This is a genomic window from Vescimonas coprocola (genome assembly GCF_018408575.1).
GTDB classification, from domain to species: Bacteria; Bacillota; Clostridia; order Oscillospirales; family Oscillospiraceae; genus Vescimonas; species Vescimonas coprocola.
This window is the reverse complement of the sequence record NZ_AP023418.1, coordinates 2,344,218-2,458,003: the sequence shown is the minus strand read 5'-3', so window position 1 is coordinate 2,458,003 and position 113,786 is coordinate 2,344,218. Positions and strand designations below refer to the sequence as shown.

103 protein-coding genes, 4 tRNA genes, 1 other RNA gene, 1 pseudogene and 2 riboswitches (2 of these 111 cut by a window edge) are annotated in these 113,786 nt (G+C 60.9%); of the genes and pseudogenes, 52 read left to right on the top strand and 57 right to left on the bottom strand.

The features are described from left to right. The 6 genes from ppdK to purB form a co-directional block, all read left to right on the top strand. Window positions 1-559 carry the end of a pyruvate, phosphate dikinase gene (gene ppdK / locus KJS28_RS11925; protein WP_213541155.1) on the top strand. It extends 2,075 nt beyond the left edge of the window, so the window shows 559 of its 2,634 coding nt (coding positions 2,076-2,634); the start codon falls outside the window, past its left edge; the stop codon is at window positions 557-559. A 466-nt stretch (window positions 560-1,025) separates the two neighbouring features. Continuing rightward, window positions 1,026-1,937, top strand: a complete 912-nt coding sequence (locus KJS28_RS11920) for a prepilin-type N-terminal cleavage/methylation domain-containing protein (RefSeq protein ID WP_228298396.1) — start codon at window positions 1,026-1,028, stop codon at window positions 1,935-1,937. 787 nt (window positions 1,938-2,724) lie between these two features. Then, the gene (locus tag KJS28_RS11915; protein WP_213541154.1) at window positions 2,725-3,231 is read left to right on the top strand and encodes a GNAT family N-acetyltransferase; all 507 of its coding nucleotides are present in this window, start codon (window positions 2,725-2,727) and stop codon (window positions 3,229-3,231) included. Window positions 3,232-3,242: 11 nt separating this feature from the next. Beyond that, window positions 3,243-3,437, top strand: a complete 195-nt coding sequence (locus KJS28_RS11910) for a plasmid mobilization protein (RefSeq protein ID WP_213541153.1) — start codon at window positions 3,243-3,245, stop codon at window positions 3,435-3,437. Between the two features lie 614 nt (window positions 3,438-4,051). After that, window positions 4,052-5,326, top strand: a complete 1,275-nt coding sequence (locus tag KJS28_RS11905) for an adenylosuccinate synthase (RefSeq protein ID WP_213541152.1) — start codon at window positions 4,052-4,054, stop codon at window positions 5,324-5,326. A gap of 45 nt (window positions 5,327-5,371) precedes the next feature. After that, window positions 5,372-6,790, top strand: a complete 1,419-nt coding sequence (purB, locus tag KJS28_RS11900) for an adenylosuccinate lyase (RefSeq protein WP_213541151.1) — start codon at window positions 5,372-5,374, stop codon at window positions 6,788-6,790. A 254-nt stretch (window positions 6,791-7,044) separates the two neighbouring features. On the opposite strand, the gene KJS28_RS11895 is transcribed toward purB, so the two are convergent. The 4 genes from KJS28_RS11895 to KJS28_RS11880 form a co-directional block, all read right to left on the bottom strand. Then, complete coding sequence (locus tag KJS28_RS11895) at window positions 7,045-7,812, bottom strand: hypothetical protein (RefSeq protein WP_213541150.1); 768 nt, start codon at window positions 7,810-7,812, stop codon at window positions 7,045-7,047. A 230-nt stretch (window positions 7,813-8,042) separates the two neighbouring features. Then, entirely contained in the window at window positions 8,043-8,738 is a 696-nt protein-coding gene (locus tag KJS28_RS11890; RefSeq protein WP_213541149.1) for a signal peptidase I, read from the bottom strand. A gap of 32 nt (window positions 8,739-8,770) precedes the next feature. Next, the gene (locus KJS28_RS11885; RefSeq protein WP_213541148.1) at window positions 8,771-9,310 is read right to left on the bottom strand and encodes a hypothetical protein; all 540 of its coding nucleotides are present in this window, start codon (window positions 9,308-9,310) and stop codon (window positions 8,771-8,773) included. Beyond that, window positions 9,303-10,007, bottom strand: a complete 705-nt coding sequence (locus KJS28_RS11880; protein ID WP_213541147.1) for a hypothetical protein — start codon at window positions 10,005-10,007, stop codon at window positions 9,303-9,305. Before KJS28_RS11880 ends, KJS28_RS11885 begins: the two co-directional genes overlap by 8 nt. 365 nt (window positions 10,008-10,372) lie before the next feature. Beyond that, window positions 10,373-10,453: riboswitch (glycine riboswitch) on the top strand. Window positions 10,454-10,721: 268 nt separating this feature from the next. Here KJS28_RS11880 and gcvT point away from each other — a divergent pair. The 9 genes from gcvT to KJS28_RS11835 all read left to right on the top strand — a co-directional run bounded on the left by gcvT (window position 10,722) and on the right by KJS28_RS11835 (window position 20,961). Further along, entirely contained in the window at window positions 10,722-13,367 is a 2,646-nt protein-coding gene (gcvT, locus tag KJS28_RS11875; RefSeq protein WP_213541146.1) for a glycine cleavage system aminomethyltransferase GcvT, read from the top strand. A 78-nt stretch (window positions 13,368-13,445) separates the two neighbouring features. After that, window positions 13,446-13,823, top strand: coding sequence for a glycine cleavage system protein GcvH (gene gcvH, locus KJS28_RS11870; RefSeq protein ID WP_213541145.1), 378 nt, complete (start codon window positions 13,446-13,448; stop codon window positions 13,821-13,823). Window position 13,824: 1 nt separating this feature from the next. Continuing rightward, window positions 13,825-15,144: an aminomethyl-transferring glycine dehydrogenase subunit GcvPA gene (gene gcvPA, locus KJS28_RS11865; protein WP_213541144.1), complete on the top strand. Its 1,320-nt coding sequence runs from the start codon at window positions 13,825-13,827 to the stop codon at window positions 15,142-15,144. Continuing rightward, on the top strand, window positions 15,141-16,541 hold the full coding sequence (gene gcvPB / locus KJS28_RS11860) for an aminomethyl-transferring glycine dehydrogenase subunit GcvPB (RefSeq protein WP_213541143.1): 1,401 nt from the start codon (window positions 15,141-15,143) through the stop codon (window positions 16,539-16,541). The genes gcvPA and gcvPB overlap by 4 nt, the downstream gene beginning before the upstream one ends. Continuing rightward, window positions 16,538-17,524 (top strand): lipoate--protein ligase, encoded by a 987-nt coding sequence (locus KJS28_RS11855; protein ID WP_213541142.1) that lies wholly within the window; start codon window positions 16,538-16,540, stop codon window positions 17,522-17,524. The genes gcvPB and KJS28_RS11855 overlap by 4 nt, the downstream gene beginning before the upstream one ends. A 13-nt stretch (window positions 17,525-17,537) precedes the next feature. Beyond that, the gene (lpdA, locus tag KJS28_RS11850; protein ID WP_021859322.1) at window positions 17,538-18,902 is read left to right on the top strand and encodes a dihydrolipoyl dehydrogenase; all 1,365 of its coding nucleotides are present in this window, start codon (window positions 17,538-17,540) and stop codon (window positions 18,900-18,902) included. 134 nt (window positions 18,903-19,036) lie between these two features. Next, window positions 19,037-19,969: a carbohydrate kinase family protein gene (locus tag KJS28_RS11845; protein ID WP_213541141.1), complete on the top strand. Its 933-nt coding sequence runs from the start codon at window positions 19,037-19,039 to the stop codon at window positions 19,967-19,969. A 10-nt stretch (window positions 19,970-19,979) separates the two neighbouring features. After that, window positions 19,980-20,210, top strand: coding sequence for a hypothetical protein (locus KJS28_RS11840; RefSeq protein ID WP_213541140.1), 231 nt, complete (start codon window positions 19,980-19,982; stop codon window positions 20,208-20,210). Window positions 20,211-20,331: 121 nt separating this feature from the next. Beyond that, window positions 20,332-20,961, top strand: a complete 630-nt coding sequence (locus KJS28_RS11835) for an LptM family lipoprotein (RefSeq protein ID WP_213541139.1) — start codon at window positions 20,332-20,334, stop codon at window positions 20,959-20,961. Between the two features lie 97 nt (window positions 20,962-21,058). On the opposite strand, the gene gdhA is transcribed toward KJS28_RS11835, so the two are convergent. Further along, on the bottom strand, window positions 21,059-22,408 hold the full coding sequence (gene gdhA, locus KJS28_RS11830) for an NADP-specific glutamate dehydrogenase (protein WP_213541138.1): 1,350 nt from the start codon (window positions 22,406-22,408) through the stop codon (window positions 21,059-21,061). 511 nt (window positions 22,409-22,919) lie between these two features. Here gdhA and KJS28_RS11825 point away from each other — a divergent pair. Both KJS28_RS11825 and KJS28_RS11820 read left to right on the top strand, forming a co-directional pair. Continuing rightward, complete coding sequence (locus KJS28_RS11825) at window positions 22,920-23,813, top strand: PhzF family phenazine biosynthesis protein (RefSeq protein ID WP_213541137.1); 894 nt, start codon at window positions 22,920-22,922, stop codon at window positions 23,811-23,813. A gap of 112 nt (window positions 23,814-23,925) precedes the next feature. Beyond that, complete coding sequence (locus KJS28_RS11820) at window positions 23,926-24,117, top strand: IS3 family transposase (RefSeq protein ID WP_213541136.1); 192 nt, start codon at window positions 23,926-23,928, stop codon at window positions 24,115-24,117. 184 nt (window positions 24,118-24,301) lie between these two features. Here the strand turns inward: KJS28_RS11820 and KJS28_RS11815 are convergent, their stop codons facing one another. Continuing rightward, on the bottom strand, window positions 24,302-25,057 hold the full coding sequence (locus tag KJS28_RS11815; RefSeq protein ID WP_213541135.1) for a DUF975 family protein: 756 nt from the start codon (window positions 25,055-25,057) through the stop codon (window positions 24,302-24,304). Window positions 25,058-25,363: 306 nt separating this feature from the next. Between KJS28_RS11815 and rsxC the strand changes: the two genes are divergently transcribed. The 6 genes from rsxC to KJS28_RS11785 are packed head-to-tail and all read left to right on the top strand — an operon-like array spanning window position 25,364 to window position 30,581. After that, window positions 25,364-26,734 (top strand): electron transport complex subunit RsxC, encoded by a 1,371-nt coding sequence (gene rsxC / locus KJS28_RS11810; RefSeq protein WP_213541134.1) that lies wholly within the window; start codon window positions 25,364-25,366, stop codon window positions 26,732-26,734. Between the two features lie 3 nt (window positions 26,735-26,737). Beyond that, window positions 26,738-27,790, top strand: coding sequence for an RnfABCDGE type electron transport complex subunit D (locus KJS28_RS11805; RefSeq protein ID WP_213541133.1), 1,053 nt, complete (start codon window positions 26,738-26,740; stop codon window positions 27,788-27,790). After that, a complete protein-coding gene (locus KJS28_RS11800) occupies window positions 27,787-28,380 on the top strand; it encodes an RnfABCDGE type electron transport complex subunit G (protein WP_213541132.1) in 594 nt (197 codons plus the stop codon). Before KJS28_RS11805 ends, KJS28_RS11800 begins: the two co-directional genes overlap by 4 nt. 18 nt (window positions 28,381-28,398) lie before the next feature. Further along, window positions 28,399-29,052 carry an electron transport complex subunit RsxE gene (gene rsxE / locus KJS28_RS11795; RefSeq protein WP_213541131.1) on the top strand — a complete coding sequence of 218 codons (654 nt, stop codon included), beginning with the start codon at window positions 28,399-28,401 and terminating at the stop codon, window positions 29,050-29,052. A gap of 3 nt (window positions 29,053-29,055) precedes the next feature. After that, window positions 29,056-29,643, top strand: a complete 588-nt coding sequence (locus KJS28_RS11790) for an electron transport complex protein RnfA (protein ID WP_021859296.1) — start codon at window positions 29,056-29,058, stop codon at window positions 29,641-29,643. A 14-nt stretch (window positions 29,644-29,657) separates the two neighbouring features. Further along, entirely contained in the window at window positions 29,658-30,581 is a 924-nt protein-coding gene (locus KJS28_RS11785; RefSeq protein ID WP_021859295.1) for an RnfABCDGE type electron transport complex subunit B, read from the top strand. Between the two features lie 137 nt (window positions 30,582-30,718). On the opposite strand, the gene KJS28_RS11780 is transcribed toward KJS28_RS11785, so the two are convergent. The 3 genes from KJS28_RS11780 to KJS28_RS11770 are packed head-to-tail and all read right to left on the bottom strand — an operon-like array spanning window position 30,719 to window position 33,271. Continuing rightward, on the bottom strand, window positions 30,719-31,708 hold the full coding sequence (locus tag KJS28_RS11780; protein ID WP_213541130.1) for an ABC transporter substrate-binding protein: 990 nt from the start codon (window positions 31,706-31,708) through the stop codon (window positions 30,719-30,721). Further along, window positions 31,705-32,520 (bottom strand): ABC transporter permease, encoded by an 816-nt coding sequence (locus KJS28_RS11775; RefSeq protein WP_213541129.1) that lies wholly within the window; start codon window positions 32,518-32,520, stop codon window positions 31,705-31,707. The genes KJS28_RS11780 and KJS28_RS11775 overlap by 4 nt, the downstream gene beginning before the upstream one ends. Continuing rightward, window positions 32,510-33,271: an ABC transporter ATP-binding protein gene (locus KJS28_RS11770; RefSeq protein WP_213541128.1), complete on the bottom strand. Its 762-nt coding sequence runs from the start codon at window positions 33,269-33,271 to the stop codon at window positions 32,510-32,512. The genes KJS28_RS11775 and KJS28_RS11770 overlap by 11 nt, the downstream gene beginning before the upstream one ends. 297 nt (window positions 33,272-33,568) lie before the next feature. Between KJS28_RS11770 and KJS28_RS11765 the strand changes: the two genes are divergently transcribed. The 3 genes from KJS28_RS11765 (at window position 33,569) to KJS28_RS11755 (ending at window position 35,722) form a co-directional block, all read left to right on the top strand. Beyond that, a complete protein-coding gene (locus KJS28_RS11765) occupies window positions 33,569-34,216 on the top strand; it encodes a GntR family transcriptional regulator (RefSeq protein ID WP_213541127.1) in 648 nt (215 codons plus the stop codon). A 206-nt stretch (window positions 34,217-34,422) separates the two neighbouring features. Further along, a complete protein-coding gene (locus KJS28_RS11760; protein ID WP_213541126.1) occupies window positions 34,423-34,812 on the top strand; it encodes a tripartite tricarboxylate transporter permease in 390 nt (129 codons plus the stop codon). Between the two features lie 10 nt (window positions 34,813-34,822). Further along, window positions 34,823-35,722 (top strand): ribokinase, encoded by a 900-nt coding sequence (locus KJS28_RS11755; RefSeq protein ID WP_213541125.1) that lies wholly within the window; start codon window positions 34,823-34,825, stop codon window positions 35,720-35,722. A 163-nt stretch (window positions 35,723-35,885) separates the two neighbouring features. Here KJS28_RS11755 and KJS28_RS11750 read toward each other — a convergent pair whose 3' ends face one another. The 7 genes from KJS28_RS11750 to KJS28_RS11720 form a co-directional block, all read right to left on the bottom strand. Continuing rightward, window positions 35,886-36,812 carry an ROK family protein gene (locus KJS28_RS11750; RefSeq protein WP_213541124.1) on the bottom strand — a complete coding sequence of 309 codons (927 nt, stop codon included), beginning with the start codon at window positions 36,810-36,812 and terminating at the stop codon, window positions 35,886-35,888. Between the two features lie 64 nt (window positions 36,813-36,876). After that, the gene (locus KJS28_RS11745) at window positions 36,877-37,929 is read right to left on the bottom strand and encodes a Gfo/Idh/MocA family protein (RefSeq protein WP_213541123.1); all 1,053 of its coding nucleotides are present in this window, start codon (window positions 37,927-37,929) and stop codon (window positions 36,877-36,879) included. Window positions 37,930-38,705: 776 nt separating this feature from the next. Then, a tRNA-Gly gene (locus KJS28_RS11740) sits at window positions 38,706-38,781 on the bottom strand. Window positions 38,782-38,826: 45 nt separating this feature from the next. Then, on the bottom strand, window positions 38,827-39,519 hold the full coding sequence (locus KJS28_RS11735; RefSeq protein ID WP_213541122.1) for a hypothetical protein: 693 nt from the start codon (window positions 39,517-39,519) through the stop codon (window positions 38,827-38,829). 9 nt (window positions 39,520-39,528) lie between these two features. Next, the gene (locus KJS28_RS11730) at window positions 39,529-40,386 is read right to left on the bottom strand and encodes a YitT family protein (RefSeq protein ID WP_213541121.1); all 858 of its coding nucleotides are present in this window, start codon (window positions 40,384-40,386) and stop codon (window positions 39,529-39,531) included. Between the two features lie 17 nt (window positions 40,387-40,403). Then, window positions 40,404-42,644: a DNA gyrase subunit A gene (locus KJS28_RS11725; protein ID WP_213541120.1), complete on the bottom strand. Its 2,241-nt coding sequence runs from the start codon at window positions 42,642-42,644 to the stop codon at window positions 40,404-40,406. A 172-nt stretch (window positions 42,645-42,816) separates the two neighbouring features. Next, complete coding sequence (locus KJS28_RS11720; protein ID WP_213541119.1) at window positions 42,817-44,799, bottom strand: DNA gyrase/topoisomerase IV subunit B; 1,983 nt, start codon at window positions 44,797-44,799, stop codon at window positions 42,817-42,819. 239 nt (window positions 44,800-45,038) lie between these two features. On the opposite strand from KJS28_RS11720, the gene KJS28_RS11715 reads away from it, so the two are divergent. Beyond that, window positions 45,039-46,223 carry a hypothetical protein gene (locus tag KJS28_RS11715; RefSeq protein WP_213541118.1) on the top strand — a complete coding sequence of 395 codons (1,185 nt, stop codon included), beginning with the start codon at window positions 45,039-45,041 and terminating at the stop codon, window positions 46,221-46,223. 67 nt (window positions 46,224-46,290) lie between these two features. On the opposite strand, the gene KJS28_RS11710 is transcribed toward KJS28_RS11715, so the two are convergent. Then, window positions 46,291-48,069 (bottom strand): hypothetical protein, encoded by a 1,779-nt coding sequence (locus KJS28_RS11710; protein ID WP_213541117.1) that lies wholly within the window; start codon window positions 48,067-48,069, stop codon window positions 46,291-46,293. 224 nt (window positions 48,070-48,293) lie between these two features. On the opposite strand from KJS28_RS11710, the gene KJS28_RS11705 reads away from it, so the two are divergent. The 5 genes from KJS28_RS11705 to KJS28_RS11685 all read left to right on the top strand — a co-directional run bounded on the left by KJS28_RS11705 (window position 48,294) and on the right by KJS28_RS11685 (window position 52,355). Continuing rightward, window positions 48,294-49,139: a radical SAM/SPASM domain-containing protein gene (locus tag KJS28_RS11705; RefSeq protein ID WP_213541116.1), complete on the top strand. Its 846-nt coding sequence runs from the start codon at window positions 48,294-48,296 to the stop codon at window positions 49,137-49,139. Window positions 49,140-49,167: 28 nt separating this feature from the next. Next, entirely contained in the window at window positions 49,168-50,220 is a 1,053-nt protein-coding gene (mutY, locus tag KJS28_RS11700; RefSeq protein WP_213541115.1) for an A/G-specific adenine glycosylase, read from the top strand. A 1-nt stretch (window position 50,221) separates the two neighbouring features. Continuing rightward, window positions 50,222-50,809 (top strand): thymidine kinase, encoded by a 588-nt coding sequence (locus KJS28_RS11695; RefSeq protein WP_021859275.1) that lies wholly within the window; start codon window positions 50,222-50,224, stop codon window positions 50,807-50,809. Continuing rightward, a complete protein-coding gene (locus KJS28_RS11690) occupies window positions 50,806-51,675 on the top strand; it encodes a 4Fe-4S cluster-binding domain-containing protein (protein ID WP_213541114.1) in 870 nt (289 codons plus the stop codon). The genes KJS28_RS11695 and KJS28_RS11690 overlap by 4 nt, the downstream gene beginning before the upstream one ends. A gap of 209 nt (window positions 51,676-51,884) precedes the next feature. Further along, entirely contained in the window at window positions 51,885-52,355 is a 471-nt protein-coding gene (locus KJS28_RS11685; RefSeq protein ID WP_213541113.1) for a hypothetical protein, read from the top strand. Between the two features lie 269 nt (window positions 52,356-52,624). On the opposite strand, the gene hemW is transcribed toward KJS28_RS11685, so the two are convergent. Both hemW and KJS28_RS11675 read right to left on the bottom strand, forming a co-directional pair. Continuing rightward, window positions 52,625-53,818 (bottom strand): radical SAM family heme chaperone HemW, encoded by a 1,194-nt coding sequence (gene hemW, locus KJS28_RS11680; protein ID WP_213541112.1) that lies wholly within the window; start codon window positions 53,816-53,818, stop codon window positions 52,625-52,627. 2 nt (window positions 53,819-53,820) lie between these two features. Then, entirely contained in the window at window positions 53,821-54,054 is a 234-nt protein-coding gene (locus tag KJS28_RS11675; RefSeq protein WP_021857798.1) for a 4Fe-4S dicluster-binding protein, read from the bottom strand. A gap of 114 nt (window positions 54,055-54,168) precedes the next feature. Here KJS28_RS11675 and spoVAC point away from each other — a divergent pair, with 114 nt between their 5' ends. After that, window positions 54,169-54,606, top strand: a complete 438-nt coding sequence (gene spoVAC, locus KJS28_RS11670; RefSeq protein WP_213542267.1) for a stage V sporulation protein AC — start codon at window positions 54,169-54,171, stop codon at window positions 54,604-54,606. A 120-nt stretch (window positions 54,607-54,726) separates the two neighbouring features. On the opposite strand, the gene KJS28_RS11665 is transcribed toward spoVAC, so the two are convergent. The 7 genes from KJS28_RS11665 to KJS28_RS11635 form a co-directional block, all read right to left on the bottom strand. Continuing rightward, entirely contained in the window at window positions 54,727-56,436 is a 1,710-nt protein-coding gene (locus tag KJS28_RS11665) for a peptidoglycan DD-metalloendopeptidase family protein (protein WP_213541111.1), read from the bottom strand. 156 nt (window positions 56,437-56,592) lie between these two features. Next, window positions 56,593-57,357 carry an inositol monophosphatase family protein gene (locus tag KJS28_RS11660; protein ID WP_213541110.1) on the bottom strand — a complete coding sequence of 255 codons (765 nt, stop codon included), beginning with the start codon at window positions 57,355-57,357 and terminating at the stop codon, window positions 56,593-56,595. Between the two features lie 5 nt (window positions 57,358-57,362). Further along, window positions 57,363-58,949: an N-acyl-D-amino-acid deacylase family protein gene (locus KJS28_RS11655; protein ID WP_228298488.1), complete on the bottom strand. Its 1,587-nt coding sequence runs from the start codon at window positions 58,947-58,949 to the stop codon at window positions 57,363-57,365. Window positions 58,950-58,951: 2 nt separating this feature from the next. Then, complete coding sequence (locus KJS28_RS11650; protein ID WP_213541108.1) at window positions 58,952-60,151, bottom strand: sensor histidine kinase; 1,200 nt, start codon at window positions 60,149-60,151, stop codon at window positions 58,952-58,954. Continuing rightward, the gene (locus KJS28_RS11645) at window positions 60,148-60,828 is read right to left on the bottom strand and encodes a response regulator transcription factor (RefSeq protein WP_213541107.1); all 681 of its coding nucleotides are present in this window, start codon (window positions 60,826-60,828) and stop codon (window positions 60,148-60,150) included. The genes KJS28_RS11650 and KJS28_RS11645 overlap by 4 nt, the downstream gene beginning before the upstream one ends. Window positions 60,829-60,901: 73 nt before the next feature. Continuing rightward, on the bottom strand, window positions 60,902-61,834 hold the full coding sequence (locus tag KJS28_RS11640; RefSeq protein ID WP_213541106.1) for a DUF4340 domain-containing protein: 933 nt from the start codon (window positions 61,832-61,834) through the stop codon (window positions 60,902-60,904). Window positions 61,835-61,958: 124 nt separating this feature from the next. Continuing rightward, window positions 61,959-62,156: a hypothetical protein gene (locus KJS28_RS11635; protein ID WP_021857806.1), complete on the bottom strand. Its 198-nt coding sequence runs from the start codon at window positions 62,154-62,156 to the stop codon at window positions 61,959-61,961. Between the two features lie 188 nt (window positions 62,157-62,344). Here KJS28_RS11635 and KJS28_RS11630 point away from each other — a divergent pair, with 188 nt between their 5' ends. Both KJS28_RS11630 and KJS28_RS11625 read left to right on the top strand, forming a co-directional pair. Continuing rightward, entirely contained in the window at window positions 62,345-63,829 is a 1,485-nt protein-coding gene (locus KJS28_RS11630; protein WP_213541105.1) for a DUF1846 domain-containing protein, read from the top strand. 59 nt (window positions 63,830-63,888) lie between these two features. After that, the gene (locus tag KJS28_RS11625; RefSeq protein ID WP_213541104.1) at window positions 63,889-66,051 is read left to right on the top strand and encodes a Tex family protein; all 2,163 of its coding nucleotides are present in this window, start codon (window positions 63,889-63,891) and stop codon (window positions 66,049-66,051) included. On the opposite strand, the gene KJS28_RS11620 is transcribed toward KJS28_RS11625, so the two are convergent. From KJS28_RS11620 to pepT, 16 genes are all read right to left on the bottom strand, one after another. Next, window positions 66,030-66,638, bottom strand: coding sequence for a hypothetical protein (locus tag KJS28_RS11620; RefSeq protein WP_213541103.1), 609 nt, complete (start codon window positions 66,636-66,638; stop codon window positions 66,030-66,032). The genes KJS28_RS11625 and KJS28_RS11620 overlap by 22 nt on opposite strands. Before the next feature lie 133 nt (window positions 66,639-66,771). Continuing rightward, window positions 66,772-67,020: a sporulation transcriptional regulator SpoIIID gene (locus KJS28_RS11615; protein WP_213542266.1), complete on the bottom strand. Its 249-nt coding sequence runs from the start codon at window positions 67,018-67,020 to the stop codon at window positions 66,772-66,774. 499 nt (window positions 67,021-67,519) lie between these two features. Then, complete coding sequence (locus tag KJS28_RS11610) at window positions 67,520-67,882, bottom strand: YbaB/EbfC family nucleoid-associated protein (RefSeq protein ID WP_213541102.1); 363 nt, start codon at window positions 67,880-67,882, stop codon at window positions 67,520-67,522. Between the two features lie 124 nt (window positions 67,883-68,006). Further along, window positions 68,007-69,959, bottom strand: coding sequence for a DNA polymerase III subunit gamma/tau (gene dnaX, locus KJS28_RS11605; protein ID WP_213541101.1), 1,953 nt, complete (start codon window positions 69,957-69,959; stop codon window positions 68,007-68,009). Between the two features lie 42 nt (window positions 69,960-70,001). Beyond that, window positions 70,002-70,101: signal recognition particle sRNA small type (ffs, locus tag KJS28_RS11600), an RNA gene on the bottom strand. Window positions 70,102-70,173: 72 nt separating this feature from the next. Continuing rightward, entirely contained in the window at window positions 70,174-71,196 is a 1,023-nt protein-coding gene (locus KJS28_RS11595) for a putative glycoside hydrolase (RefSeq protein WP_213541100.1), read from the bottom strand. A gap of 24 nt (window positions 71,197-71,220) precedes the next feature. Beyond that, the gene (rpiB, locus tag KJS28_RS11590; RefSeq protein WP_213541099.1) at window positions 71,221-71,658 is read right to left on the bottom strand and encodes a ribose 5-phosphate isomerase B; all 438 of its coding nucleotides are present in this window, start codon (window positions 71,656-71,658) and stop codon (window positions 71,221-71,223) included. Window positions 71,659-71,672: 14 nt separating this feature from the next. Next, window positions 71,673-72,485 carry a histidinol-phosphatase HisJ family protein gene (locus KJS28_RS11585; protein ID WP_213541098.1) on the bottom strand — a complete coding sequence of 271 codons (813 nt, stop codon included), beginning with the start codon at window positions 72,483-72,485 and terminating at the stop codon, window positions 71,673-71,675. 5 nt (window positions 72,486-72,490) lie between these two features. Further along, entirely contained in the window at window positions 72,491-73,612 is a 1,122-nt protein-coding gene (gene dnaJ / locus KJS28_RS11580; RefSeq protein WP_213541097.1) for a molecular chaperone DnaJ, read from the bottom strand. Window positions 73,613-73,751: 139 nt separating this feature from the next. Continuing rightward, window positions 73,752-75,596: a molecular chaperone DnaK gene (gene dnaK, locus KJS28_RS11575; protein WP_213541096.1), complete on the bottom strand. Its 1,845-nt coding sequence runs from the start codon at window positions 75,594-75,596 to the stop codon at window positions 73,752-73,754. Window positions 75,597-75,645: 49 nt separating this feature from the next. Beyond that, window positions 75,646-75,843 (bottom strand): PspC domain-containing protein, encoded by a 198-nt coding sequence (locus tag KJS28_RS11570; protein WP_213541095.1) that lies wholly within the window; start codon window positions 75,841-75,843, stop codon window positions 75,646-75,648. Window positions 75,844-75,856: 13 nt separating this feature from the next. Beyond that, window positions 75,857-76,423, bottom strand: coding sequence for a nucleotide exchange factor GrpE (gene grpE, locus KJS28_RS11565; protein ID WP_213541094.1), 567 nt, complete (start codon window positions 76,421-76,423; stop codon window positions 75,857-75,859). Continuing rightward, window positions 76,420-77,469: a heat-inducible transcriptional repressor HrcA gene (gene hrcA / locus KJS28_RS11560; protein WP_213541093.1), complete on the bottom strand. Its 1,050-nt coding sequence runs from the start codon at window positions 77,467-77,469 to the stop codon at window positions 76,420-76,422. Before hrcA ends, grpE begins: the two co-directional genes overlap by 4 nt. 107 nt (window positions 77,470-77,576) lie before the next feature. Next, the gene (locus KJS28_RS11555; RefSeq protein ID WP_213541092.1) at window positions 77,577-78,173 is read right to left on the bottom strand and encodes a folate family ECF transporter S component; all 597 of its coding nucleotides are present in this window, start codon (window positions 78,171-78,173) and stop codon (window positions 77,577-77,579) included. Between the two features lie 93 nt (window positions 78,174-78,266). Next, window positions 78,267-78,381: riboswitch (THF riboswitch) on the bottom strand. 543 nt (window positions 78,382-78,924) lie between these two features. Further along, a complete protein-coding gene (locus KJS28_RS11550) occupies window positions 78,925-80,145 on the bottom strand; it encodes a TasA family protein (protein WP_213541091.1) in 1,221 nt (406 codons plus the stop codon). A 258-nt stretch (window positions 80,146-80,403) separates the two neighbouring features. Next, on the bottom strand, window positions 80,404-81,612 hold the full coding sequence (pepT, locus tag KJS28_RS11545; RefSeq protein WP_213541090.1) for a peptidase T: 1,209 nt from the start codon (window positions 81,610-81,612) through the stop codon (window positions 80,404-80,406). Window positions 81,613-81,785: 173 nt separating this feature from the next. Between pepT and KJS28_RS11540 the strand changes: the two genes are divergently transcribed. Next, a tRNA-Leu gene (locus tag KJS28_RS11540) sits at window positions 81,786-81,870 on the top strand. A 437-nt stretch (window positions 81,871-82,307) separates the two neighbouring features. Here KJS28_RS11540 and argS read toward each other — a convergent pair. From argS to murI, 3 genes are read right to left on the bottom strand one after another with little or no spacing between them, the layout of a single operon-like run. Next, complete coding sequence (argS, locus tag KJS28_RS11535) at window positions 82,308-84,050, bottom strand: arginine--tRNA ligase (protein WP_213541089.1); 1,743 nt, start codon at window positions 84,048-84,050, stop codon at window positions 82,308-82,310. A 14-nt stretch (window positions 84,051-84,064) separates the two neighbouring features. Then, window positions 84,065-84,484, bottom strand: a complete 420-nt coding sequence (locus KJS28_RS11530; RefSeq protein ID WP_213541088.1) for a YwiB family protein — start codon at window positions 84,482-84,484, stop codon at window positions 84,065-84,067. A gap of 10 nt (window positions 84,485-84,494) precedes the next feature. Next, entirely contained in the window at window positions 84,495-85,307 is an 813-nt protein-coding gene (gene murI / locus KJS28_RS11525) for a glutamate racemase (protein ID WP_213541087.1), read from the bottom strand. A 205-nt stretch (window positions 85,308-85,512) separates the two neighbouring features. Between murI and KJS28_RS11520 the strand changes: the two genes are divergently transcribed. Beyond that, on the top strand, window positions 85,513-85,923 hold the full coding sequence (locus KJS28_RS11520) for a hypothetical protein (protein ID WP_021859000.1): 411 nt from the start codon (window positions 85,513-85,515) through the stop codon (window positions 85,921-85,923). A gap of 134 nt (window positions 85,924-86,057) precedes the next feature. On the opposite strand, the gene KJS28_RS11515 is transcribed toward KJS28_RS11520, so the two are convergent. The 5 genes from KJS28_RS11515 to KJS28_RS11495 form a co-directional block, all read right to left on the bottom strand. After that, a complete protein-coding gene (locus tag KJS28_RS11515; RefSeq protein ID WP_213541086.1) occupies window positions 86,058-87,314 on the bottom strand; it encodes an acetyl-CoA C-acetyltransferase in 1,257 nt (418 codons plus the stop codon). A gap of 161 nt (window positions 87,315-87,475) precedes the next feature. Then, entirely contained in the window at window positions 87,476-88,612 is a 1,137-nt protein-coding gene (locus KJS28_RS11510; protein WP_213541085.1) for a peptidylprolyl isomerase, read from the bottom strand. Further along, window positions 88,609-92,148, bottom strand: a complete 3,540-nt coding sequence (gene mfd / locus KJS28_RS11505; RefSeq protein WP_213541084.1) for a transcription-repair coupling factor — start codon at window positions 92,146-92,148, stop codon at window positions 88,609-88,611. Before mfd ends, KJS28_RS11510 begins: the two co-directional genes overlap by 4 nt. A gap of 597 nt (window positions 92,149-92,745) precedes the next feature. Then, the gene (gene pth, locus KJS28_RS11500; RefSeq protein WP_213541083.1) at window positions 92,746-93,336 is read right to left on the bottom strand and encodes an aminoacyl-tRNA hydrolase; all 591 of its coding nucleotides are present in this window, start codon (window positions 93,334-93,336) and stop codon (window positions 92,746-92,748) included. 451 nt (window positions 93,337-93,787) lie between these two features. After that, a complete protein-coding gene (locus tag KJS28_RS11495; protein ID WP_213541082.1) occupies window positions 93,788-94,678 on the bottom strand; it encodes a diacylglycerol/lipid kinase family protein in 891 nt (296 codons plus the stop codon). A 246-nt stretch (window positions 94,679-94,924) separates the two neighbouring features. On the opposite strand from KJS28_RS11495, the gene KJS28_RS11490 reads away from it, so the two are divergent. From KJS28_RS11490 to KJS28_RS11455, 8 genes are all read left to right on the top strand, one after another. Beyond that, window positions 94,925-96,190, top strand: coding sequence for an AI-2E family transporter (locus KJS28_RS11490; RefSeq protein ID WP_213541081.1), 1,266 nt, complete (start codon window positions 94,925-94,927; stop codon window positions 96,188-96,190). A gap of 269 nt (window positions 96,191-96,459) precedes the next feature. Beyond that, complete coding sequence (locus tag KJS28_RS11485; protein ID WP_213541080.1) at window positions 96,460-97,998, top strand: ABC transporter substrate-binding protein; 1,539 nt, start codon at window positions 96,460-96,462, stop codon at window positions 97,996-97,998. Window positions 97,999-98,037: 39 nt separating this feature from the next. After that, window positions 98,038-98,982: an ABC transporter permease gene (locus tag KJS28_RS11480; protein WP_213541079.1), complete on the top strand. Its 945-nt coding sequence runs from the start codon at window positions 98,038-98,040 to the stop codon at window positions 98,980-98,982. A gap of 52 nt (window positions 98,983-99,034) precedes the next feature. Next, window positions 99,035-99,844, top strand: a complete 810-nt coding sequence (locus tag KJS28_RS11475; protein ID WP_407701749.1) for an ABC transporter permease — start codon at window positions 99,035-99,037, stop codon at window positions 99,842-99,844. 4 nt (window positions 99,845-99,848) lie between these two features. Beyond that, window positions 99,849-100,628 (top strand): ABC transporter ATP-binding protein, encoded by a 780-nt coding sequence (locus KJS28_RS11470; RefSeq protein ID WP_213541078.1) that lies wholly within the window; start codon window positions 99,849-99,851, stop codon window positions 100,626-100,628. Next, window positions 100,625-101,356, top strand: a complete 732-nt coding sequence (locus KJS28_RS11465; RefSeq protein WP_213541077.1) for an ABC transporter ATP-binding protein — start codon at window positions 100,625-100,627, stop codon at window positions 101,354-101,356. Before KJS28_RS11470 ends, KJS28_RS11465 begins: the two co-directional genes overlap by 4 nt. 6 nt (window positions 101,357-101,362) lie before the next feature. Then, entirely contained in the window at window positions 101,363-101,785 is a 423-nt protein-coding gene (locus tag KJS28_RS11460; RefSeq protein WP_213541076.1) for a PaaI family thioesterase, read from the top strand. Between the two features lie 5 nt (window positions 101,786-101,790). After that, window positions 101,791-102,873: a DUF3810 domain-containing protein gene (locus KJS28_RS11455; RefSeq protein WP_213541075.1), complete on the top strand. Its 1,083-nt coding sequence runs from the start codon at window positions 101,791-101,793 to the stop codon at window positions 102,871-102,873. Window positions 102,874-102,954: 81 nt separating this feature from the next. On the opposite strand, the gene KJS28_RS11450 is transcribed toward KJS28_RS11455, so the two are convergent. The 4 genes from KJS28_RS11450 to KJS28_RS11435 all read right to left on the bottom strand — a co-directional run bounded on the left by KJS28_RS11450 (window position 102,955) and on the right by KJS28_RS11435 (window position 106,315). Continuing rightward, window positions 102,955-103,152 carry a hypothetical protein gene (locus KJS28_RS11450; protein ID WP_021858986.1) on the bottom strand — a complete coding sequence of 66 codons (198 nt, stop codon included), beginning with the start codon at window positions 103,150-103,152 and terminating at the stop codon, window positions 102,955-102,957. Window positions 103,153-103,280: 128 nt separating this feature from the next. Then, window positions 103,281-103,964, bottom strand: coding sequence for a zinc-ribbon domain-containing protein (locus KJS28_RS11445; protein ID WP_213541074.1), 684 nt, complete (start codon window positions 103,962-103,964; stop codon window positions 103,281-103,283). Continuing rightward, window positions 103,961-104,554 (bottom strand): zinc ribbon domain-containing protein, encoded by a 594-nt coding sequence (locus tag KJS28_RS11440; protein WP_213541073.1) that lies wholly within the window; start codon window positions 104,552-104,554, stop codon window positions 103,961-103,963. Before KJS28_RS11440 ends, KJS28_RS11445 begins: the two co-directional genes overlap by 4 nt. A 318-nt stretch (window positions 104,555-104,872) precedes the next feature. After that, entirely contained in the window at window positions 104,873-106,315 is a 1,443-nt protein-coding gene (locus tag KJS28_RS11435; protein ID WP_213541072.1) for a sodium-dependent transporter, read from the bottom strand. 232 nt (window positions 106,316-106,547) lie between these two features. On the opposite strand from KJS28_RS11435, the gene KJS28_RS11430 reads away from it, so the two are divergent. Both KJS28_RS11430 and KJS28_RS11425 read left to right on the top strand, forming a co-directional pair. Further along, window positions 106,548-106,633, top strand: a tRNA-Leu gene (locus KJS28_RS11430). Window positions 106,634-106,651: 18 nt separating this feature from the next. Continuing rightward, window positions 106,652-106,727: transfer RNA gene (locus KJS28_RS11425), tRNA-Met, on the top strand. Between the two features lie 117 nt (window positions 106,728-106,844). On the opposite strand, the gene KJS28_RS11420 is transcribed toward KJS28_RS11425, so the two are convergent. Beyond that, window positions 106,845-107,996 carry a tyrosine-type recombinase/integrase gene (locus tag KJS28_RS11420; RefSeq protein WP_213541071.1) on the bottom strand — a complete coding sequence of 384 codons (1,152 nt, stop codon included), beginning with the start codon at window positions 107,994-107,996 and terminating at the stop codon, window positions 106,845-106,847. Window positions 107,997-109,638: 1,642 nt separating this feature from the next. On the opposite strand from KJS28_RS11420, the gene KJS28_RS11415 reads away from it, so the two are divergent. Beyond that, the gene (locus KJS28_RS11415; RefSeq protein ID WP_228298395.1) at window positions 109,639-109,794 is read left to right on the top strand and encodes a maltose acetyltransferase domain-containing protein; all 156 of its coding nucleotides are present in this window, start codon (window positions 109,639-109,641) and stop codon (window positions 109,792-109,794) included. 97 nt (window positions 109,795-109,891) lie between these two features. Here the strand turns inward: KJS28_RS11415 and KJS28_RS11410 are convergent, their stop codons facing one another. Next, window positions 109,892-110,245, bottom strand: coding sequence for a winged helix-turn-helix transcriptional regulator (locus tag KJS28_RS11410; protein ID WP_213541070.1), 354 nt, complete (start codon window positions 110,243-110,245; stop codon window positions 109,892-109,894). 154 nt (window positions 110,246-110,399) lie between these two features. Between KJS28_RS11410 and KJS28_RS11405 the strand changes: the two genes are divergently transcribed. The 4 genes from KJS28_RS11405 (at window position 110,400) to KJS28_RS11390 (ending at window position 113,631) form a co-directional block, all read left to right on the top strand. Further along, window positions 110,400-110,903: a flavin reductase family protein gene (locus tag KJS28_RS11405; RefSeq protein WP_213541069.1), complete on the top strand. Its 504-nt coding sequence runs from the start codon at window positions 110,400-110,402 to the stop codon at window positions 110,901-110,903. 28 nt (window positions 110,904-110,931) lie between these two features. Beyond that, a complete protein-coding gene (locus KJS28_RS11400; protein WP_213541068.1) occupies window positions 110,932-111,621 on the top strand; it encodes a radical SAM mobile pair protein A in 690 nt (229 codons plus the stop codon). After that, complete coding sequence (locus tag KJS28_RS11395) at window positions 111,609-112,526, top strand: radical SAM mobile pair protein B (protein WP_213541067.1); 918 nt, start codon at window positions 111,609-111,611, stop codon at window positions 112,524-112,526. Before KJS28_RS11400 ends, KJS28_RS11395 begins: the two co-directional genes overlap by 13 nt. 448 nt (window positions 112,527-112,974) lie before the next feature. Continuing rightward, entirely contained in the window at window positions 112,975-113,631 is a 657-nt protein-coding gene (locus tag KJS28_RS11390) for a hypothetical protein (RefSeq protein WP_213541066.1), read from the top strand. On the opposite strand, the pseudogene KJS28_RS12875 reads toward KJS28_RS11390, so the two are convergent. Next, a pseudogene (locus tag KJS28_RS12875) lies at window positions 113,597-113,786 on the bottom strand (DUF4368 domain-containing protein) (its annotated part continues 2 nt past the right edge of the window); the annotation flags it as partial. The gene KJS28_RS11390 and the pseudogene KJS28_RS12875 sit on opposite strands and share 35 nt — an antisense overlap.

The window sequence follows — 113,786 nt, the reverse complement described above, 5'->3', positions numbered from 1 at the left end:
GAAGCGTCACCCCGACTGGAACATGGTGCCTGAGATCATGATCCCGCTGGTGGGTGAGGTGAAGGAGCTGAAGTACGTCAAGAGCGTGGTGGTCAAGACCGCCGACGAGGAGCTGGCCGCCGCCGGTATGAAGATGAAGTATCTGGTAGGTACCATGATCGAGATCCCCCGTGCCGCCCTCACCGCCGACGATATCGCCAAGGAGGCCGAGTTCTTCTCCTTCGGCACCAACGACCTGACTCAGATGACCTTCGGCTTCAGCCGTGATGACGCCGGCAAGTTCCTGGGCGCCTACTACGACAAGAAGATCTACGAGAACGATCCCTTCGCCAAGCTGGATCAGGTGGGCGTGGGCAAGCTGGTGGAAATGGCCGCCAAGCTGGGCCGTGCCACCCGCCCCGACCTGCATCTGGGCATCTGCGGCGAACACGGCGGCGATCCCAGCTCTGTGGAGTTCTGCCACCGTGTGGGTCTGGACTATGTGTCCTGCTCCCCCTTCCGTGTGCCTATCGCCCGTCTGGCCGCCGCGCAGGCTGCCATCCGCGAACAGCGCCAATAAGAAGTTGACACAGCAGCGTAGGCAAAACAACTGATATAAATACGGTCACACAGTCCCTTTGGATTGTGTGACCGTTATTTTTGCCATGCTTTTGCATGGCAAAAATAAGAAATGTGCCATTTCCTCGCCCCTGTGGGGCAACCGGAAATGATGCACAAAAACTTCATGCGCCGGCATTTGCGCATTTCCGTGGTGCGGTGCTCAGGCATGAAGTTTTTTGCCCATTTTCAGCTGAACACACCGCAAATCAAGCCGCTGGTTTCACTATGAAATCAGCGGCTTTTTGCGGCTTTCCTCTTGGGCAAGGGTCGCCATGATCGTCAGCCGCAACTCACCATCGCTGTCCATTGTCCAGATATTATCCTCGACGAAATGATTTTTAATTATGCAGCTTTCTCGTTGCAAACATCGCAGAATTATGGTAAAATGAGCGGATAAAAATACCCAAGATAAAGCAGGGATTATAGTGAAACGAATCAAAACCGGATTTACATTGATGGAAATGCTGATCGTCATTGCGATCATCGCTGTATTGATTGCGATTGCGATCCCGTTATTTTCATCACAGCTTGAAAAAACCAGAGAAGCGACGGATCTTACAAATGTACGCTCTGCTTATGCACAGGTATCCACAGAGGCACTGCTCGGAAATTCGGAGATCACCGTGACGGTTGACCTGACGCAGAAGCAGGCCGACTGGCAATCATTGGACCCCGTGAATATCGGCGGTATCGTCCACTACAAAAAGCAAGGGGACACAGATAATTGGAAAGGCGTTGCTGCGCCGAACGGAACCTGCGTTGTGTCATATCATGAAGATTACGGAATCATTCTCACCTGGAGCGGAAAGGCCGACCCGACTACGCCTGAATACCCGTTTAATACAAGCATAACGGATTTCTTCTCACTTCTATATGATACAGCTTTCTGGAAAAACGGCAGCATAAAGAACAATACAAATTTTGAGTTTGACTCCAGATGCCCAGACTCGGAATATATCCCGGCTATTTCCGAAGCGATCGAAAAGCTGGACAACAGTCTTTTACAGCAGCCGGACTGTACCTGGGCCTATCTTGGCAACGGGAAAGACGGGCAAGAGGCAAAGCGGTATCTCTTCTGGACCTCTCTGAACACTGACAAAGTCGGCGCCGGAAAGAGCATCCCCGTAATCATCCAGACCGGTGACGGAAAATATTATGTTTCCGAAACCACGACCGGCAAGCGGAATGGCAAAGACTATGTCACCATCTCGGAATCGCTTACGCCGAACCAGTATACGCAAACCCTGAAAAAAGGAAAAGAATATTCCTCCTTGGAAGCAGCCTACGATGCCTATCTCAAGGCCTTGGAGCAATATGATTCGGTTCGCCAGCCTTAAGGTGCCTTGTCCCGCCATAACCGCTGATGCTGGGAAACGTCGTATTTCAAATCGAAGCTGCTGAATTGACGTGAGGTCATTTTCATGTGGCTGTTCTATAAAATAGGATTCGAGAAACAAATGGTCAGTTATCGGGCTGGATCGTTTACAAGTGGGTATGTGCCATTACGGCACATCCCCATTTGTTTTTGTGTCCGCTTTGCAGATAGATTCTACTTGTGTGTTACAGGGTTTCTGCCTGAAACGTCGTATATCCCTTATAATAGCTGTGGTCAATACCCTTCCTAAAGATCTTGCGGCATATGCTGTGTGCCGATAAGACAGCAATCTGAGAAAACTACAAAATCGGCATCTGCCAAGCAGGATTGGACAACAAAACAGGCGGCACTCAACTTCGGTTGGGTGCTGCCTGTTTTTGTACAGCTAAGGGCTGAAAATCGCCTATTTTCTGTTCTGAAAGGTAAGGACAGAAAAAAAGGGTGAAATAGTTATCGCCTCTGCGTGGTTCTTTTGTGAAACAGCGAATCGCTGCATAGCGGATACCGTTCGCTGGGGAGTGCGTATATTTACGGTCGTACAAAATACCCCTCAAAACCGTAAAGTCGATAGGTGGGTATTTCGATGCAGAGTATGTTCGACACTGGGGAAACTGAAAATCAGCTTATATTCGTGGAAAAGTTATATTTTAGGGCGATAAATTCTGGGTATCGTATTGAAAACAGAGCTATCCTTGTGATATAGTGTGTGTACACACTAACAGTCGGGAGACAGGGCAAGGAGTAACCAAGTGAGAATACAACATAAAAACCTAACAATCCGCCAAGCCGAGGTTACCGATGCGAAGCAGCTTGCCGCTTGGTGGAATGATGGTGCTGTGATGGCACACGCAGGCTTTCCCAACGGCCTGGGAACGACCGAGGAAGAAGTTGTAAAAGGGCTTAGAAATGGTCTTCTGGTCGTTGAAGAAAGCGACCGTCTGATTGGCGAGTGCAATTACCACAATGCGTCAGATGGAGTTGCAGAAATTGGCATTAAGATCTGCGAAACCGATTGTCAGAACCGTGGTGTTGGCAGGAAGGTTTTGAGTATGCTGATCAGTTGGCTGTTCAGAAACGGCTATGCCAAAATCATCCTCGATACGAACTTGACAAACACAAGAGCGCAGCACGTTTACGAATCACTTGGTTTCCGCAAGGTACGAACCAATATCGATTCTTGGAAAGACCAGTTCGGTCGGCTTCAATCATCGGTTGATTATGCGCTGGTTGAGCAGGATTTTGTCAGTTATGAGTGAGAGAGACACCTATGCCAGACAACAGGAATCGCAAGCGACCGATACAGGTCAAATTCTTCGTAGATGAAAAAGAACTCAGCTTGATAAAGGCGAGGATGGCACAGCTTGGGATAGAGAATATGAGCGCTTACCTTCGTCAAGTGGCAATCGACGGATATGAGGAAAAACCGAATTTGCCTGAACGCCGTGAGCCGAAAAATCCCTGACTCGCTTTTCAAGATGGAGCGCAGCCGATTTCTCTGAAATCGTTCAGGGGTTTGGGGCATTTCCCCAACAAGATTGCACGGGTGTATAAACACGAGCATTGCTTGCTAAGTGCGTTTCGCAGTTGGCAGGTAATGCGAAGTGGGTACCGCCGTGCATTGCTTGCCAGAATGGCAAGCTCCGATGTGGGTACTCACCGGATTTGCTTGCTATTCTGCAAGGAAATCCCGGTCGTACCACGCCGGATTTTGCAAGTGTAGCTACACTTGCTGTGCTTACTATTCTCCGTTTCCTATGTTAGCAAGCGCCATTTCCCAAATGGAAATCGGCGGCAATCGCCGCCTTGTCTGCCAAAAAGCGAAACGGACGGACGGAAGTCAATGGCGGCGCAGCCCTGCTTTTTTCTGGGGCTGACGCTCCTCCCCTGACCCCACCGGAGGGCGCTGTGTGTCCCTGATTTTCCTTCCCCCGCCGGTGCATTTTCGATGCGCCAAATCATTAGGTTCACTTATGTCAATCATTTCAAACCTATACTTCCCCTATGCCTCCGGTGCGCCTATAATAAGCTGTTGTTTGAAAAAACTCGCTTTTAACACCAAGTCAGGAGGCAGTATCTATGGCAAATTGTGCAATCGTAGGCATCAACTGGGGCGACGAGGGCAAGGGCCGCATGGTGGATTACCTATCCCAGCGGTTTGACGTCGTGGTCCGGTATCAGGGTGGCGGCAACGCCGGCCACACCGTCATCAACGACATGGGCAAGTTTGCCCTGCACCTGCTGCCCTCCGGCGTTTTCCACAAAGGGGTCATGAACATCCTCGGCAACGGCGTGGCGCTGGACTGCGAAAATCTCCTGTCGGAGATCGAGACGCTGCGGGCCGCCGGAGTGCCCATTTCCCCGGAAAACCTGCTGGTCAGCGACCGAGCCTCCCTGCTGCTGCCGTGGCACCGGGAGCTGGATGCACTGGAGGAGGCCCGTCTCAAGGACAAGCAGTACGGCTCCACCAAGCAGGGCATCGCCCCCTTCTATTCCGATAAATACCAGAAAAAGACCATTCAGGCCGGGGAACTGCTGTACCCGGAGCACCTGAAGGCCCATCTGCAGGACCTGTTGGAGTGGAAGAACCTGATCCTCCGGGAGGTCTACGGTGCTCAGGGCTACACCATGGAGCAGCTGCTGGCATGGCTGGATCGCTTCGGCGGAGCCATCCGTCCTTTCATCGCTGACACCGGCGCTTGGCTGCGGCAGGCGCAGGCAGACGGCAAGTCCATCCTCTTCGAGGGCCAGCTGGGCGCTCTGCGGGATCTGGACTTCGGCATCTACCCCTATACCACCTCCTCCAATACCATCGCCGCCTACGCCCCCGTGGGCTCCGGGCTGCCCGGTGCCAAGCTGGACGAGGTGGTGGGCGTGGTGAAGGCCTACTCCTCCTGCGTGGGGGAAGGCCCCTTCACCTGCGAGTGGTTCGGCCCGGAGGCCGAGGAACTGCGGGAGGCCGGCGACGAGTACGGTGCCAAGACAGGCCGTCCCCGCCGGGTAGGCCCTATCGATCTGGTGGCCTCCCGCTACGGTGTCCGGATGCAGGGCGCCACCAACATTGCCCTCACCAAGCTGGATGTCCTCAGCTACATGGAGCGCATCCCCGTCTGCGCTGCCTACGAGGTGGACGGCCAGATCACCCACGAGTTCCCCTTCCCGGTTCTGCTGGATCAGGCCAAGCCCGTGACGGAGTACCTCCCCGGCTGGCACTGCGACATCTCCGGCGTCCGCACTTGGGAGGCACTACCCCAGGCCGCCCGTGACTATGTGACCTATGTGGAGCAGGCCATCGGCTGCCGCATTGGCTACGTCTCCGTGGGCGCTGAGCGGGACAGCCTCATTCTTCGATAACCACCGGGCCAGCCTGCCCGCCAACATCACCAAAGGAGCATCCCTATGGCAAACGACGTATACACCTCCCCGCTGGCGTCTCGCTACGCCTCCCCCTATATGCTGCACCTGTTCTCGCCGGACAGCCGCTTCCAGACCTGGCGCCGCCTATGGGTGGCGCTGGCTCGAGCGCAGCATCAGCTGGGCCTGCCCATCACCGCCCGGCAGGTGCAGGAGCTGGAGGCCCACGTCACCGACATCGACTACGAGGTGGCCGCCGCACGGGAGCGGGAGGTGCGCCATGACGTCATGGCCCACGTCTACGCCTACGGCAAGGCGGCCCCGTCGGCCGCCGGCATCCTCCATCTGGGGGCCACCAGCTGCTACGTCACCGACAACGCCGATCTGATCCTCTACCGGGACGGTCTGCGCTATCTCCGGGGTCAGCTGCTGTCGGTGCTGGCGGATCTGGCCACCTTCGCCCGGCGCTATGCCGCCGTCCCCACCTTGGGCTACACCCACTATCAGCCCGCCCAGCCGGTGACGGTGGGCAAGCGGGCCACCCTGTGGATGCAGGACTTCCTCTCCGACGTGGAGGAGCTGGACGCCCTGCTCTCCGGCCTGAAATTTCTGGGCTGCCGTGGCACCACCGGCACCGAGGCCAGCTTCATGGATCTCTTCGACGGCGACGAGGAGAAGATCGACGAGATGAACCGCCGCATCGCCGCCGAGTTCGGCTTTTCGGAGTGCTTCCCCGTGTGCGGCCAGACCTACCCCCGCAAGGTGGACAGCCGTATCCTGAGCTGCCTCAGCTCCATCGCCCAGAGCGCCTATCGCATGGCCGGAGACATCCGCCTGCTGCAGCACGATCGCCAGCTGGAGGAGCCCTTTGAGGACAGCCAGATCGGCTCCTCCGCCATGGCCTACAAACGCAACCCCATGCGCTGCGAGCGCATCTGCTCCCTGAGCCGCTACCTCATGGCCGATGCCATGAACGCCCCTATGACTGCCTCCGCCCAGTGGATGGAGCGCACGCTGGACGACTCCGCCAACCGCCGCATCGCCCTGCCGGAGGGATTCCTCTGCGCCGACGCCATCCTGCGGCTGTGCCAGAACGTAGCATCGGGCCTTCGGGTCAACGAGACGGTGGTGGATCGCACTCTCCGGGAGTACCTGCCCTTCATGGCCACCGAAAACCTGATGATGGAGGCCGTGAAGCGGGGCGGCGACCGCCAGCAGCTCCATGAGGTCATCCGCCGTCACTCTATGGCCGCCACGGCCCGCATGAAGGAGGGACATCCCTGCGACCTGCTGGACCGGCTGGCCGCCGACCCGGCCTTCGGCCTGACCCGTCCGGAGCTGGAGGCTCTCATGGATCCCCGGCGCTACATCGGCCGCTGTCCCCAGCAGGTGGCCCGGTTCTTAGAGCGCTGCCAGCCCCTTCTGGCGCAGGCCCAAACCGCCGACGGCACCATCACCCTCTGACCAACCCCGCCATACTTCGTCTGCCGCAAAACCGCCTTTCCCGCAAGACTCTAACATCGCAAAGCCGCACCATACCGCACGCCCCATAGCAGCGCCCTCCATTCGGCAATGCTTTTCCTGCCATACCCCCAATGGCACCCCAGAAAACCAAAAATCAGACCCTCCGGCTGGGCCGGAGGGTCTGGTTTTCACCCCACCACAGCGAGGAAGCCCTCCGGCATCGCCGGAGGGCTTCCTATTATACTTGCACTCTCTTATTCGCCGGTGGTTCCGTCGGTGCCGTTAGACGTGTCGCCGGTCCCAGCGTCACCGCCGGTACTGCCGCCTGCGCCCGTATCACTTCCGGTGCCGGAATCACTCCCCTGTTCGCCGGAGCCATTGCCGGTGCTGCCGCCGTTCTCGCTGCCGGGTGTCTCATTGCTGCCGCTCTGATCACCGGTATTGGCATCGTCAGCGCCGGGAACCGCAGCATCCGTGGTCTGCTGACTGTCGCCGTTCACCGCAGGCTGCTCATCAGGCGTATCGGAGGGTTCCTGCTGAGCCGTTCCGATGCTTCCGCCGTTCCCCACCGCCGTCCCCGGCAGGCTGTCCTGCTTTCCCCAGCAGAGGGTCAGCGCTGCGCCGCTCTCGTTGACGGTAATGGTATAATCCTCGGTCGCAGTAAGATAATCCGTGTGATACTCCGTGTCGCCCACTTTGATCACCACATAGGCATATTGGGCATCCCCCGCCATATGCAGTGTCAGCGGGCCGGTACCGTTCAAGCTGCACGGTTCTCCGACCTTCAGCTCACCCAGAGCCGTATTGTTCAGCGACGCCGTCACCGTGGCAGTGGCGGACTGAATGGGCTGCACACCGCTGTTCTGGGTGGCCGTGAACCACGCCCATGTCAGGCTGCACAGGCAAACCAGACACATCGCCACCCCCAGCAGGGAGGGCATCAGCAGCGCCGTCAGCGACGCAGGCTTCTTCTCCTGCGGGTGCTCACGCTTTCCTGTATAGAAAGTTTCCTTCCAATTCATGTCTTGATGCTCCTTTCAATCCGGCAGAGCCATATGGCGGGCGCCGGTCAATAGGCGAGCCAAGGACGCAAGGAGTCTAAGCTTGTGTCCTTGGCTCGCCCCTCCCCGGCGGTCAAATCGGGGAGGATCGAGCTTGTAAAGAGGGGTTTTCGATAGAATGATCATCCATGATGATTCCCGATGTCATGGCCGGAGCGTCCCTCCGACAACGCTCCCCGGGGAGCGGCAAATCACGCCCGAGGGGGCTCCTCCGGAGCCTTTTCCTTCTCCTCCAGCCGGGCCTTCATCTCCATCAGCTCCTGCATCATCCGCTGGTTCTCCTCCCGCTGGCGCTCCAGATTCGCCTGCTGGGCCTGTATTTCCCGCTGCTCCTCGCTCTTATAGCGCTTGAACAGCCGGACGCAGTTGATGCCCTCCATGAGGATCAGCAAAAAGAACGGCAGGAAGATGCACAGAATGTAGCCGGGGGTGGTTTTCAGGAACTGGAAGAAATTGCCCACGCCGGACAGGCACTTCTCGTACTTGCCAAGCACATAGGGATACGTCACCGGCATCTCGTCGTCGGTATCGGTGGTGGTACCGTAGGTGATAAAAGCCGGCTGACCGTCTGCGTCGGTGGTCAGGGACCGGATCTTATGAGTCACGGTCTCTCCAAAGCTGGCTGTGTCCTGCGAGGTATAGGCGATGATATCCCCCTCCTGCAAAGTAGCGGGATCCACCGACCGCACCAGAATCAGGTCTCCGGCCTTAAAATCCGTGGCGCTCATGGAGTCCGATCGCACGATATACATCTTGTAGCCGAACAACGCCCGGTCATTGCGGTCAAAGGTGGTGACGGAGACGATGGTGAACACCATCATGCACACCGCCAGCAGCACGATCAGCCATGTCAGTACGGTCTTGATTACTTCAAAGGTTTTTTTCATGGCTTTTCTCTCCTGCAACGGTCTCCCCAACATCAGTCAAACAGCCGCTGCGGGTTGTTCTTGGTCTGGGTGGCGTCGGCACAGAGGGTAAAGGTCAGATCCTTGGCCTGAGCGCTGTTGCCGGTCGCCTCCGGGAAGTGGAAATACATGGTCAGCGTTCGCCGCTGGCCCACCGCCAGCAAATCGTCCACCGCCTGTGTGTTCTCCAACTGAGTGGGGGTCCCGGAGTAGAGGGTCTTGTCCCCGTCCTTCACCGTGACCTCCAGCACGTCCGCCAGATCACCGGAGACACCGGCGAAGTACAGCCGGTAGTACACCGTGCCGGTGCTGTCGTTTTCGATGAAGAAGTCCTTCTTCACCGTCATGCCCGGCTCAAACAAGAACTCGTCGGGCCGGATCACCGGCTCGCCATCGTTGAGGTTGATACGGACGCCGCCGGTGGCAAAGGTGTTGTCCCGGACGGAAATCATGGAATAGGCCAGTGCCACGGTGGTGACCACCAGACACACCGCCAGCACGATCACCGCAACGATGCCGCCGGTTAGACGGCTGCGGGTCTTACGCTCAGTCATGGGACACCTCCCTGCGGCGACGCAGCAGCACCGTCAGTGCCGCACCGGACACCAGCACCGCCGCTCCCCAGAGCAGGGGCTGCATGGTGTCGCCGGTAGGGGGAGCCAACTCCTCGCTATCCGCCACCCACCAGTAAAAGTCCGCTACCAGCTGCTGATACATATAGGGATTGCCGACGCTGGTATCCAGATACGCCGTCAGCTGATAGTCCAGCGTATCGCTGCCGGCCGGCAGCGGGGTATCCACTGCGGCGGGCATCTCGGCCATCAGGCCGTCATACACCACACTACCGCCCACGGACACCCGCAGCTTCAGCACCTCCGCCAGCTTCTCATAGCCGGGGCGCACCTCCGCCCGGAAGTGGACGGTGACGTCGCCCTTGTGATCTACCTGCACGCAGTCGTTCTGGGTCTCGGCATCGCCGGGGAACATATTGGTCACGGAGAACTCCCGGTTATACTCCGGGCTGCGGTCATACAGCCGGATGGTGACCTTGCCGGTCCGGGCCGCTGTGGGAACGGGTGCGCCGGCGGGCTGCGCCGCCGTCTGGATGCCGTTGCCGGGGGCCTCTGCCGCCCGGCCTGCCTGCCGCCCGTAATACCGCACGGCACACAGCGCCGCAAGGCTCAGCGCCAACAGGATCGCCAGCACAACGATCAGCCGCTTCACCGTGCTGCTTCGAATGGGTTGCCGCACCTGTAACACCTCCTGCTTCCTTCCAAAACTCATATGGCACATATAGACTCTCTGGCTCGCCCTTGCCACAACCAATGGTGGTTTTTCGGCAAATCTCAGCGGCCGGAGAGCCTTTGCCCTTCGACATTTCGTCTTGCTAATTGTCAGGTCCATGAGAGATACTACCACGTTTCCCGCCTTTTTGCAACAGGGTTTTGCCGATTTGTGCAAAATTCTAGTTAATTTCATATGTTCTTTGCGTTCATGCGGCATATATGTCTCTTTCAAAAATTCCCCCATGCTTTTACCCCGCCGGGCGGCATAATTTTCTTGACAACCACCGCCGCAAAATGGTAGCCTATGGGTGACAAGCAAACAGAGTTCGGATGACTGGTCCGGGAGAGACCGCTGCGGCGGCGCCGAAGGGGAATGCAGAAGCTCTCAGGCAAAAGGGTCGGACCACGACGATACTCCGAAGAGTGCGGCCTGTCCGCACGCCGAAGGTGCAACCCGCTCCGGCGGGGAATCTCTCAGGTACAAAAACGGAGGCGCAAAACTGCCGAAAGCGGTTTTGCGCCTTTTTGTGCGTCCAAAACCTTTCCGGAACGTGTCCAAGGCACCGCCAAGACCTGTCCGCGATGCGTCCGGAATGTGTCCAGCGACTGGACAAACGAAGCAAACGGAGCAAAACAAGCGGAACAAACAACGGAACAAACATGATAAGGAGGAAGGAACATGAGCGAACTCAAACGCACCCAGCTGTACGAGACCCATGTGGCGGCCGGTGCCTCCATGGTGGATTTCGGCGGATGGGAAATGCCCGTCCAGTATCCCACGGGAATCGTGGCGGAGCATCTGTACACCCGGCACTTCTGCAGCCTGTTCGATGTGTCCCACATGGGGCGGCTGCTGATCGAGGGGCCGGAGCGGCTGGCATTTTTGCAGCACGTCCTGTCCAGCAACGTGGCGGGTCTGGATCTGAACATGGCCCAGTACTGCATCCTGCCGGACGAGGACGGCGGAGCCGTGGACGATGCGTACCTCTATCGCTTCGAGGAGGAGCGATTCCTGCTGGTGGTGAACGCCGCCAACACGGAGAAGGATCTGATGCATCTGCGCTCCGTGGTGAAGGACTACGACTGCACCATCACGGACATCACCTCCCGGTGGGCCTCCATCGCCGTGCAAGGCCCCAAGTCCAAGGATCTGCTGACCACCCTCTCCGGCGGGGTACAGGTGACGGAGCCGATGAAGAACGCCCTGAACACTCTGACCTTCGAGGGTCATGAGGTGAAGGTGGCCAAGACCGGCTACACCGGCGAGCCTCTGGGCTACGAGGTCTACTGCCGCAGCGAGGACGCTGCGTGGCTGTGGAACCGGCTGGTGGAGCTGGGCGCCCGGCCCGCCGGTCTGGGCGCACGGGACACCCTCCGCATGGAGGCGGGCTTCCCCCTGTACGGCCATGAGATGGGCGTGGATCCCGACGGGCAGAGGATACCCATTTTCGCCGTGCCGCTGGCCAAGTTCGCCGTGAGCTTTGCGCCTCAGAAGGGGGAGTTCATCGGCCGCAAGGCACTGGAGCAGCAGTTTGACGCCTTCCGGCGCATCATGAACCGGGATTTCTCCGACTGCACCGCCCTGCCCCGCCGTATTCTGCCCATCGCCCTGCTGGACCGGGGCGTCATGCGGGCCGGAATGGCGGTATACCGGGGAGAGAAGCAGGTGGGCTGGGTCACCAGCGGCACCATGGTCCCCTACTACGTTGCTGAGGGCGAGGGACTGGAGACGGTCATCACCCAGGAGACCGCCAAGCGGGCCATCGGCCTGTGCTATGTAGACAGCGACGTTCTGACGGACGACGTGGTGGAGGTGGACATCCGGGGCCGCCGGCTGAAGGCCGTGATCCCCGCCCGTCACATGAGCGTGGGGGCTCCGCCCTATGCCCGCCCTTTGTTGTACCGGCGGCCGGAGGACGAGGTGTCTCAGCCCGCCGACCGGGCCGCCAAGGCGCTGGAGCTGCTGCATCTGGCGCAGGATAACCACCAGTGGCGCCAGCGCCAGTGCATCAACCTCATCCCTTCGGAGAACACCCCCAGCCGGGCGGTGCAGCTGCTGGCGGCCAGCGATCCCTCCTGCCGGTACGCTGAGCACAAGAAGATCATCTCCTTCTATGATAAGGATGTATTCTACTATCAGGGCACCAAGTTCATCGACACCGTGGAGCAGCTGCTGGCGGAGCAGATGCGCCAGTATCTGGGCTGCACCCAGGTGGAGACCCGTGTCATCAGCGGGCAGATGAGCAATATGGCTACCTTCTCCGCCCTGATGGACTGGAAGAACCGTCTGGACCGCAAGCACACCCCCCAGCGGCTGGGCTATGTGCTGAACAACCACATCATCCGGGGCGGCCACCTGTCGGCCCAGCCCATGGGCGCTCTGAAGGACTACATCGCCGTGGATCCGGTGACCGAGCGCACCGCCGTGGTGAACTTCCCCGTGTGCCGGGACGATCTGTTCCGCATCGACGTGGAGGAGACCAAGAAGGTCATCGACCGCTACCGTCCGGAGCTTATCATCTTCGGCAAGAGCATGGTGCTGCGCCGGGAGCCGGTGGCGGAGATCCGCCGCTTCGTCACGGAGCAGAATATCCCCACCACCATCATGTACGACATGGCCCATGTGCTGGGTCTGGTGGGTGACCACTTCCAGAAGCCCTTTGAGGAGGGCGCTGAGATCGTCACCGGCTCCACCCACAAGACCTTCTTCGGCCCCCAGCGGGGCGTCATCGGCGTCAACTATCGCCGGGAGGATCTGAAGTGGGGGCTGTGGGAGACCATCCAGTCCCGTGCCTTCCCCGGCAGCGTCTCCAACCACCATCTGGGGACCCAGCTGGGCCTGCTGATGGCGGCCTATGAGATGAACTATTTCAAGGACAGCTATCAGAAGGCCGTCATTGACAACGCCAAGTACTTTGCCAAGGCCCTCCATGAGGCGGGTCTCCACGTGCTGGGCGATCCCGCCATCGGCTACACCGAAACCCATCAGGTGCTGGTGGACGTGGGCTACGGCACCGGCCCGGAGGTAGCCGAGCGGCTGGAGGAGAACAACATCATCGTCAACTATCAGGCCACCCCCGACGAGGAGGGCTTCACCGCCTCCGGTGCTCTGCGGATGGGCGTCAGCGAAATGACCCGGTTTGGCTTCGGCCAGACGGAGTTCACGGAGCTGGCCGGTCTGATGGCGGACTGCATCCTGCGGGGAAAGGACGTAGGGCAGGAGGTTTCCCGTCTCCGCAGCCGCTACACCACCATGCACTACTGCTTCGACGGCCCGGAGTTCCAGACGGCGCTGGAGCAGTTCATGGGCCAGATCGGCTTCTGATCCCGGCGGAACACGTCTAATGAAACACACCTAAATCAGCAGATTTGAATATTTGAAACGAAAACGGAGGAACACATCATGAACTATCCCACCCATTTGCAGTATTCCAAGTCCCACGAGTGGATCCACACCGAGGACGGTGTGGCTGTGATCGGCATCTCTGACTTTGCCCAGCACGCTCTGGGCGACGTGGTGTTTGTGAACCTGCCCGGCGAGGGCGATGAGGTCACCGCCGGTGAGGCCTTTGGCGACGTGGAGTCCGTGAAGGCCGTCAGCGATCTGGTAAGCCCTGTGTCCGGCACGGTGTGCGCCGTCAATGAGGAGCTGCTGGACGCTCCGGAGCTGCTGAACAGCCAGTGCTACGACGCATGGATCATCAAGGTGGAGGGCGTTACCGCCACGGAGGAGCTGCTGGACGCCGACGGCTACGAGGCCTTCTGCCAGCAGGAGGGCTGATATGGGAAGCTATGTTCCCTCCACGCCCGCCCAGCGGCAGGAGATGCTGGAGGCCATCGGCCTTCACGACTTCCGCCAGCTGTACCGGGACGTGCCGGAGGAGATGCTGCTGCGGGACGGGCTGGACCTGCCGGAGGGCATGAGCGAGCTGGAGGTCAGCCGCACCATGACCGCCATGGCCGCCCGGAACACCGCCTACTCTGCTATTCTCCGGGGCGCCGGAGCCTATGACCACTACATTCCCTCACTGGTGAAGTATGTCCCCGCCAAGGAGGAGTTCCTCACCGCCTACACCCCCTATCAGGCGGAGATGAGTCAGGGCATTTTGCAGTCCATCTTTGAGTATCAGACCATGATCTGCCAGCTGACGGGCATGGACGTGTCCAATGCCTCCGTCTATGACGGCGCCACTGCCGCCGCTGAGGCCGCCGCCATGTGCCGGGACCGCAAGCGCCGGGTAACGCTGATCTCCGCTGCAGCCCACCCGGACACCATCAACACCGTCCGCACCTACTGCTACGGCACCGGCGACGAGCTGCGTGTCGTCCCCGTGAAGGACGGCCGCACGGACCCGGAAGCCCTGCGTCAGATGTTGGCCGGGGGCGACGTCTCCGGCGTGTACATCCAGCAGCCCAACTTCTTCGGTCAGCTGGAGGAGGCTGAGGCGCTGGGTGAGATCATCCATCAGGGGGGCGCTCTGTATATTCTGGGGGTGAACCCCATTGCCGCCGCCATCCTCAAGACCCCCAGAGACTGCGGCGCTGATGTGGCCGTAGGTGAGGGGCAGCCTCTGGGGATGCCCCTTGGCTGGGGCGGCCCGTATCTGGGCTTTATGGCCACGGTGCAAAAGCATATGCGTAAGCTCCCCGGCCGCATCGTGGGCCAGACAGTGGACAGCCGTGGCCAGCGCTGCTTCGTTCTGTCTCTGCAGGCCCGTGAGCAGCACATCCGCCGGGAGAAGGCCAGCAGCAACATCTGCTCCAACGAGGCCCTGTGCGCCCTGACGGCCAGCGTCTATATGGCAGCCATGGGGCCGGAGGGCATGGCGGAGGCCGCACGGCAGTGCCTGTCCAAGGCCCACTATCTGGCAAAGGCCCTGTGCGCCATCCCCGGCGTGTCCCTGCGGTATCCGGGGGAATATTTCCACGAGTTCGTCACGGAGCTTCCCCGGGTGCCGGAGGTTCTGGAGGCGCTGGAGCAGCACGGTATTCTGGGCGGCCTGCCGGTAGAGGGCGGCATCCTGTGGTGCGCCACGGAGAAGGTCTCCCGTGCCGTGCTGGATGAGACCGCCGCCGTGGTGAAGGAGGTGCTGAGCAAATGAAGCTGATCTTTGAAAAGAGCGTTCCCGGCCGCCGGTGCAGCATCCTGCCCCGGTGCGACGTGGAGGAGGTGCAGCTGCCGCAGGAGCTGCGGCGACAGGAGGCCCCGGCCCTGCCGGAGCTCAGCGAGGTGGATCTGAGCCGCCACTACACGGAGCTGTGCCAGCACGTCCACGGCGTCAACTGCGGCTTTTATCCGCTGGGCTCCTGCACCATGAAGTATAACCCCCGCATCGACGAGGAGATGGCGGCCCTGCCGGGCTTTGCCGGGGTGCATCCCCTGGCCCCGGAGCACGCCGTGGCCGGATGCCGGGAGGTGCTGGACACCGCCAGCCGCTATCTCTGCCAGATCACCGGCATGGACGGCATGACCTTCCAGCCCGCCGCCGGTGCTCACGGCGAGTTCACCGGCGTGCTGCTGATCAAGCAGTACCACGATGCACGGGGCGATCATCAGCGCACCAAGATCATCGTTCCCGACAGCGCCCACGGCACCAACCCCGCCACCGCCGCCATGTGCGGCTATCAGGTGGTGAATATTCCCTCCGCCGCCGACGGCTGCGTGGATCTGGAGGCTCTGAAGGCGGTGCTGGGAGACGATGTGGCGGGGCTGATGCTGACCAATCCCAACACCGTGGGCATTTTCGACGAGAACATTCTGGAGATCACCCGGCTGGTCCACGAGGCCGGAGGGCTGTGCTACTACGACGGGGCCAACCTCAACGCCGTTATGGGCATCGTGCGCCCCGGCGACATGGGCTTTGACTGCATCCACATGAACCTGCACAAGACCTTTGCCACCCCCCACGGCGGCGGCGGACCCGGTGCAGGCGCCGTGGGCTGCAAGGCGTTTCTGGAGCCGTATCTGCCCCAGTCCGCCATTCTGTCGGAGGGGGAGCACCTGCAGGTGCGGGCCTTCAACGGCAACTTCCTGGTGGTGGTGAAGGCGCTGGCCTACCTGCTGACGCTGGGCCGGGAGGGCATCCCGGAGGCGGCGGAGAACGCCGTTCTCAACGCCAACTATCTCATGCGGCGCATTCAGGGCACCTTCCAGCCCGCCTTTGACCGCATCTGTATGCACGAGTTCGTGCTGGGGCTGGAGGAGTTCAAGAAGGAGACCGGCGTCTCGGCGCTGGATGTGGCCAAGAGTCTCATCGACCGGGGCATCCATCCCCCCACCATGTACTTCCCTCTCATCGTTCATGAGGCACTGATGCTGGAGCCCACGGAGACGGAGAGCCGGGAGACGCTGGATCAGGCGGCGGAGGTGTTCCGCCAGCTGTACCAGCTGGCCCACACTGACCCGGAGACCATGCGTACCGCCCCCCACAATGCCCAGATCGGACGGCCCGACGAGGTGCAGGCGGCCCGCAATCCCATTCTGCGGTGGCAGGCATGATCCGACAGCTGCTGACCTATCGGGACGGCTGCACCGATCCCCACCGGAATCTGGCCACGGAGGCGTATCTGACGGAGACGGTGCCGGAGGATACCTGCATCCTGTATCTGTGGCAGAACCGCCACACGGTGGTCATCGGCCGGAACCAGAACGCATGGCGGGAGTGCCGCACCACGCTGCTGGAGCAGGAGGGCGGCGTGCTGGCCCGGCGGCTCTCCGGCGGCGGGGCGGTGTACCACGACATGGGCAATCTGAACTTCACCTTCTCCCTGCCTACGGCGGATTACGATCTGCGCCGTCAGCAGGAGGTGCTGGTGGCGGCCTGCCGCCGTCTGGGTATCCCGGCGGAGTGCTCCGGCCGCAACGACATTCTCACCGGCGGCCGGAAGTTCTCCGGCAACTCCTTCTATCACCACGGGGGGCGCTCCTTCCACAACGGGACGCTGCTCATCGACGTGGACATGGAGAAGCTGGGCCGGTATCTGGCCCCCTCTCAGGGGAAGCTGGAGAGCAAGGGCGTGGCGTCGGTGCGCTCCCGTGTGGTGAATCTCTCCCAGATACAGCCGGGGCTGACCGTCTCCCACATGGAGGAGGCGCTGTGGGCGGCCTTTTCTGAGGTATACGGCCTCCCCACCCGGCGGCTGGAGCCGTCCCAGCTGGATCAGGCCGCTCTGGAGCGGCACTATCAGTGTTTTCACAGCTATGACTGGGTCTACGGGCAGGCGATGCCCTGCACCTTCTCCTGCGGGGAGCGGTTTCCGTGGGGGGAGTTGACGCTGGAGCTGGCGGTGGAGGGCGGCGTGTGCCGCCACGCCGCCGTGTGGACCGACGCCATGGACGAGAGTTTCGCCCAGCCCCTTGCCAGAGGGTTGGAGGGCTGCCCCTTCCGGGTGGAGGACCTCTGCCTCCGGGTGGAGGAGGCCCCCGCCTGCCGGGAGGTGGCGGCGGACCTGTGCGCCCTGCTGCGGCGGCAGGATATCTGAAAGGAGAACGGCTATGTTTGATCTGCTGGTCATCGGGGCGGGCCCCGGTGGCTATACCGCCGCCGCACGGGCGGCCAAGCTGGGACTTTCCACCGCCATCGTGGAGGAGCGCAGCTGGGGCGGCACCTGCCTGAACCGGGGGTGCGTCCCCACCAAAACGCTGCTCCATGCTTCGGAGGTCTACCGCAGCGCCGCAGACGGCGCCGCCATCGGCATCCACGCAGAGGGTCTGCGGGCGGACATCCCGGAGATCTTCGCCTATAAAGAGCGCATCTCCCGCCAGCTGTGCGGCGGGGTGGAGAGCCTTCTGAAGGGCGCAGGCGTGACGCTGCTGCGGGGCCGGGCCGTCATCACGGCGCCGGGAAGCGTCCGTGTCACCGGCGAGGACGGCGGCGACTATGAGGCCCGGCGCATCCTCATCGCCACCGGCTCCGTGCCGGTGCGGCCCCCCATTCCGGGGCTGGAGCTGGCCATGACCTCCGATGAACTGCTGGAGGGGACGGATCACCTGTACCGCTCCATCGTCATCATCGGCGGGGGCGTCATCGGCGTGGAGTTTGCCACGTTTTACAGCGATCTGGGGTGCAGCGTCACCCTGCTGGAGGGCATGGACCGGCTGCTGCCCAATATGGATCGGGAGCTGGGCCAGAATCTGGCGCTGATCCTGAAAAAGCAAGGGGTGCAAGTCTGTACCCGCTCCATGGTGGATCGTCTGGAGCAGACACCGGAGGGGATCGCCGTCCACTACACCGCCAAGGAGACCCCCGGCTGCGCCGTGGGGGAGGCGGTGCTGTGCGCCATCGGCCGCAGGGCCTTCCGGGATGGACTGTTTGCCCAGGGACTGACGCCGGAGACCAATGGCCACGGTCTGTGGGTGGATGAGCACTACCAAACCAGCATCCCCGGCGTATACGCCATCGGGGATGTGTCCTCCCCGGTGCAGCTGGCCCATGTGGCGGCAGCACAGGGGGCAGCCTGCGTGGAGCACATGGCGGGGCTGTCCGCCGGGGTGTGCATGGACGCCGTACCCAGCTGCATCTACTGCCGGCCGGAGATCGCCGCCGTGGGACTGACGGAGGCGGAGGCCAAGGAGCGGGGCATCCCCGTCAAGACCGGCAAGTGCGTCATGGGCGGCAACGCCCGGACCGTGATCGCAGACCCCGGCCGGTGCTTCATGAAGGTCACGGCCCACGCCGAGACCGGGGCTATTTTGGGGGCGCAGCTGATGTGTCCCAACGCCAGCGACATCATCGGGCAGCTGGGGCAGGCCATTGCCAACGGCATGACACCGGGGCAGCTGCTGGCCGCCATGCGGCCCCACCCCACCTATGAGGAGGCCCTCAGCGAGGCGCTGGAGAGTCTGGCGGGCAAGCTGTAGGGCAGAATTTACGGAAAACCGCAGCGGGAGCGTAACTCCCGCTGCGGTTTTCTCCGTTTTCGTTGACGAAGGGCCGGGGCTTGCGTATAATAGAAGTCGAAATTTGTCACAACGCAGCGAAAGGAGCGGCTGAGATGGGCATTGTGGTTCTGGGCGCCGTATTTGTGGATGTGAAAGGGTATCCCCTGAGCACCTATATCCCCGGCGGGCGCAACGTGGGACGGGTGGAGCAGGTTCCCGGCGGCGTATCCCGCAACGTGGTGGAGGACATCGCCAATGTGGAGCTGCGGCCCACCTTCGTCAGTCTGGTGGACGACACCGGCATGGGGGAGGATGTGGTGCGGCAGCTACGGAACCACAAGGTGAACACCGACTACATCCTCCGGACCCCGGACGGCATGGGGGCGTGGCTGGCGGTATTCGACAACCACGGAGACGTGTGCGCCTCCATCTCCAAGCGGCCGGATCTGCGGCCGCTGGCGGCACTGCTGGACGAGAAGGGTGACGAGATCTTCCGGGACGCCGACAGCATCGCTTTGGAGATCGACATGGATAAGGAACTGGTCAAGCGGGTGTTCGCCTACGCCCGGAAGTACGGCAAGGCGGTATACGCCGTGGTGTCCAACATGAGCATCGCCGTGGAGCGGCGGGACTTTTTGCAGCAGACCAGCTGCTTCGTGTGCAATTTGCAGGAGGCGGGCATCCTGTTCTCCGACGATTACAGTGAAAAGACCCCGGCGGAGATGGAGGAGCTCCTGCGGCTGAAGGTCCGCAGCGCCCGTATCCCCCGGATGATCGTCACCATGGGCGAGCAGGGAGCCGTGTACGCCGAGATGGACGGCGAGAGCGGCATCTGCCCCGCCACCCGGGTGGAGGTGCAGGACACCACCGGGGCCGGGGACGCCTTTTTCGCCGGGGCCACCATCGGACTTACCTACGGCAAGACGCTGGGGCAGTCCTGCGCCATCGGCAGCCGGTTGGCAGCCTCCGTCATCTGCACCAGCAGCAACGTCTGCCCCCGGTTCCTGCCGGAGGAGTTCGGGCTGGACGTCACTGTGACGGAGTGAGGTGCAGGGAATGAAAAAGCTTCGGGAATGTGAAAACGATACCCTGCTGGTGGCGCTGCTGCTGGCGGGCATCCTCATGGTGATGGGAGCCTACCGCATTTTCTCCTATCTCTGCGAAAACGCCCAGATGGACGCTGTTACCTTCCTGCTGGGCGGGGCCTGCGCCCTGCTGGCGGTGGGCGGTTTTCTGCTGGCACGGGCCAGCTTCCGGCGGCTGAAGGAGCTGCACCTGGGGCAGTAGGCATTTCTTGCCGCAGCAGTCTTGTCTGATCCCTTGTCAAGTGAACAGAGATATGATATAGTGTGTGGAGGGCATGAAGCCCTATGAGAAAGAGAACAACGACGGAGAAAGGAAGCAACCTATGAAAAAAGTGATTTCCCTGATGCTGGCGCTGGTGCTGGCGCTGAGCCTTACCGCCTGCGGCGGCAAGGCCGGCCCGGAGGGCGTAGTGGGCCAGTTCTGCAAGGGATTGCAGGAGCTGGACGAGAAGGCCATTGCCCAGTGCTTTGAAAACGGTGACGATCTGGAGCTGTCGGATCTGGAGGACGTGGACAGCGACGATGCCGTGGCCCAGAAGATCATGGACTTCATGAAGTCCTGCGCCGGGCAGCTGAAGTATCAGGTGGGCGAGGCCACCGTGGACGGCGATACCGCCACGGTACCGGTGGAGTTCACCTATGTCAATGCAGGGAGCCTGATGACGGAGATCCTGACGGAGTACATCTCTGAGGCGTGGTCTCTGGCTCTGAGCGGTGCCGACGATGAGAAGCTGGCTGCCGCCTTCGAGGAGGTCTTTGATGAAAAGACCACGGGGGCCGACTTCCCCACCATGACGGCGACGCTGACCATCCCCTGTGTCCAGACGTCGGACGGCTGGAAGATCTCCTCCAGTGCCGACAACAGCGAGGAGCTGTCGGATCAGCTGCTGGATATCCTCACCAGCAACATCTATGGGGCGCTGGAGGACTTCGGCGCCGGTCTGCTGGGGTAAATTCTCTTTTATAAGAACGGCAAAGGACCGGGTGCTTCAAGCACCCGGTCCTTTGCCAATGGTGGAGAAAAGAGTAAGGAAGAAAACGAAAGCAATGTTAACAGACACCCTGCGCCAGCATGGCGTCCGCCACCTTGCGGAAGCCGGCGATATTGGCACCGTCCAACAGGTTGCCGGGGACGCCGTATTCCACGGAGGCGTCGTAGATGTTGTGGAAGATGTCCAGCATGATCTGATGCAGGCGCTGGTCTACCTCGTCGAAGGTCCATGCCAGGCGCATACTGTTCTGGCACATCTCCAGACCGCTGACAGCCACGCCGCCGGCGTTGGCGGCCTTGGCGGGGGCGAACAGGACGCCACCCTCCCGCAGCACCTCGATGGCGGCAGGGGTGCTGGGCATATTGGCCCCCTCCGCCAGTGCCATGGCACCGCCGCGGACGATGCGCCGGGCCGTCTCGGCGTCGATCTCATTCTGGGTGGCACAGGGCAGGGCCACGTCGCAGGGGACGGACCACAGATCCCGGAAGTCGCTGCGGAACTCGCTGCCGGGGACCAGCTGGGCATACTCCCGGATGCGGCCACGGCGGCGGAGCTTGATGTCCTTCACCACGTCCAGCCGGATGCCCTCCGGGTCGTAGATGCAGCCGTTGGAGTCACTCATGGTGATGACCTTGGCCCCCAGCTCCTGCGCCTTCTGGCAGGCAAAGATGGCCACGTTGCCGCTGCCGGAAATGGCCACTCGCTTGCCCTGCAGGCTCTCCTGCTTCATGCAGTGCAGCATCTCCTCCGTCAGGTAGCACAGGCCGTAGCCGGTGGCCTCGTTGCGGGTCAGGGAGCCGCCGAAGGACAGGCCCTTGCCGGTAAGGACGCCGCCGTCGAAGCTGTCACGGATGCGCTTATACTGGCCGAACAGGTAGCCGATCTCCCGGCCACCCACGCCGATGTCCCCGGCGGGGACGTCCACGAACTGGCCGATGTGCCGCTGAAGCTCCGTCATGAAGCTCTGGCAGAAGCGCATGACCTCCCGGTCGCTCTTGCCCTTGGGGTCAAAATCGGAACCGCCCTTGCCGCCGCCCATAGGAAGGCCGGTGAGGCTGTTCTTCAAGATCTGCTCGAAGCCCAGAAATTTCAGGATGGACAGGTTCACCGACGGATGGAACCGCAGGCCCCCCTTGTAGGGGCCGATGGCGGAGTTGAACTGCACCCGGTAGCCCCGGTTCACTCGGATGCGGCCGGTATCATCCATCCACGGGACACGGAAGGCCACCACACGCTCCGGCTCCACGAACCGCTCCAGCAGGGCGGCCTCCCGGTACTCCGGGTGGCTGTCGATCATCAGGTCCAGGCTCTCCAGCACCTCCCGCACGGCCTGATGGAACTCCTTCTGTTCGGGATCCCGTGCTGCCAGGTCACTGTAAACCTGCTGCAAATAAATGCTTTTCAACATGACATTCGCCCCTTTCCTCGGCGGTTTTAATATGTCCATAAGGATACGAGGAAATGCGGGAATGTGCAATGTCAAAATTCCATGAAATCCGCCACCCGGAGCAGCATGGTTTCGTATTTTTCTCCAAACTGCGTGCATTTGTCCTTGCATTGTGTACACTCCTCCATTCTTTGTGTCGTTCGCACAAAGAACGTGAGAAATTTTGTGCATCGTGTACAAGGTTTTGCGTTCATCCGACGCCATTGGCTTCCGGGAGGTAGGCTGGCAGCGCTGCACGGGCGAAATCTCGGATGCGGATGTGTCACGCTACCGGTTCTTCCCGGAAAAACGGCGGCGACCATTGACGCTGCCTTGTAGGCAGCCGTTTTCCCGGCATGGCGCAGTCTGTGGGTGAAGAAACAGCTTTACAGTCGGAGGGGACTATGATATAAAGAAGTCAGAGACAAGGCCACGAAACAGGCAGCGCTGCGGCATCGCAGGAAGCCTGCCTGTCAGAAAGGAGAATCAGCACATGAAATTCCAGATCGTAGATGCATTTACCCGGCAGACCTTCGGCGGCAACCCCGCAGGTGTCGTTCTGCTGCCGGAGGGGGCGGACTTCCCCGCAGATGAGACTATGCGGAAAACGGCGGCGGAGCTGCGCTACTCCGAGACGGCCTTCATCAGGCCCCTGGGCGGGAACCGCTTCCATATCCGCTACTTCACCCCCGCTGCGGAGGTGGAGCTGTGCGGCCACGCCACCATCGGCAGCTTCCACGCTCTGCAGGAGATGGGACTGGTAGCCGAGGGCGGCACCTACATCGATGAGACGCTCTCCGGTACGCTGGAGGTGGTGGTGGGCAAGGACGCCATCCTCATGGACATGGCCAAGCCCCAGACCTTCCAGCGGCTGGAGACGCCGGAGGAGCTGGAGGAGCTGTACCACATCATGGGGCTCTCCGCCGACGGACAGGGCGCCGTGACCGGGAAGCCGGAGCTGACGCTTCTGCCCCAGAAGGTGTCCACCGGTTTGACGGACATCATGATGCCCGTGGCCGATGAGGCGGAACTGGAGAAGATCGCACCGGACTTCCCGGCTCTGACGGAGCACTCCCGCAGGTATAACGTGGTGGGGGTCCACGCCTTCACCGTCAACACCACCGACGGCATGATCCATGCCCGGAACTTCGCTCCCCTGTATGACATCGATGAGGAGGCCGCCACCGGCACCTCCAACGGGGCGCTGGTCTACTATCTGTACCGGCACGGGCTGGTGGAGCTGGACAAGGTGTACACTGTGGTGCAGGGCGAGAAGATGGGGCGGCCTTCCATGATCTCCGCTCAGGTCATCCTGAAGGACAGCCAGCCCTTCGTCAAGGTGGGCGGCCCGGCCGTGACGTTGGTTCGGGGGGAGATTGAGCTGTAAAGGCGAAGCTATGCGATAAAGAAGGCGCAGGCTGGGCTGAACTGCACCCCATTTGTTGGGCAGTATGGGATACTGTTAAGGTTGGCAGTACCAGATGAGGACTTACCAGCGGATGCTGAAAGAAAAAGGCACTACACAAAGTATGTCTCGTAAAGCGACCTGCTTGGATCATGCTGTCGCCGAACATTTCTTTGGGCTGCTTAAAACGGAATTGTTCTATTTAGAAAAGCTCGATTCCATTGACCAACTCGAAAAGGTCATTGTTGCGTATATCGGTTACTACAATAGCCACAGAATCAAATGAAAACTAAACGGCCTGAGTCCTGTGCAGCACAGGACTCAGGCCGTTCAAGCCGCTTAATTCTTGTTTTTGTCTGACTTTTGGGGGTCACTTCCGTGGGGGTGCGGCTCTTTTATCGATCGCTGCAGGCGGCCGCAAGGGCCGCCCCTACGGGTGGTTTGCGGCAGCTTCATACAATAAGGTGGCCTTACAGCTCCGGGCCGAAGGGGTCCGTGGGGCGGAAAGTATCGTCGGGCTGCTCAGGACGGGCCTGCCAGCCGATGCCCTTGATGCGCTTGATCTCCTGAAAATAGCCGATGTTGGTCTGGATGATATAGGGAGCGATCCAGATGGAGAGGATGCCCAGCGTCAGGCTGCACAGGAGGTTCCAGCCGATGAAGGTCAGGTCCAGCAGGAACAGGTCGCCCTTATACCCGGCGGTCTGTGCCTTGCTCATGCTGATGGCCTCCATGACGCCTATATCGGGGTTCTCACACAGGTTATAGATGGCAAAACGGTAGCGGTAGCCGGCGATGATACCGGGGATGATAAACAGCATGGACCACAGGAAAACATAGAGGGTAATGACGATATTCAGCAGGATCAGCTTGCCGATGAAGCCGAAGCCGTCGAAGAGGGTGGCGTAAGGCATCTCCTCGCCCCGGCGCACGCCCAGATGGTACAGCACCCAGCCGCCCTGCAGCAGTACCCGCAGCAGCCAGCACACCACCGCCACCAGCGTCACCACCGTGGTGGGCAGAGCCACCGGGTAGAGATAAGAGGGGATGGGGACGTTGGGGAAATACGTCTGCATATAGAGCGCCACGTCGCCGTTGACGTAGACGCTGGCCCCCTGCAGCAGCTCCGTCAGGGCCAGATAGAGCAAAGCGAACAAATAGGCAGAGACGGCGGCGGTGCGGACAACGCCCTTGGCCTCCTGCTTCAGCTCAATACGGTTCATCATGTGTTTTGTGTCCTTTCTCTCCTGCGGTCTGTGCCGCAGGATATCTATATAGGTGTTTATTTTATCATATAGCCTTCCCATTTGGCAAGAGGTGCATCCCAACTGCGCCGGTGGGATAAAATGGATATTTCGGAAAAACGTGGACAAACACGGACAAACGTGCGTGAAGGCGGAGTTCCCAGTCTCCAGTATTCAAAAAGTGACAAAAATGAGAGCTTAGGTCTTGCCAACGGGGCAATTTTGTTGTAGACTAATGTGCAGTATGTGGTGGCGTAGCCACCAAGGAGTAAGATGAGGTGAAAGACAATGGCACAAGCTTTCTTTGGCGGCGTTCATCCCAATGACATGAAGGCCGCAACCAATGAAAAGGCCATCGAACAGCTGGAAGCCCCGGCTGAGGTGGTCATTCCCATGTCTATGCACATCGGTGCGCCTTGCAAGCCTATCGTTGCGGTGGGCGACAAGGTGACCATCGGTCAGAAGATCGGTGAACCCGGCGGTTTCGTGTCCGCTCCCATTCATGCGAGCGTGTCCGGTACCGTAAAGGCCGTGGAGCCCCGCCCCTTCTCTATGGGCGGCACCATGATGTCTGTGGTGATCGAGAACGATTTTCAGAACACCGTGTGCCCGGACATTCATCCCGTGGAGGATCCCGACAGCCTGGCTCCCGAGCAGCTGGTGGAGATCGTCAAGAACGCCGGTATCGTGGGTCAGGGCGGTGCGACCTTCCCCACCCATGTGAAGATCAGCTCCGGCCTCGGCAAGGTGGACTATGTGATCATCAACGCCGCCGAGTGCGAGCCCTACATCACCGGCGACCACCGCACCATGCTGGAGCGTCCGGAGCAGGTGGTCAAGGGCGCTACGCTGCTGGCCAAGTGCTTCGGCGTGGAGCACGTGTACATCGGCATCGAGGCCAACAAGCAGAATGCGGCCGACGTGCTCAACAAGACCATCGCTGAGCTGAACGCTCCCGTGGTGGTGGAGGTCCTGCACACCCGGTATCCCCAGGGCGCTGAGAAGCAGCTGTGTCAGGCTGTCTCCGGCCGTCAGGTCCCCTCCGGCAAGCTGCCCGCCGACGCAGGCTGCTGCATCTTCAACCTGAACACCACCTGCGCCATCTACCGTGCGGTGTATACCGGTATGCCCGTGGTGAACAAGATCGTCACCGTGTCCGGCTCCGGCGTCATCGAGCCCAAGAACATCGAGTGCCCCATCGGCACCCCCATCTCCAAGCTGTTCGACGCCTGCGGCGGCCTGCGGGAGGATACCTACAAGCTGATTATGGGCGGCCCCATGATGGGTCTGGCCCAGTACAATGTGGACGTCACCGTGGGTAAGGGCACCGGCGCCATGCTGGCCTTTGCCGGCAGGGAGGAGCAGTACGAGGAGCATCCCCAGTGCATCCGCTGCGGCAAGTGCGTGGGCGTTTGCCCCATGCGGCTGGAGCCTGTGTTCATGTACAAGTACCTGATGAAGGGCGATGTGGACACTTGGCAGAACACCCTCCACGGCATGGACTGCATCGAGTGCGGCGCCTGCACCTATATCTGTCCTGCCCGTCTGCCGCTGATCCATGCCTTCCGCATGGGCAAGCAGAAGGTCAATAATGCGAGAATGGCCGCCAAGGCCAAGGCGGAGGCCGAAAAGGCAGCTGCCGAGAAGAAGGAGGCGTAAGCAATGACGGATTACAAAAATTTGAAGCTGATCGCATCCTCCTCTCCCCATATCCGCTCCAAGGATAACACCCGGAGCATCATGCTGGATGTCATCATCGCCCTGCTGCCCGCTCTGGTCATGAGCATCTATGTGTTCGGCGTGCGGGCCCTCACCATGGTGCTGGTGTCCGTGGCCGCCTGCGTGTTCTGGGAGTGGGCCTATCGCAAGCTCCTGAAGAAGCCCCAGTCCATCGGCGATCTGTCCGCTGTGGTCACCGGTATCCTGCTGGCCTTTGTCTGCCCCCCCACCACACCGGTGTGGATGCTGATCATCGGCGGCTTCTTCTCCATCGTGGTGGTCAAGCAGCTCTACGGCGGCATCGGCTGCAACTTCGTCAATCCCGCTCTGGTGGGCCGTGCCATGCTGCTGGCCAGCTATGCCAGCGCCATGACCCATTGGGTGGGCTTCGGCTCCAAGCTGCCTCTGGTGGGCTCCACTGCCGACGTGGTGACCAGCTCCACCCCCATGGCTGTGATGAAGGGCATCTTCTCCGCCGAGACGGCTGAGGATGCACTGGCGGCGGTCAATGACCTGACCTCCACCTTCTCCATCAGCGATATGTTCATCGGCCGCATCGGCGGCTCTCTGGGTGAGACCTCTGCGCTGGCCCTGCTGACGGGCTTTGTGTATCTGCTGCTGCGTAGGGTCATCAACTGGCAGATCCCCGTGTGCTACATCGGCACCGTGGCGGTGCTGACCCTGATCTCCGCTCCCGCCGGTATGAGCGCTGTGGACTTCATGCTCTACAACGTCTTTGGCGGCGGCCTGATGCTGGGCGCCATCTTTATGGCCACCGACTATGCCACCTCCCCTGTGACCAAGCTGGGGCAGGCCATCTTCGGCGTGGGCTGCGGCCTTATCACCTGCTTCATCCGCCGGTTCGGCTCCTATCCCGAGGGTGTGTGCTACTCCATCCTCATTATGAACTGCACCACCTGGCTGCTGGATAAGTACATCCGGCCCACCATCTACGGTGCCATCAAGAAAGACAAGAAGGAGGCGGCTGCAAAATGAAGATCTCCGGTAAGTTTATTCTGAAGGTCGCCGGTACGCTGACCATCATCTCTCTGGTGGTGGCTCTGCTGCTGGGTCTGGTCAACGGCGTCACCGCCGACAAGATCGCCGCCATGAACGCCGCCGCTACTCAGACGGCTCTGGAGGCCGTCACCGAGGCCGGCAGTACATACGACGAGATCACCTCCATTCCTCAGGAGGTCATGGACGCCGCCAAGGAAATGGGCGGTACGCTGGAGGAGATGTACACGGTCACCTTCGACGGCCAGCCTGCCGGCTACGCTGTGAAGCTGACGGCCAGCGGCTCTCAGGGCCTCATCGAGATGGTCATCGGCGTGGATGCCGAGCAGAAGATCACCGGTATCTCCGTGGTGAGTCACTCCGAGACCTCCGGTATCGGCACCAAGGTGTGCGGCAATATGCCCAATGACGACGGTGTACCCGTTCTGGACCAGTTCGTTGGCATGAGCGGCGCAGGCACTCTGAAGGTGGGCAAAACCGTCACCGCCATCTCCGGCGCCACCGTTTCCACCAAGGGCGTGACCAAGGGTGCCAACGCAGCGCTGGCCGCTGTGGCCGCTCTGGGTTAAGAGAGGAGGAGCTGAGATATGAATTTCGGTAAGCAATTCAAAGAGGGTCTGATCACTCAGAACCCCGTTCTGGTACAGCTGCTGGGTATGTGCTCCACCATGGCCATCACCACCTCGTTCTTCAACGGTCTGGGTATGGGCGTGTCGGTGCTCATCATCCTGACGCTGTCCAATGTCTTTATTTCCATGCTGCGCAAGATCATCCCCAATGAGGTGCGTATCGCCTGCTTCATCGTGGTCATCGCCGGCTTCGTGACCTGCGTGGACCTGTTGCTGAAGGCCTTTGTGCCGGCGCTGTCCTCCTCTCTGGGTGTGTTCATCCCCCTGATCGTGGTGAACTGCATCATCCTGGGCCGTGCCGAGGCGTTTGCCTCCAAGAACCCCGTGGGTGCCTCCGCCGTGGACGGCATCTGCCAGGGTATCGGCTACACGCTGGTACTGATCTGTATGTGCGTGGTGCGTGAGCTGCTGGGCAGCGGTAAGTTCGGCGGCGGCCTGCTGGGCGGCGGCGGACTGGGCAGCGCCCCCGGCATCACCATCTTCCCCGAGGAGTTCGGCATCAAGATCCTGACCATGCCCGTGGGCGGCTTCCTGACGCTGGGCGCCCTCATTGCTCTGATGCAGTGGGCCATGGCCAAGAGCAACGCAAAAAAGGAAAAGGAGGCCAAGTAAGCTATGAAAGTGACTGAACTGTTGGCCATCGCCCTTGGCGCTATCCTGACCAATAACTTTATTTTCTCCCAGTTCTTGGGCATCTGCCCCTTTATGGGCGTGTCCAAGAAGATCGACACCGCTGTCGGTATGGGCGCAGCCGTGACCTTCGTGATGGGTCTGGCCTCCGCCCTGTGCTACCCCGTCAATAAGCTGCTGGACAATCTGGGGCTTGGCTTCATGCAGACCGTGGCCTTCATTCTGGTCATCGCCGGTCTGGTGCAGTTCGTGGAGATGTTCCTGAAGAAGAACATTCCCACCCTGTACGCCGCTCTGGGCGTGTACCTGCCCCTGATCACTACCAACTGCGCCGTTCTGGGCGTGGCTCTGCTGAACACTCAGAACAGCTACAACTTCGTCGCTTCCGTGATCTATGGCATCACCGGCGGTCTGGGCTTCCTGCTGGCTATCTTCCTGTTTGCGGCTGTCCGTGAGCAGCTGGATGTCTCCAGCGAGTGCCCCAAGGCCTTCGAGGGCTTCCCCATCGCACTGGTCACCGCCGGTCTGATGGCTCTGGCCTTCATGGGCTTCAGCGGCCTGCAGGTCTGGTAAGGAGGTAGAAAATCATGGATTTTACAACGATCATCTGGGCGGTCGTGGTTCTGGGCGCTCTGGCCATCGTGTTTGGCCTGATCCTGGCTGTCGCCGCCAAGGTCTTTGAGGTGGAGGTAGACCCCCGCCTGCCGGAGATCCAGGCCTGTCTGGCCGGCGCTAACTGCGGCGGCTGCGGCTATCCCGGCTGCGCCGGCTGCGCCGAGGCCATTCTGGCCGGCAAGGCTCCCGTCACCGCCTGCGCTCCCGCAGGCGCCGAGGGCGCTGCCAAAATCGCTGCCATCATGGGCATGGAGGCTCCCTCTGGCGAGAAGATGGTGGCTCACGTGCTCTGCAACGGCGGCACCAACGCCGTGAAGAACTTCGAGTACCGGGGCGTGCAGGACTGTCTGGCCGCCACCAAGGTCTGCGGCGGCGACGCTCTGGCCTGCAAGTACGGCTGTCTGGGCTTCGGCTCCTGCGTGGCCGCCTGCAAGTTCGATGCGCTCCACATCGGTCCCAACGGCGCTGCCGTGGTGGATAAGGAGAAGTGTACCAACTGCGGCGCCTGCCGTGAGGCCTGTCCCCGGAAGCTCATTGTGGAGGTCCCCTATTCCAAGAAGGTATTCGTCAACTGCTCCAACAAGGATAAGGGTCCCGCCGTCACCAAGGTCTGCGCCAACTCCTGCATCGGCTGCGGTATGTGCCAGCGCACCTGTAAGTTCGACGCTATCCACGTGGTAAACAACGTGGCCGTCATCGACTACACCAAGTGCAAGGGCTGCACCATGTGCGCCAAGGCCTGCCCCCGCAACGCCATTGAGCCCATCCCCACTCCCGAGGAGAAGGAGAAGTTCAAGGCTGCGCAGAAGGCCGCTGCCGAGAAGAAGGCTGCTGCCGCCAAGGCCGCCGCTGAAAAGGCTGCCGCCGAGAAGGCCGCTGCCCCCAAGGCGGAGTAAGGTCTCCCTATTGATTGAAAAGAGCCGTCACGCATAGCGTGACGGCTCTTTTTACTGCCGGGAGCGCCCGCTGCGATAGCATGAGGGCCGCCGGTGGGCAGCCCTCATGCTTCTCCGGCGAGGGGCAACTGCTGCCCTTAGCTTGCCTTTTGGGCGAAGGAGTTATCCACCAGACGGTCGAAGTCCACCCATTCCTCCTGCTTCAGTTGTCCGGCGGTGGTCATCACCGTCTCCAGCCGCTCCAGCGCCGCCTGCTCCATCACCGGCGTCAGGTTCCATGCATCGATCTCCCGGTGCCGGGCGCAGACCCGTTCCAGAACCGCCAAATCCGTATCCGGGAACTGTCCGCAGATGGCCTCCGCCACCTCCCGGTCCGTATGCTCCGCCACCCAGCGCTGAGCACGGGCGATGGCGTTGGTGAAGCGCTGCACCGTACCGGCGTTGGCCGTCAGGTAGCTGCGGTTGGCGAAATAGGCAGTATAGGGGATCTCGCCGCTCTCCTGCCCGATGGAGCAGAGGATGTATCCCTTGCCCGCCTGCTCCACCTCCGTGGCGGTGGGCTCGAACAGCGTCACATAGTCCCCTCCGCCACCGGTAAAGGCACCGGCCATCATGTTGAACTGCACGGAGGTGTCCACGGTCACGTCCTCACCGGGGGTCAGTCCGTGCTGGCGCAGGACGTACTCCAGCGTCATCTCCGGCACGCCCCCGGCCCGGCCGCCGATGATGGTGCTGCCCCGCAGGTTCTCCCAGCGGAAGGGGCCATCGCTGCGGCCCACCAGAAACGAGCCGTCCCGCCGGGTCAGCTGGGCGAAGATCACCGGAGGATCCTCCTTGCCCTGCTGGGCCACGTAGATGCTGGCCTCCGGCCCCGCCAGCCCTATGTCCGCCTGACCGGACACCACGGCGGTCATGACCTTGTCGGCGCCGCCGCCGTTGCTCAGCTCCACCGTCAGGCCCTCATCAGCGAAGAACCCCTGACTGATGGCCACATACTGCGGCGCATAGAATACGGAGTGGGTGACTTCGCTGAGCCGCACCACAGTGGTCTCCTGCGGTTGGGAACAGCCCGCCATCGCCGGAAGCACCATACACACCGCCAGCAGGCAGGCAAATACCTTCTTCATGACTGTACCCCCCAAGTTCGATTCAATATTTTCTCCACCCGCAGCACCAGCTGGTACATCACCACCGCCGCCAGCGCCAGGATCAGCACGCTGGTCATCACCAGATCCATGTTGAACACCTGCGACCCGTAGACGATGAGATAGCCCAGCCCTGCACGGGAAACGAGAAACTCGCCCATAATGACGCCCACCCACGACAGACCCACATTTACCTTCAGGGTGTTGAAGAGGGTAGGGCAATTGGCGGGAAACACCAGCAGCCACAGCATCTGGCTCCGCCTGGCCCCCAGAGAGCGCATGAGCCGCAGCTTCTCCGGGTCTGTGGTCATAAAACCCTGATACATGGTCAGGATGGTGACGATCAGGGAGATGGCCAGCGTCATGACGATGATGGCCCCCATCCCGGCCCCCATCCACACGATAAAGATCGGCCCCAGCGCCGTTTTCGGCAGGGCGTTCAGCACCACCAGATAGGGGTCCAGCACACGGGCCAGCTTCTCCCACCACCACATGGCCACGGCGATGGCGGTTCCCAGTAGTGTTCCGGCGGTGAAGCCCACCACCGTCTCCAGACACGAGGTGCCGATGTGCCGCCACAGGTCCCCGCTGTGCCACAAGCTTTGCAGGGTACCAGCCATGCGGCTGGGGCTGCTGGTGAGGAAGCCGTCGCTGAGGCCCAGCCGGGTGGTAAGCTCCCACAGGACGAACAGACCCGCCAGCAGGCACACCTGCCACAGCCGGATCGACCGCTTTCTCCGGCGGTAGTCCCGCAGATATTGCAGCCGCCGGGGCGAAGGAGCGCTATCCTTCATGCACTTCCAGCTCCTTCCAGATGGACTTGAAATACCCGGCGAAGGCCGGGTGATCCCGCCGCTGCAAGGGCGGCACCCCCTGCAGCTGGGTCAGCCGGTGGATGCTCTTCACCACCGCCGGGCGGTGACTCAGCACCACCACCCGGTCCGACAGGCTGATGGCCTCGGAGATATCATGGGTCACCAGCAGCGCCGTCTTGCCCTCCTGCCGTATGATGCGGTAGATATCCGCCGATACGGCCAGTCTTGTCTGATAGTCCAGCGCCGAAAAGGGCTCATCCAGCAGCAGCACCTTGGGCTGAGCCGCCAGCGTCCGGATCAGGGCGCACCGCTGGCGCATCCCGCCGGAGAGCTGGGAGGGCCGCTTCTGAGCGAAGTCCGCCAGCCCGTAGCGCTCCAGCAGCTCCCGGACATGGGCCTGCCGCTGCGGCGTATTCTCACCCCGTACCGTCAGGCCCAGCGTCACGTTGCCCCAGATGCTGCGCCACTCGAACAGCTGGTCCCGCTGGGGCATGAACCCCACCTTCCGGGAGGGCCCGCACACCGGCTCCCCATCCAACTCCAGACTGCCGCCTGAAAGTCGTTCCAGTCCTGCCAACGCCGACAGCAGGGTGGATTTTCCGCAGCCGGAGGGACCCACGATGCTGCAAAATTCCCCCTCCTGCACATCGAAGGAGACATCCCGCAGCGCCTCTACCTCCCCGTCCGGGGACTGGTACACGAAGGCGGCGTGCAGGAGCTGTATCATCATATCCGTCCTCCCTTGCCATTGGGCATTGCGCCCGGATCGGAGAATGTCTCTCCGCCCTTATCCTATGCCCCCGGTTCAGGGTGGGTCACAGGAAAAGTACCGCTCTGCCGGTGGACTTTCCGGCGGCGATGGCTTGCCAACATGGAAGCATCTGAAAAAATTGACGGAAATTTTACGTTTTTTATAAAAAATTAAAAATTAAATTGGAGGTTTCGTGTATTGCAATTTATCTAAAGACGGATTATCATAAGAACGTAAACAGCGAGAAAAACGCAACAAGGACAAACGGTGAAGCACATGGCACTGAAAAAGAATCTGGATGTGACCATCCACGAAGCATTCCTGGAGGAGATCTTACAGGGCAACTGGAAGCCGGGGCAGGCGCTGAATCTGGACGATCTGGCGGAGCGCTACGGCGTCAGTCGGACCCCCATCCAGCAGGCCCTGAAACGGATGCATACCCAGGGCATGGTGGTTTTTTCCAGCAAGGGACACTTCTCCGTGCCCGCCTTCAGTGAGAAGGAGGTCTGCGATATCATCGAGATGCGGCTGCTGCTGGAGCATCAGGCGCTGACGGATATCCAGAACAAGCTCCTGCCCATGGACTTCGAGACGCTGGAGCGTCTGGCGGGGGAGTGTGTAGCCTCCAACAAGACGTCCAACATCGTCCAGACCCGGCGCACCGATCTGGATTTCCACCGGATACTGGTGGAGCAGGCCGGGAACCGCTGTCTCAGTGAGGTCTATGACCGCATTCAGGGCCAGTTCATCGTGGCCAACTACCTTCTTACCAGCCACACCCGCTCCCAGCAGCAGGTAGCCTCCGATGACCATGAGCGGCTGCTGGCAGCCCTGAAGGCCGGAAACTTCACCCGGGCCCACGACATCATCGAGAATCACATTCAGGGCGCCTGCCAGAAAATTCTGGCGAAAATGAACGCATAAGCAAAACGATATCCCTTCCCCATCATGGGCGGCCGCCGGGCCGCCAGCCGTACCCAACCGCTATTGGGACAACCTGATGATCTAACCCGAGGGATATCGTTTTTTCTTACCGCATAAAAAATTAAAAATTAAAAATTTTGTATACCCGCCTGCGGTGCAGGCTTGAAGAAATCGTCACCAATTCAAAACGGGAAAGGAATAACATCATGAAAGTGAAAGAAACCGCCAAGAAGCCCTATGGTATTTGTCCGGCGTCCATGACCATCTGGAACGCCGACCAGACCTACAACAAAAAGGGCATCCTCGGCTCCTATGCCCTGCGGAACAATATGTTCGACGTGGGCGCTATGCTGCTGATTGCCGTGATCGGCTATTTCTTCCTGAAGCTGGAGATCCCCATTGCGCCCATCGTGCTGGCGCTGATTCTGGGGCCGCTGGCAGAGAGCAATCTGCGCCGGTCCCTGCTGCTGAGTCAGGGCAGCGCCTCCACCTTCTTCACCCGGCCCATCTGCATCTTCTTCCTGCTGCTGGCGGTGCTGTCCCTGTGCTGGCCGCTGCTGCGGAAGGCACTGAGCAACCGGAAAAAGGCGGCATAAGGAGGGACATATGGCGCACATTCTCAGCTATGGATCGCTGAATCTGGATCTCGTGTATCAGGTCCCCCACTTCGTTCAGGCGGGGGAGACCCTGAGCTCCACCAGCCGCACCGTCCACTGCGGCGGCAAGGGGCTGAACCAGTCCATCGCCGCCGCACGGGCCGGGGGAACGGTCAGCCACGCCGGAAAGATCGGCGGAGACGGCACCGTTCTGACGGATATCCTGCGGAAGAGCGGGGTGGACACGGACTTTGTGACCGTAGGCGACGGCCCCAGCGGCCACGCCGTCATTCAGGTGGACCCCTCCGGGCAGAACTGCATCCTGCTCTTCGGCGGCTGCAATCAGGAGATCACCCACGAGGAGATCGACCGGGTGCTGGCGCGCTTTCAGGCAGGGGACTATCTCATCCTGCAAAATGAGATCAACGGCCTGGACTATCTCATGACGCAGGCCGCCCGGCGGGGGCTGCGGATCGTGTTCAATCCCTCGCCCATCGACGTGTCCATCTCCCGGCTGCCGCTGGGGGAGGCATGGCTGCTGATCTTCAACGAGATCGAGGGGGCCGCTCTGGCGGGCTGCGATGACGAGGAGGACATCCTGAACACTCTGCGGCGGAGGTGGCCCCGCTGCCGGCTGCTGCTGACGCTGGGCAGCCACGGCTGCGTGTACGACGACGGCCAGCGCCGCCTGCGGCAGGGCATCTATCAGGCGGAGACGGTGGACACCACCGCCGCCGGAGATACCTTCACCGGTTACTTCGTGGCCTGTATGGCGGCGGGGCGTCCGGAGGAGGAGTGTCTGGATCTGGCGTCCCGTGCGGCGGCCATCGCCGTGTCACGACCCGGCGCCGCTCCGTCTATCCCCACTATGGACGAGGTGCAGCGCTGCACCCTCCGGCGAGGGGAGTAAATCACATACGGTAAACGGCCCCGGAGAGATCTCCGGGGCCGTGCGTTTTGCTGAGGGGGAGTATCGGGCTTTTGCCGCCGACAGCCTGCTTTTCCCCACAATACAAAGAGAGGAGGTATTTCCGATGGAAATACCTCCTCTCTTTGTGCTGAAGCTGCAACCCTCACAGGGCGGCGGCGCCGATGATACCTGCCTCGTTGCCCAGCTTCGCAGCAGCAATGGTGGGGATGGCCCCTTCCCGCTGACCGAAACAGTGGGTGGCCACATACTCCCGGATAGGGGCCAGCAGGGCCTCCCCCTGACGGCTGATGCCACCCCCCAGCAAAATCATCTCCGGGGCCAGAATATTCACAAAGTCCGTCAGTCCCGCCGCTACATATACGGCGTACTGCGCCACCACCGCCTTAGCGGCGGCATCGCCCTGCTGGGCGGCATCAAAGGCGGTGCGACCGGTAATCTCCTCCACCTGAGCCAGCAGTGACTCCGGATGCGCCAGCGCCGCCTGACGGGTCTGGCGGATCAGGGCCGTAGCGGAGGCGTAGGCCTCCCAGCAGCCCCGGCGGCCGCAGGTGCAGGGCTCGCCGTCCAGCACCAGCAGCATATGTCCCGCCTCCCCGGCGCCGCCCCGCAGGCCGGAGAGAATTTTTCCACGGGAGATGATACCGCTGCCCACGCCGGTTCCCAGCGTAATGAGCACCATATCCTGACAGCCCACGGCGGCCCCGGCCACCACCTCCGCCAGAGCGGCGCAGTTGGCATCGTTGCCCAGCCGAACGGGGATGCCGAACCGCTGGTGCAGCATCCGGCATACCGGTACGTCGAACCAGTTGAGGTTATAGGCCCGCTTCACCACCCCCGTCTGGGGGTCGCAGGCACCGGGGGAGCCAACGCCCATAGAGGCGCAGTCCGCCGCCGTGAGTCCCGCCTGCCGCAGAGCCTCCTCCACGGCGTCGCCCATGTCCCGGATGACCTCCTCCGCCGGGCGCTCCGCCCCGGTGGGGACGCTGCGGCGGGCCACGATCTCATAGCGGTCGTTCACCACGCCTACGGCGATGTTGGTGCCGCCCAGATCAATACCGATGCGATACATGAAAACGCTCCTCTCCGAAAACGGGAGCGGTCAGCCGCTCCCGTTGGTCTGTTTTTTCGACAGCTTACTTATTCCGGCGATAGCCGTCCTGCAAATGGGTCACGAAAGAGTTGTTGACACTGACGGTGCGCCCCGTCTCCGAGGACTTGATGCAGCCGAAAATGGTCCGCATGGTGGTCAGTGCCTCCCGCCCGGAAACCTCCGGCTCCCGGTCGTGCTCCAGTGCGTCGATGAACTCGTCGATGACGCCGGAGCGGGTCTGGTGCTCGAACTGATAGGCGGTGATGGTGTTGCTCAGGTCCCGCACCTCGATGGGGGCGGTGAGGCTGTTGTAGATCCGCATGACGCCACGGGTGCCGAACAGGCAGGTGGAGTTGCTCTCCTGACCGTATACCGTCCAACTGGCGGCCATGGTGCCGGCAGAGCCGCCGTTCATCCGCAGGATGCACAGGGCGTTGTCGTCCACGCCGATGAGGTGATCCTCCCGGTCGTGCTTGTTGAGGGTCAGGATCTTGGCGGTGGTTTCGATGACCGTCTGCCCCGTCAGATACTGCATCAGATCGATCTTGTGGATGCCCAGATCCGACAAAGCGCCCATAACGGCCTTTTTCTTGTCGAAGAACCAGTTGCCCTCCATGGACCAGCCCTCCGGGCCGGAGGTTCCAAGCCCCGTGCGGAAGGTGATGACGTCACCGATGACCCCCTGCTCCAGCAGCTCCTTGGCCCGGCGATGCACCGGATCGAAGCGCATATTGTGGCCGATCATCAGATGCCGGTTGTTGAACTCCGCCGCCGCCACCATGGACTCGCACTCCGCCAGCGTTACGGCCATGGGCTTCTCGCACAGCACGTGCTTCCCGGCGTAGAGAGCCGCCGTGGTCATCTCCGCATGGCTGCGGTTCTCCACACACACGGATACGGCGTCGATCTCCGGGTCCTTCAGCAGATCGAAGTAGGAGTCGTAGACCTTTCCGCCGTATTGGGCGGCCACCTCGTGCGCCCGCTGGCTGTTTTTGTCATAGTAGGCCACCAGCTGTGCGTTGGGGTTGGTGGCATATTCCGGCAGATGGCGCACCTGGGCGATCTTGCCGCAGCCGATGACAGCAACTCGTATCATACCGTTCGCTCCTTTCGCAAAATGCCTGTTGTCGCCCCTATTATAGCAAATCTGCCTGCGGGATGGAATCCCCTTTTTATAGAAAATTTCACCCCGGATGCAGACCGTCCCGCTGTCTGCTTTCAGCCGCCGCATGGCCCGCAGGTTCTCAGTGCGGGACTCGGCTCTCCTCGGCAAAAAGTCTCTTTTCCCGAAATAAGTTTCCAGGTTTACGCATAAAATAACAGCCTGCAACCTCCGCAAATGGCTTATCTACTGGGTTTTGCACAGTTTCCACAGACTTTTCCACCTCGTTATGTCAACACAAAAACCCTCCAAAAAGAGTGGAAATTGTCGATGCAGCGGTGGCCCTCCGGCGGAGTGGTTTTGGGAGGTTATTTTGTGTCTTCCTGACACGGCGGTGAGGGCCGAATAAGCGAAAAAAACACCACCCTTCGGGTGGTGTTTTTGGAGCGGGCGACGAGGCTCGAACTCGCTTCCCGGCATCCCACGAATGGCTCTCGCCATTCGCAGGAGCCCTGCCTCACCTCTTGATTTGACACGCTTCGCGCAGGTCGAGGCAGCGAGTTCTCCGGTGCTGCGGCACATTCTTTTTGGAGCGGGCGACGAGGCTCGAACTCGCTTCCCGGCATCCCACGAATGGCTGTCGCCATTCGCAGGAGCCCTGCCTCACCTCTTGATTTGACGCGCTTCGCGCAGGTCGAGGCAGCGAGTTCTCCGGTGCTGCGGCACATTCCAAAAAGAATACCCCGTCCTGTCGGATGGGGTATTCTTTTTGGAGCGGGCGACGAGGCTCGAACTCGCTACCTCGACCTTGGCAAGGTCGCGCTCTACCAGATGAGCTACGCCCGCAAACGCAAGATTGATTATACCTGCGTTTTTCGGATTTGTCAAGCGCTAATTTGTATTTTTTGTATTTTGTTCTGCACCCTCTGCGCTCCCTGCGCCGCTCAGCAGCACCTCAATGATGCCGGCGTTCCCCGAATCCGGGTAGAAATTCACCGTCCACGGCTCCTTGCTTTCCGGCTCCACCTCGGCCTGTATCTGCGTCACCTGTGTGCGGACCTCCTCCGCCTGATGGTCGAAGTAGCCCACCTGCACCACCAGCTCCGCAGCGTGGTTCCGTGCGGCCTCCCGCAGCAGATCCCCCAGAGCGGAGGTGCTGGTGATATGCACAATGCCCGCCACCTGAGCCGCCGTGCGGCGATAGCCGACGGTCAGCTGGATGGCGTCATAGTTCCGAGGTGTCTCGTCCACCGTATAGGTCAGGTACTCCACGGCGTAGGCTCCCAGCGGCGTCTCCTTCTGCACCTCCAGACACGCCCGCTCCGCCGCCTGCGGGGCGGGAAGCCCGCTGTCGTCGGGGTAGAGCCAGATGGTTCCCTCCTTGGCCCCGCCGCTGATCAGCACCAGCAGGGCATTCACCAGATCCTGATAGCTCTCCGCCCGGAGGACGGATCGGTCCTCGCTCTCGTAGTAGCTGGAGCTGTGGGGCTCGGTGACGCTGTAATCCCGGTTCAGCAGGGAGCCGCAGCCGGTAAGGGGCAGCATCAGCAGGGCCGCCGCCAGCGCCCATACACGTTTTCTCATGGCCGCACCTTACAGTCCGCCCGGCGCATATACGCCGAAGCCCTCGCCCAGTATCTCGTGGGCGTCGCAGACGATGACAAAGGCGTCTGGGTCGATCTCCTGCACCGCCCGCTTCACGGGGATGATCTGTGTCCGGGCGCAGGCGCACAGGATCACCTGCTTGTCCTTGCCGCTGTAAGCGCCCTTGCCCTGCAAAAGTGTCACACCACGATCCAGCTCCAGCAGGCGGTGGGTCAGCTCCTCATGGCAGTCGCTGATGATATAGGCCACCTTGGCGGCATTGGGGCCGTAGACCACCTTGTCGATGGACACGGAGATCAGAGACAGGGAGATCATGCCGTACAGCGCACGGGTCAGATCCCGGAAGATCAGGGCGTACGTCACCGTCACCAGAATGTCGATGGCAAGACACAGGGTACCGATGCTGAGGCTCTCCAGCTTCAGCTTCAGCAGCCGGGCCGCCAGCTCCGTGCCGCCGGTGGTGGCCCCTTCCCGCAGCATGATGCCGCAGGAGACGCCGATGATGACGCCGCCGTACAGACAGGCCAGAATGGGCTCCATAGGCTTGAAGGTATGCACCGCCGCCAGACCGTCGATCATCAGAGAGCTGACGGCCGTGGCATAGACGGAGGAGAACAGGAAATCCTTGCCGATGAACCGCCAGCCCAGCACGAACAGCGGCACGTTGAGGATAATGACGATGGTGCCGATGGGCAGGCCCGGCAGCAGGTAGTTGATGATCTGCCCCAGACCGGTGAAGCCGCCCACGCTGATGTGGTTGGGGTCAAACATCCAGTTGAACCCCACGGCATACAGGGCGCAGGACGCCGTGATGATGAGATACTGCGTCAGGACGTTCCGTTTCATAGGCTCCTCCTTTTTTCTTACAGCAGGGTCAGCTGCTCCTCGCCCCGGTCCTCCGGCCGCAGGAGAGCGCCGGTACCGGGGATGCTGCGGGCCCGATAGCGGGGGAGATTCACGATACCGGACTCCTCCGGCGTGCAGACTCGTTGCAGCTGGTATTTGGGCTTCAGGGTCATGACGGCCACGCCCTGTGTGGAGCGGGTGGCCTTGGGCAGCAGCAGGGACGTGTGGAAGATCAGCGCCCTGGGCTCCGTGGACAGCAGCGCCAGCTCCCGATCCTCCGCCAGCGGCAGAATGGCCACCAGCCTGCTCTTGTCGGAGTAGGCCCCGGTGAGCTTGCGGCGGTTGGAGACGGTGGCGTAGGCCTTCATCTCCACACGGGCAGCCTTGCCGTTTTCAAAGAAGAACAGCAGATGCCCGCTGTAATCCCCCGGCAGCACCATATAGACCACACTCTCGCCCTCGTCCATGCCCAGCTTCGCCGGCAGATAGTCTCCCAGCACTGATGCCTTACTGTCCCCGAACTCGCTGAGGCGGGTCTTGTAGACCTGACACCGGTCGGTGAAGAACATGACCTCGGCGGCATTGGTGGCCTCCGCCTGCTGGCCGGGGCCGTCGCCCTCCTTGTACTTCTGCTCGCCGCTCATCCGCAGGGACTGGGGCGTGATTTTCTTGAAATATCCCTCACGGGACAGGAACACGGTGACAGGATAGTCCTCCACATGCTCTTCCTCCCGATACTCCTCTACCTCGTGGCTGTAAATGATCTCGGTTTTCCGGGGCTGGGCGTACTTCTTGCGTACCTGCGTCAGCTCCTCCACCATGATCCTGCGGATGCGGGCGGGCTTTTGCAGGGTGTCCTCCAGATCCTGGATCTCCCCTTGCAGTGTCTCCGTCTCCTGTACCCGCTTGAGGATGTACTCCTTATTGATGTTGCGGAGCTTGATCTCCGCCACGTATTCCGCCTGCTTCTCGTCGATGCCAAAGCCGATCATCAGGTTGGGGATGACCTCGGCCTCCTCCTCCGTCTCCCGGATGATGGCGATGGCCTTGTCGATGTCCAGCAGGATGCGCTTCAGACCCAGCAGCAGATGCAGCTTCTCCTTCTTGCGGGAGAGGATGAAGTACACCCGCCGCCGCACACACTCCGTGCGCCATGCGATCCACTCCTCCAGCAGGGCCTTGACTCCCAGCACACGGGGCATCCCGGCGATGAGGATGTTGAAGTTGCAGCTGAAGGTGTCCTGCAAAGGCGTCAGCTTATACAGCTTCTGCATCAGCTTCTCCGGATCCACCCCCCGCTTGAGGTCGATGGTGAGCTTCAGGCCGCTGAGGTCCGACTCGTCCCGCATATCGCTGATCTCCTTGACCTTGCCGGCCTTCACCAGCTCCGCCACCTTGTCCAGGATCACCTCGATGGAGGTGGAGTAGGGGATCTCGAAGATCTCGATGAGATTCTCCTTCTTGTCGTAGCGCCAGCGGGCCCGAACCTTGACGCCGCCCCGGCCGGTGCGGTAAATTTCCGCCAGCTCCGCCGGGTCGCACACCAGCTGTCCGCCGGTGGGAAAATCCGGCGCCAGCAGGGTGGAGGCGATGTCATGGTCGGGATTTTTCAGCAGGGCGATGGTGGTGTCGCACACCTCCGCCAGATTGAAGCCGCAGATCTGCGAGGCCATACCCACGGCGATGCCCTGATTGGCTGACACCAGCACGTTGGGATAGGTGGTGGGCAACAGGGTAGGCTCCTTGGTGGTGTTGTCATAGTTGTCCACGAAGTCCACGGCGTCACAGTCCAGATCCCGGAACAGCTCGGCACAGATGGGGGCCAGCTTTGCCTCGGTGTAGCGGCTGGCGGCATAGGCCATGTCACGGGAATAGACCTTGCCGAAGTTGCCCTTGCTGTCCACAAAGGGGTGCAGCAGCGACTCGTTTCCCTTGGCCAGACGCACCATGGTCTCGTAGATGGCCTGATCACCGTGGGGGTTGAGGCGCATGGTCTGGCCCACGATGTTGGCGGACTTGGTGCGCCCGCCGGTGAGCAGCCCCATCTTGTACATGGTGTACAGCAGCTTCCGGTGGGAGGGCTTGAAGCCGTCGATCTCCGGAATGGCCCGGGAGACGATGACGCTCATGGCGTAGGGCATATAGTTCTCGTCCAGTGTGCGGGTGATGGGCTGCTCCACCACCGTCCCCCGCAGCCCCATGACATTGGGATCGGCGGGACGATGGACGGTTTTCTCTTCTGTTTTCTTCTTTGCCATGAAAGATGATTCCTTTCGTATTCAAACTGGCGGGAGAAAGATGACCCCGTCAAAAAACGCTTGGGAACTGGCGCAGCCGGGCCGACGCAGATATCGTCCCTTACGGAGCGTCTAGCAGCAGGCGCATGTAGGGGCCGATGCCCACATCGTCCCGCCCGGCCCATACGCTCCCTCAGCCCACGTCGATCATATCCAGATAGCGGCAGCCGTTTTCAGCGATATAGTCCTTCCGGCCGGAGAGGTTGTCCCCCAGCAGCAGGTCAAAGACACGGGCCGTCTCCTCGGCGTCATCCGGCAGTACCTTCACCAGCCTCCGGGTCTCCGGATTCATGGTGGTCAGCCACATCATCTCCGGGTCGTTCTCGCCCAGTCCCTTGGAGCGATCCACCTTGTACTTCTTGCCCTCCAGCTGGCGCACCACCTCCGCCTTCTCCTTTTCGGAGTAGGCAAACCACGTCTTTTCCTTGCAGGTGATCTCGAACAGCGGCGTCTCGGCAATGTAGACGTAGCCCTCCTTGATGAGGGTGGGGCAGAGCCGGTAGAGCATGGTGAGGATCAGGGTACGGATCTGGAAGCCATCCACGTCGCCATCGGTGCAGATGACCACCTTGCTCCAGCGGAGGTTGTTCAAATCGAACTGATTCAGCTCCTTGGCGGCCTTTCCCTGCACCTCCACGCCGCAGCCCAGCACCTTCATCAGATCCGTGATGACGTCGCTCTTGAAGATGCGGGGATAGTCCGCCTTCAGGCAGTTGAGGATCTTGCCCCGGACAGGCATCAGCCCCTGAAACTCTGCGTCACGGGATTGCTTGCAGGCGCCCAGAGCCGAGTCGCCCTCCACGATATAAATTTCCCGCCGGGACACATCCTTGGTGCGGCAGTCCACAAACTTCTGCACCCGGTTGGCGATGTCGATCTTCTCCGTCAGCTTCTTCCGGGTGTTGAGACGGGTGCGCTCCGCCGTCTCCCGGCTGCGCTTATTCACCAGCACCTGATTGGCGATCCTCTCCGCCGCCTCCCGGTTCTCGATGAAGTACACCTGCAGCTGCTCCCGCAGGAACTCCGACATGGCGTCCTGCACGAACTTGTTGGTGATGGCCTTCTTGGTCTGGTTTTCGTAGCTGGTCTGGGTAGAGAAGTTGCTGCTCACCAGCACCAGACAGTCCTGCACATCGGGGAAGGTGATCTTGCTCTCCCCCTTGGTGTATTTATTGTTCTCCTTGAGGTACTTGTCAATGGCGTAGACGAAGGCCAGGCGGGTGGCCTTATCGGGACTGCCGCCGTACTCCAGAAAGCTGGAGTTGTGGTAGTGCTCGATGAGGTGGACCCGGTTGGAGAAGCACCATGCGATGTTCAGCTTCACCTTGTACTCCGGCTTGTCCACCCGATCCCGGCCACGACGCTCCGTCTCCCAGCACACCGGCTCCGTCAGGGGATCCTCCCCTGCCAGCTCCGCCAGATAGTCCCGGATGCCGTGCTCATAGAGGAAATCCTCCGTCTCGAACTTCCCCGGCGCTACCTCGCACCGCAGGCGGAAGGTGACCCCGGCGTTGACCACGGCCTGCCGCCGCAGCACCTCCCGGTAGTACTCCGCCGGGATGTCGATGTCGGTGAACACCTCCAGATCCGGCAGCCAGCGGATGGTGGAGCCGGTATGGCGGCGCTTGAGCTCCGTCACCCGCATCTCCCCGGCGATCTCGCCCCGTTCAAAGTGCAGGCGGTACTCCTTGCCGTCCCGGCAGACGGTGACGTCCATATAGCGGCTGGCGTACTGGGTGGCGCAGGAGCCCAGACCGTTGAGCCCCAGCGAGTACTCGTAGTTGTCGCTGTTTTCGTTGTCGTACTTGCCTCCGGCGTACAGCTCGCAGAACACCAGCTCCCAGTTGTAGCGCCCTTCCTTCTCGTTCCAGTCCACGGGGCAGCCACGGCCCTGATCCTCCACCTGAATGGAGAGATCGGCAAAGCGGGTCACGGTGATGAGCCGGCCATAGCCTGCACGGGCCTCGTCGATGGCGTTGGAGAGGATCTCGAACATGGCGTGCTCGCAGCCCTCCAGCCCGTCGGAGCCGAAGATGACGCCGGGCCGCTTGCGGACCCGGTCTGCCCCCTTCAGACTGGAGATACTGTCGTTGTCATAGGTTTTCTTCTTGGTCATATATGCCTCCTGCCGGGATAGCTCCCGGTATCGTTCCTTACAGGCCCACAGAACTTTTTCGGTGGGCAACAGGAATATTTTATCGCATTTTTCCCTTTCTGGCAAGGGTCAGCGTCACCTTTTCCCCAAAGGGCATTTTGCCCCCTTTCATGAGAAAGTCAACACAGGGCTTGCATTTTGCGGAGAAAGGGTCTAAACTGGTTGTGTATGTTCTGCGTATCACTCAGGAGGAAAGAACCATGATCCATATCACCGAGGTCACGACCAAGGCACAGCTGCGCCAGTTCGTGAACTTCCCCATCGACTTATATAGAGACGTTCCCCAGTACATCCCCGGTACATACAGCGACGATCTGGCAGACTGGGACCGTGAGAAAAACCCCGCCTTCAGCTACTGCGAGGCCCGTTGCTGGCTGGCCAGCCGGGATGACGGCACGCTGGTGGGCCGCATCGGTGCCATCCTCAGCCGTAAGTCCAACGACAAGTGGGGTACCCACCGCCTGCGTTTCACGCAGGTGGACTTCATCGACGACCGGGAGGTATCCTCCGCCCTGTTCCAGACGGTGGAGGACTGGGCCCGTCAGCTGGGCTGCACGGAGATCCACGGCCCTCTGGGCTTCACCGACATGGACCGGGAGGGAATGCTGGTGGAGGGCTTTGACCGCACCAGCTGCTTCTTCACCTATTATAACCACCCCTACTATATTGACCACCTGACGGCTCTGGGCTACGGCAAGGACGTGGACTGGACCGAGAATCTCATCTCCGTCCCCACGGACCAGCGGGTCATCCAGCGCTGGGAGAAGATCGCCGCCTATGTTCTGAAGCGGCAGCGCCTGCACATCCATCAGGTGCGCAGCCGTCTGGAGTACCCGCCCCTGATCCGGAAGGTCTTTGAGCTGGTGAACGTGGCCTATGCCCCCCTGTACGGCACCGTGGAGCTGTCGGACGACCAGATCCGCAAGTACGCCGGGAAGTTTGCCCCCCTCGTCAAGCCCGAGCTCACCTGCTTCGTCATGGATGAAAATGACGATCTGGTGGCCTTCGGCGTGGCGGCCCCCAGCATCGCCGCCGCCCTGAAAAAGCACGACGGCCGCCTGTTCCCCACCGGCTGGGCGGACGTTCTGAAGGCCTTCCACCGCAACGACACCATCGATCTGCTGCTGATCGCCGTGCGTCCCGACCTCCAGAAAAAGGGCGTCAACGCCGTCATCATCAGCAAGGTCATGCACGGCTGCTTCAAGATCGGCGTAAAGCAGGCGGAGACCGGCCCCATGCTGGAGACCAACGAGAAGGTCCAGACCCAGTGGCAGGACTTCCCACTGGAGCAGCATAAGCGCCGCCGCTGCTTTGTGAAGGTGCTGACCCCCGCACCGCAGGAGTCTGTCGCTGCAGCCACCGCCCCTGCCGGAGCGGCAGAGTGATCGCTTCCCCCAAACATAACAGTGCTCCACCGTCATAAATGACGGTGGAGCGCTGTGCTTTTCAGCCTTAATCGTCGTCCTTGGCCTTCTCCTTTTCGGAGAGCTCGTCAAAGGGTACCAGACAGTTGTGGAGCTTCCCCAGATCGTTGCGGCTGGCCGGGTCCGTGGAGCCGCTGTAACAGTAGCCCTCGGTCCGCATATAGGCATTCCAGCGGCGGTGTTCGATGACACGCAGCAGCTGCTTTTCCTCCTCCGTCCGCTCCGCCGGAGGCTTATCTGCACCGGGTACACCCAGCCGCAGCTTCAGCCGATGGTGGATGACCGAGGCGATGGAGGAGCGATAGTTGAACTCATAGCGCCAGAACACGTCCTCGTCTCCCCATTTCAGGTGCCGGGTCAGCGCCTCCGCTTCCAGCCGGGAGTGGAGGATGTTGCTCTCGGAGTACAGCATATCCCGTGCGCCCAGAAAATGAAGGTCGTATGGGGTACCCCGGTAGTCGGTGACGGAGGTGAGAGCCACCGTCTTGAAGGGGTCCTGCACCACCGCCAGAATATAGGGGTGGAGACCCCGGCGCTGGCACAGCTCCCGCAGCCGCACCGCCGCCTCGATGTTCCGGGTGTCGCTGCCCAGCGCCACAAACACATACGTCAGCTGCGGCAGCGTCTGCACCAGCTCCAGAAATTCCCGGCTCTCCAGCCGCATCCCGGCGTGTATGCGGATATCGTACTGGGCTTCGCCGGGGATGCGCTGTCCGTTGTGCCGGCGGTCCATCAGCTCCGGGCAGCGATAGGTGAACAGCTCCCGTGCGTTAGGCCGGGCGTCCACGGCGGTGAGCCGCAGGTCGTAGCCGTCCATCTGGCCAAACCACGCCAGCGCCTTCAGCATCTCCGTGCCGTACTGGCCCAAGCCCAGCAGCAGCGCCGAGATCTGATGCCTGCCCTCCGGCAGAGGAGCCGCCGTCTCGAAGAGCTTCTCCCCCTGCTGATACAGCAGCAGCTGCACCAGTGAGCGCACCTCGTTGACCCGGCGGATCCGCATCCCGTGGGGATCGGCGGACTGGAACAGCAGCTCACTCTCGGCGCCGGTGGCAAAGAGATAGAGGTGCATATTGGAGCGGGTCCCCCACCGGCGGGTCAGCAGCACCGCCTGATGGATGTTCTCCGCCTTGTCCCGGCCCAGCAGGAAGAAGTAGACCGGGCGGGAGCGGTCAGAGCGCCGCAGCCGCAGCAGGGCGATGTCCGTCTTGAAGCAGGCGGCCCCCAGCCGGTGGGCGGCGGCCATCTGCTCCCCGAACTCCTCGCTCTCGTTTTCATAGACGTCCGTAAAGACAACGAGTCCCTTGGGATGGGCCGCCTTGATGCTGCCCGCCAGATACAGGGAGTCCTCGTTGAGCTCGGAAAAGACATACAGCTCCGTGCAGCGGCGGAAAGCATAGCGCCACAGGGCGGACAGATTCTTGAAAAAGGACAGCACCACACTGAAGGTCAGCAGTGGGCTCACCAGATACACCACAATGGCGGCGCCGAAATAGAGGTCGCTCCACACCGCCGGCCGGCTCATGGCGAACTCGTGGATAGGATCCAGCTCACCGTCCAGCACGAACATCCGCAGGGTGTGGTGTACGGCTCCCAGCAGCGCCTTCAGCCACGACAGATGCTCTCCGGCGTAGGCGGCGGCGTACATGGGCAGGTGCAGCAGAATGCCGCAGGTGAAAAAGCAGACCAGCAGCACCTTCAGGGTCTCATTGCCGCCGGAGGGGCGGGACCTGCGGCGCAGGGAGCGCAACAGCAGCCCCAGCGCCGCCAGCAGCAGCGCCAGAACGCAGCACAGGAGGATCTGTGGCATGGCAGGCAGCTCCTTTCCGATCAAATCAATATCAGGGGTCCATCCCCTTGATGGCATGAGCGATATATCGTTATTGTACCCCGTCGGGGGCAGGTCTGTCAATGCGGAAGGCCGGCGGTTTTTGCCCACCGGGGAGACAAGGCCGTTTTCCCTTGCGCCGGAACGGAGATTTTGCTATAATGCAGGGAGCAACAGGCCGCTGCGGGCGGCAGGGGAGGGCTGGAATGTTCAAGCGGATGTATCTGGAGATCACCAACGTGTGCAATCTGCGGTGCGCCTTCTGCCCCGGCACCCAGCGGCCCCGGCGGTTCATGACGCCGGAGGAATTCCGACAGCTGGCGGCCCGGCTGCGGCCCCACGGGACGTATCTCATGCTCCACGTCATGGGGGAGCCGCTGCTGCATCCCCGACTGGCGGAGCTGCTGGATATCGCCGGGGCGCTGGGCTTCCGGGTGTGCCTTGTGACCAACGGCACGCTGCTTCCCCGGCAGCTGCCCACACTGGAGAGTTCCCCGGCCCTGCACAAGCTCAGCGTCTCCCTCCACAGCTTCGAGGGAAACGGACGGCAGGATGCCGCAGCCCCATATCTGGAGGGTGTCTGGCAGGCGGCGCAGCGGCTCAGCAGCCGGGGCGTCCTGTGCGCCCTGCGGCTGTGGAACGGCGGCGGACTGGACCGGCGCAACGGAGAGATCCTGTCCTTTCTCTCGGAAAAGCTGGGCCGGGACGTAACGGCCCTGCCTACGGACCGTCTGGGCAACCGGCGGCTGGGGGAGGGGCTGTTTCTGGAGCCGGGGGAGCGGTTTGACTGGCCGGATCCGGCGGCTCCGGACAGCGGCACGGAGTTCTGCCACGGCCTGCGGAGTCAGATCGCCGTGCTGTGCGACGGCACAGTGGTTCCCTGCTGTCTGGACAGCGAGGGGCGGCTGGCACTGGGAAACCTGCACCGGCAGGAGCTGGCGGAGATACTGGTCTCCCCACGGGTCACAGCCATGGCGGCGGGCTTTTCCCGGCGGCAGCCGTCGGAGGAGCTGTGCCGCCGCTGCGGCTACGCTGCACGGTTCAGCCGATGAGGGGCATCGGACGGATGATAGGAGCGATATGGAAGAACAGATACTAAAGCAGCTGGCCCAACCGCTGCTGGCATGGTATGATATCCACCGGCGCATCCTGCCGTGGCGGGAAGAGGTATCCCCCTACCGAACATGGGTGTCGGAGATCATGCTCCAGCAGACCCGTGTGGCGGCGGTGCTGCCGTATTTTCAGCGGTTCATGGAGGCCTTCCCCACGGTGGAGGCCCTGGCCCAGGCCGACACGGAGCGGCTCATGAAGCTGTGGGAGGGGCTGGGCTATTACAGCCGGGCCAGAAATCTGCAAAAGGCGGCCCGCATCCTCACGGAGCAGTACGGCGGCCGCTTCCCGGAGACATACCGGGAGCTGACGGCCCTTCCGGGCATCGGGGACTATACGGCGGGGGCTATCCTCTCCATCGCCTTCGGACAGGCCGTTCCGGCGGTGGACGGCAACGTGCTGCGTCTGGCGGCACGGATCACCGGCAGCCGTCTGGATGTACTGGATGCCAAAAACCGCAAGATCTTCCGCAGCTGGATGGCGGCGGCCATGTCTCAGGAGCGGCCCGGCGCCTACAATCAGGCGCTGATGGATCTGGGGGCCACGGTGTGCCTGCCGTCGGGAGCGCCTCTGTGCGGGGACTGCCCCGCCGGGGATTTCTGCATAGCCCGGCAGGAGGGCTGTCAGGCCCGGCTGCCGGTGCGCTCCCCCAAGCGGGAGAAGCGGACGGAGCATCTGACTGTGTTCCTGCTGCGGCGGGGAGCTGCGGCGGCGCTGCGGCAGCGCCCGGATACGGGCCTGCTGGCGGGGCTGTGGGAGTACCCCCATGTACCGGGTACGCTGACGGAGGCGGAGGCCGCCCGGCAGCTGCAAATGTGGGGGGTAAACCCCACCAAGTGGAGAAAAAAGCTGTCAGCCCGGCATATATTCACTCACGTTCGCTGGGAAATGACGGGCTATGTGGTGGAGGTGGACGGCCTTGGACCGGGAGACTGGCTCTGGGCGGAGGCACAGCAGCGGGAGCGGCTGGCCATCCCCTCCGCCTTCGAGAAATTTACCGCAGAGCTGAAAGAGGGAGAATGACATGGCACAGCTATACTTCAAATACGGGGCGATGGGCTCCAGCAAGACCGCCAACGCCCTGATGGCACGGTTCAACTACGAGGAGCGGGGACAGGCCACCCTGCTGGTGAAGCCCCGGCTGGATACACGGGACGGTGACCACATGGTGTCCTCCCGCATCGGTCTGACCCACCCCTGCATCTACTTCGACGAGATGCAGCAGATGACGGATGAGCAGTTGCAGCAGTATGCCTGCATCATCGTGGACGAGGCCCAGTTCCTGCAAAAGGCCGATATCTACTATCTGGTGCATCTGGTGGACGACTGCAACATCCCCGTCATGTGCTACGGCCTGCGGGCGGACTTCAAAGGGGAGCTATTCCCCGGCAGCTATCATCTGCTGGTGATGGCAGACAAGCTGGAGGAGGTCAAGACCATCTGCTGGTGCGGCAAGAAGGCCGCCTTCAACGCCCGCTTCGATCAGCACGGCCATGTGGTGAAGGAGGGCGCTCAGGTGGTGCTGGGAGCCAACGACAAGTACATTGGCCTCTGCCGCCGCCACTGGATGGCCGGGGATCTGGGGCCGGACTTCGACATCAACCGGGTATGATCTGTAACATCTGTCCCCGTCGGTGCGGGGCGGAGCGCACCGAGACCTACGGCGGCGGCTTCTGCCGGATGCCCGCCGTGCCGGTCATCGCACGGGCCGGGCTGCACCTGTGGGAGGAACCGGTGCTCTCCGGCACACGGGGCAGCGGAGCGGTGTTCTTCTCCGGCTGCTCGCTGGGCTGCGTCTACTGCCAGAACCACACCATCTCCGCCGAGGGGGTGGGCAAGGCCGTCACCACGGAGCGGCTGCGGGAGATCTTCCGTGAACTTATCGCTCAGGGCGCCCACAACATCGACCTCATCACCGCCAGCCACTTCGTTCCCTTCCTGCTGCCGGCGCTGGAGGAGCCTCTGCCGGTGCCGGTGGTGTTCAACTGCGGCGGCTACGAGCGGGTGGAGACGCTGCGTCTGCTGGAAGGAAAAGTGCAGATCTGGCTGCCGGACCTGAAATACGGGCTGGAGGAGCCGGCCCGGCGCTATTCCCACGCCCCGGACTACTTCCCCGTAGCCACGGAGGCCATCCGGGAGATGTTCCGTCAGGTGGGTCCCTGCCGCATGGAGGATGGCCTGCTGCGGCAGGGGGTGGTCATCCGGCATCTGGTGCTGCCGGGGCAGCTGGAAAGCACCCGGCGGGTCATCGACTGGGTGGCCCGGACCTTCCGTCCGGGGGAGGTGCTGTTCTCCCTCATGAGCCAGTATACCCCCCAGCCCGGCGCAGAGGGCCCCCTGCGCCGCCATGTGACGGCGGCGGAGTACCGTGCGGCAGCGGAGTACATGGCCAACTGCGGCATCGTGGACGGCTTCGTGCAGGAGCGCACCTCCGCCCGTGAGGAGTATACCCCGGCCTTCGACCTGACCGGGGTATAGTGTCGTCGGGTCATATGAATTGTTTGGTACATTTAGAATGACGAAACCGGTGATTTTCTGCAAATCACCGGTTTTTTCGTATAAATAGAATGTACTTGGTACAACTTTTTGTTGCAATTTGCGTGGGAATGTGGTACGGTAGAGACGGAACAAAAAGTGCCGTCCCGGACGGCAAAATCGAGGACGTATGCAACATAGGAGGTACCTGTATGAGCTATCCCAAAACCGGCCAGGAGGTCTATGTCAGCCTGAATCTCTCCAACACCATGCTCACCGGCATCGGCAAGGGCACCATCACCCGTGAGGAGGTCTCCGTGGACTATCTGAAGCGGCTGTTTGCCGAGCACGGCGTCATCGTCTCCGCCAAGCCGGAGCAGCACCGCCTGCTGGAGATCGTCAACGCGACCTTTGATCTTGGTCTGGAGCTGCCGGAGGATCTGAAGCTGTTCCAGCTGTCGGAGCAGCACCGCCGTCTGGTGGTCATCAATGTGCAGGGTCTGCGCCGCAAGGGCGGCTCCCTGCTGCCGGAGTATTCCGAGGAGGAGTTCGGCGAGGCCACCTTCACCTTTGTGAAGTACTATGTGCAGAGCCGTCACTATGACGAGCTGGTGGAGGAGAACAAAAAGCTGAAGTTCGAGCTGGATCAGGAGGTCGAGTGGCGCAACCGCACCGACAACTGATCCGAACAGGCAGCCAATAAAGGAAGCCGGATATACGGACAGGAGGGCCGCACCCATGGGGTGCGGCCCTCCTGAGCCTGTCAAAAGAGCGGGAGCCTTTCGTCAACGGGGCGGAAGGGTGTGTGCGGGAAACCCGGGAAGGGTGTCCTGCACGATGATGATCCCCATTTTTCAGAGCTTTTTAAAGTTCTGAAAAATGCCTCAGCGTGGCGAAAAGACTTTTTCGCCCCTCTGTCCCTTATTTTGTCAAAACACGGGTTCCGGTGTTCTCATACCACCCGGTAGTCGCCCTCCTGCGCCCGGCGCAGACGCTCCAGCTTCTCCCGGTTCAGGAGCTCCTGCAGCTCCCCGATGATCTGGTTGGACACCAGAAAGCCACGGGGCGTCAGGCGCCAGCCCTGCTCCGTCCGCTGGGCCAAGCCGTGGTCGGCGTAAACCTCCAGCCGTGCGCCCAAGGGGTCGAAGCGCCGGCGGAAGCGGTTTTCAAACTCCCTGATGTTCATCCCCTCCGTGGTACGCAGCCGCAGCATGATGTACTCCATCTCCCGCTCCGAGGCGGGGATGTGCTCCGACTCCGCCAGCACCAGCTCCCCGGCAATGTACCGATCCAAGTCCCGGATGTAGCCGTAGCGGACGCCGCCAAAGTCGGAGTAGGCACCGGGGCCGAACCCCGCATACTCCCCCAGTGTCCAGCATTTCAGGTTGTGGCGGGAGGCGTGGCCGGGCCGTGCAAAATTGGAGATCTCATACTGCTCATAGCCGTTTTGCCGCAGATACTCCACGGCGTAGAGATACATATCCGCCTGTGCCTCGTCGTCCGGCAGGGTCAGACTGTCCCGCTGCCGGTAGAGGGGCGTTCCCTCCTCCAGCTTCAGCCCGTAGCAGGACAGATGCTCCGGCTGGAGGGTCAGGGCGTCGGAGAGGGTCTTTTCCCACTGCTCCATGGTCTGCCCCGGCAGGCCGTAAATCAGGTCCAGACTCACGTCCGGGAATTTGGCCCTCCGGCAGGCGGACACAGCCTCCTGCACCTGCTGCCATGTGTGGATGCGGCCCAAGGCCCGGAGACAGACGTCGTCCGTGGACTGGACCCCCAGGGAGATGCGGTTAAAGCCCGCCCGCCGCAGCGCCCGCAGGGCCTTCCAGTCCCCGGCGCTGTCGGGGTTGGCCTCCAGTGTGATCTCGGCGTGGGGATCCATGTGATAGTGCTTCTTTACGGCTTTCAGCAGCTTCACCAACCGCTTCTCCCCCAGATAGCTGGGGGTGCCGCCGCCAAAGTACACCGTGTCCACCGAATGCTGCGCCGCCTGCGGGGCCACCTCGATCAGGTGGCGCTCCAGTGCCGCCGTGTAGGCGTCCATGCGATCCTCCCGCCCGGAGAGGGAGTAGAAGTCGCAGTAGGCGCATTTGGACTTGCAGAAGGGAATGTGCAGATACAGCCCCAGAGGATGCGCTTGCTTGGCCATGGTCATGCGTCCTCCTTGGGGGGCAGGATGATGACGGCCTCGAAGGGACAGTTCACCTTACAGGACCGGCATCCGATGCAGCGGTCCAGATCCACCGTATAAAAGCCGTCCGGCTGCAAAAGGATGCAGTCCATGACGCAGAACATGGTGCAGTAGCCGCAGCCGGTGCAGCTCACCGGGTCGATGATGGCCCGGTCATAGCGTTTTTTCCCGAAGGGATGTGCAGGATCGTACATGATAACACCCGCCTTTCCGTCCCTTCAGTATAGCCTGTTTTGCGCCGTTTGGCAAGCCAAAGCGCATTTTTCCGGTGCGGCGGGTCATACTACGGAAGAAAGGATGTGATGCGGGTGGACATGACGCCCAAGGAGTATCAGGCGTATGTGAAGCGGATGCAGAAGAAGTCCCCGCTGGGAAAGGATATGGCGCTGGCCTTCGTCATCGGCGGGCTCATCTGTGTGGCGGGACAGGCTATCGGAGACGGCTTCCGGGGGGCGGGGCTGAATACAGAGGACGCCGGGACCGCCACGTCGGTGTCCCTTGTGTTCCTGTCGGCGCTGCTGACAGGGCTGGGGCTTTACCACCGGCTGGCCCGGTTCGGCGGGGCCGGGACGCTGGTACCCATCACGGGCTTTGCCAATGCCGTGGTATCCCCGGCGCTGGATTTCAAGGCAGAGGGCTTCGTCACCGGCATGGCGGCCAAAATGTTCGTCATTGCCGGCCCGGTGATCGTCTATGGCACACTGGCCAGCGTGGTGTACGGCGTGGTGCTGTGGGCGCTGGGCTGACGCCCTTGGCCAACAAGCTTTCGGTTTTCCACGATGTTGCAGCGACTGCCTGTGCTGCTTCCAGCGGGCGGCAAAAAGCTCCCCGGCATGAGCCGGGGAGCTTTTCATGGATCATTTTCATCAAGGCAGATAGTTCAGGGGATCCACCATGGTGCCGTTGCGCTGGATACGGAAGTCGCAGTGGGAACCGCTGGAGATACCGGTGGAGCCCATGGCGGCGATGGTCTGGCCCTTGTACACGTGGTCGCCCACAGAGACGTAGAGGTCGCTGTTGTGGCCGTACCATGTGATAAAGCCGTTGCCGTGATCGATCTTCACGCAGTAGCCCAGACCGCCGTTCCATCCGGAGTAGATGACGGTTCCGCCGTCGGCGGCGTAGATGGGCGTACCGTAGGAGTTGGCGATATCGATGGCCTCATGATAGCTGCTGGCGCCACTGATGCCGGTGTTGCGCCCACCGAAGTAGGAGGTGATGACGCCGTAGCAGGGCCAGCGGAAGGACCCTGTGGGGAACCACGTGGGCCGCTCCTTGGTGCCTCGTGCCTGCCGCTCAGCCACCGGCTCCTTCAGCGTCACAGAGGACACCACCTCACGGGCCGTCTCCGTGCCGTTGATGACGGTGACGTTGGCGGTGATGTCCGCCTTACCGTACACACCCTTGCTGAGGACCTCGTAGTCGCCCTCATACATATCCGGGTCGTCCACATATTCCACGCTGTACGCCACATCCTGCAAATAGCTCTGCCGCTCCACGTTCACCACCGTCAGATACGGCACGGCACGGGAGATGGTCAGCACATCGCCGGTGTGGAGAACGCTGATGTCATAGCCGGGGTTCAGGGCCAGCAGTTCCTCATTGGTCATGCCGTTGTCCTCGGCAATGAGGGACCACACATCGCCGCTCTTAACGGTATAGGTCACCTCGCCCGCCTTGGTGGCGTTGAGCTTCTCGGCGATGTAGCCCAGATTCATGATCAGGGACCGGTCCACGTACTCCTGCTTCACCTCCACGTTTTCCACGAAGTAGCAGTCCACGGTGCTGTCGGTGATGTAGCCCTTTTTCAGCTGCTCCAGCAGCTGCTCGATGGCGCCGGGGAAGGTGGTGGCCGCCACCGGCTCCCCCTCCACATACAGCACATAGGCATAATCCACCAGCCCCAGCTGCTGGGTGAGGTTCTCCTCCAGTGCGTCGGTGCTCTCCAGCTCCTTCCGGGCCACGATGCCGGTGCGGACCTCCAGCTTGGCGCTGTCGATGCTGTAATCGGTGTCGGACAGCGTCTGCCGGGTGATCTCCTCCAGCTGATCCACTGCCGCCGAGACGCTGTGAGCGCTGCGAACCGTTCCCAGCTCCACGCCGTCATAGCGGGCGGTGGCGCCGATGGTATACATGGACAGGCACACCGCCACGGCCGTCACCGCCACGGCGCCGGCCACAAACACCGCCGGGTGCAGCTTCACGCCCTCGAAGAAGGCCCGCATCCGTCCGCCGGAGCGAATGGCCCCCTTGCGGCGGCGGGTGAGCCGCTCCCGGAGGTCGGAGCCCATACGGGGCAAACTGCCCCAGAGGAACAGCAGCAGCTGGCCCAGCTTCCACTCTGTCTCCGGCAGCTGCCGCTGCCGGTTCTGGTGCCGCAGCTCCCGCAGACGCTGCCACCGGCGGCGCAGGGGCTGGCCGATATGGGTCGATACCCACGTCTGCACATCCAGATCCAACCAGTCCGGATGCTCCTTACAAAACCAGACCCAATCCTTCAGATTCTGCTTCCACCGCTGCCAGATGCTGCGGCGCTCCTCCGAATCGGGACGCTTATTTTCCAATTCCTGTTTCATATGATCGATCCTTGCTAAAAGGTTACAAATTCGTTACAAAGCCTATCATACCACATTTTCCGGGTACGTCAAGACTTTTTTGCATTTCCACCATAGAAACGGCCGATTTTCAACAGGAATTTACACAATTTTCAAATATTTGCGGAAAATATCCCCTTATCCACGGGGCAGCTCCGCCGTCAGCCCGCCGCACAGGGCGTTGGCGGCAAACACGGAGCCGGGGCGCAGGGGATCGATGGTCGTCCCCTCCAGCGTGGTGACGCAGCCCCCGGCCTCCTGCACCAGCAGGCTCCCGGCGGCGAAATCCCACGGGCTGAGCCGACACTCGAAGAACACCTCCGCCCGGCCCGCCGCCACCTGACACAGATCCAGCGCCGCCGCCCCGAACCGACGGTAGTCCAGTCCCCGGTCGTAGAGATACCGCATGATGGCGAAGTGCCGCTCCGTATAGCTGCGGTCATAGATGGTGGAGCCGCACACCACCAGCGAGTGGCCGGGATCCCGGCCACTGACGTGGATGGCTCTGCCGTTGAGGGTGGCCCCGCCGCCCCGGCGGGCAGCGTACAGATCCCCGGCCAGCGGCGCATATACCACGGCGTACTCCACCTGCCCATCCTTGGCCAGCGCCACGGAGATGTTGGTGTAGGCAAAGCCCCGGACAAAATTGGTGGTGCCGTCGATGGGGTCCACGATGAAGGTCCACGGCGACGTCAGGGCATCGTGCTGCCCCTCCTCCCCAAAGAAATCCGCCTCCGGCAGCAGGGCCAGCAGCTCCTGCCGCAAAAAGCGCTGCACCGCCAGATCGTACTCCGTCACCAGATCGGCGGGCCCGTTCTTCTCATGGGTGGCCGCCGTCACATTGTGGGCGCTGCGGACCAGCTCCCCGGCCCGGCGCACAATATCGATGATGTTCTCCAGCATAGCTCTTACCTCCTGATGATGCGTCCCGGACGGGCGCCGGTGAGCACACCCTGCTCCAGCACCGGCACGCCCGCCGCCAAGACGGTGTCCATCCCCGCCGCCATGCGGCAGGGCTCCTGATACGTTCCTGTTTCCCGGAACTCCTCCGGGTCAAATACGCAGAGATCGGCGTCCATCCCCGCCGCCAGCACACCCTTTCCGGCCAGCCGCAGCCGCTGGGCGGGACGGCCCGTCATCTTGTGGATGGCCTGCTCCCACGTCAGCGCACCCTTTTCCCGGACAAAGTGCTGCAAAAGCCGGGGGAAGGTACCGTACACCCGTGGGTGAGGCATCCCCTCCGTGGGATAGGTGGCATCGGAGATCAGATGGGACAGGGGGCTTTGCAGAATGGCGGTGATGTCCTCCTCCGAGGCCATGAAGTCGATCATGGTGATCTCCCCCTGCTCCCGCACCAGCAGGTCGCAGCAGCAGGTCAGGGGATCCTGTCCCGTCATGGCGGCGATCTCCGCCAGACTCTTCCCCAGATAGGGGTGATCCTCCGGGCAGTGGAGGCTGGTCAGATAGATGCCGTCCCAGCCCGCCAGTCTGGCAATGTCGTCGAAGCCCGCCCCGCTCTGGATGCGCTCCGCCAGCTCCCGGCGGGCCGCCGGGTCCGACAGGCGGCGCACCACCGCCTCCATGCCTCCCGCCAGAAACTCCGGCGGCAGGATGTGCAGCAGCTGGGTGGAGCCGGCGGTATAGGGGTACACGTCGCACCCCACGTCCAGCCCCTCCTGCCGGGCCTCCTCCAGAAGCTCCAGCACCTGCGGGATCTTCTTTCCCCAGCTGTCCCGGCCCATGGCCTTCAGGTGGGAGATCTGCAGGGGGATACGCAGGGTACGGGCCACCGTCAGCATCTCCCGGACGGAATCCACCACCCCGGCCCCCTCCTGCCGCATATGCACTGTCACCGGCACGTCGCCGCCGCTGAGGGGCCGCAGGGCCTCGATCAGCTCCCGGGTGGTATAGAAGCACTCCGGGGCATAGCCCAGCCCCAGCGACACGCCCACGGCGCCGTCCGAAAGCGCCCGCTCCATGCTGCGGTGGATGGCGTCGTAATGGCGCTTTTCCAATCGCTGGAGGGCGTAGCCCGCCGCATCCGCCCGCAGAACGCCGGCCCCCACCAGCATCCCCGTGTGGATAGGGGCCGGTGGCTGGGAGGCAAAATACCCCGCCAGCGTCTCCGTCTCCAGCTCCGGCGGGGCCTCCCCGGTGATGGGGGCCAGATAGGCCAATATTTCCTCCCGGTGCGCCGGGCCGAAGGGGGCGGCGGACAGACCGCAGTTTCCGTTTACAATGGTGGTCAGCCCCTGCCGCAGCTCCAGCTCTCCGAAGCCGGGACGGAAGGCCGCCGCATCGGCATGGCGATGGATATCGATGAAGCCCGGTGTCACCAGCTTCCCGGCGGCATCCATCACCCGTCGGGCCGGGGTATCCGGCGGCAGCGGCTCCACAGCGGCGATGACGCCGCCCTCCACCGCCACGTCGGCGGAAAAACCGGGGGCTCCGGTGCCGTCTATGACGGTGCCGCCCCGGATCAGCAGGTCCAGCATGGTCACTGCGCCTCCTTCTGGCGTAAAACAGGCAGCGTCACGGAGAAGCGGTTCACGCCCTCCTGACTGCGGCAGATGATGTTTCCCCTGTGGTTCTGGACGATGGCCCGTGCAATGGCCAGCCCCAGTCCGAAGCCCGTGCCGGTACGGCTGCTGTCGGCCCGGTAGAACCGGTCGAACAGGTGGGCCGCCACCTCCGGCGGGATGGGATCGCCGCCGTTTTCCACCGCCAGACAGGCGGTGCGGTCCTGATGGGTCAGGGTCAGGCGGATATCCGTGCCTTGGGGGGCATATTTCACGGCGTTATCCAGCAGGATACCCGTCAGACGCTCCAAAGCGTCCCGGTCGCCGGAGACCTGCAGCCCCTCGTCGATGGTATACAGCAGCCGCCGTCCGGATTCAAACACCACCGGCTCGAATCGCAGGGCGGCGTCCGTCACCACGTCCGACAGATCCACCTCGGAGAAGGCCGTCTCCCGCCGGACACTCTCCGCCCGGAACAGGGTCAGCATCTCCTCCACCAGCTTCTTCATCCGCCGGGACTCCGCCCGGATGTTCTCCACATACGTCTGCTCCTCCGCCGGGGCGGACTCCGCCAGCAGGTCGGCGGAGGACAGGATCACCGTCAGGGGCGTTTTCAGCTCATGGCTGGCGTCGGACAGGAAGCGCTGCTGCTCCTGCCACGCCCGCTCCACCGGCCGGGCAGCCACACCGGAGAGCAGATAGCTGCACCCCAGCAGCACCACCAGCGCCGCCAGTGCGATCAGCAGCAGATTCCCCGCCATGGCCCGCAGCGCCGACTGCTCCAGTGTACTGTCGGTGAAGGCGATGCGGATGGAAAGAGCGCCGTCATAGCGCAGATAGCGCAGATGATAGTCCGTCAGCAGGCCGCTCTCCTCCTGCTGGGACAGGCATTCCTGTACCAGCGCCAGCAGGTCCTCCTCACTGATCTGATAGTAGCTGCTGCCCATGACCCGCACCGTACCGCTGGGATAGACCTCCGTCACGAAGCAGGGTTGGCCGTTCTGGCCGTCGTAGCCCTCGCCCCGCAGGGCCTCCTCCAGCTGCCGGGTGCTGCTCTGCTCCAGACTGCTGCGGGCCGTGAGCATCACTCCGGTGAATACCGCCGCCAGCACCAGCGTCACAAACAGCATACTGATGCCCACGATCTTCCACCGGAGCCTGCGGATCATGCCGCTCATGCCCCCACCTCCAGGCAGTAGCCCACCAGCCGGTGGGTGCGGATCTTCACGGCGGAATGCAAATGCTCCAGCTTCCGCCGCAGAAAGGAGATGTAGACCTCCACGTTGTTGTCCTCGGCATCGGAATCATAGCCCCACACCTTCAGGATCAGCTGTTCCTTGGTAACGATCTGGGGATAGCTGCGGATCAGCAGCTCCATCAGGTCGTACTCCCTCCGGCTCAGCCGCACCTCCCGCTGGCCGCAGCGCAGCAGAAAGGTCCCCGGCTCCAGCCGCAGATCGCCGCAGCTAACGGCGTCCTCCTGCCGGGGCTGACCGTCGGTGCGCCGCAGCAGCAGCCGCACGCAGGCCAGCAGTTCCTGCGGCTCAAAGGGCTTGGTGAGATAGTAATCCGCCCCGCTGTCCAGTCCCCGTACCCTGTCCTCCACGCCGCTGCGGGCGGTGAGCATCAGCACCGGCACGGTATGTCCCTCCTGCCGCAGCCTTTGCAGCAGGGTGAAGCCGTCCATCCCCGGCAGCATGGCGTCCAGCACCACCAGATCGTAAATATCCGAGGCGGCGTTGTCCAGCCCCGACAGGCCGTCGCCGCTGATGTCCGCCGTATAGCCCTGCCGGTGCAGCAGCTCCGCCAGCGTCTGGGCCAGCCGGGCCTCGTCCTCCACCACCAGTATCCGCATGGGATCACTTCCTTTCCTTGCGTCCGTTTCTCCTGTCAGGCAGCCCCTCCCGGCGGGAGGGGCTGAAATAAGCTTATCCGTTCAAACCGTTGGCCGCCAGTGCCGCCAGCGCCTCCGCCGGGGCCGCAGGCAGCAGATAAATGGTGTCGTCATCATTCACCGTGGCATAATACCCTCCGTCCCACTGGGCGCCCACCCGCAGCGTCAGCTCCGTCTCTCCGGCAATAGCCCGGTAAGTGACCGTCAGCGTCACCGCCGGCTCCGTCAGTCCGCACAGCTCCGCCACTCCGGTGCTGGGCCGATAGTCGATGCACCGCAGCAGCGTCAGCTGTCCCAGTGCCTCCGTCAGCGTTCCGCTCCATTGGGTCACGTCCTGCCCGCTCCGCAGCCATACGCCCTCCGACGCCGTCAGGCTCAGGCTCTTGCCGTCTGCGGCGGTGACAGTCAGGGCGCTGACATTGTCCGCCGTCAGCTGAGGCAGCTTGGGCAGCCGGGCCATGTCATAAATGCCCATGTTCAGCGTCCCATCCACTCCGGCGGGGGAGAGATACACGGCATCCGTCTCGCCCTCCGGCTGGATGTACTGTCCCTCGTCGGTCTGCGTCCCCAGCCAGTAGGTGCGGGTATTGCCCTCGGTGTCCGTCAAACTGATGTAGCGCTTGGTGTCCGAAAGCCCGAACTGGGACAGATCATCGGTATGGGGGAGCGGCGACAGGGCGGCGTAGCCCTGCACCGTGGCCAGCAGCTCCGTCACAATGGACTGCTCCAGCGGGAAATCCCGGTCGTCACCCCAGTACCACGTATCCTCCTCCCGCACGAACCGCAGCGTCACCGACCCGTTGTAGCACACCAGCTTCGCCGGCTGCTGGGCGGGAGTCCGGCCGTCCGCACCGGCAGCGGGTGTATCCGTGGGGGTGTCACTCTGCTTTTTGCCGCAGCCCACCGTCAGCGCAGCGATCATTACCAGCGCCAGCAGCAGTGCAGCTGCTCTCCGTATATCCATCATAAAAAGTCTCCTTTTGTGTTTTTAGAAGTCCCTGTAATTATTCTATTATACCAAACTTAAACACAGATGAAAAGCCCCGTTCTCACGGAGAGAACGGGGCAAACGGACGGATAGGGGGCTGCGGTCAGTCCCGGTACACCGGGGCGTCGAAATCCCGGACGATCTCATCCCGCCGGGTATCCTGCACGTAGACGTGATTGGTCTCGTCGAAGGCCAGCCGCATGGCGAAGTCCTTGGCCTCGTCGATGCTGTCCGTCTCGAAGAACGGCCGGTAGGCCTCCGGCGGCAGGTGGGTCTTTTTCCACATCACCTGAAAACGCATGGTGGGGTTCCTCCTTCATGGGGTGTATCGTTTAGTATACCCCGCCGCCGGGAAAAAAGCAACGGCGGGTTTTACCAAAATTCCACCGCAAAAATCGGAAGAAATCCTAAAAGGGAAATCTCCGAAAAGGCTTTTCCCGGAGGGCGCAGCGGTGTATAATGATATGGTTATGTAAAAAGGGGGATATTATGGTGAAGATCGGATTTGACAACGAAAAGTATCTGGCCCTGCAGGCCGAGCACATCCGCCAGCGCATGAGCCAGTTCGGCGGCAAGCTGTATCTGGAGTTCGGCGGCAAGCTCTTTGATGACTACCACGCCTCCCGTGTGCTGCCGGGCTTCCAGCCGGACAGTAAGATCCGGATGCTGGAGACCATCCGGGACGACGTGGAGATCGTCATCGCCATCTGTGCCGGAGACATCGAAAAGAACAAGACCCGTGGTGATCTGGGCATCGGCTACGATCAGGACGTGCTGCGGCTCATCGACGTGTTCCGGGGGCTGGGGTTCTATGTGGGCTCCGTGGTCATCACCCAGTACGCCGGCCAGCCTGCGGCGGATGCCTTCATCCACCGGCTGACGGCACTGGGGGTCCGCAGCTGCCGCCACTATCCCATCGCCGGGTATCCCTCGGACGTGGCCCACATCGTCTCCGACGAGGGCTTGGGTAAAAACGACTACATCGAGACCAGCCGCTCCATCGTGGTGGTGACGGCCCCCGGCCCCGGCAGCGGCAAGATGGCCACCTGCCTGAGCCAGCTGTACCACGACCATAAGCGGGGCATCCGGGCGGGCTATGCCAAGTACGAGACCTTCCCCATCTGGAACCTGCCGCTGAAGCACCCGGTGAATCTGGCCTACGAGGCCGCCACGGCAGACCTCAACGACGTGAATATGATCGACCCCTTCCATTTGGAGGCCTATGGCAAGACCACGGTGAACTACAACCGGGATGTGGAGATCTTCCCGGTGCTCAACGCCATGTTCCAGCGCATCCAGGGCTCCTCCCCCTACCGCTCCCCCACGGACATGGGGGTGAACATGGCGGGCTTCGCCATCGTAGACGACGAGGCGTGCCGAGAGGCCAGCCGCATGGAGATCCTGCGCCGGTACTATGCCGGCATGGTGGACCGGGTCCGGGGCAAGGCCGATGACAGCGTGGTGCGGAAGCTGGAGATCGTCATGCAGCAGGCGGACGTGACGCCGGACATCTGCCCGGCGGTGGCGGCGTCTTTGCAGGTGGCGGAGTCCACGGGGATGCCCGCCGGGGCCATGGTGCTGCCGGACGGTCGCATCGTCACCGGCAAAAACAGCTCCCTGCTGGGGCCGTCGGCGGCGCTTCTGATGAACGCCATTAAGGCCCTTGCCGGCATCGACAAGGATCTGGACCTGCTGCCGGCCTCCATCATCGCCCCCATCAGCGACATGAAGATCTCCCATCTGGGCCACCACAACCCCCGGCTGCACTCCGACGAGGTGCTCATCGCCCTGTCCATCTCCGCCGTCACCAACCCTCTGGCGGAGCTGGTGCTGAAGAAGCTGGACGAGCTGCGGGGCTGCGATGCCCACTTCTCCATCATCCTGTCGGAGGAGGACACGAAGCTGTATAACCGGCTGGGCATCCACGTCAGCTGTGAGCCTAAGTACGAGATCAAGAAGCTGTATCACAAGTAATCGAATCATCTGACCGGGACGGCCCTCCGTCCCGGTTTTCGCCTACGAAAGGAGCATATATGCAGACCATTGCAGAACTTCTGGCTCAGGAGCTGGGAGCCTCTCCTGTCCATGTGCAGAACGTCATCGACCTGCTGGATCAGGGCAACACCATTCCCTTCATCGCCCGCTACCGGAAGGAGCTTCACGGCAGCATGGACGACACCGCCCTGCGAAAGCTGGAGGACCGGCTGAACTATCTTCGGAATCTGGAACAGCGGCGGCAGGAGGTAAAGTCCGCCATCGAGGGACAGGAGAAGCTGACGCCGGAGCTGGCGGAGGCCATTGACCACGCCCGGACGCTGGCGGAGGTGGAGGATCTGTACCGCCCCTATAAGCAAAAGCGCCGCACCCGTGCCACCGTGGCCCGTGAAAAAGGGCTGGCGCCGCTGGCGGAGCTGCTGCTGGCCCAGCGGCGGGACTGCCCCGACCCCATGCAGGCGGCGCAGGGCTTCATCGACCCGGAGAAGGGGGTGGAGACGGCCGCCGACGCCCTGCAGGGAGCCAACGACATCGTGGCGGAGCTTCTGTCGGATGACGCCGCCATCCGCAAGACCCTGCGGGAGCTGCTGCGCCGTCAGGGGCGGCTGCGGAGTCTGGCCACCGGGGAGGAGGACTCCGTCTACCGGCTGTACTACGACTTTGAGCAGCCCCTCCCCAAGCTGGCGGGACATCAGATATTAGCTATCAACCGGGGTGAGAAGGAGGGCTTCCTCTCCGTTACCGTGCTGCTGGAACGGGAGACAGGACTCACCGCCCTGCGCCGGGCGGTGGTCAGGCCCGGCTCTGCGGCCATGGAGTTTATCAAGAGCGCCTGCGAGGACGCCTATGACCGGCTCATCTATCCCTCGCTGGAGCGGGAGGCCCGCAGCGACCTGACGGAGCGGGCCTGCGAGGGGGCCATCCAGACCTTCGCCCTGAACCTGAAGCCCCTGCTGATGCAGCCGCCGGTGAAGGGCCACGTCACCATGGGGCTGGACCCCGGCTATGCCCACGGCTGCAAGGTGGCGGTCATCGATGCCACCGGCAAGGTGCTGGATACCACGGTGGTGTATCCCACCTATGGCCAGCGGCAGAAGCAGGAGGCCATCGCCCGGCTGGGGGCCATGATCCAGCGGCACCATGTGGAGCACATCGCCATCGGCAACGGCACCGCCAGCCGGGAGACGGAGCAGATGGCGGTGGAGCTGATCCATACCTTAGGGGGCGGCGTCAGCTATATGATGGTCAGCGAGGCCGGGGCCTCCGTGTACTCCGCCAGCAAGCTGGCGGCGGAGGAGTTCCCGGAGTATGACGTAAACCTCCGCAGTGCCGTGTCCATCGCCCGCCGGATGCAGGACCCGCTGGCGGAGCTGGTGAAGATCGACCCCAAGGCCATTGGCGTGGGGCAGTACCAGCACGATATGCCCCAGAAGCGGCTGGATGAGACGCTGGGCGGCGTGGTGGAGGATTGCGTCAACGCCGTGGGCGTGGACGTGAATACCGCCTCCGCCAGCCTGCTGGGCCGGGTGGCGGGCCTGAATGGCACCACCGCCAAAAACATCGTCAAATACCGGGAGGAGAACGGAGCCTTCACCACCCGGCGGCAGCTGCTGAAGGTACCCAAGGTAGGCCCCAAGGCCTTCCAGCAGTGCGCCGGCTTCCTGCGGGTGCCGGAGAGCCGCAATGTGCTGGATCACACCGGCGTCCACCCGGAGAGCTATCCGGCGGCGGAGCAGCTGCTGACCCTGTGCGGCTATACGGCGGCGGACGTGGGCGCCGCCGCCATGAGTCAGCTGCCCCAGAAGGTGCGGGCCATAGGGGAGGAAAACACCGCCCGGCAGATCGGCGTGGGCGTTCCCACTTTACAGGATGTGGTGCAGGAGCTGGTGAAGCCCGGACGGGACGTGCGGGACGATCTGCCGGCCCCCATCCTGCGGACCGACGTGCTGGACATCAAGGATTTAAGGCCCGGCATGGAGCTGACGGGGACGGTCCGCAATGTGGTGGACTTCGGCGTGTTCGTGGACATCGGCGTCCATCAGGACGGGCTGGTGCATATCTCTCAGATCTGCGACCGCTTCATCAAGCACCCCTCTCAGGCCGTGGCCGTGGGCGACGTGGTGAAGGTAGTGGTGCTGGAGGTGGATGAAAAGAAACACCGCATCAGCCTCTCCATGCGTCAGGCCGCCGGAAAGAAGTAAGCTGCATCACCCGACGATAAGCGGCCGCACTCAACGGTAAACCGCCGCACCCAGCCGTAAGCTGCTGCATCCAGCGGTAAACCGCCGCACCCAACGGTAAACCGCCGCACCCAGCCGTAAGCTGCTGCATCCAGCGGTAAACCGCCGCACCCGGCGGTGACCCGCCGCACCCAACGGTAAGCTACCGCACCCAGCCATAAGCTGCCGCACCCAGCCGTAAGCTGCCGCACCCAGCCGTAAGCTGCCGCACCCAGCCGTAAGCTGCTGCATCCAGCGGTAAACCGCCGCACTCGGCGGTAAGCGGCTGCATCCAGCGGTAAACCGCCGCACCCAGCCATAAGCTGCCGCACCCAACGGTAAACCGCCGCACCCAGCCGTAAGCTGCCGCACCCAACGGTAAACCGCCGTACCCAGCCGTAAGCTGCTGCATCCAGCGGTAAATCGCCGCACTCGGCGGTAAGCGGCTGCATCCAACGGTAAACCGCCGTACCCAGCCATAAGCTGCCGCACTCGGCGGTAAGCTGCCGCACCCAGTCGTAAGCTGCCGTCCCGGCAGCTGCGTCGAACGGCCTACAGACATAGAACACCGCCGGCCCTCCGGAAGAAAATTCCGGGGGCCGGCGGTTCTTTCGACTCTCTTGATCCAACCGGCGACCGTCTGTCCTGCACTTGGTACGTTTGGTGGCCGTCTGTCCTGTACTCGGTATGTTTGGCAGACTCCTATTCGCCCTTATACTTCCGGCGGGTGGCGAGACCGCCCCGGATATGCCGCTGGGCTTTATTCTCCTCCAAAACCTGCTTCACCTGAAGATACAGCCCCCGATTAAAGGCCGGGAGCCGCTCCGACAGATCCTTGTGGACGGTGGATTTGCTGATGCCGAACTTTTTGGCGGCGGAACGGACGGTTCCACGGCTCTCTATGACGTAAAGGGCGAGATCGCACGCCCGCTGCTCCATGTTGCCTTTGATAGCGCACCACTCCTCAGATGACTTTCCGATATCATCTCTATGCGGAAAAAGGTGTGAAAAGAACCGCAGTACCCAAAGGACATCCCTTGGCCGCTGCGGTTTTGCTCGTCAAGATGAAGATAGAAGAAGTGCTAAAAATCCACACGATCGGCAGAAAGCACACGAAATAATGTTCCGGAAATCACAAACAACATCGAAAAGCCATATTGACGATGACAAGGAGCACCGGAAATACGTACCGGCCATGACAAGCAGCGCCGAAAAGGCGTGTTAACAAAGACAAAGAACGTTGGAACGACGTACTGGCCATGACAAATAGTACCGGAAAGTGCATTGGCGATGGCAAACAGCGCCGAAAAAGCGTGTTACCAATGACAAAAAGCACCCAATAGATATGTTTTCAACGACAAAAGCAGCGGGCAGACACGCCGAACGGCGTGTCTGCCCGCTGCTTCTTTGATCGTATGCCGATTCCAGCCTTTGCGCTTCCTTCCGGGGATCACAGGCCGAAGCCGGGAAGATTCAGACCGCCGGTGAAGCTCTGCATGGAGCTGTTCATGGCCTCGTCCGCCTGGCGCAGGGCCTCGTTCACCGCAGAGATCACCAGATCCTGCAGCATCTCCACATCCTCCGGGTCCACGGCCTCCGGCTTGACGGTCAGGGCCGTCAGCTCCTTCTTGCCGGACACGGTGGCCTGCACCACACCGCCGCCCACTGAGGCGGTGAAGCTGGCGTTTTCCACCGCTTCCTGTGCCGCCGCCATATCCTGCTGCATCTTCAGCAGCTTCTGCTGCATCTGCTGCTGGCGCATGGCGCTTCCGCCGCCGGAGAAGCCTCCCCGTGCGCTGTATCCTTTTGCCATAGCTGAGTATCCTCCTTATTGATCTGTTTTAAGGGTCCGTTTTGTCCGATCCGGGATCTTCCGGGGGACTATTTTTGTCCGGTATTTGTCCAGCTTTTGTCCAGCTTTTGTCCAGCCCGATGGACTATTTGATCTTAAAGTGCTCCAGCTGGCTGCCGGGGCCGATCAGCTCCTCCAGCCGGTCCTTACTGCCGCCCTCCCAAGGTGGAGCGTTCTCCTCCTGCGCCGAGGGCTCCTCCGGCAGAGGGGGACGTTCCTCCTCCGCGATCGGCTCCGGGGGGCGGGATGGCTCCGCAGGCAGGGGCGGCTCCTCCGGCAGGGGAGGGCGCTCCTTCTCCGGTGCGGGAGCGGGTTCCGGAGCGGGGCGGGGGGGCTTCGGGGCAGGGCGGGGGGCAGATGGCGTTTCGCCGCCCACCGTCAGCATCACCCGGACGGGGCTTCCCACGGCGGCGGAGGTGACCTCCTCCAGCACCGCCAGCACCGTGCGGTTATTCAGGGAGTCCCGGACGAAATCGTTGCGGCAGTGGACGGTGAGGCAGTCACCCTCCACGGTGCCGGAGGCCATGTTGAGAAAGACCCGGTGGTTCACCGGCAGGCGGCCCTTGAACTGATCCAGCAGTTGGGTCCACAGGCGGCTGTCGCCGACGGGGGCCGAGGGGGCCGGGTCTGCGGGGGCAGACCTGCGGGGAACTCTATGAGTGGGCTTTGGGGCGGAGGAGCGCTGCGGCTCCTCCGGGATGTCAAAGACACGCTCCCGGCCCGCCGGTTCGTCGGGCAGAGGCGGCTCCTCCCACGGGACCTCCTCCGGGGCGGGAGGACGCTTCTCCGCCGCAGCGGGGCGGGACTCTGAATCCGCTGAGGTGCGGGACTCCGGGGCAGCGGGACGCTCTGCCGCCGGTTGGGCGGCGGGGCGCTCCCGGCGGGCGGGGACACCCTTTTTCAGCAGCTCCTCCACCCGGTCCAGCCGGGCGCTGAGGGCCGTCAGGTCGCCGCAGAGGCTCTCGTCACACAGCCGCAGCAGGCACAGTTCCACATCCGTCCGGGGCTGGAAGCTGTCCGGCAGGGCAGCACGGGTCCCTTGCAGCGTCTCCGTCAGGTACAGCAGCCGCTGCATGGAGATGTTTTCGGAGAGGCCCGTCAGTGTCTTGGTATCATACAGCCCGGAGAGCAGGGCGCTGCCCCCCTCCGGCGCGGCTTTGAGAATGGTCATCTCCCGTGCCAGATCGCTGAGTTCCCCCAGCAGGGCGGAGACGTCCTTGCCGCTGCGGTACAGCTGATCCAGCAGCAGCAGGGCATCCGGCGTCCGGCGGTCCAGAATACAGCGCATCATTTGCTGGGTCTGGACGCTGCCGGCAAGGCCCAGCACGTCCAGCACGGCACGGCTGGTAAGCTGGCCCTCCGCCACACGGCACTGATCCAGCAGGCTCAGGGCATCCCGCAGGGCGCCCCCCGCCATGCGGGAGAGGATCTCTGCACCGTCAGGGGTGAGGTCGATCTTCTCGGCCTGAGCGATGTGCAGCAGCTGGCGCTCCATGTCACGAGGCAGGATGCGCTTGAAGGAGAAGCGCTGGCACCGGGAGAGAATGGTGGCCGGGACCTTGTGCAGCTCCGTGGTGGCCAGAATGAACATCAGATGCTCCGGCGGCTCCTCCAGGATCTTCAGCAGGGCGTTGAAGGCCGGGGTGGAGAGCATATGCACCTCGTCGATGATATACACCCGCTTTTTCAGCACGGCGGGAGTATATACCGCCTCCTCCCGCAGCGCACGGACCTGATCCACGCCGTTGTTGCTGGCGGCGTCCAGCTCCGTGATATCCAGCGTGGTGCCGGCATCCACGGCCCGACAGGCCTCGCACCGGCCGCAGGGCTCGCCGTCCACCGGGGACAGGCAGTTCACCGCCTTAGCCAGTATCCGGGCGCAGGTGGTCTTGCCGGTACCCCGTGTGCCGGTGAAGAGATAGGCATGGGCGGTATGGCCCTCGGCCACCTGACGGCGGAGGGTATCCGTGATGTGCTCCTGTCCCACGACCTCGGAAAACACCTTGGGCCGCCACTTGCGGTACAGCGCCTGATACATGGATCTCCTCCTCCCGAAAAAAATTCTCCTCCGTTGACAGCTGTGGAGCCGGCGCCCTCACGGCACATGGATGGTCCCTCTTAATGCTGCTCGGTTCCCCGCCTGACATGATTCGTGGGTATCCATTGCGTGAGACCGGCTCCGCAGCTGTCAGCGGAGGAGAGGTCGTGGCTACTATTTTACTACAACTTTTCCCGCTTGGCAACAGGAAAATTCAACGGGTGACATAGCTGCCGGAGGAGGCGGCCTCCGCCGCCACCTGCACCAGCCGGGTCACAGGGTCAAAGTCCGCCGGGAGCAGCCCTTGCAGGGCCGCTGCGTCCACGGTGTCTGTGTCCACATAGATGCGGTCGAAGTGCTCCGTCAGCAGGGCGAGGGTGACGCCGCCGTCGTTGGCATCCGTCGTCACCTGATCCCGCACCAGCACCGACAGGGCGGTGGTTTTGGGCAGGGCCTCCCGCACCCCCTCCACGAACACGCTGAGGGTGTCGGTGAGGTTGGTGACGGAGCCGTAGTCGATGCGGTCCAGACGGCCATGGACAGGGTAGGTGCAGTAGTCCAGCAGAATTTCGTCGAAGCCCAATTCGGCGCACTCCTTACACAGCTGCACCAGATACTCCCGTGCAGCAGCCTTGCCGGGGTCCAGCCAGCAGGCGGCGTCATCGTCGTACCACAGCCAGCCGTCACCGGTCCGCAGCAGCCCCGCCTGGTCGGGCTGGGCGTTGGCAAAGTCCATATCGGCAAAGCAGGCGATGCGGGCCACAGTCCATGTGTCTCCGGAGAGGAGGGTCTTGAGGCTTGTCAGCGTCTCCGGGCCGCCGGTGGTGACAGTGTCCCTGGCGGCGGTCTGCGTGTCATAGGTGACGGTGCCGTCCCGCAGCTTCACCGGGATCACCACCGCCTCCGGGTGCTCCGCCAGCACGGCGGAGGGATCCTCCGTCAGCACGGTGTCCGGCAGCTGGCGGGCGTGAAGCTCCTTCAGCAGAGGGCGCTCCGGCTCGTCGATGATGAGGTTCACGTCATCCGGCGTGGTGTCCTCCGGCTGCTGGGGCTGCTCCGTCTGTCCCTTTTTCAGGAAGGGCAGCTCCAGATGCCGGTGGCCCTCGTCATCGTAGACCATATACTCCTGCGCCACCAAATATCCCACGGCGGCCAGCAGGATCAGCACCAGCACAATGACCAGCGCCAGTTTCCCGTGGTTTCGGCCACGGTAGCTCTGATAACCTCTGGTTGCCATGACGATACCTCCTTTTTCTCAGGTTCAGGGTCGGATGGCATCCAGCTGTGCCACCCGGCGGGCGTGGCGTCCGCCCTCGAAGTCGGTGTTCAGAAAGACCTCCACCATGCGCTTGGCCAGATTGGGGCCGGTGATGCCGGCGCCCAGCGCCAGCACGTTGGCATCGTTGTGGCGGCGGGTCATCTCGGCGGACAGAGGGTCGGTGCAGTGGGCGCAGCGGATGCCAGCCACCTTATTGGCGGCGATGGAGATGCCGATGCCGGTGGTGCAGATGACGATGCCCTTATCGCACTGGCCGGAGGCCACCATACGGCCTACCTTCTCGCCGTACATGGGATAGTCTACGCTCTCGGTGGAGTAGCAGCCCACATCCTCGAAGTCGATGTTGTGCTCCTCCAGCCAGATGAGAATGTCCTGCTTCAGCAGATAGCCGCCGTGATCGCAGCCGATGGCAATTTTCATGGTGTATTCTCCTCTTACAATTCTTTGAACTCCGGCTTTCCGCCGGTAAAGGTGGTGAAGTAGCGGAAGCCGCACTCCCGCAGCAGCTCCTGCCGCTGGCGGATGAAGCAGCCCACGTCCGCCGGACGGTGGGCATCGCTGCCCAAGGTGATGATCTCGCCCCCCAGACGGCGGTAGAGCCGCAGGATATCGGCGCCGGGCAATGGCTCGTTTCCACGGTTGGTGTTGCACTCGATGCCCAGCCCCTTGGGGATGATGGTACGGAAGATCTCCTCCACCTGATCCATGTGGTGGGCGAAGGTCATGTGCTCACCGTAGTTTTCGTTGATATACCGCAGGGGCAGGGTCAAGTGGCCCAGCACCTGAAACTTGCCCCATCGGGCCAGCGCCAGCACGTCCTCCAGATAGCTGTCGATGATACTATCATAATACGCTTCGTCGGCTTTTTCAATATAATAGAGATCTTTGTGGTGAAATTTCTTTCCCGCCATGTGGACGGAGCCGATGACAAAGTCCAGCGGAGGGGCATTCTGCATCAAATGCTCCGCCCGCTGAAAGCTCATGGCGGCCTCTCCCAGCTCCGCTCCCAGCCGCAGGGTAATGCGGTGGCCCCACTGCTCCTGCGCCTGACGGAACTGGCGGCGGACGGCGTCCCAGTCGAAGTCCCAGCGGGGCTTCTGCTCCGGGCCCCAGTAGACGGTGTCCACGTGATCCGTCAGGCACAGCTCATCCAGCCCGGCGTCCACGGCGGCCTGTGCCGCCTGTGCCATGGTCTGCCGGCCGTCCTGTGAGCAGGTAGAATGTACGTGATAATCTGCCAGATACATAGGCGTTACTTCTTCTTGAAGAAGCTGCGGTGCTTCTCATAGTTGCCCTCGCTCAAGGTCTCGCTGAATTTCCGCAGGGCGTCCTTCTGCTCCCGGTTCAGGTTCCGGGGCGTCTCGATGGTGACGGTGACGTACTGGTCGCCACGGCCACGGCCGTTGAGGACGGGGATGCCCTTGCCCTTCAGGCGGAACACGGTGCCGGTCTGCGTCCCCTCCGGGATGGTGTACTTCACCTTACCGTCGATGGTGGGGATCTCCAGTTCGGCGCCCAGCACCGCCTGCGTGAAGGTGATGGGGGCCTCGCAGAACACGGCGGTGCCGTCCCGGCGGAACACGTCGTGGGGCTGCACCATCACCGTGACCAGCAGGTCGCCGGCGGGGCCGCCGTTCTTCCCGGCATGGCCCTGTCCCCGCAGGGAGATGGTCTGACCGTGGTCGATGCCGGCGGGAATGGAGACCTTGATGGTCTTGCGCTTGCGGGTGAAGCCGCCGCCGTGACAGTCGGGGCAGGGCTGGTGGATGATGCGGCCCGTGCCGCCGCACTTGCGGCAGGGGTTGCTGGAGGCGAACACCCCCATGGGCGTCTGGCGGCGGGTCTGCACCACGCCGCTGCCGTGGCACTCGGGGCAGACCTCCGGCGTGGTGCCGGGGGCGCAGCCGCTGCCCTTACAGGTGGTGCACTGCTCCATGCGCTCCACCGCCAGCTCCTTTTCGCAGCCGAAGGCGGCCTCCGTAAAGCTCAGGGATACGCTGACCCGGATGCTCTCACCCCGTTGGGGGCCGTTGCGGCGCTGCTGTTGGCCGCCGAAGCCACCGCCGAAGAAGCTGCCGAAGATGTCCCCCAGATCACCGAAGTCGAAGCCGCCGAAGCCGCCGCCCTGACCGGCGCCATAGTTGGGATCGGTGCCGGCAAAGCCAAACTGGTCATAGCGGGCCTTCTTCTCCGGGTCGGACAGGACCTCGTTGGCCTCGTTGATCTCTTTGAACTTCTCCTCGGCCTCCTTGTCGCCGGGGTTCATGTCCGGGTGATATTTGCGGGCCAGCTTCTTATAGGCCCGTTTGATCTCGTCCTCGCTGGCGTTTTTGTCTACGCCAAGGACCTCGTAATAGTCTCGTTTTTCTGCCATACCGGCGTTTCTCCCTTCTCCGGGAATATCCGGCGGCCGGAAAGACGGCCGGATATCATCTGGTTCCAAACGCCACAGGAAGGGACAGGAAGCCCTGCCCCTTTCCGGTGGTCAAGCTGCGCTGCGGGGCGCAGGATGCTTACTTATTCTGGTCGTCATCATCCACGACCTTGTAGTCGGCGTCGTAATACTGGCCGCCCTGTGCGCCGGTGTCGCCGCCGGGCTGCTGGGCCGCAGCGTCGCCCTGCGGCGCCTGCTGCTGGTACAGCTTCTCGCTCATCTTATAGAAGGCCTGCGTCAGCTCCTCGGTGGCGGCCTTGATGGCGTCGGTGTCCTCGCCCTTCAGGGTCTCCTTCAGCTTCTCGATGCCGGCCTGAATGGGGGCCTTCTCGCTCTCGGGCACCTTGTCGCCCACTTCGCTGAGGGTCTTTTCCGCCTGATAGACCATCTGATCGGCCTGATTGCGGACCTCCACCTTCTCCTTGATCTTGGCGTCCTCGGCGGCATACTGCTCGGCTTCCTTCACAGCACGCTCGATATCGTCCTTGCTCATGTTGGAGGAGGAGGTGATGGTGATGTGCTGGGCGTTGCCGGTACCCAGATCCTTGGCGGAGACGTTGACGATGCCGTTGGCGTCGATGTCGAAGGTCACCTCGATCTGAGGCACGCCACGGCGGGCCGGAGCGATGCCGTCCAGATGGAAGCGGCCCAGGCTCTTGTTGGCGGCAGCCATTTCACGCTCGCCCTGCAGGACGTTGACCTCCACGGAGGTCTGGTTATCGGCGGCGGTGGAGAAGATCTGGCTCTTCTTCACGGGGATGGTGGTGTTGCGCTCGATGAGGCGGGTGCAGACGCCGCCCATGGTCTCGATGCCCAGGGACAGGGGGGTGACGTCCAGCAGCAGCAGGCCCTTGACGTCGCCGGTCAGCACGCCGGCCTGCAGGGCGGCGCCCATGGCCACGCACTCATCGGGATTGATGCCCTTGAAGGGCTCGCTGCCGGTGAATTTCTTCACGGCCTCCACCACGGCGGGGATACGGCTGGAGCCGCCCACCATCAGCACCTTAGACAGGTCGCTGGCCTTCAGACCGGCGTCGGACATGGCCTGACGCACGGGGCCCATGGTGGCATCCACCAGATGGCCGGTGAGCTCGTTGAACTTGGCACGGGTCAGGGTCACGTCCAGATGCTTGGGGCCGGTGGCGTCGGCGGTGATATAGGGCAGGTTGATGTTGCTGCTGGTGACGCCGGACAGCTCGATCTTAGCCTTTTCAGCGGCCTCCTTCAGGCGCTGCATAGCCACCTTGTCGCCGGACAGGTCGATGCCGTCGGTGCGCTTGAACTCGCTGACCAGATACTTCATGATGCACTGGTCGAAGTCGTCGCCGCCCAGACGGTTGTTGCCGGCGGTGGCCAGCACCTCGATGACGCCGTCGTCGATCTCCAGAATGGAGACATCGAAGGTGCCGCCGCCCAGATCGTAGACCATGATCTTCTGGGTCTGCTCCTTATCCACACCGTAGGCCAGAGCGGCGGCGGTGGGCTCGTTGATGATACGCTTGACATCGAGACCGGCGATCTTGCCGGCGTCCTTGGTGGCCTGACGCTGGGCGTCGGTGAAGTAGGCGGGGACGGTGATGACAGCTTCGGTGACGGGCTGGCCCAGATAGGCCTCGGCGTCGCTCTTCAGCTTTTGCAGGATCATGGCGCTGATCTCCTGCGGGGTGTAGCTCTTGCCGTCGATGTTCACACGGTGGTCAGAGCCCATCTCACGCTTGATGGAAGCGATGGTGCGGTCAGGATTGGTGATGGCCTGACGCTTTGCCGTCTGGCCCACCATACGCTCACCGCTCTTGCTGAAAGCCACCACGGACGGGGTGGTGCGGTTGCCCTCTGCGTTGGGAATCACAACAGCCTCGCCGCCCTCCATGACGGCGACGCAGGAATTGGTCGTACCAAGGTCGATACCGATAACTTTAGACATAATGATTGCCTCCTGATAAGATATATATAGATTGATTTTTTACGGATCGTTACTGCTGGTCCGGGTTCACGGGGATCACGATGGAAGCGATGATATAGGCCAGCAGGCCGCTGCCACCCATGAAGCCCAGCACCACCCAAGCCAGACGCACCAGCGTGGGGTCGATGTTGAAGTAGTCGGCAAGGCCGGAGCACACGCCGCACAGCATTTTATCGTTGACGTTGCGATACAGTCTCTTTCTTTCCATGATGCTTCTCCTTTCAGTTGGCTACCTTGACCATGGCGAACCGGAGAACCTTATCGCCCAGCTGGTAGCCCTGCTGGAGCACCTCCACCACGGTGTTCTCACCGACGTTCTCGTCCTCCACGTGCATCACGGCATCGTGCTTCTGAGGATCGAAGGGCTGGCCCTGCGCCTCAATGCGGGTGACGCCCAACTTCTCCAGCACTGCCAGAAACTGCCGGCAGATCAGCTCCATGCCCTGACGGTGGGGGTCGCCCTCGTCAAACTGGGCAAGGCCACGCTCCAGGTTATCCAGCACCCCCAAAAACTCCTTGACGGTGTCCGCCTTGGCATCGGCGTAGGTATTTTCCTTTTCCTTGGTGGTGCGCTTGCGGTAGTTGTCGTATTCCGCCGCCAGACGCAGATACTTGTCGCTGGCATCGCTGACCATCTTGGCCAGCTGCTCCATCTGCTCCATCTGCTCACGGGTGACGGTAAAGGTCTCCTCCTCGGCGGCCTTTTCCGCAGCCTGCTCCGTTTCCGGAGTGGTATTGGCCTGCGGCTGCTCCTCCTGAGGGGCGTTCTTCTTTTCCTTCTCGCTCATGACTGTTCCTCCTTGGTAGGCGGCAGCTGCCGCTTTTCAAACATATGACTCAGGCTCTCGGCAAAGCAGGTAAGCCGGGCCGCCACGGATGCATAGTCCATGCGGGTGGGACCTACCACCCCTACCAGCCCACGCATACCGTCACCGATATCATAGCTGGCAATGACCACGCTGCTCTCCTTCAGAGCGGCATCCACATTCTCCGGCCCGATGAGGATCTGCACCGGGGCGTTGCCTGACGGCACCGGAAGGTTCTGCTTGTTGTCCACCATGAAGGTCATCAGGTCACGGGCCTTGTCGGCGTCCCGGTACTCCGGGAATTTCAGCAGCTGGGTGGTGCCGCCCAGATAGACCTCCTGCCCGGCAGCGTCCTTCAACAGCTGTCCGGCGTATTCGCACACCTGATTCAGCAGCAGGAACCACTTGCCGGACACCTGATCCGACAGGCTCATGAGCCGGGCGTTCATCTCCTCCGGCCCAAGGCCGGTAAAGTGGGTATTCAGCAGGTGACTTATCTCCGTCAGGGCCTCCCGCTCCACCGGCAGCTGCCAGCGAAGCAGCTGGCTCTTGACCCGGCTGTCCGACAGCATGGCCACGGCGATGAAGCTGTCATCGTCCACGGCAATGAGGTCGAACCGCTGCACCGTCACCGCCTGCGTGTGGTCCGCCATGGCATAGGCGGGGTAGCCCACCATGCTGGAGACCATCTGGCCCGCTTGAGCCATCACCTGATCCACCTGAGACATTTTCCCGGTGAGGGAGCGGCGGATGCTCTCGGCCTCCGCCTCCGGCAGCGCACGGCGCTCCATAAGCTCGTTGACGTAGAGCCGGTAGCCCTTGGCGGAGGGGACCCGCCCGGCGGAGGTGTGGGGCTGCTCCAGATAGCCCATCTCCACCAGATCCGCCAGTTCATTGCGGATGGTGGCGGAGCTGATCCTGCCGGGCATCTTCTCGGCAATGGCCTTGGAGCTCACCGGCTCCGCCGTGGCCACATAGCCGTCCACCACGATCTTTAATATTTGCTTTTTCCGGTCTGTCAATTCCATGATAAAACTCCATTTAGCACTCCTATCTCCTGAGTGCTAAATGGAGTTTACCACCGTGGGCAGGTAAAGTCAATACCCGCAATTTTAATTATTTGTAAACACGTCGCTTACCAGCGCAGGCGGCCGCCCGGCAGCTGCTCCGGGAGCCAGCGCTGCCGCTGCATCACCGGCAGCACCGCCTGAAACAGAAAGCCCAGCAGCAGAATTTGCAGCGGCAGATACAGGGCGTTTTTCACAGCGCTCTGGGTCAGGTAGTAGAGGTAGCCCTTGCTGTACAGGATGGCGCTCCAGAGGGCGCCCAGCAGCACATTCTGGATATTGGTGAGGAGCTTGGCCAGAATGATGCGCCGCCACGTGATCTTGGCCCGGTAGAAAAACAGGGCGTAGATCATGCAGCCGGTGATGGTGGTCAGCATATAGCCGGGGAAATAGGGGTAGCCGCCGGAGGACAGGAAGAAGCTGAGGGTATCCTCGGCGGCGCCGAACACGATCACCGCCAGCGGGCCGCAGACCAGCGAGCAAAGGGCTCTGGCCAGGAAGGTAACGCTGAGGGACAGGCTCTCGCCCAGACGGATGGAGCAGTGGCTCAGGACGATGCAGGCGGCGATCATCAGGGCCATGAACACCAGACGGCGCAGGTCCTTCAGCTCCCCGGCGGCGCTGCGCCAATAGCCGGGGGACAGGGGGTGGGGATAAAGTGGCATAAAAAAACCTCCTCTGATTCGGGCAGACCGGACAGGCCGGACAGCCGCACAGAGGAGCGCCGGGGCGTGCTGCCCCGGAGATAGCCGCTATGCGGCAGCGGGATGCGGGACCTACACTGCAAGGCGATGCCATTTCGTCCGGCGGACAACTCCCCGTTCCGCCGGCACTATGCCCCCATGGGGGCGACACGCAGATCCCTACTCTGCCTTTGTATGTGTGATGGGTTTAGTATAGCACATCGGCGGGAAAATGCAAGGATAATCGCCGAAGCGCCGCCGGTGGCGGAGAAAGCGAGGCGATTTCGAGGAAGTGTCCCGGTTTTCACGCCCCAAAGGGGCTGGAAACCGGCTGACACGACGGTGTTCCGAATCGCCGAAGCGCCGCCTGTGGCATACTTTTCCCAGCAGTTCTTTCTTTTTGTCTCCGGCGGCATACTTTTTGTCAACAGCGACAAAAAGTATGCAAAAAACGCCGCCAGAAACCGATGGTTTCTGGACTTCCTTTCCTCTCAAGAGTTGCGTTCGTTATGGGCCGTAAAGGGAATCGACTGTGCAACAAACCCGCTTCCGCTCCCTCTCAGGTGAAGGGGCGTGTGGGTCTACCGCTGGGGGAGTACGGATTCCCACGACCAGTCTGCGGACTGGTCTCGGAATGACAGGGGGTGGCAAGGCTGGAAAAGGGCGCTCTCCCCGGTGGGGAGAGCGCCCTTTTGTATGGAAAAATATCAGAGTCTAACTTGCAGCGGTAGGCTTAGCCCTTGACCACGGTGTACCAAGTGTCGTTACCATGGGCCTCAGACACCACCTTGTAGCCATCGGCCACGAAGTTGGTGTGTGCGCCCTCGGCCGTGCAGTTGGACGGGTCGAAGTTCACGAAGGTACCGCCGTTGATGATGACCTTAGCTGTACCATTCTTGTAAGCGCTGTCCAAGCAGTTGATCAAGAAGTTGTAACCGTAAGTCGGGTTGCTGTACGGCTCGCAGGCGAAGGTACCGCCGTTGATGATGAGGGTACCCTTCTGGACCTGCACAGCAGTACCGCCGCCGTAATAGTAGCCGCCGTTGATGGTGAGGGTAGCGCCATTCCGGACGTTGATGCCATAGCCGCCGTTGACGCCGGTATCAATGCCGCCGTTCTCGCCCGCATTGATGGTGGTATCCGCATCGACGATAAGGGCGCAGAAGTTCGTATTGTTGTTGCCCATGTTATCGGGGGTGATGATCTTCTTCTCCAGATTCAGCGTGGTGGGCTGGGAGATAACGATGCGGGCAGCTGCGGTGTCCTCACTATTGTTGGTGCGGATGTCCGTTGCAACATTGACAACGCCGCCGTTGGTCAGAGCCTCCTTCAGTTCCGTAACGTTCACCACAGGGTAAGTGGCGTTGGCGTCATAGGTGTTATTGAAGCTGTCGCTCTCCACGGTGTCCTGCGTGGCGTAGACGGTGAACTTGACACCCTCCAGCGTCTTATTCATGTACTCGTTGCCGGCGGCCTCGTCCATATGGGCGGATACGGTGATCACTTTGGAAGCACCGCCGTTGGCAGTCAGATGGCCCTCGGTGTTCATGTCAAAGGTTTCCTCGCCAGTCTTATAGGTGAACTTGATGACCTTCAGCAGGCCAGTGTCGCCTTCCAGACCGGTGACGACGATCTTATACTTCAGGGCCAGATTGCCCTTGTTGACGATCTGGAAGGGGGTCAGGGTGTAGGTGCAGCCCGGCTCCCACAGGGGCGTTTTTCCATCTTCGGCGAAAGCGGTACCGTCTTTCGTTGCCCATGCCAGAGTGTCGATCGCCTTGCCAGCCTCATCCTGAATCTCGATATCCAAATTACCGGCCTGAATTTTGTTGACACCCGTGCTTGCGGTGTCGGTGAACCATGCGAAAGTAGCGCCTACCAGCATGGCCAGGCACAGAACCATGGCCATGACGCTGCCCAGCAAGGCCCGTTTGGTACTCTTGCGGTTTGTCATAGTATCTGCCTCCTATTTTTTGCGTGTGACCGATGGAGCGCTCGCACGGGGAATAACTCCTTATCGTCTCGCCTGAAACGATAACCGCCCATGGGCGGTTCGTCACACTGTCTATACACGCATGTTAGCACTCCTTACGGCAAATTGCAAGAGGAGTTGACATTTTTTTGCCGTTTTTTACATAGCGATTTTACAGCGATTTCACATAAAGCGCCCCTCTCGCAGGGAGAGGGGCGCTCAGGCGGTATATGGGCAGGATCAGCAGCGGACCAGCTCCACCAGCACCTGCACCATTTTCTCCATGGAGGCCACGGGGACGAACTCATGGACGCCGTGGAAGTTGGCGCCGCCGGTGCAGAGGTTGGGGCAGGGGATATCCCGCTCCCAAGAGAGGCGGGCTCCATCGGTGCCACCCCGGATGGGGACGATCTCCGGCTCCACGCCCACGGCCCGCATGGCGGCGCAGGCGTTGTCGATGAGCTCCATGTGGGGCAGCAGCTTTTCCTTCATATTATAGTAGCTGTCCTTCAGCTCCAGCTGGAAGGACCCATCGCCCCAAACGCCGTTGAGGTAGCGGACGGCGTTTTCCACGAAGGTCTTGCGGGCCTCGAACTTCTCACGGTCGTGGTCACGGATGATGGCGTGGAGCACCACCTCCGTCTCGTTGCCGGAGACGTCGGTGACGTGGTAGAAGCCCTCGTAGCCCTCGGTGTGGGCGGGAGTCTCCGCCTCCGGCAGCAGGGAGATGAACTGGTGGGCCATGAGGACGGCGTTTTTCATCTTATCCTTGGCAGAGCCGGGGTGGATGTTGACGCCGTGGACGGTGAGGGTCACGGCGGCGGCGTTGAAGTTCTCATACTCGATCTCGCCCAGCTCTCCGCCGTCCACGGTATAGGCGGCCTTGGCGGGGAATTTGGCGGGGTCAAAGTGGTCGGCGCCCTTGCCCACCTCCTCGTCGGGGGTGAAGCAGACGGCCACGGTGCGGTGGGGAATCTCCGGGTGGGCCAGCAGGTACTCGCAGGCGGTGACGATCTCCGCCACGCCAGCCTTGTCGTCGGCACCCAGCAGGGTGGTGCCGTCGGTGACGATGAGCTGCTGCCCCACGTAGCGGCTGAGGAAGGGGAAGTCCTTCACCCGCAGGCATCCGGTCTTGGCCAGCGGCAGGTCGCCGCCCTGATAGGTGACGATCTGGGGGTGGATATCGGCACCGCTGACGGCGGGGGAGGTATCCATATGGGAGATGAGACCCAGCGCCGGGACGTGCTCCTGACCCGGTGTAGCGGGCAGGACGGCGTAGACGTAGCCCAGCTGATCCATATGGGCGTTCTCCAGCCCCAGACGGGCCAGCTCGTCGGCCAGATACCGGCCCAGCTCCTTCTGGTGGGCGGTGGTGGGGACGGTGTCGGACGTCTCGCTGGAGGTGGTGTCAAAGGAGACGTATTTCAAAAAACGTTCGGTCACTTGCATGGTGGTTCCTCCTGTATCAGGCATCCCGCAGGATACCGGTATTCTTTGCCTTGTATTGTATCACAGTTTCGGGAAAATACGAGACTTTTTTCGCCGCCGGGGGAGATTTTTCTGCGGCGGCGGGGATTTTTGCTTGAGTAACGGCGGCGGGTGTGCTATACTGATCACTGTATGCGGGCGTGGTGGAATTGGTAGACTCGATGGATTTAGGTTCCATTGCCATACGGCGTGCGGGTTCGAGTCCCGCCGCCCGCACCAAAAACCGGCAGGCGCCACAGGGGGCCTGCCGGTTTTTTATGCCCGGGTCAGGGGTCAGGGCGGTTCCTCTCATAAATGGCAGCTGCGATGCAAATGCGCTGATCCGTCTGCCGTTTTCCAGCAGCACGCAGCTTTGTTCCTCCATATCCGGTCAACTCCCTTCGGTTAGAATAGACCAACTTCCGTGCTTTCAAAAGGCCGCCGTCAGCGGCCTTCCCATAAGCTGTCTGTCTTATTTATATGGATCGTACTGCCAGTTCCGTGCAAACACAAGATGCTTCTCCCGTTTGGGGAAATTTTTTCGGATGGGTGCGATGCGGCGACGGGCGCTGCGTCCATTCGCAGCCTAAAAAGGGACCCCTGCGGCGAGGCCGCAGGGGTCCCTTTTCTATGCAGGGATCGACCGTATCTGCAGAAATTGCTGATGCAGGGTCCTCTTACATTTTCTCCGGGGCGCTGCAGCCAATGAGGGTCATGGCGTTTTTCAGCACCGCACGGGTGGTATCCGCCAGCTTCAGCCGGGCCAGCAGCACCGGCTCTTCCTCGCCCTTGATGCGGCAGGCGGCGTAGAATTTGTGGAACGCCGCCGCCAGAGCGGTAAGGTAGCGGTTGATGTGGCTGGGGTCGTAGTCCCGTGCCGCCAGCAGCACCACCTGACCATAGGAGGCGATCTGCTTGATGAGGGCCTGCTCCGTCTCGTCGGTCAGGAGGCTGAAGTCCACGGCATCGGCGGCCGGGACGGTATAGCCCTCGGCCTCCAGATTCTTCAGCAGGGTGCAGATGCGGGCGTGGGCGTACTGCACATAGTACACCGGGTTCTCGCTGTCCTCCCGGACGGCCAGACCCAGATCGAACTCCATCTGCGTCTCCGGCTTGGCGTTGAAGAAGTAGCGGCAGGCGTCCACGGGGATCTCGTCCAGCAGGTCCGTCAGGCTGATGGCCTTGCCGGTGCGCTTGGACATCCGCACCACCTCGCCGTCCCGCACCAGCTTCACCAGCTGCATCAGCACGATATCCAGCCGGTGCTCACCGTCCAGCCCCAAAGCGTCCATGGCACCCTTCAGGCGGGCCACATGGCCGTGGTGGTCGGCGCCCCAGACGTTGATGACCTTATCGAAGCCCCGGACGGCGAATTTGTTGCGGTGATAGGCAATATCGGCGGCGAAGTAGGTGTAAAACCCGTTGGCACGGCGCAGCACGTCGTCCTTCAGGCCCAGCTTCTCGATGTCCTCGTCGGACTTGCCGGCCTTTTTCAGGTTCTCCGCCAGGATCCGGCTGGTGGCCAACCACAGAGCGCCGTCCTTCTCATAGGTATAGCCCCGCTGGGTCAGCGCCTTCACGGAGTCTGCCACATAGCCGCTCTCGTGGAGGGTGGACTCGAAGAACCATGCGTCGTACTGGATGCCGTACCGGGCCAGATCGGTCTTCATCTTGGGGATGTTGTGATCCAGACCGAATTTGGCCAGCGCATCGTGCCGGGTCTTTTCGTCGCAGTCCAGATACTTCTCGCCCTCCTGCTGATAAAACAGCCGGGCCAACTCCCGGATATCGTCGCCATGATAGCCGTCCTCCGGGAACTCCACGGCGTCCTCGCCGCGGATCAGCTGCTGATACCGGGCATCCAGACTCCGGGCAAACTTATCGATCTGGTTGCCGGCGTCGTTGACGTAGAATTCCCGCCACACGTCGGCACCGGACTTCTGGAGCACGGAGGCCAGCGTGTCGCCCAGCACGCCGCCACGGGCGTTGCCCATGTGCATGGGGCCGGTGGGGTTGGCGGAGACGAACTCCACCATGTACTTCTTTCCGGTCAGCGTGTCGTTGCGCCCGTAGTCGGCGCCCTCCGCCTCCACACAGGCCACGGTATCGCCGAACCAGCGGCTGCCCAGCCGGAAGTTCAGAAAGCCGGGGCCGGCCAGCTCCACGGAGGTGAAATAGGTGTCCGTCAGGTCCATCTGCTCCGTCAGGATCTGGGCCACCTGCCGGGGGTTCATCTTCATGGCCTTGGCGGCAGCCAGGCAGAAGGTGGTGGTATAGTCGCCGTTGGCGGTATCCTTGGGGATCTCCACCGAGGGGGTCACCGTCACGCCCTCCGGCAGCAGGCCGGCGGCGGCCGCCTTCTGATAGGCGGCGGTGGTCAGGGCCAGCACCTGGTCCTTTGCGCTTTGGATCATATTCATTGCGGGGTCCTCCTTCATTCTTGATATAGCTCCAGCCGGACCGTCAGCGCCGACACCGGCGTCTGTCCCATGTGCAGGGAATAATCCAGCGTAATGTGTCCTTGTTCCTCCTGCTCCAACTCCCACAGCAGCTCATGGGCGGCTACGTCCAGCGCCAGCACGCCCTCCTCCGTGGGCAGGTGCAGGGCGGTGGGGGCGGCGGGGTCCAGCCGCATCCGGTAGCTGTTGCCGCTGCGGAGAGTCACGCAGCCGCAGTCCTCCAGCCACAGCTCCGAGGTCATGAGACTGCCGTCCTCATCGCTGCGGGCCTGATACCGCAGCTGCCACCCCGACGGGGTGCGCTCCAGCGTGCCGCTGCCCCGGAAGTGCAGCACATCCTCCATGTCCGGGAGCCGGGTGCGGCTCTCCACATGGACCTTCACATTTCCTTCCATAACGGCCTCCTCAGTATCCCTCGATGTCCACCAGCCGCACGGGAGCCGTAGGCTCCTCCTGCAGGAAGCGGCGGGCCATCTGGCCGAAGCCCTCCGGCCGGTCGCTGGTACACAGCAGCGCCTGTCCGGTCCCCTCTGGGGCCAGCAGCTGCCGCCGGGCCAGCGCATCATGCAGGGTGTGGACGGACTCTGCACCGGCGTTCACCAGCGACACCTCCGGCCCCATGATCTCCCGGATGATATCCGTCAGCAGGGGATAGTGGGTGCAGCCCAGGATCAGCACGTCCAGCCCCTCCTGCCGCAGAGGCTCCAGATACTCACGGGCCACCGTCTCGATGACCACGTCGCCGGGCTGATAGCGGCCGTTTTCCACCAGCGGCACCAGCAGCGGGCAGGCCCGGCTCACCACATGGATGGTTTCATCCAGCCGGTGCAGCGTCCGCTCATAGGCGCCGCTGCGGACGGAGGCAGCGGTGGCGATGAGCCCCACCCGCCGGTTCCGGGTCATGGCCGCCGCCTTCCGGCAGGCGGGCTCCACCACCCCCAGAATGGGCAGGTCGTTCTCCGCCTGCAGCTGGGGCAGGGCCGTGGTGGATACGGTGCCGCAGGCCACCAGCACTGCCTTAATATCGAAGGAGCGCAGGAAGTGGACGTCCTGCCGGGCGTATTTCAGCAGGATCTCCGGCGAGCGCCCGCCATAGGGGACACGGGACGTGTCTCCGAAGTATATAATGTTTTCAGAGGGCATCAGCCGCCGCATTTCCCGCACGGCGGTCAGTCCCCCCAGACCGGAGTCGAACACTCCGATGGGCCGTTGGTCCATGACTGGGCCTCCTTTCCGGCGTCCCTATGACGCCGCAGTGTATCACGCTGCATAATAAAACAATCATATTATACTATGGAAGCTCTCCTTTCTCAAGTGAAAATTTGGCGGATTTCCCCGGTTTTTTCAGTGGTATTTTCCCGCCGGGTCTGTTATACTGTTGCATACAGTAAAGGCCCTATCGGCGGCGTGGAGGTGTATCCGTATGGAGATCAAAATGACAGAGAAGCAGTTCCGGCGTCTGCTGGATCTGGTGTATATCGGCAACTGGATCCTCAATTCCACTCGGGGCGATGACCGCATCCGCCAGTATGATGAGGTGGAGAGTCTGGTGTTCTCCCAGTGTCTGGCCCATGGGATGGCGCCGCTGACGGAGCTGTATCAGGGGCAGCTGATCCCCTCGCAGGCCTTTGCCGAGGGCGGCATCCACGAGGCCATCATGGCCTATGAGGACACTACCTTCTTCGAGATACTGGCGCAGGAGCTGGCCCTGCGGGACATGGATGATCCCCCCATCACGGAGGAGAATTACGACGAGGTCATGAACCGCATGAACGCCTATTTGGGGGAGTTCGAGGCCCACGGCACCGACCACATCTCCGTGGACATGGAATAACGCACTGCATAAAAAATCTGCCGGGAGAGCACTTCCGGCAGATTTTTTATGCACCGGCGCAGGCCTGTCGATGAAATAGCCGGGGACGGAAGCTCCGTCCCCGGCTATTTTGATTTTTGTTACGCCTCAGCGCTTCAGCACTTCTCGTAGATGGTGGCAACGCCCATGCCGCCGCCGATGCACAGCGTAGCCAGACCACGCTTGGCCTCGGGACGCTTCTGCATCTCATGCAGCAGGGTGACGATGATACGAGCGCCGGAAGCACCCACGGGGTGGCCCAGAGAGATGGCACCGCCGTTGACGTTGACCTTGCTCATATCGAAGTGCAGCTCACGGGCCACGGCGATGGACTGAGCGGCAAAGGCCTCATTGGCCTCAACCAGGTCGATGTCGTCGATGGTCAGGCCAGCCTTAGCCATAGCGGCACGGGAGGCAGGCACGGGGCCAACGCCCATGATCTTGGGATCCACACCGCCCTGGCCCCAGCCAATCAGCTTGGCCATGGGCTTCAGACCGTACTTCTCCACGGCCTCGGCGGAAGCCAGCACGATGGCGGCAGCACCGTCATTGATGCCGGAGGCATTGGCAGCGGTGACACGCTGGGTACCCTTGTCCTCGGTCTCCTTGGCGCCGGTGACCTCGAAGGTGTGAACGACCTCGGGGTTGGGGGACTCAGGACCAACGGGGAAAGCGCCACGCAGCTTGGCGATGCCGTCGGCGGTGACGCCGGCCTTGGGGAACTCGTCACGCTTGAACTCCACGATCTCCTTCTTGACCTTCACAGGGACGGGAACGATCTCGTCGTCGAAGCGGCCGGCGGCCTGAGCGGCCTCGGTCTTCTGCTGGGAGGCAGCGGCGAACTCGTCCTGCTCACGGCGGGTGATGCCCCAGATATCATTGATGTTCTCGGCAGTGGTACCCATGTGATAGTTATTGAAAGCATCCCACAGACCGTCACGGATCATGGTGTCCACGATCTTCTTGTCACCCATGCGGGCGCCCCAGCGGGCATCGGGGGAGGCGAAGGGAGCAGCGCTCATGTTCTCGGTACCGCCGCAGACCACGATGTTGGCATCGCCGGACAGAATGGCACGGGCACCCTCGATGACGGACTTCATGCCGGAGCCGCAGACCATGCCGATGGTGTAGGCGGGAACGGAGTAGGGGATACCGGCCTTGACGGAGACCTGACGGGCCACGTTCTGGCCCAGACCGGCGGTCAGGATGCAGCCGAACATCAGCTCATCCACGTTCTCGGGAGCAACATTGGCCCGCTTCAGGGCCTCCTTCACCACGATGGCGCCCATCTCGGTGGCGGGGGTGTTCTTCAGGGAACCGCCGAAGGAACCGATAGCGGTTCTGCAGCAGTTGACGACGTACAAGTCTTTCATAGTATCTTTTCCTCCTAATTTGTTTTGGGTCCCTTTTTGGCTTTCCGATTTGCCTTGGTTTCCATTACCTTATCTATCGTACCATTTTTAGCAAAATAGTCAAGGGGAGAATCTCATAAAAATAGGAAATAATTCCAGAGTTCCCTTGTTTCGGGAGAAAATCAGTCCCCGGAGCCGGTGCTGCCGCCCTCCTTTTCGCCGGAGTTATCGCTGTCCGTACTGCTGCCCGTACCGCTGTCCGTGCCGGGATCGGCGCTGCCGGAGCTGAACTGGCTGCTGAGCTCGGACTGCCGGGCCGTGAGGCGGCTGTAAAAGTCCCCGGCGTCCAGCTTGTCATAGAGACCCTGGTTGTATTCCACCGTCAGCTCGCTGCGGGCCTGAGTCACGTTTTCCGTGAACATCTCGTCCAGCACGGAACCCTCGTCCAGCGTCTGGCCGATGGCCACATACCAGCCTTCGTCGGTGGCAATGACATCGCTGACCTGTCCCGGCTCCAGCGCAGAGAAGGCGGCGGACAGGGTATCCCCCAGCGTCTCGGCGCTGAAGGTCCGGCCGGTGTCCCCGGCCTCGATGCCCAACTGCTGGGCCATCTCCGCATACAGGGCGTCCTTATCCTCGGCGGTGGACAGCCGGGCGGCGAAGTCCTGTGCCTGCGCCTGAGAGTTCTCACCGCCGGAGGCGGGCCAGTACAGCAGCTTCACCGTCACATAGCCCTTTTCCTGAGCGAAGGCGTCGATGGCCTCCTGCGTGGGGTGCATGGCGCTGCCGTCGGCGGTATACAGGTCGTGAATCCGTGCATACAGCAGGTACATCCGGTTGATGCTGTCGAAGGTATCCTCGCTGATGCCCAGCAGCTGCAGCTGCTGCTGATAGCCCTCCTCACCGCCGTAGTAGGTGACATACTGCTGCCGCTGCTGCTGAAGCCGGGCCTCGTCCTCCTCCGTCAGCGATACATTGTACTGCTTGGCCCACTGCCGCAGCAGGGCATAGAGCTTCACCGTCTCCACGGCGTCGGCCTTGGCATAGGAGCCGTAGGTCATGCCGTCCGACACCTCGGCGCTGAAATCCAGATTCGGCACATAGGAGGTCAGGTACTCACAGTCATAGGCCAGCCAGTACAGGTACTCCTCCGCCGAGATGTCCTCGCCGTTGATGCGCATCAGCACGGCGTCCGGATGGATGCCGGTGACCTCGTAATAAAGGCCGTCCGTTCGTTGGCCGGCGCTCATCCGGTCGCCGGAGGCGATCCACAGCACCATCAGCACCGAGACCACCAGCATCGCAGCAAAACGTTTCATAGGGTTCCTCCTTCTGCGGGCGTTTCGCCCGAAATTTCCTTGCGTTTGAGAGACAGTGCCTCCACCAGATGCCCGGCGGCGTCCAGCGCCTCCTCGCCGGGCTTCAGGTGCAGCGTCAGCTTGGGATGCTCCCCCGCCGACAGCAGCAGGCGGCTGCGGTAGGCAGGCAGAGTGCATACCGCCATGAGACTGGGGACGTCCATCCGCTGGCCCAGGCTCAGCAGCAGCGTCTGGCCCTTCTGGGTAATATCCGTCACCCCGGTGTCGGCGGCTGCCGCCCGCAGCAGCGCCACATCCAGCAGCGCCGTCACCGGTCGGGGCGGGTCGCCGTAGCGGTCCGTCAGCTCGTCGATGAGGTCCGCCGCCGCATCGTTATCCCGTAGGGCGGCAATGCGCCGGTACAGGTCCATCCGCTGCCGGTCGGAGGGGACATACCGCTCCGGGATGTACGCCGCCACCGTCAGATCGGCAGAGCACTCCGGCCGGATCTCCCGGCCCTTCCCCTGCTGCTCCAGCACGGCGTCGTTCAGCAGCTTCAGATACATATCATAACCCACGCTCATCATGTAGCCGGACTGCTCAGGCCCCAGCAGATTCCCGGCACCACGGATCTCCAGATCCCGCATGGCGATGCGGAAACCTGCGCCGAAGTCCACATATTCCCGGATGGCGGACAGCCGCTTGCTGGCCACCTCCGTCAGCACCTTGCCGGGGCGGTAGGTGAGATAGGCGTAGGCCCGGCGGGAGGAGCGCCCGATGCGGCCCCGGATCTGGTGCAGCTGCGCCAGCCCCAGCCGGTCGGCGTCCTCGATGATGAGGGTGTTCACGTTGGGGATGTCGATGCCCGTCTCGATGATGGTGGTGCAGACCAGCACCTGCACCTCGCCGTCGGCCATCTGCTGCATCACCCGGCTCAGCTCCTGCTCGGACATCTTGCCGTGGGCCATGGCGAGGCGCACATCCTCCCCCAGCCACTGGCGCAGCCGTCCGGCGGTGGACTCGATGTTCTCCACCCGGTTGTGCAGGTAGTAGACCTGCCCGCCCCGGTTCAGCTCCCGCCGGATGGCCTCCGCCACGGCGGGCCACTCGTGCTCCATGACGTAGGTCTGCACCGGCTGGCGGTCCCTGGGGGGCTCCTCGATGGTGGACATATCCCGGATGCCCGACAGGGCCATGTTCAGCGTCCGGGGAATGGGGGTGGCGGACAGGGTCAGGGTGTCCACCTGACGCACCCGCTCCCGGAGCTTCTCCTTGTGGGTCACGCCGAAGCGCTGCTCCTCGTCGATGATCAGCAGTCCCAGATCCTTGAACACCAGATTCTTCGCCAGCAGACGATGGGTGCCGATGAGCAGGTCGATCTTTCCCTGCGCCGCCCGCTCCAGAATTTCCTTGGTCTGCTTGGGGGTGCGGAACCGGCTCAGCACCTCCACCGTCACCGGGAAGGAGCGGAAGCGGTTCATGGCGGTGGCATAGTGCTGCTGGGCCAGCACCGTGGTGGGTACCAGAATGGCAGCCTGCTTGCCGTCCAGGATGCACTTCATCACCGCCCGCAGGGCCACCTCCGTCTTGCCGTAGCCCACATCGCCGCACAGCAGCCGGTCCATGGGTACGGGCTTTTCCATATCCGCCTTGATCTCCCGGATGGCCTGTAATTGATCGTCGGTCTCCGTGTAGTCGAAGGCATCCTCGAACTCCTGCTGCCACGGGGAGTCCGGGGAGAAGGCGTGACCCGCCTCCCGCTGTCGCTGGGCATAGAGCTTGATGAGGCCCTCCGCCAGATCCTTGGCGGCCGCCTTGGCCCGGTGGGTGGTCTTGGCCCACTCCGTGCCGCCCAGCTTATTGAGCCGGGTGTGCTCGGTATCCTCCCCGGCCCCGATATACTTGCTCACCAGATCCAGCGCCGTGGCCGGCACATACAGGCAGTCGCTGCCGGCATAGGCGATCTTGATGTAGTCCTTCTCCACTCCGTCGGTGGGCATCCGGATCATCCCCACGAAGCGGCCGATGCCGTGGTGCTGATGCACCACCAGATCGCCGGGGGTCAGGTCGGCGTAGGATTGCAGTCTCTGCTGATTGCTGTCCCGCTTGGGGCGGGCCTTTTTGGCCTTGCCTGCCAGCGGCGTAGTCAGCTGACCCTCCGTCAGCACCGCCAGCTGTAGGGCCGGGTACTCGCACCCGGCGGACAGAGTACCCAGCGTAATGAGCACCACATTCCGCACTGGGGAGCGCTCCCCCTCCAGATCCAGTGCCGCCGGGATCCTCCGGGCCTCCAGCAGCTCCAGCAGATTTCTGGCCCGCACCTGTCCGCCGCACAGCACCATCACCCGGCAGCCGCTGGTGAGATAGTGGGTCAGGTCCGTCACCGCCGTCTCCAGCGATCCACCGTAGCCGGACAGCTGCCGTGCGTCGATCTGCAGCAGGGCCTTGGGCGCCAGCAGATACCGGCTGGTGGGCAGGCTCTCCAGTTGGCACACGGGGAAGCGCTCCAGCTGCCGGGCAAAGTCCGTCTCCGGCAGGGCTGCTTCTGCCATGGGGCCGCACAGGATGCCGCTCTCCATGGCGGAGGTGACGTCCGCCTTCAGCTGGCTCAGCCAGCCCTTCAGGGCCTCTGCTGTGCGCCCGCTCTCGCTGACGCACACCAGACACTCCTTGGGCAGATAGTCCATGGCCGTCACCATCTCCGGGTATACCGCTGCCAGAAACCGGTCGCTGCCGTTGGGGATGATGCCCTGACACAGCAGATCAGCATCCGACAGCAGCTGCCGGGCCACGGGCTTATCCTTCATCCGTCCCGCCAGCGTCTCCAGCCGTTCGGCGGTCTCCTCCGCCGCACCGTCCCGCCACAGAGGAAGTACCTCGCCGGCCGGCAGCAGCAGCGCCTCCCGACAGTTCTCCGTCCGCCGCTGGGTGGCGACGTCGAAGAAGCCCAGCGAGTCCACCTCGTCGTCAAAAAATTCGCATCGCACCGGGGCCTCGGCGCCGGGGGAGTAGACGTCCAGAATACCGCCCCGCAGGGCGAACTGTCCCGGCCCCTCCACCTGCTCCGTGCGGGTATAGCCCGCCGCCGTCAGCCGCCGGGCCAGCTCCTCCACCTGATACCGCCCGTCAGAGCGGAGGGTGAAGCTGCACCGATCCAGCACCTGCGGGGGAATGCATCGCAGGGCCAGTGCATCGGCGGTGGTAACGATCACCGGGGACTCCTCTTGCCGGATGCGGTACAGGGCCTCCAGCCGCCGGTATTCCCATTGACGGCTCACCGCCGCCAGCTCCCGCCAGTGGAGCTCCCGGCCCGTCAGCAGGACAGGCTCCCGGCCGGTGAGGGACCGCAGGTCCGCCGCCTGCCGCCGGGCCTCCCCCTCGTCGGCGCAGAGCATCAGCAGGGGACGCCCGGACTTCAACCGCAGCGCTGCCGCCGTCATGGCCCGGTGTACCGGGCTCAGGCCCGTCACCAGTGCCGGTCCGCCGCCGCTCTCCATCAGCTGCGCCAGCTCCTGTATCTCCCGGAGCTGCCACAGCTCCCGCAGCAGAGCTTCCATCCTGCCGCCTCCTTCCGATGATGAAATGTCCGTTCCCGGCGCACATGGGACGGGAACGCCTTCGGGGGGCGTATACGGCAGTATACGCCCCTATGCTGTAAGTTACCTGAAAAAGCAGAGAAATATGCGTGAAAAATGATGTGTGTTTGCCTCCGGGCAGAAAGGCACCAAAGAACGCCAGCAGAAACCAATGGTTTTTGGATTTCCTTTACCTTCAAGAGTTTCGTTCGATATGAGATGTCGTGGGAATTGACTCAGCAGCAGCCCCGCTGCCGCTCCCGCCCAGATGAAGAAACTGGTGGTTCTGCCGCTTGGGAGTATGGATTCCCCCGGTAGAAGAACTACCCCCTTCAACCACCCAATGTAGCGGCAGCGTGAGTAGAAGAACGCCGATTCCCTGCTTCGGCGGAATTTAGGAAGCAACTCTTGCACACAAAAGGAAGTCCAGAAACCATCGGTTTCTGGCGGCATTTTTTGCATACTTTTTGCTGCTGTTGGCAAAAAGTATGCCGTCGGAGACAAAAAGGATGATGGGCCGCCGGAGGCAAAACAGAAAAGGCTGTCGGAAAACTTCCCTTCAAAGGTAAAGCAAATGAATCAGTTGAACCGGTTCATGGCCCGGTCAGGCCCCTGCGAGATCAATACCTCCGCAGCGTCACCGGCACGGTCCAGCGCCTCCATCAGCACCTTCTGATCCTCGCCCAGAGGGCGGCCGATGACCCAGTCCACCACGTCATAGCCCGCCTGCCCCGGAGCGCCTACCCCCACCTTGATGCGGGGGAACTGATCGGTTCCCAGATGCTGGATGATGTTCTTCAGGCCGTTGTGGCCGCCGGCACTGCCGCCGGTGCGGATGCGGAGCTTACCCACCGGCAGGGAGATATCGTCGGAGATGACCACCACATGGTCCGCCGGGATCTTATAGAACCGGGCCGCCTCGCCTACGGATTCGCCGGAGAGATTCATATAGGTCTGGGGCTTCATCACCAGCACCTTTTCCCCGTTCACCATCCACTCCGCCGTCCACGCCCGGAAGCGCAGCTTATTGAAGCGGAAGCCCTTCCGCCGGGCCAGCCCGTCCACCGCCAGAAAGCCCATGTTGTGGCGGGTACTCTCGTATTTGGAGCCGGGGTTGCCCAGCCCCACCAGCAGCCAGCTGACGCCGCTGCCCTTGCGCTGAAAGATCATAGGTCCACATCCTTTGCCGTGTGAATTATATAAAATTTTCCGGGATCATTCTATGAGATCGGCTCCCAAAAGAAAAACTCTGCATTTTGTGCCTCCGGCGGCCCACTTTTCCCAGCAGCTGGAAAAGTGGGCAAAAGAGCCGTTTGAAACCGATGGTTTCAAAGCTTCCTGTACTCTCAAGAGCCCCGCTTGTTATCAGCCGTGACGGGAATTGACTCAGTAACAGCCACGCTGCCGCTTTCGCTTTGTTGAAGAGGTCCGATCGGCGGCGGTATTTCTTCCGGTTTGTTGTTCTACGCCCGGCGCTCAAAAAATACGACTATATATTAACATAGAAGCTTGAAAAAGGGTAGCGAAACTTTGCCGAAACACAAGAGGAGTATCCTCCGCCCCGCACAAAAGCCGAACAGACGGCGTCTGTTCGGCTTTTTCACAGGCTCGCTCTGTCCGCTCACCGGCACAGCATCAGGGGGATGGCACCGGGGAGGTTCCGCAGCTCTACACGGGGGGCGCTGGGGGCGTACTCCCCGTCCAGCGACCAGGGCAGGTCCTCATCGGTGGTGACGGTCACCTGCTGTACATGGCGGAAAATGACGCCGGGGCCGTTGTAGTCCATGCGGCTGATGGCGGCGATGAGGCTTTGCAGGTCGATGGCCGTCTTGGGCATCCGCAGCAGCAGCAGCTCAAAGGCTCCGTCGTCCATCTGCACCCGGCTGGGGTCCAGCTTCATGATGCCGCCCAGAGAGGTGGAGTTGCACACGGCTCCGAAGATGAACTCCCCCTCGAAGGTCTCCTCTCCCGTCTCCACCCGGCAGCGGTAGGGCCGCAGGGAGTCCAGATCCTTCATGCCCTCCAGAATATAGGCGAAGTGACCCAGAGCGTTCTTGGTGGCCTGTGGCACGGAGTAGGAACTGCGGGTAAAGGCCCCGAAGGAAGCCACATAGGCAAAGTATCGGTCGTTGTGGCGGCCCACATCCAGATAGAAGGGGTGGCCGTTTACGATGCTCTCCGCCGCCTTCAGCGGCGTGGCGGGGAGGTGCAGGCTGGCGGCAAAGTCGTTGGTGCTGCCGTTGGGGAGATAGCCCACCTCCGGACACTCAGGCAGCTGCATCAGGCCGGACACCATCTCGTTGAAGGTGCCGTCGCCGCCGGCGCAGACCACCAGATCGTATGCTCCGCCCAGCTCTGCCGCCGCACGGGTGGCGTCTCCACGGCCCTCAGTGAGGAATACCTTCACCAGATAGCCCGCCTTGGAAAAGCAGGCCACCGCATCAAACAGCGGCGCAAAGGATTTGGTGCGCCCCGCACGGGGATTGACGATAAACAGAAGCTTTTTATCCATACCGGTTCTCCTCTTTTGCACACGGTTCTCGGTTTTGTGTTTCCACAGAAGACAGCATAGCATTTTTATTATACTCCTCTCTGCCGGAAAAAGCAATGGGTGCCGCCGGAGAAGTCCTGAACGGTTTCTGCACACATTCTTAAAGAAAAATTTGCCCGGCGGGCTTGCATTGGCGGCGGGCTTTCGGTATGATATAAGATATTATGGTACGTTGTGCGTACCTACTTCGGCGGAAGGAGTCCACCCATGAAGCAGCAAAAAAGCCACTATTTCAAATGGGGCCTGACGGTGTTTCTCACCGTTTGCGCCATCCTTGCTTTTTACGATACATTCTATATGAACGGCACCCTCCAGCGCTATCTGAGCAAGCTGGTGACGGTGCTGGCCCCGGTGCTGTACGGCTTCGCCATGGCCTATCTGCTGGCACCCATCGTCAACTGGATCGAGGGCTTGATCCGTAAGGGGCTGAAGCGGCTGAGCAAGGGTCAGGAGCCAAAGATCAGGGGCGGTCTGCTGCGGGGTGTCAGTATCCTGCTGACGTGGGCCGTGGTGGCGTACCTGCTGTATCTGCTGATGAGCGTGCTGATCCCCCAGCTCATCGACAGCGTGGCCATGCTTATCAACAACGCCGAAAGCTACTATAATAAGATATATGTCTGGGTCACCAATCTGCTGGAGAAGAACCCGGAGATCGCCGGCTGGATGGAGACGAATCTGGAGAACTACTACAATGACCTCATGAAGGTGCTGACGGAGCAGGTACTGCCTGGCGCCCAACAGATGCTCACCACCATCACCGGCGGCATCTGGACAGGCATCTGGGGTCTTGTGACCTTCACCACCAACTTCCTGGTGGGCATCATCATCTCCGTGTACCTGCTGGCCATGAAGGAGAAGAGTCTGGCCCGGTGCTGCAAGCTGCTGTATGCCCTCCTGCAGGAGGAGCAGGCCCGCTGGGTGGTGCGGGCCACCCGCAAGACGGATCAGATCTTCAGCGGCTTCGTCCGGGGCAAGATGCTGGACTCCCTCATCATCGGCATTCTGTGCTTCATCGGCTGCTCCATCTTCTCACTGCCCTATACGCCGCTGGTAAGCGTGGTGGTGGGCGTCACCAACATGATCCCCTTCTTCGGGCCGTTCCTGGGTGCTGCGCCCAGTGCGTTCCTGATCCTGCTGGTGAGCCCCAAGCAGTGCCTGATCTTCATCGTGTTCATCATCGTTCTGCAGCAGATCGACGGCAACATCATCGGCCCCAAGATCCTGGGCGATGCCACCGGCATCTCCAGTTTCTGGGTGGTGGTGGCCATCACCGTGGGCGGCGGCTTTGCCGGGGTGCTGGGAATGTTCCTGGGCGTCCCCATCTTCGCCTGCCTGCAGACGCTGGTAAAGTACCTCACCGACCGGCGGCTGGAAAAGCGTCATATGCCGCTGGAGGCCTGCGAATACGTCCACCGGGATCAGGAGCCCATGCCGCCGGAGGAGCCTCCCGCTCCGCCAACGGAGACCAACTGACAGCGCAGCTCCCGTACCGGCATCCCCTCAGGGGATGCCGGTGCTTTTTTGCGGGCCGCCGGGTTTTGCCGGGGAGGTGTGAGCGCTTTCCCCGCATTTTTTTGCAAAAACGAAACTTTCTCTTGCAAACCGTGGGGAAATGTGGTACATTGCACTTCGACAACTGCATATCGACAGGCCCTCGCCGGGTGATGCCACACGATCACACAGGCCGGGGGCGACCATTATTTCTGGCCTGCCGCCGAAAGGGCGGCAAGGAAGGAGAAGACATGAAGAAGAGACTATTGGCTCTTTTCCTGACGCTGGGACTGGTCTGCACCGTACTCACCGCTTGCGGAGACGGCAGCAAAGGCCAGGGCGGACAAGGAAATAACGGCGGCGAAGCAGTCAGCGGCGGAGAGATCACCGTTGGCATCGCCAAGGACCTGGATGACAGTCTTGACCCTCACCGGATGGTGACCGCAGGAACCAGAGAGGTCTTGTTCAACCTGTTTGAGGGCTTGGTAAAGCCCAATTCCAAGGGTGAATTGATCCCCGCTGTTGCGGAGCGCTACCAGCTGTCTGAGGACGGAAGGACTTATACCTTTACCCTGCGTGAGGGTGTGAAGTTCCATAATGGCGCAACGGTAACGGCGGAGGATGTGGTATATTCCATCGAACGCTGCGCCGATACATCGGAGGGTACGCCTCTGGTGCCGGCGTTTTCTGTTATCCAGGAGGTCAAGGCCGTTGACGAAAAGACCGTGACCATCACCATTGCCCAGCGGGATCTGGAGTTCATCAGCTATCTCACCAGCGCCATCATCCCCAAGGGCTACGACGATCAGGCGACCCATCCCGTGGGTACCGGCCCGTTCATGTACGTGTCCCGCTCCCCGCAGGAGAACTTCGTCATCCAGCGCTTTGACGATTACTGGGGGACCCCCGCCTATCTGGATAAGGTGACCTATAAAATTTACGAGAGCGCCGATGCATTGGTGACGGCCCTGAAGGGCAAGTCCATCGACCTGTGCGCCCATCTGACCTCGTCTCAGACGGCGCAGCTGGACAGCGACTTCCAGATTCTGGAGGGTACCATGAATCTGGTACAGGCGGTGTATCTGAACAACGCCGTGGCACCCTTTGACAACCAGCAGGTGCGTCAGGCCCTGTGCTGCGCCATTGACCGCCAGAGCATCATGGACATGATCGCTGACGGCCACGGTACGGCGCTGGGCAGCAGCATCTATCCGGCCTTCACCAAGTACTTCCTGCCGGAGCTGGTGCAGAAGTACCCCTATGACCCCGCCAAGGCCAAGGAGCTGCTGGCACAGGCCGGCTATCCCAACGGCTTTGACATGACCATCTCCGTTCCCTCCAACTATCAGCCCCATATGGACACGGCGGAGGTGGTGGCCGAGCAGCTGCGTGCTGTGGGCGTCAACGTCACCATCCAGCCCATGGAGTGGGGCGTGTGGCATGAGCAGGTCTATAAGGGCCGGGACTTCCAGGCCACGCTGGTGGGCCTGGATGCCAGTGCCATGACGGCCCGTGCGCTGCTGGAGCGCTTTACCTCGGATCACGCCAAGAACTTTGTCAACTACAACAATCCCGACTACGATGCGCTGTTCACGCAGGCCATGAACGCCTCCGACGACACGCAGCAGGCGGAGATCTACAAGCAAATGGAGACCATGCTCTCCGACACCGCCGCCAACCTGTACATTCAGGATCTGGCGGATCTGGTGGCCATGCGTCAGAATCTGGCGGGGCTGGAGTTCTACCCCATCTATGTGCTGGATCTGTCCACGGTGCATTTTGTGAAATAAGGACGGCGAGACCGTCCCCATAGAAATGAGGCGATGACCATGAAATATGCGGCAAAGAAGATCGTGTGGATGCTGCTGACCATGGTCATCGTCTCATTTTTGGCCTTTCTGGCCTTTCGCATCATTCCCGGCGATCCCACCGCCAAGCTGCTGGGCGAGCAGGCCACTCCGGAGCGGGTGGAGGCCCTGCGGCAGGAGCTGGGGCTGGACCGCCCGTTTCTGGAGCGGTACGTCAGCTGGCTGGGGGATTTCGTCCGGGGGGACATGGGCTCGTCGTACAATTACAGTATGCCGGTGAGCCAGATGCTGCAGGGGAAAATTCCCGTGACGGGACTTTTGACCCTGCTGTCGTTTCTGCTGATCGTGGTGCTGTCCATCCCGCTGGGACTCTTCACCGCCCGCCACAGCGGCGGGGCGCTGGATAAGGCCCTGACGGTGGTGAATCAGGTACTGATGGCGGTACCGGCCTTCTTTACCGGTATCCTGCTGACGTACCTGTTCGGCCTGCTGCTGCGGTGGTTCGTGCCGGGGAGCTTCGTCTCACCGGCGGAGAGCTTCTGGCAGAGCGCCGGCTATCTGGTCTTCCCCGCCGCCGCCATCGCCATCCCCCGCATCGCCATGACGGTGAAGATGCTGCGCTCGGCGCTGCTGGCGGAGATGAACAAGGACTACGTCCGCACCTCGTACAGCCGGGGCAACGACCGACGGGCCACCCTGTACCTCCATGTGCTGCGAAACGCCCTGCCGCCGGTGGTGAGCTTTCTGGCCATGACGGTGGCAGATATCGTGGCGGGCTCTGTGGTCATCGAGCAGGTCTTTGCCATTCCGGGGCTGGGGCGGCTACTGCTGACCTCTATTTCCAACCGGGACTATCCGGTGGTGCAGGCCATCGTGGTACTGGTGGCCTTCTGGGTGGTGCTGGTGAACCTGCTGGGGGATCTGCTGAATCAGCGGCTGGACCCTCGTCTGCGGCTGACGGATTGAGCCGCACACATTTGTAAAGAAAATTTTCTATGGAAAGGGGGTAGGCTCCGTGTTGCTGCACCAGAAAAAGAATCACTATCTCCGCATCGGCCTTGCCATCACGGCGGTCATCACGGCCATGGCGCTGGTGGGCTGCTTCTGGACGCCCTATGCCCCCACGGCCATGTCCGGCAGCGAGAAATTCGCTGCGCCCTCCCTGCGGCACCTGTTCGGTACGGACAATTTCGGCCGGGATATTTTCAGCCGGGTCATGGTGGGCGCCCGCACCACCTTCTTCATCAGCGCCTGCACCGTGACCATCGGCGCCGTGGTGGGAACGCTGGTGGGCGCCCTCACCGGCTACTTCGGCGGGCTGGTGGACGAGCTGCTGATGCGGGTCAACGACGCTGTCACCGCCTTTCCCAGTATCCTGCTGGCGCTGGTGTTCATCTCCCTGCTGGGCTTCGGCACCTACAACGTCATTCTGGCGCTGGGCATCGCCTTCATCCCCAGCTACGCCCGTGTCATCCGGGGGGAGTTCGCCCGGCAGCGGGAGATGAACTATGTGAAAAACGCTCGGCTCATGGGGGCCAGCCACCTGCGGATCATGCTGGTACACATCCTGCCCAACACCCGGCAGGTGCTGCTGCCGACGCTGGCCATCGGGTTTAACAACGCCGTTCTGGCGGAGGCCAGCATGAGCTTTCTGGGCATTGGTGTCAAGCCGCCGGAGGTGTCTCTGGGCTACATGATGTCCGAGTCCCAGAGCTACATGGTTCGTGCGCCGTGGTATATGCTCACCTGCGGCAGTGTCATCGTGCTGCTGATCTTAGGGGTCAGCCTTATCGGCGAGGGCCTGCAGCAGAAGAAATGGGGGAGGTAGCGCCATGCTGGAGATCAAGGACCTTCATGTGCAGTTCCATACCTCCGACCACGAGGCGGTACGGGGCATCGACCTGACGGTGCAGGACGGTGAAATTATGGGGCTGGTGGGCGAATCCGGCTCCGGCAAGACCGTAACGGCCATGATGGTGTCTGGCCTGCTGCGGCCGGAGCAGGCGGATTTCCGGGGCCGCATCCTGCTGGACGGCGAGGATCTGCTCCACGCCGGCGGCCAGCGCATCCGTGCCATTCAGGGCAAGGATATCTGTGTGGTGTTTCAGGAGCCTATGAGCGCCATGGACCCCACCATGCGGATCGGTAAGCAGGTGGAGGAGTGCCTGCGGGTCCACACGGACCTGTCGGCGCAGGAGCGGCGGCAGCGGGCCCTGCAGGCTCTGCGGGACGTGGAGCTGCCGGACCCGGAGGGGGTCTACCGCAAGTACCCCCACGAGCTCTCCGGCGGAATGCTCCAGCGGGTGATGATCGCCGCCGCCATTGTGGCCCGGCCCCGTCTGCTGCTGGCGGACGAGCCCACCACGGCGCTGGATGTCACCATTCAGGCCCAGATACTGGCCCTGCTGAAGCGGCTGAACCGGGAGATGGGAATGTCCATTCTCTTCATCTCCCACAACCTCCATGTGGTGCGTAAGCTCTGCACCCGTGTGGCGGTGATGGAAAAGGGCCGCATCGTGGAGACGGGGCCGGTGGACCAGATCTTCTTCCACCCGCAGGCTCCCTATACCCAGCGGCTCATTGCCGCCATTCCCACAAGGAGGAAGCTATGAACAGCGAACCCATTCTGGAGGTACGGCACCTGAACGTGTGGTATCGGCCCTCCGGCGTGCTGCGCCGGGGACGGCAGCAGGTGCTCCACGACGTGAGCTTTGACCTGTACCAGGGCGAGATACTGGGGCTGGTGGGGGAGTCCGGTTCCGGCAAATCCACGCTGGCCCGTGCCATTTTGGGGATGCTGCCGGACTGTGAGGGGGAGATCATCCATCACAGCAAGCGCCCTCAGATGGTGTTTCAGGACCCGGCCAGCGCCATGAACCCCAGCCGCACGGTGGAGTGGATATTGTCCGAACCCCTGCGGATCTACGGGAAATACGACGCCGCCGAGGTACGGCGGCGAGTGGCGGAAATTATGGAGCTGGTAGATCTGCCGCCGGAGTGCAGCAAAATGTACCCGTCGGAGCTGTCCGGCGGCCAGCGGCAGCGGGTGTGCATCGGCACGGCGCTGATCCAGAAGCCGGGGCTCATCATCGCTGACGAGGCGGTGTCGGCGCTGGACGTCACCATTCAGGCCCAGATATTGGAGCTCATCGCCCGGCTGCGCCGAGAGTACGGGCTGTCGTACCTGTTTATCTCCCACGATCTGAACGTGGTGTATGAGATCTGCGACCGGTGCCTTGTGATGCACCGGGGACGCATCGTGGAGCAGGGGCCGGTAGAGGAGCTTTACGACCACCCCAGAGAGGACTATACCAAGGCGCTGTTAGCAGCGGCGGAGTGAGAGCATATGACCAACCAACTGAAAGAGAAATTACTGGCCTACGGCACCAAGGCCGAGCCATTTACCGTACACAATCACATCCGGGTGACGGACCTGCAGGACGGCGAGGCCCGTGTGGAGCTGACGCTTCAGCCGGAGAGCCTGAACCGCTGGGGGACGGCCCACGGCGGCATCCTGTTTGCCTTAGCGGACATCGCCGCCGGAACGGCGGTCCTGACCCTGCGGCAGGAAGTGTGCCTCACCGTCAACGCCTCCATCGACTTTCTGGATGCGGCGGGGCTGGGCAGCACCCTCATCGCCGTGGGCCACGTGGATCGCATGGGCAAGTCCCTCTGCTTCTGCCACACGGACATCACCGACGAAACGGGCCGCCTGCTGGCGACGCTGCGGACGGTGATGGATCTGACGGGCCGCCCGCTGGAGCTGTGAGCGCTATGAGGGAGTTTTACAGACGCCACCGGGGACTGCACCGGTGGCTTTTGGCCGTGGTAGCCCTGCTGGCAGTGTATTTCGCCCTGCGGCCGGTGCCGGGGCTGATGAACTGGCTCAGCCGCCACGTCATCATGCCTTGGGAGCGGGCGGTGGCCAGCGTCTGCTATCTGTTCCGCACCTCTATGGCAGAGGTGGCATATATCGTGCTGCTATCGGTGGGTATCTTCTATGTGGCCAATGTCCTCCGACGGATGGTGACTCAGCCCCACCGGGGCCGGACTCTGTACCGCTTCTTCCTGACGGTGGTGTGCAGCGGGCTGAGCATCTATGCGGGCTTCTGCCTGCTGTGGGGCGTCAACTACTATGCCGACTCCTTCCAGCAGCAGTCCGGCATCTATGCCCGCTCCTGCACCGTGGAGGAGTTAGAGGCCGTCACGGCGGACTTTGCCCGCCAGCTGGCACAGGCGGCAGACAATGTGCAGCGGGATGAGAATGGCTGCTTTGCCGTGTCCCGGCAGGAGATCTTCGCCGCCGCCACGTCGGTGTACGCCCCCTCCTATGAGGAGTTCCCCTGTCTGCGGATGAAGGATCACACGCCCAAGGCCATCAGCTGCTCCACAGCGCTCAGCGCCATGGACTTCACGGGCTTCTACTTCCCCTTCACCGGGGAGGCCAACCTCAATGTGGACTGCCCCGCCAGCTTTCTGCCCTCCACCATCGTCCATGAGATGGCCCATCAGCGGGGCATCGCCTCGGAGCAGGAGTGCAACTTCATTGCCATTGCGGTGTCTCTGGCCAGCGGCGACCCGGTGTACCGGTATTCCGGGCTGCTGATGGGGTATGTGCATCTGGGCAACGCCCTGTACCGGGCGGACCCGGACCGGTGGCAGGTCATCCGGGATACACTGCCGGATACGGTGGTGGCAGACCTGCGGCAGAACAGCGCCTATTGGGCGGCCTTCGAGGGGCCGGTGAACGACGCTGCCAGCAGGGTCTACGACTCCTTCCTCAAAAGCAACGGCGAGAGCCGTGGCGTCCAGAGCTACGGCACCGTGGTGGATATGCTCATGGCGTACTACGGGTAAGTCAGGTTGCGGTAAGAGGAGCTGCAAATTCCCCAAAAGCGCAAGAACAGGCCCCGTCCGATGGACGGGGCCTGTCCGGCATTAAGCTAACGGTGTGATTTTCGTTTCGATAAACCGAATGTGGTCAGCGATATCGCTTTCCACAAGATGGTTCAAGTAAATGTCCTCGGCATCCATATCGTCCCACGCTTCGATGACTCTATGTGTAAGTACAAAAGTCATATCCGGTTCATAGGGGCTGTGTAAATGAACCTGTCCATTACAGAGATATCTTTGCACATCCGTTGCCTCCTTTCCTTTGAATTTGTTTTCTTATTACATTATACCGCATCACTGCACGCAAAAATAATCGAAAAAATGTAATAAGAAAGCAGGCCCCCGTCCATAGGACGGGGCCTGCTTCCTTATCAATTGCAAATGGGGCAGGGCGAGAAGCCCTGCTGTACAGCATTTTCGGTATTGTATACCCAAAAGGAATCCCCTCTAAACTTGTAGCAGCTGAACTTGTGATATAGGTTTGTGCCGTCATCTTCAATAAAAACCACATAGTCATCTATAAAGGATGCAAGTTTCTCATAGCTGGCAATGTCGCGATCCAAGGAGCGGATATCCGCATTCAGGCGTACAATCTGTTTTTCCAGATGAAGCATAGTAGATTCTTTCGTGGTTATCTGCTTCTCCAGATCAGTCACCTCGGTTTTCAGCTTTTGCACACTTACGGTTTGGAGGATTCCAAATCCAACAGCAAGCACAATGAGCAGCGATAGGCCAATGTAAACGATCGTGTGCTTGTTTAGGGCAAACCGCTTAGTAGGCTCCTTAGCGGAGGTTTGATGCGGCGTCTGTGAAGATATGGAGGTCGGATTTATGGGCGCCATCACCTCGATGGGCTCATTGGATGCGCCTTCAGACGCAGTCTCACTTCTCACGGACACAGTCTCTGTATCAGCCGACATATTGGCAGAATGGGTGGCTGGAGATGCTGCGGGAATATTATCTGTGATGTTGGTGACTTTCTGGATTTTGCTTCCGCAGTACTGGCAAAATTCGCTATCATCAGGCAGATTGTGGTTGCATTTGCTGCAAATCATGATGACGATTCCTCCTCCAAAACTCGTGTGCCACATCGGCTGCAAAATTTACTGTTGGCTATGAGTTTTGCGCCGCATTTTCGGCAAAATAGAATTTGTCCACTTTCGCCAGCAGTCCCAGTCTCTCCTTCATGAAAGCCGGACGAAGGGGCATCGCCCAAAGAGGCGGAAGTCTCGTCCCGCTGTGGCAACAGACGCTTTTCAAAATATTTGACATTTAGCCGATACCATATAAAATATAATACAATCGAGATAACAAAAAATACGATAAGTGCGGAAATCACATCAAAATTTCTCACGTAGGTTTCAACACCCTGCTGGTATGCGGTATAGATTGTTTCAAAAAGAAGAACCTTGCGAGTAAAACGCACAAAATGGGGATAATCGCCGCCAGACTTAACTGCGATGAGTATGCAGAGAACAAATTGTGCCACTGCACCGGCGAAAAAGAGTGTTAACCACCATATTTTTGTGTATATAGCCAAGTTTAGACGGAAGCTTTCCAGAACGACAAGCAAAAAAAGGCCACTTAGAACAGGCCGCACTTTTGTATAGAAGGTAAACCATTTCGTCCCCATCAGCTTATTCATATTCTGTCTCCCCTTGTCAAAAACACGTTATGATAAAAAGAAGTTACGAAAGCAATATTATCATAATTTGGCGAGATATGCAAATGAAAATACTGCATATCTCACAGTACCGTATGCCCGTCCGATGGACGGGGCCTGTTTCGATACCGGCACTCCCGGAATTTTTCTCCACGGAGACGAAAAATACATTGCGTCTGACCAGAGGGGATGACAAGAAGGATACGGGCGTCCGCAGTCGGAAAGCACGCCGGGGTCTGATGACCCGGCCCCATAAAACCAATAGGGGGACGCATGGCGTCCCCCTATTGGTTTTATTTATCAGACAATGAAGAAATCGGAGATCTGCCCGTACAGGATCATCAGCATACACAGCGGCGTGATATACTTCACGCAGAGACGGAAGAAATCATAGACCCAAGGGCGGTTCTCGCCGTTGAGGAGGATCTCCTGCCGCAGGGTATCCGGCTTCAGCTCCCAGCTGATCATCAGGCACATGAGCAGCGCCCCCAAGGGCATCAGCAGGCCCTCGGCCACGCTGTCGAACAGACCCAGCCAGCTGGTGCTCCAGCCGGGCAGCTTGGCGCCGGCCAGACCCAGCAGCTCCGCCGGGGAGATGTGATTGTTGCCCATACCGTCGGCGCAGACCAGAGCGCACAGGGCCGCACAGATCACCACCACGATGGCGGAATACAGCTTGCGGCGGTCGCCCTTGCCCTTTTCCCGTGCCTTATCGCAGAAATGGGCCACGATGACCTCCAGCATGGAGATGGAGGAGGAGATGGCGGCAAAGAACACCAGCAGGTAGAACAGGATGCCGAACACGGGACCGGCGGGTCCCATCTTATCGAACACGTTCTGCATGGTGATAAACAGCAGCTCCGGGCCGCCCAAAGCTCCGTTGGGGTCTAGGGCAAAGCGTCCGGGAATGACACACAGACCGGCCATCAGGGCCACCACGGTGTCCATGCCCACGATGATCATGGTGCTCTTGCCCAGATCCTGCTTCTTATCCAGATAGGAGCCGTAGGTAATCATGACACCGGCGCCCAGAGACAGGGAGAAGAACATCTGCCCGCCGGCGGCGGTGAGGACCCTCCAGAAGCCGGGGGCCTCGTCGATGATGCCGTTGGCCACGGCCCAGCCGGGGACGAACATATACTTCAGGCCGTCCGCCGCACCCGGCAGGGTGCAGGAGCGGATGATGCAGATGATGAGGATGAAGAACAGAGCCGGCATCCCCACGGAGCAGACCCGCTCGATGCCGCCGCCTACGCCGCTCATGACCACCAGCATGGTGATGAGCATGAAGGCCAGCGCAAAGGCGATGGACACGTCGGGCTGGCTCAGCAGCCCCTGAAACACGTCGGCGCCGCCCACTCCGTTAGTGCCAAATTCGGCACCGATGAGGTTGCCAAAGTTCACCACCACATAGCGCAGACAGTAGCCGCCCAGAGCGCTGTAAAAGCTGAAGATCAGCGCCGCAGCGGCAATGCCCAGCCAGCCCAGCCACTTGAAGCGCTTGGAGATGCTCTGGTAAGCGCCCACAGCGCCATGGCCCGTCTTGCGGCCCAGCGCCAGCTCACCCAGCATGATGATAACGCCGCAGCACAGCGCCAGCGCCAGATACAGGATCAGGAAGGGGAAGCCACCGTTGGCACCCATTTTGTTGGGGAAGCCCCATATATTGCCCAGCCCCACAGCCGAGCCCACAGCGGCCATCAGAAAACCGAAGTTTGAACCGAAGCCCTTGCGATCGTTCATCGTGTGTTTCTCCTCTCCGGTGCATAACGCATAAAACCCTAAATATTATACAGCATTTTAACATAAGATACAACGATTTTTTCCGCAAACTCCGTTGGATACAACATCTATTTATCCAGCAAAATGAGGCAGACCGCATATTTAGCCGGGGCACTCCACGATTTTTGATGTTTTCGGGAAAAAGTGTTGACACCGGGCCGGGGATGTGGTATATTAAGTGTTGCCGATATCCGCCGGTGTGGTGGAATGGCAGACACAGGAGACTTAAAATCTCCCGGTAGCGATACCGTACCGGTTCGAGTCCGGTCACCGGCACCATCCGGTTCTTCTGAATATCGCGGAGTAGAGCAGTTGGCAGCTCGTCGGGCTCATAACCCGGAGGTCGCAGGTTCAAGTCCTGCCTCCGCAACCAGAAAGTCCTGATTTCTTGCGAAATCAGGACTTTTTCCGCACTTTTTTGTCAGATAACTTGCTTGCCGTTTTTTCTGACCCAAACGCTGACCCCAACGGGAGCGGATAGCGGAAAGCACTATACCGCACCAGAGAGAATGTTACCCATTGTCTTTGCCGCTTCACGCTTGGCTGAGGTCGTTACATGCGCATAGGTGTCCAGCGTGAAGCCTGCTGAAAAATGACCGAGCATCGAGGACACGGTTTTGATGTCCACACCGTTTTGCAGTGCCAGCGTTGCGAAGGTGTGGCGCAGGTCATGGAAACGCACCTTCGGCAGCCCTGCCCGCTTCAGGACGCGGTGCAGCATGTGCAACACGCTGTCCGGGGACATGGGGCCTCCGGTGGGCGAGGGAAACACCCACTCGCTGTTACCCGTTTTTCTTCTTTGTTGCATCAGAACATCTACCGCATCTGTCGACAGGGGCAGTGTGCGGTAGGCGTTTTTCGTTTTCAGCGGCATCTCAATGATTTTGCCGTCGATGCGCCCAATCTGCCGTTGAACCCGAAGGTCTCCTTTTTCCAAATCAATGTCCGGCCATTTTAATCCGAGCAACTCGCCCCGCCGCAGGCCGGTGGTCAGGTCGATGTAGTACAGGGCGAACACGCCGCTGTCTTTTGCCTCGCAGAGGAAGGACGTCAGCTGCTCAACAGGAAGCGTCTGCATTTCCTTGCGCTCCGCCTTCGGCAAGGCACAGCCGTCTGCCGGATTGCGGGCGATCAGCCGCTGCTCGTTTGCCAACTTCAGGGCAGCGGAAATGATTTGATGGATGTTGCGTACTGTTTTGGCGCTCAGTCCCTCGGGCTGCTTCTGTGCTTCGATTCGCTCTACCCACCCTTCCGCCAACAATTTCTTGTAGAACTGTTGCAGATGCAGCGTCGTCAGATTATTCAACGGGATCTTTCCGAGCTGCGGCTTGATGTGGTTTTCGATGTAGCCATGATAGGTCAGGTAGGTGGATGGGCGCATTTTGATTTTGGCATAGTTCTCGTACCACACTTCTAACCAGTTACCCACCGTGTAGGTCTTGGCCCGCCCGTAGTCGATGCCCACGTTTTCCTCGATGGCTTTCTTCAGCTTTTCCTTGACTTCTGCCTGTGTCTTGCCGAGGACATTTTTGATGATGGCTTTGCCGGTTTCCGGATCGTGGCCGACTGTGTAGCGGCCCTCCCATCGTCCATCCTTGCGCTTTCGGATATTGCCTTCTCCGTTTGCTCGTCGTTTTGGCATGGTATCAGCCCCTTTCGCAACGAACAATACCGTAGCCAAGAGGGAAAAGCTACCAGAAAACGGAACAGTTATCAGAAAGTTATCATTTGAAGGGGACGCCCTATCTTTGTCTATGGCGGCGCAATTTCTGCGCTGCCGGAGACGCTCTTCTTTGGTTACAGCGGTGCGATTTTTGAACGGTCGAAAGTTTCTTTTCATTGACTGCGGTGACTCAAAACACGCTTGCCCTGCACCATTGATCACGCGAAGGTGATTACCTCGATTTCCTTCCGAAACGGCCACAAGGCACCACCAAAATCCTTGGGACATCTGCGTTTGCGGGAACCAAGACGCCAGCCGCTCTGAAATTTTCTTCAAAAGGCGCCACAACCGACTGCGCTGAAACCCCCGTCAACTGCCCGCACTGCGGGCAGAAGTGATTGGGCAAAGCGTCGGTTCCGACGCCAGCCCTTTATCCTGCTTTCTTTTTCGTCCTCGAAAAAGGATCGAAAAGCGCAAGAAATGCAGTCATATCAATGCTTCCAATGCATCGGCCATACGGGCTTCAACACCTCTGGCACAAATGGCCCACATTCGCTTTCGCGGATGAAATCGGGTACACACGCCACCCCAGCCCCTAACCGCGCACACAGCGGCTTACACGCCGAAACAGGGGCGTTTCGGACAGAGGGTGCTATCACTACCCTCGGAGCGTTCCGCACGTTCACAAACATCCCCGGGCCGGGTGTCAAAACGGCAAACTTTGCCGGTTCTGGGGTCTTGATCTGGTGTACTCCCGAAGAACGCAGAGAGCCTGCGGGACAGCGATGCGCTCATGCGCGTCGCTGTTCCGAGGCGTCGCGGCCCCGCCGGGCTGCGTGATTCGGTGAGTGCGCCATGGATTATGTGGTAAGCATTTGTAACCCTTGATTCCGCCACGCTTTTATATACATACATTTCCCGGTTCTCTGTGACCCATCACCATCAGCAGAGGGAGAAAATCCTGCAAAGTTGCTACCATAAATTTTATCTCCCAACCGCTTTTCATTCCGCTTTTCAACTTCTCGCACAAACGCCCCACGTTCGCTTTCACGGGCAAAAGTGGGTACACGCTCGGCTTTGCTCAAAGGATCGCACACAGGCGTTCACAGGGCGAAACATGGGGCATTTCGGATGGGGGTGGTATCACTACCCTCGGACTGTTTCATGCGTTTTGGAACCCCTGCGTGGTCAGGGGGTAAAACGGCGTACTTTGCCCCTTTGAGGTCTGGGTCGAGGGTACTCCCGAAGAACGCAAAGAGCCTCCGGGACAGCGATGCGCTCATGTGCGTCGCTGTTCCGAGGCGCCGCGGCCCCGCTGGGCTGCGTGATCTGTTTGCAACTTGGTGATGTCGCTGTTTTTTCACTCTGTGCGCAGTACTTTCTGAACGTGCGAGGTGGGGGTGGTATCACTACCCCCGGCGTGCTTTGCGTGCTGCCGAAACGCCGGACGTCCGCTTGTCAAAGCGGCTCATTTGTCGTTTTCTGAGGTTGCCGAGCAGCACTCCCTGTGCGGTCACTTTTTCTGCTGATATACAGATATCCCTGTCGGTAATTTCAGTAGCAAACGCTTTTGCGTTATGGTATGATAAGTCCCACAAATCCGGACTTTTCGGAGATGAGGGTGAGCCAGAATGACAGAAAAGGAAAAAATGCTGAGCAAATGCTTCATGACGCGAATGACGCTAAAGAGCTATCAGATGATCTGGCTCGGACAAAGGATCTTTGTTATGACTACAACCAACTTTGCCCATCTGATGAAGAAGGAAAGCAAAACTGATGAAAAAGTTGGTGGTCGAAGTCAAAGGAGCATTGTGATGAGATTTGTCAAGGGTAAATTACACCAGTAATTTATTGAAATCATTTGTTTTAGAAATTCAAGGGATATATTTTATTCCCCACTGCATAATGGCATAAAATACCGGCAACAAATCTTGCCCTTTCAGTGTTAGGGAGTATTCTACTCGCAACGGCATCTCATTGTACTGGATTCGTTGTATCAAATCATCGGCTTCCAACTCTTTGAGGGCATTTGTCAGCGCCGTATTTGTAATTGGCTTTAGCATCTTTTTCAGTTCCCCAAACCGCATGGGACACTTGATGCATAGTTCATAGAGAATTTGGAGTTTCCATTTGCCCTGCAGCATTTGAACCACCGGCGTGACCGGGCAGTTTCCATCATCGGTTAGAATGACACTGCTAACCTTTTCTTTGAATTCTTCATAAGTCATGATTGGATCTTTCCTCGTCTTTTGTAGTATATTTTTTGATACCAGGTACAAATAATTTGCGTACTTGAACAAAAATTGCTATCAGGTATAATAAATATATCACTGGTTGGCCATGCAGTCAACGACTGAAATTTCTCAGAAAGGTCTGAATGATATGAAAGAACTGAACATTATGGAGGCTACTGTTCTGACCTCCCCCAATCCGCTGACATTGATCTGCTCTAAAAAGGAGGATGGTTCTACGAACCTGGCTCCCATTTGCTTTGTGTCTTACCTCTCCTTCAATCCGCCTATGGTGGGTTTCGCCACTGGCAAACAGTCCCACACCGGCAAGCGTGTGCGTGAGACCGGCAAAGTCATTGTCACTGTTCCCTGTGAGAGTCTGGCAGGCGCAGTAATGGCCTGCGGAGCATCTACCGGTGCCGAGACCGACAAGGTGGCCGCCAACAACATCGAGATGATGGCTGTAGGGGGCAGCGACATCCAGATTCCGGCGGACACCCGGCTGGCGATGGTGGCTACCTTGCAGCAGTCGGTGGAGGTGGGCGACCATATCCTGCACATCTGTCAGGTGGACAAGTTCCTGGGCAATGAGGACAAGAAGGGCCTGTATGCCTGGAACGGCTTCGGGAAAGTTGCACCTGCGGCAGAAGGCTAAATCTTAAAACGGTAAGGAGGTGTCAGCGGTGGCTGTTTGTATCAAAGACTGTATTCAGAACATGAATCTGGTGATTGGCTGTACTATTGGTTGCAGCTACTGCTACGCCAGAAACAATGTCCGCCGGTTCCACATGATTGATGATTTTGAAAAGCCGGAGTTCTTCCCCGATAAGCTGCGGCTGATGGAGAAAAAGCGCCCACAGAATTTTCTACTCACCGGCATGAGCGATTTTTCCCACTGGAAGTCAGAGTGGCGGGAACAGATATTTGCCAAGATGACTGAAAACCCACAGCATCAGTATCTGTTCTTGACTAAGAGACCGGAGGGCATCGTCTTTTCCACCTCATTAGACAACGCTTGGTTTGGTGTAACTGTTGCCTCCAGCAAGGAAAAGGACCGCATCCAGGCTTTACGGGAGCATATCCATGGCGGACACTATCATGTGACCTTTGAACCTATGTTTGACGACATCGGCACAGTAGATCTTACCGGCATCGAATGGATCGTCATCGGTACTGAGACCGGACGCAGGAAGGGTAAAACCGTATCCAAACCGGAGTGGGTACGGAATTTGACCGATCAAGCTCACACACTGGGCATCCCTGTATTCATGAAGGAAGATCTACTTCCTATCATGGGAGAGGCACAAATGGTACAGGAATTTCCCCCGGCCTTTTACCGGGTATTGGAGGTGCAAAAAACATGGCGGAAGTGAACAACAACGGCATCCTGATCCGGGATGTGGAGACAAAAAATATCATGACAAAATCCACCCTGCCGGTGGGCGGCTATTCGGTCAATCCTTATGTAGGCTGTACCCATGGCTGCAAATACTGCTACGCTTCGTTCATGAAGCGATTTACCGGGCACACCGAACCGTGGGGTACATTCCTGGATGTGAAGCATTGGCCGGCAATCAAAAATCCGCAAAAGTACAAAGGGCAGCGCGTAGTCATCGGTTCTGTGACCGATGGCTATCTGCCCCAGGAGGCTCAGTTTCAGAACACCCGAAAGCTTCTTGAGCAGCTTCGGGGCAGCGAGGCGGAAATTCTCATCTGTACCAAGTCAGACTTGGTAATCCGTGATATCGACCTTCTGAAAGAATTGGGAAAGGTCACGGTTTCCTGGTCGATCAATACGCTGGACGAGGATTTCAAAAACGATATGGACAATGCCGTCAGCATCAAGCGGCGGCTGGATGCCATGAAACAGGTTTATGACGCAGGTATCCGCACCGTGTGCTTTATCGCTCCGGTTTTTCCCGGTATCACGGATTTCGAGGCCATCTTCCACCGGGTGAAGGACCAGTGCGACCTGGTGTGGCTGGAAAATTTGAATCTGCGGGGCGGTTTCAAAAAAGACATCTTAGACTATATCCAGGAGAAATATCCCCACCTGCTCCCCCTGTACGACACCATCTACAACAAGGGAGACAGAAGCTACTTCCGTGGTCTGGAAGAACAGGCGGAGCACCTTGCAAGAGAATGCGGTTGTCCCTTTGTGGACAACGAACTCCCCTACGGCCGGGCAGAGCCGGGACATCCGGTCATTGTGGATTATTTTTACCACGAGGAAGTACGCGGCTCTGAGAACACCGGGAAGCGAACTCAAAAAGTATGATCTTAGGGTGCTCTGAAACGTAGTATGGACAATCGACACCCACACTCTAAGTTACGTGTGTCAACGTGATAAAAATTATATTGGACAAACGCTTGACAACTTTTGTTTTGTAATTTCAAAATTTTCTCTGACCCATTTTTGACCCAGAATAGAATTGGAGCGGGCAGGGCTGGACGGAAACAATGGAAGATCCGCCGAGCGGACGGTGGTAAAAAGCACAAATCGGAGCCGAAATGACTCCGATTTGCCCTTGAGACTGCCTCATAACCCGGAGGTCGGAGGTTCAAGTCCTCCCTCCGCAACCAGATCGAGTGGATGTAACTGATTTCAGTTACATCCACTTCTTTTTTACCTGAAAGTATTGACACGGGCATCATTCGTGAGTATATTATAATGATTTAGCGAGAAACGCTGAATGGGCGGCATGGGAAGAGAAAGGATTCACAATATGAAACACGATTTCAAGTTCATATCCAAACATTCCCCACAGGTTAAGTCTGCCTATTCTGACCTTATGGAAATTCTCAGTCTTGTTCATGATGACTTGCGGAAGCAATACACTTTTCAGCATAAGCCGGTTGGCAGTTACTCTCGAAATATGATAACCTATGATGCAAAATCAAATATCGGTTTCGATTTTGACATCAATATTTATCCCAACGATGAAGAAAATCGCTTCACTGCAAAACAGATCAAATTACTATTCAAACAATCATTGGATAAATTTGCGCATCGGTATGGCTACGACTTTGCCGAAGACTCAACTCGCGTCTTAACCATCAAAGTTAAGGACCGAAAAAATTCCCGTATACTTCACAGCGTTGATTTTGCTTTTGTAAATGACTATGAAGACGACGATGGATACGATTGTCAGGAGTACATTCACTATAACAAGAAACAAAATGCTTATTCATGGTCAGAACAGTCTCAAGGATTCTATATGCTTCCGGAACGCTTTCAATGGATAAAAGATAATGGATTGAAAGGTGCGCTGTACACACTATACATCCGCAGGAAAAATAACAATGATGACCCAAACAAGCATTCCCGTTCACTATTCGCCGAAGCGGTCAATGCTTGTTATAATGAGAATTGTGATGAATAGGTTTTTGTGTCCGGAGCAGGTTTACGCCTGCTCCGGTTTTGCCCGTCCCCTGCGTTTCGTACACATCGATGTGGTCGATCAGCTCGTTCAACACCTGTTTGGTCAGCGTCCGCATTTCCATGAACTTGCGTATCGCATGAATGAATTCTTCCGCT

Excerpts from the sequence above, each read along its gene's own strand:
- KJS28_RS11470 (WP_213541078.1), top strand. The coding sequence starts at position 99,849 with ATGCTGGAGATCAAGGACCTTCATGTGCAGTTCCATACCTCCGACCAC.
- mfd (WP_213541084.1), bottom strand. The coding sequence starts at position 92,148 with ATGGAAGCTCTGCTGCGGGAGCTGTGGCAGCTCCGGGAGATACAGGAG.
- KJS28_RS11705 (WP_213541116.1), top strand. The coding sequence starts at position 48,294 with ATGTTCAAGCGGATGTATCTGGAGATCACCAACGTGTGCAATCTGCGG.
- purB (WP_213541151.1), top strand. The coding sequence starts at position 5,372 with ATGGCAAACGACGTATACACCTCCCCGCTGGCGTCTCGCTACGCCTCC.
- KJS28_RS11665 (WP_213541111.1), bottom strand. The coding sequence starts at position 56,436 with ATGAAACAGGAATTGGAAAATAAGCGTCCCGATTCGGAGGAGCGCCGC.
- pth (WP_213541083.1), bottom strand. The coding sequence starts at position 93,336 with ATGATCTTTCAGCGCAAGGGCAGCGGCGTCAGCTGGCTGCTGGTGGGG.
- KJS28_RS11775 (WP_213541129.1), bottom strand. The coding sequence starts at position 32,520 with ATGAAGGATAGCGCTCCTTCGCCCCGGCGGCTGCAATATCTGCGGGAC.
- KJS28_RS11555 (WP_213541092.1), bottom strand. The coding sequence starts at position 78,173 with ATGCCACTTTATCCCCACCCCCTGTCCCCCGGCTATTGGCGCAGCGCC.
- hemW (WP_213541112.1), bottom strand. The coding sequence starts at position 53,818 with ATGGCCAAGCAAGCGCATCCTCTGGGGCTGTATCTGCACATTCCCTTC.
- KJS28_RS11445 (WP_213541074.1), bottom strand. The coding sequence starts at position 103,964 with ATGATTTGCAGCAAATGCAACCACAATCTGCCTGATGATAGCGAATTT.
- KJS28_RS11750 (WP_213541124.1), bottom strand. The coding sequence starts at position 36,812 with ATGTATCGCATCGGTATTGATCTGGGCGGCACCAACATCGCCGTAGGC.
- KJS28_RS11585 (WP_213541098.1), bottom strand. The coding sequence starts at position 72,485 with ATGTATCTGGCAGATTATCACGTACATTCTACCTGCTCACAGGACGGC.
- KJS28_RS11685 (WP_213541113.1), top strand. The coding sequence starts at position 51,885 with ATGAGCTATCCCAAAACCGGCCAGGAGGTCTATGTCAGCCTGAATCTC.
- KJS28_RS11610 (WP_213541102.1), bottom strand. The coding sequence starts at position 67,882 with ATGGCAAAAGGATACAGCGCACGGGGAGGCTTCTCCGGCGGCGGAAGC.
- KJS28_RS11730 (WP_213541121.1), bottom strand. The coding sequence starts at position 40,386 with ATGAAACGGAACGTCCTGACGCAGTATCTCATCATCACGGCGTCCTGC.
- gcvT (WP_213541146.1), top strand. The coding sequence starts at position 10,722 with ATGAGCGAACTCAAACGCACCCAGCTGTACGAGACCCATGTGGCGGCC.
- KJS28_RS11910 (WP_213541153.1), top strand. The coding sequence starts at position 3,243 with ATGCCAGACAACAGGAATCGCAAGCGACCGATACAGGTCAAATTCTTC.
- KJS28_RS11895 (WP_213541150.1), bottom strand. The coding sequence starts at position 7,812 with ATGAATTGGAAGGAAACTTTCTATACAGGAAAGCGTGAGCACCCGCAG.
- KJS28_RS11390 (WP_213541066.1), top strand. The coding sequence starts at position 112,975 with ATGAAACACGATTTCAAGTTCATATCCAAACATTCCCCACAGGTTAAG.
- KJS28_RS11420 (WP_213541071.1), bottom strand. The coding sequence starts at position 107,996 with ATGCCAAAACGACGAGCAAACGGAGAAGGCAATATCCGAAAGCGCAAG.
- KJS28_RS11655 (WP_228298488.1), bottom strand. The coding sequence starts at position 58,949 with ATGCTGGACCTGCTGATCCGGGGCGGCACCGTCATAGACGGCACCGGA.
- KJS28_RS11745 (WP_213541123.1), bottom strand. The coding sequence starts at position 37,929 with ATGATACGAGTTGCTGTCATCGGCTGCGGCAAGATCGCCCAGGTGCGC.
- KJS28_RS11845 (WP_213541141.1), top strand. The coding sequence starts at position 19,037 with ATGGGCATTGTGGTTCTGGGCGCCGTATTTGTGGATGTGAAAGGGTAT.
- KJS28_RS11480 (WP_213541079.1), top strand. The coding sequence starts at position 98,038 with ATGAAATATGCGGCAAAGAAGATCGTGTGGATGCTGCTGACCATGGTC.
- KJS28_RS11715 (WP_213541118.1), top strand. The coding sequence starts at position 45,039 with ATGATCCATATCACCGAGGTCACGACCAAGGCACAGCTGCGCCAGTTC.
- KJS28_RS11440 (WP_213541073.1), bottom strand. The coding sequence starts at position 104,554 with ATGAATAAGCTGATGGGGACGAAATGGTTTACCTTCTATACAAAAGTG.
- rpiB (WP_213541099.1), bottom strand. The coding sequence starts at position 71,658 with ATGAAAATTGCCATCGGCTGCGATCACGGCGGCTATCTGCTGAAGCAG.
- KJS28_RS11570 (WP_213541095.1), bottom strand. The coding sequence starts at position 75,843 with ATGGAAAGAAAGAGACTGTATCGCAACGTCAACGATAAAATGCTGTGC.
- KJS28_RS11840 (WP_213541140.1), top strand. The coding sequence starts at position 19,980 with ATGAAAAAGCTTCGGGAATGTGAAAACGATACCCTGCTGGTGGCGCTG.
- KJS28_RS11660 (WP_213541110.1), bottom strand. The coding sequence starts at position 57,357 with ATGCTGGAGAACATCATCGATATTGTGCGCCGGGCCGGGGAGCTGGTC.
- KJS28_RS11650 (WP_213541108.1), bottom strand. The coding sequence starts at position 60,151 with ATGAGCGGCATGATCCGCAGGCTCCGGTGGAAGATCGTGGGCATCAGT.
- KJS28_RS11640 (WP_213541106.1), bottom strand. The coding sequence starts at position 61,834 with ATGATGGATATACGGAGAGCAGCTGCACTGCTGCTGGCGCTGGTAATG.
- mutY (WP_213541115.1), top strand. The coding sequence starts at position 49,168 with ATGGAAGAACAGATACTAAAGCAGCTGGCCCAACCGCTGCTGGCATGG.
- KJS28_RS11520 (WP_021859000.1), top strand. The coding sequence starts at position 85,513 with ATGGAGATCAAAATGACAGAGAAGCAGTTCCGGCGTCTGCTGGATCTG.
- dnaJ (WP_213541097.1), bottom strand. The coding sequence starts at position 73,612 with ATGGCAGAAAAACGAGACTATTACGAGGTCCTTGGCGTAGACAAAAAC.
- KJS28_RS11530 (WP_213541088.1), bottom strand. The coding sequence starts at position 84,484 with ATGGAAGGAAATGTGAAGGTCCATGTGGAGAGCCGCACCCGGCTCCCG.
- KJS28_RS11755 (WP_213541125.1), top strand. The coding sequence starts at position 34,823 with ATGGCGCACATTCTCAGCTATGGATCGCTGAATCTGGATCTCGTGTAT.
- dnaX (WP_213541101.1), bottom strand. The coding sequence starts at position 69,959 with ATGTATCAGGCGCTGTACCGCAAGTGGCGGCCCAAGGTGTTTTCCGAG.
- KJS28_RS11510 (WP_213541085.1), bottom strand. The coding sequence starts at position 88,612 with ATGAAACGTTTTGCTGCGATGCTGGTGGTCTCGGTGCTGATGGTGCTG.
- KJS28_RS11455 (WP_213541075.1), top strand. The coding sequence starts at position 101,791 with ATGAGGGAGTTTTACAGACGCCACCGGGGACTGCACCGGTGGCTTTTG.
- KJS28_RS11490 (WP_213541081.1), top strand. The coding sequence starts at position 94,925 with ATGAAGCAGCAAAAAAGCCACTATTTCAAATGGGGCCTGACGGTGTTT.
- KJS28_RS11785 (WP_021859295.1), top strand. The coding sequence starts at position 29,658 with ATGGATTTTACAACGATCATCTGGGCGGTCGTGGTTCTGGGCGCTCTG.
- KJS28_RS11625 (WP_213541104.1), top strand. The coding sequence starts at position 63,889 with ATGCAGACCATTGCAGAACTTCTGGCTCAGGAGCTGGGAGCCTCTCCT.
- KJS28_RS11460 (WP_213541076.1), top strand. The coding sequence starts at position 101,363 with ATGACCAACCAACTGAAAGAGAAATTACTGGCCTACGGCACCAAGGCC.
- KJS28_RS11690 (WP_213541114.1), top strand. The coding sequence starts at position 50,806 with ATGATCTGTAACATCTGTCCCCGTCGGTGCGGGGCGGAGCGCACCGAG.
- KJS28_RS11405 (WP_213541069.1), top strand. The coding sequence starts at position 110,400 with ATGAAAGAACTGAACATTATGGAGGCTACTGTTCTGACCTCCCCCAAT.
- KJS28_RS11725 (WP_213541120.1), bottom strand. The coding sequence starts at position 42,644 with ATGGCAAAGAAGAAAACAGAAGAGAAAACCGTCCATCGTCCCGCCGAT.
- rsxE (WP_213541131.1), top strand. The coding sequence starts at position 28,399 with ATGAATTTCGGTAAGCAATTCAAAGAGGGTCTGATCACTCAGAACCCC.
- KJS28_RS11485 (WP_213541080.1), top strand. The coding sequence starts at position 96,460 with ATGAAGAAGAGACTATTGGCTCTTTTCCTGACGCTGGGACTGGTCTGC.
- KJS28_RS11395 (WP_213541067.1), top strand. The coding sequence starts at position 111,609 with ATGGCGGAAGTGAACAACAACGGCATCCTGATCCGGGATGTGGAGACA.
- murI (WP_213541087.1), bottom strand. The coding sequence starts at position 85,307 with ATGGACCAACGGCCCATCGGAGTGTTCGACTCCGGTCTGGGGGGACTG.
- KJS28_RS11890 (WP_213541149.1), bottom strand. The coding sequence starts at position 8,738 with ATGAAAAAAACCTTTGAAGTAATCAAGACCGTACTGACATGGCTGATC.
- gcvPA (WP_213541144.1), top strand. The coding sequence starts at position 13,825 with ATGGGAAGCTATGTTCCCTCCACGCCCGCCCAGCGGCAGGAGATGCTG.
- KJS28_RS11790 (WP_021859296.1), top strand. The coding sequence starts at position 29,056 with ATGAAAGTGACTGAACTGTTGGCCATCGCCCTTGGCGCTATCCTGACC.
- gdhA (WP_213541138.1), bottom strand. The coding sequence starts at position 22,408 with ATGTTGAAAAGCATTTATTTGCAGCAGGTTTACAGTGACCTGGCAGCA.
- KJS28_RS11820 (WP_213541136.1), top strand. The coding sequence starts at position 23,926 with ATGCTGAAAGAAAAAGGCACTACACAAAGTATGTCTCGTAAAGCGACC.
- pepT (WP_213541090.1), bottom strand. The coding sequence starts at position 81,612 with ATGCAAGTGACCGAACGTTTTTTGAAATACGTCTCCTTTGACACCACC.
- argS (WP_213541089.1), bottom strand. The coding sequence starts at position 84,050 with ATGAATATGATCCAAAGCGCAAAGGACCAGGTGCTGGCCCTGACCACC.
- KJS28_RS11760 (WP_213541126.1), top strand. The coding sequence starts at position 34,423 with ATGAAAGTGAAAGAAACCGCCAAGAAGCCCTATGGTATTTGTCCGGCG.
- hrcA (WP_213541093.1), bottom strand. The coding sequence starts at position 77,469 with ATGGAATTGACAGACCGGAAAAAGCAAATATTAAAGATCGTGGTGGAC.
- KJS28_RS11720 (WP_213541119.1), bottom strand. The coding sequence starts at position 44,799 with ATGACCAAGAAGAAAACCTATGACAACGACAGTATCTCCAGTCTGAAG.
- KJS28_RS11550 (WP_213541091.1), bottom strand. The coding sequence starts at position 80,145 with ATGACAAACCGCAAGAGTACCAAACGGGCCTTGCTGGGCAGCGTCATG.
- KJS28_RS11825 (WP_213541137.1), top strand. The coding sequence starts at position 22,920 with ATGAAATTCCAGATCGTAGATGCATTTACCCGGCAGACCTTCGGCGGC.
- KJS28_RS11800 (WP_213541132.1), top strand. The coding sequence starts at position 27,787 with ATGAAGATCTCCGGTAAGTTTATTCTGAAGGTCGCCGGTACGCTGACC.
- KJS28_RS11435 (WP_213541072.1), bottom strand. The coding sequence starts at position 106,315 with ATGAACGATCGCAAGGGCTTCGGTTCAAACTTCGGTTTTCTGATGGCC.
- KJS28_RS11645 (WP_213541107.1), bottom strand. The coding sequence starts at position 60,828 with ATGCGGATACTGGTGGTGGAGGACGAGGCCCGGCTGGCCCAGACGCTG.
- KJS28_RS11595 (WP_213541100.1), bottom strand. The coding sequence starts at position 71,196 with ATGGCAACCAGAGGTTATCAGAGCTACCGTGGCCGAAACCACGGGAAA.
- grpE (WP_213541094.1), bottom strand. The coding sequence starts at position 76,423 with ATGAGCGAGAAGGAAAAGAAGAACGCCCCTCAGGAGGAGCAGCCGCAG.
- KJS28_RS11630 (WP_213541105.1), top strand. The coding sequence starts at position 62,345 with ATGGTGAAGATCGGATTTGACAACGAAAAGTATCTGGCCCTGCAGGCC.
- KJS28_RS11675 (WP_021857798.1), bottom strand. The coding sequence starts at position 54,054 with ATGTACGATCCTGCACATCCCTTCGGGAAAAAACGCTATGACCGGGCC.
- KJS28_RS11515 (WP_213541086.1), bottom strand. The coding sequence starts at position 87,314 with ATGAAAGACTTGTACGTCGTCAACTGCTGCAGAACCGCTATCGGTTCC.
- KJS28_RS11410 (WP_213541070.1), bottom strand. The coding sequence starts at position 110,245 with ATGACTTATGAAGAATTCAAAGAAAAGGTTAGCAGTGTCATTCTAACC.
- KJS28_RS11695 (WP_021859275.1), top strand. The coding sequence starts at position 50,222 with ATGGCACAGCTATACTTCAAATACGGGGCGATGGGCTCCAGCAAGACC.
- KJS28_RS11765 (WP_213541127.1), top strand. The coding sequence starts at position 33,569 with ATGGCACTGAAAAAGAATCTGGATGTGACCATCCACGAAGCATTCCTG.
- gcvH (WP_213541145.1), top strand. The coding sequence starts at position 13,446 with ATGAACTATCCCACCCATTTGCAGTATTCCAAGTCCCACGAGTGGATC.
- gcvPB (WP_213541143.1), top strand. The coding sequence starts at position 15,141 with ATGAAGCTGATCTTTGAAAAGAGCGTTCCCGGCCGCCGGTGCAGCATC.
- KJS28_RS11905 (WP_213541152.1), top strand. The coding sequence starts at position 4,052 with ATGGCAAATTGTGCAATCGTAGGCATCAACTGGGGCGACGAGGGCAAG.
- KJS28_RS11495 (WP_213541082.1), bottom strand. The coding sequence starts at position 94,678 with ATGGATAAAAAGCTTCTGTTTATCGTCAATCCCCGTGCGGGGCGCACC.
- KJS28_RS11710 (WP_213541117.1), bottom strand. The coding sequence starts at position 48,069 with ATGCCACAGATCCTCCTGTGCTGCGTTCTGGCGCTGCTGCTGGCGGCG.
- KJS28_RS11885 (WP_213541148.1), bottom strand. The coding sequence starts at position 9,310 with ATGACTGAGCGTAAGACCCGCAGCCGTCTAACCGGCGGCATCGTTGCG.
- rsxC (WP_213541134.1), top strand. The coding sequence starts at position 25,364 with ATGGCACAAGCTTTCTTTGGCGGCGTTCATCCCAATGACATGAAGGCC.
- KJS28_RS11805 (WP_213541133.1), top strand. The coding sequence starts at position 26,738 with ATGACGGATTACAAAAATTTGAAGCTGATCGCATCCTCCTCTCCCCAT.
- KJS28_RS11635 (WP_021857806.1), bottom strand. The coding sequence starts at position 62,156 with ATGCGTTTTCAGGTGATGTGGAAAAAGACCCACCTGCCGCCGGAGGCC.
- KJS28_RS11815 (WP_213541135.1), bottom strand. The coding sequence starts at position 25,057 with ATGATGAACCGTATTGAGCTGAAGCAGGAGGCCAAGGGCGTTGTCCGC.
- KJS28_RS11855 (WP_213541142.1), top strand. The coding sequence starts at position 16,538 with ATGATCCGACAGCTGCTGACCTATCGGGACGGCTGCACCGATCCCCAC.
- KJS28_RS11735 (WP_213541122.1), bottom strand. The coding sequence starts at position 39,519 with ATGAGAAAACGTGTATGGGCGCTGGCGGCGGCCCTGCTGATGCTGCCC.
- dnaK (WP_213541096.1), bottom strand. The coding sequence starts at position 75,596 with ATGTCTAAAGTTATCGGTATCGACCTTGGTACGACCAATTCCTGCGTC.
- lpdA (WP_021859322.1), top strand. The coding sequence starts at position 17,538 with ATGTTTGATCTGCTGGTCATCGGGGCGGGCCCCGGTGGCTATACCGCC.
- KJS28_RS11770 (WP_213541128.1), bottom strand. The coding sequence starts at position 33,271 with ATGATGATACAGCTCCTGCACGCCGCCTTCGTGTACCAGTCCCCGGAC.
- KJS28_RS11835 (WP_213541139.1), top strand. The coding sequence starts at position 20,332 with ATGAAAAAAGTGATTTCCCTGATGCTGGCGCTGGTGCTGGCGCTGAGC.
- KJS28_RS11780 (WP_213541130.1), bottom strand. The coding sequence starts at position 31,708 with ATGAAGAAGGTATTTGCCTGCCTGCTGGCGGTGTGTATGGTGCTTCCG.
- KJS28_RS11465 (WP_213541077.1), top strand. The coding sequence starts at position 100,625 with ATGAACAGCGAACCCATTCTGGAGGTACGGCACCTGAACGTGTGGTAT.